At 44.6% G+C, this 115343-nt stretch carries 93 protein-coding genes, 13 tRNA genes and 1 pseudogene (2 of these 107 cut by a window edge); 69 read left to right on the forward strand and 38 right to left on the reverse strand.

All coding sequences use genetic code 11. The features are described 5' to 3' along the window. On the forward strand, window positions 1-742 hold the final stretch of the coding sequence (gene ushA, locus L5L77_RS01630) for a bifunctional UDP-sugar hydrolase/5'-nucleotidase UshA (protein ID WP_263221914.1). Its footprint begins 977 nt before the window's first position; 742 of the gene's 1719 nt are visible here — the last part of the coding sequence; the start codon falls outside the window, past its left edge; the stop codon is at window positions 740-742. A gap of 421 nt (window positions 743-1163) precedes the next feature. After that, window positions 1164-3824, forward strand: coding sequence for a TonB-dependent receptor (locus tag L5L77_RS01635; RefSeq protein ID WP_263191575.1), 2661 nt, complete (start codon window positions 1164-1166; stop codon window positions 3822-3824). Between the two features lie 89 nt (window positions 3825-3913). On the opposite strand, the gene L5L77_RS01640 is transcribed toward L5L77_RS01635, so the two are convergent. Both L5L77_RS01640 and L5L77_RS01645 read right to left on the reverse strand, forming a co-directional pair. Next, window positions 3914-4273 carry a TraR/DksA C4-type zinc finger protein gene (locus tag L5L77_RS01640; RefSeq protein WP_105252207.1) on the reverse strand — a complete coding sequence of 120 codons (360 nt, stop codon included), beginning with the start codon at window positions 4271-4273 and terminating at the stop codon, window positions 3914-3916. A 187-nt stretch (window positions 4274-4460) separates the two neighbouring features. Beyond that, window positions 4461-5411 carry a tRNA-dihydrouridine synthase gene (locus L5L77_RS01645; protein ID WP_219251650.1) on the reverse strand — a complete coding sequence of 317 codons (951 nt, stop codon included), beginning with the start codon at window positions 5409-5411 and terminating at the stop codon, window positions 4461-4463. A gap of 267 nt (window positions 5412-5678) precedes the next feature. Between L5L77_RS01645 and L5L77_RS01650 the strand changes: the two genes are divergently transcribed. The 11 genes and pseudogenes from L5L77_RS01650 to L5L77_RS01700 all read left to right on the forward strand — a co-directional run bounded on the left by L5L77_RS01650 (window position 5679) and on the right by L5L77_RS01700 (window position 15366). Then, a complete protein-coding gene (locus L5L77_RS01650) occupies window positions 5679-6044 on the forward strand; it encodes a hypothetical protein (RefSeq protein WP_263185777.1) in 366 nt (121 codons plus the stop codon). A gap of 116 nt (window positions 6045-6160) precedes the next feature. Then, window positions 6161-7030, forward strand: a complete 870-nt coding sequence (locus L5L77_RS01655) for a DUF692 domain-containing protein (protein WP_131525004.1) — start codon at window positions 6161-6163, stop codon at window positions 7028-7030. After that, window positions 7030-7776, forward strand: a complete 747-nt coding sequence (locus L5L77_RS01660; RefSeq protein ID WP_263191576.1) for a DUF2063 domain-containing protein — start codon at window positions 7030-7032, stop codon at window positions 7774-7776. The genes L5L77_RS01655 and L5L77_RS01660 overlap by 1 nt, the downstream gene beginning before the upstream one ends. 150 nt (window positions 7777-7926) lie before the next feature. After that, window positions 7927-8049 (forward strand): hypothetical protein, encoded by a 123-nt coding sequence (locus L5L77_RS01665; protein ID WP_006082086.1) that lies wholly within the window; start codon window positions 7927-7929, stop codon window positions 8047-8049. Window positions 8050-8130: 81 nt separating this feature from the next. Next, window positions 8131-8499, forward strand: coding sequence for a YbaN family protein (locus L5L77_RS01670; protein WP_131525002.1), 369 nt, complete (start codon window positions 8131-8133; stop codon window positions 8497-8499). A 268-nt stretch (window positions 8500-8767) separates the two neighbouring features. Next, complete coding sequence (gene apt / locus L5L77_RS01675; RefSeq protein ID WP_105252212.1) at window positions 8768-9319, forward strand: adenine phosphoribosyltransferase; 552 nt, start codon at window positions 8768-8770, stop codon at window positions 9317-9319. Window positions 9320-9356: 37 nt separating this feature from the next. Further along, entirely contained in the window at window positions 9357-12650 is a 3294-nt protein-coding gene (dnaX, locus tag L5L77_RS01680; RefSeq protein ID WP_219251648.1) for a DNA polymerase III subunit gamma/tau, read from the forward strand. A 223-nt stretch (window positions 12651-12873) separates the two neighbouring features. Beyond that, on the forward strand, window positions 12874-13203 hold the full coding sequence (locus tag L5L77_RS01685) for a YbaB/EbfC family nucleoid-associated protein (protein ID WP_028759630.1): 330 nt from the start codon (window positions 12874-12876) through the stop codon (window positions 13201-13203). Window positions 13204-13215: 12 nt separating this feature from the next. Further along, complete coding sequence (recR, locus tag L5L77_RS01690; protein ID WP_131525000.1) at window positions 13216-13815, forward strand: recombination mediator RecR; 600 nt, start codon at window positions 13216-13218, stop codon at window positions 13813-13815. Window positions 13816-14254: 439 nt separating this feature from the next. Further along, window positions 14255-14680, forward strand: a pseudogene (locus L5L77_RS01695) (GNAT family N-acetyltransferase); the annotation flags it as partial. Between the two features lie 272 nt (window positions 14681-14952). After that, the gene (locus L5L77_RS01700; RefSeq protein ID WP_131523277.1) at window positions 14953-15366 is read left to right on the forward strand and encodes a hypothetical protein; all 414 of its coding nucleotides are present in this window, start codon (window positions 14953-14955) and stop codon (window positions 15364-15366) included. Between the two features lie 203 nt (window positions 15367-15569). Here the strand turns inward: L5L77_RS01700 and L5L77_RS01705 are convergent. The 5 genes from L5L77_RS01705 to L5L77_RS01725 all read right to left on the reverse strand — a co-directional run bounded on the left by L5L77_RS01705 (window position 15570) and on the right by L5L77_RS01725 (window position 16430). After that, window positions 15570-15646 (reverse strand) — tRNA-Met (locus L5L77_RS01705). 145 nt (window positions 15647-15791) lie between these two features. Further along, a tRNA-Met gene (locus L5L77_RS01710) sits at window positions 15792-15868 on the reverse strand. A gap of 145 nt (window positions 15869-16013) precedes the next feature. After that, window positions 16014-16090 (reverse strand) — tRNA-Met (locus L5L77_RS01715). 145 nt (window positions 16091-16235) lie between these two features. Further along, window positions 16236-16312, reverse strand: a tRNA-Met gene (locus L5L77_RS01720). A 41-nt stretch (window positions 16313-16353) separates the two neighbouring features. Continuing rightward, window positions 16354-16430, reverse strand: a tRNA-Met gene (locus tag L5L77_RS01725). A 257-nt stretch (window positions 16431-16687) separates the two neighbouring features. Between L5L77_RS01725 and rlmKL the strand changes: the two genes are divergently transcribed. The 5 genes from rlmKL (at window position 16688) to rmf (ending at window position 23216) form a co-directional block, all read left to right on the forward strand. Next, the gene (rlmKL, locus tag L5L77_RS01730; protein WP_263185784.1) at window positions 16688-18817 is read left to right on the forward strand and encodes a bifunctional 23S rRNA (guanine(2069)-N(7))-methyltransferase RlmK/23S rRNA (guanine(2445)-N(2))-methyltransferase RlmL; all 2130 of its coding nucleotides are present in this window, start codon (window positions 16688-16690) and stop codon (window positions 18815-18817) included. After that, window positions 18810-19064 carry a glutaredoxin family protein gene (locus tag L5L77_RS01735; RefSeq protein ID WP_168827464.1) on the forward strand — a complete coding sequence of 85 codons (255 nt, stop codon included), beginning with the start codon at window positions 18810-18812 and terminating at the stop codon, window positions 19062-19064. The genes rlmKL and L5L77_RS01735 overlap by 8 nt, the downstream gene beginning before the upstream one ends. A 1-nt stretch (window position 19065) precedes the next feature. Next, a complete protein-coding gene (locus L5L77_RS01740) occupies window positions 19066-20991 on the forward strand; it encodes an ABC transporter ATP-binding protein (RefSeq protein ID WP_173497384.1) in 1926 nt (641 codons plus the stop codon). Between the two features lie 28 nt (window positions 20992-21019). Next, window positions 21020-22852, forward strand: coding sequence for a DUF3466 family protein (locus L5L77_RS01745; RefSeq protein WP_263191579.1), 1833 nt, complete (start codon window positions 21020-21022; stop codon window positions 22850-22852). 187 nt (window positions 22853-23039) lie between these two features. After that, on the forward strand, window positions 23040-23216 hold the full coding sequence (gene rmf / locus L5L77_RS01750; protein WP_006082074.1) for a ribosome modulation factor: 177 nt from the start codon (window positions 23040-23042) through the stop codon (window positions 23214-23216). Window positions 23217-23338: 122 nt separating this feature from the next. Here rmf and fabA read toward each other — a convergent pair whose 3' ends face one another. Both fabA and L5L77_RS01760 read right to left on the reverse strand, forming a co-directional pair. Beyond that, window positions 23339-23854, reverse strand: a complete 516-nt coding sequence (gene fabA / locus L5L77_RS01755; protein ID WP_028759638.1) for a bifunctional 3-hydroxydecanoyl-ACP dehydratase/trans-2-decenoyl-ACP isomerase — start codon at window positions 23852-23854, stop codon at window positions 23339-23341. A gap of 74 nt (window positions 23855-23928) precedes the next feature. Further along, window positions 23929-25662, reverse strand: a complete 1734-nt coding sequence (locus L5L77_RS01760) for an AAA family ATPase (protein ID WP_263185788.1) — start codon at window positions 25660-25662, stop codon at window positions 23929-23931. A gap of 221 nt (window positions 25663-25883) precedes the next feature. On the opposite strand from L5L77_RS01760, the gene L5L77_RS01765 reads away from it, so the two are divergent. From L5L77_RS01765 to L5L77_RS01815, 11 genes are all read left to right on the forward strand, one after another. Then, window positions 25884-25974, forward strand: a tRNA-Ser gene (locus L5L77_RS01765). A 394-nt stretch (window positions 25975-26368) separates the two neighbouring features. Then, window positions 26369-28366, forward strand: coding sequence for a methyl-accepting chemotaxis protein (locus L5L77_RS01770; RefSeq protein ID WP_263185790.1), 1998 nt, complete (start codon window positions 26369-26371; stop codon window positions 28364-28366). A gap of 178 nt (window positions 28367-28544) precedes the next feature. Further along, window positions 28545-28635, forward strand: a tRNA-Ser gene (locus tag L5L77_RS01775). A gap of 560 nt (window positions 28636-29195) precedes the next feature. Continuing rightward, window positions 29196-29286 (forward strand) — tRNA-Ser (locus L5L77_RS01780). 418 nt (window positions 29287-29704) lie between these two features. Further along, the gene (uvrY, locus tag L5L77_RS01785) at window positions 29705-30349 is read left to right on the forward strand and encodes a UvrY/SirA/GacA family response regulator transcription factor (protein ID WP_006082070.1); all 645 of its coding nucleotides are present in this window, start codon (window positions 29705-29707) and stop codon (window positions 30347-30349) included. A gap of 103 nt (window positions 30350-30452) precedes the next feature. Continuing rightward, on the forward strand, window positions 30453-32282 hold the full coding sequence (gene uvrC, locus L5L77_RS01790) for an excinuclease ABC subunit UvrC (protein WP_263181527.1): 1830 nt from the start codon (window positions 30453-30455) through the stop codon (window positions 32280-32282). Window positions 32283-32329: 47 nt separating this feature from the next. Then, window positions 32330-32878, forward strand: a complete 549-nt coding sequence (pgsA, locus tag L5L77_RS01795; RefSeq protein WP_028759642.1) for a CDP-diacylglycerol--glycerol-3-phosphate 3-phosphatidyltransferase — start codon at window positions 32330-32332, stop codon at window positions 32876-32878. A 240-nt stretch (window positions 32879-33118) separates the two neighbouring features. Beyond that, a tRNA-Gly gene (locus L5L77_RS01800) sits at window positions 33119-33194 on the forward strand. 43 nt (window positions 33195-33237) lie between these two features. After that, window positions 33238-33311: transfer RNA gene (locus L5L77_RS01805), tRNA-Cys, on the forward strand. Window positions 33312-33360: 49 nt separating this feature from the next. Then, window positions 33361-33447 (forward strand) — tRNA-Leu (locus tag L5L77_RS01810). 137 nt (window positions 33448-33584) lie between these two features. Next, window positions 33585-33671: transfer RNA gene (locus L5L77_RS01815), tRNA-Leu, on the forward strand. 465 nt (window positions 33672-34136) lie between these two features. On the opposite strand, the gene L5L77_RS01820 is transcribed toward L5L77_RS01815, so the two are convergent. Both L5L77_RS01820 and pepE read right to left on the reverse strand, forming a co-directional pair. Further along, on the reverse strand, window positions 34137-35720 hold the full coding sequence (locus tag L5L77_RS01820) for a glucan biosynthesis protein G (RefSeq protein WP_249195627.1): 1584 nt from the start codon (window positions 35718-35720) through the stop codon (window positions 34137-34139). A 452-nt stretch (window positions 35721-36172) separates the two neighbouring features. Next, window positions 36173-36886, reverse strand: a complete 714-nt coding sequence (gene pepE / locus L5L77_RS01825; protein ID WP_263221918.1) for a dipeptidase PepE — start codon at window positions 36884-36886, stop codon at window positions 36173-36175. 435 nt (window positions 36887-37321) lie between these two features. On the opposite strand from pepE, the gene htpX reads away from it, so the two are divergent. Then, complete coding sequence (gene htpX, locus L5L77_RS01830) at window positions 37322-38185, forward strand: protease HtpX (RefSeq protein ID WP_006082065.1); 864 nt, start codon at window positions 37322-37324, stop codon at window positions 38183-38185. 123 nt (window positions 38186-38308) lie between these two features. Here htpX and L5L77_RS01835 read toward each other — a convergent pair whose 3' ends face one another. After that, window positions 38309-39244, reverse strand: a complete 936-nt coding sequence (locus tag L5L77_RS01835; protein WP_263221919.1) for a LysR family transcriptional regulator ArgP — start codon at window positions 39242-39244, stop codon at window positions 38309-38311. A gap of 125 nt (window positions 39245-39369) precedes the next feature. Between L5L77_RS01835 and L5L77_RS01840 the strand changes: the two genes are divergently transcribed. Beyond that, entirely contained in the window at window positions 39370-39987 is a 618-nt protein-coding gene (locus L5L77_RS01840) for a LysE/ArgO family amino acid transporter (RefSeq protein ID WP_113940882.1), read from the forward strand. 245 nt (window positions 39988-40232) lie between these two features. Here the strand turns inward: L5L77_RS01840 and bcp are convergent, their stop codons facing one another. Together bcp and L5L77_RS01850 are read right to left on the reverse strand one after the other, a co-directional pair. Beyond that, window positions 40233-40700 (reverse strand): thioredoxin-dependent thiol peroxidase, encoded by a 468-nt coding sequence (bcp, locus tag L5L77_RS01845; protein ID WP_263221920.1) that lies wholly within the window; start codon window positions 40698-40700, stop codon window positions 40233-40235. A gap of 3 nt (window positions 40701-40703) precedes the next feature. After that, complete coding sequence (locus L5L77_RS01850) at window positions 40704-41255, reverse strand: glycine cleavage system protein R (RefSeq protein WP_028759648.1); 552 nt, start codon at window positions 41253-41255, stop codon at window positions 40704-40706. A gap of 172 nt (window positions 41256-41427) precedes the next feature. Between L5L77_RS01850 and dapA the strand changes: the two genes are divergently transcribed. From dapA to nadE, 10 genes are all read left to right on the forward strand, one after another. Next, the gene (gene dapA, locus L5L77_RS01855; protein ID WP_263221922.1) at window positions 41428-42312 is read left to right on the forward strand and encodes a 4-hydroxy-tetrahydrodipicolinate synthase; all 885 of its coding nucleotides are present in this window, start codon (window positions 41428-41430) and stop codon (window positions 42310-42312) included. 3 nt (window positions 42313-42315) lie between these two features. Next, complete coding sequence (bamC, locus tag L5L77_RS01860) at window positions 42316-43413, forward strand: outer membrane protein assembly factor BamC (protein WP_263221924.1); 1098 nt, start codon at window positions 42316-42318, stop codon at window positions 43411-43413. Between the two features lie 368 nt (window positions 43414-43781). After that, entirely contained in the window at window positions 43782-44864 is a 1083-nt protein-coding gene (locus L5L77_RS01865; RefSeq protein WP_263221927.1) for an efflux RND transporter periplasmic adaptor subunit, read from the forward strand. Further along, entirely contained in the window at window positions 44861-47956 is a 3096-nt protein-coding gene (locus tag L5L77_RS01870) for an efflux RND transporter permease subunit (protein ID WP_131523289.1), read from the forward strand. Before L5L77_RS01865 ends, L5L77_RS01870 begins: the two co-directional genes overlap by 4 nt. 181 nt (window positions 47957-48137) lie before the next feature. Further along, a complete protein-coding gene (htpG, locus tag L5L77_RS01875; protein WP_263186703.1) occupies window positions 48138-50051 on the forward strand; it encodes a molecular chaperone HtpG in 1914 nt (637 codons plus the stop codon). Window positions 50052-50235: 184 nt separating this feature from the next. Then, entirely contained in the window at window positions 50236-51099 is an 864-nt protein-coding gene (locus L5L77_RS01880) for a co-chaperone YbbN (protein WP_173244305.1), read from the forward strand. Window positions 51100-51239: 140 nt separating this feature from the next. Then, window positions 51240-51884, forward strand: a complete 645-nt coding sequence (gene adk, locus L5L77_RS01885) for an adenylate kinase (RefSeq protein ID WP_028759655.1) — start codon at window positions 51240-51242, stop codon at window positions 51882-51884. 112 nt (window positions 51885-51996) lie between these two features. Further along, window positions 51997-53001 (forward strand): ferrochelatase, encoded by a 1005-nt coding sequence (gene hemH, locus L5L77_RS01890; RefSeq protein WP_263186701.1) that lies wholly within the window; start codon window positions 51997-51999, stop codon window positions 52999-53001. A gap of 163 nt (window positions 53002-53164) precedes the next feature. Next, on the forward strand, window positions 53165-54469 hold the full coding sequence (locus L5L77_RS01895) for an inosine/guanosine kinase (protein ID WP_028759658.1): 1305 nt from the start codon (window positions 53165-53167) through the stop codon (window positions 54467-54469). 201 nt (window positions 54470-54670) lie between these two features. After that, window positions 54671-55501: an ammonia-dependent NAD(+) synthetase gene (nadE, locus tag L5L77_RS01900; protein WP_212600171.1), complete on the forward strand. Its 831-nt coding sequence runs from the start codon at window positions 54671-54673 to the stop codon at window positions 55499-55501. A gap of 117 nt (window positions 55502-55618) precedes the next feature. On the opposite strand, the gene L5L77_RS01905 is transcribed toward nadE, so the two are convergent. Further along, window positions 55619-56119, reverse strand: coding sequence for a DUF6942 family protein (locus L5L77_RS01905; RefSeq protein WP_263186700.1), 501 nt, complete (start codon window positions 56117-56119; stop codon window positions 55619-55621). Between the two features lie 260 nt (window positions 56120-56379). On the opposite strand from L5L77_RS01905, the gene L5L77_RS01910 reads away from it, so the two are divergent. Both L5L77_RS01910 and L5L77_RS01915 read left to right on the forward strand, forming a co-directional pair. Beyond that, window positions 56380-57909, forward strand: a complete 1530-nt coding sequence (locus tag L5L77_RS01910; RefSeq protein ID WP_263221930.1) for an alpha/beta hydrolase — start codon at window positions 56380-56382, stop codon at window positions 57907-57909. Window positions 57910-58220: 311 nt separating this feature from the next. Further along, window positions 58221-58297, forward strand: a tRNA-Pro gene (locus L5L77_RS01915). 350 nt (window positions 58298-58647) lie between these two features. Here the strand turns inward: L5L77_RS01915 and L5L77_RS01920 are convergent. The 3 genes from L5L77_RS01920 to L5L77_RS01930 all read right to left on the reverse strand — a co-directional run bounded on the left by L5L77_RS01920 (window position 58648) and on the right by L5L77_RS01930 (window position 61951). Next, complete coding sequence (locus tag L5L77_RS01920; protein ID WP_263221932.1) at window positions 58648-59874, reverse strand: DUF819 domain-containing protein; 1227 nt, start codon at window positions 59872-59874, stop codon at window positions 58648-58650. A gap of 43 nt (window positions 59875-59917) precedes the next feature. Then, on the reverse strand, window positions 59918-60799 hold the full coding sequence (locus L5L77_RS01925; RefSeq protein WP_263191593.1) for a LysR family transcriptional regulator: 882 nt from the start codon (window positions 60797-60799) through the stop codon (window positions 59918-59920). Between the two features lie 123 nt (window positions 60800-60922). After that, a complete protein-coding gene (locus tag L5L77_RS01930; RefSeq protein ID WP_263221933.1) occupies window positions 60923-61951 on the reverse strand; it encodes a porin in 1029 nt (342 codons plus the stop codon). A gap of 226 nt (window positions 61952-62177) precedes the next feature. On the opposite strand from L5L77_RS01930, the gene L5L77_RS01935 reads away from it, so the two are divergent. Further along, window positions 62178-63947 (forward strand): flavocytochrome c, encoded by a 1770-nt coding sequence (locus tag L5L77_RS01935; protein ID WP_263191598.1) that lies wholly within the window; start codon window positions 62178-62180, stop codon window positions 63945-63947. Between the two features lie 466 nt (window positions 63948-64413). Here L5L77_RS01935 and L5L77_RS01940 read toward each other — a convergent pair whose 3' ends face one another. Next, window positions 64414-64839, reverse strand: coding sequence for an efflux RND transporter permease subunit (locus tag L5L77_RS01940; RefSeq protein WP_411569227.1), 426 nt, complete (start codon window positions 64837-64839; stop codon window positions 64414-64416). A gap of 116 nt (window positions 64840-64955) precedes the next feature. On the opposite strand from L5L77_RS01940, the gene L5L77_RS01945 reads away from it, so the two are divergent. Both L5L77_RS01945 and trmY read left to right on the forward strand, forming a co-directional pair. Beyond that, window positions 64956-65216, forward strand: coding sequence for a sensor histidine kinase (locus L5L77_RS01945; RefSeq protein WP_263185413.1), 261 nt, complete (start codon window positions 64956-64958; stop codon window positions 65214-65216). Window positions 65217-65871: 655 nt separating this feature from the next. Further along, complete coding sequence (gene trmY / locus L5L77_RS01950) at window positions 65872-66468, forward strand: tRNA (pseudouridine(54)-N(1))-methyltransferase TrmY (RefSeq protein ID WP_028759682.1); 597 nt, start codon at window positions 65872-65874, stop codon at window positions 66466-66468. An 84-nt stretch (window positions 66469-66552) separates the two neighbouring features. Here the strand turns inward: trmY and L5L77_RS01955 are convergent, their stop codons facing one another. After that, entirely contained in the window at window positions 66553-67419 is an 867-nt protein-coding gene (locus L5L77_RS01955) for a LysR family transcriptional regulator (RefSeq protein ID WP_263185412.1), read from the reverse strand. Window positions 67420-67536: 117 nt separating this feature from the next. On the opposite strand from L5L77_RS01955, the gene L5L77_RS01960 reads away from it, so the two are divergent. Further along, the gene (locus L5L77_RS01960) at window positions 67537-68643 is read left to right on the forward strand and encodes an NADH:flavin oxidoreductase/NADH oxidase (protein ID WP_263191599.1); all 1107 of its coding nucleotides are present in this window, start codon (window positions 67537-67539) and stop codon (window positions 68641-68643) included. Window positions 68644-68898: 255 nt separating this feature from the next. On the opposite strand, the gene L5L77_RS01965 is transcribed toward L5L77_RS01960, so the two are convergent. Both L5L77_RS01965 and L5L77_RS01970 read right to left on the reverse strand, forming a co-directional pair. Further along, on the reverse strand, window positions 68899-70686 hold the full coding sequence (locus tag L5L77_RS01965) for a DUF3413 domain-containing protein (RefSeq protein ID WP_263185410.1): 1788 nt from the start codon (window positions 70684-70686) through the stop codon (window positions 68899-68901). A 66-nt stretch (window positions 70687-70752) separates the two neighbouring features. Then, window positions 70753-70971 carry a YejL family protein gene (locus L5L77_RS01970; RefSeq protein ID WP_011847036.1) on the reverse strand — a complete coding sequence of 73 codons (219 nt, stop codon included), beginning with the start codon at window positions 70969-70971 and terminating at the stop codon, window positions 70753-70755. Window positions 70972-71048: 77 nt separating this feature from the next. On the opposite strand from L5L77_RS01970, the gene yejK reads away from it, so the two are divergent. Continuing rightward, a complete protein-coding gene (yejK, locus tag L5L77_RS01975; RefSeq protein ID WP_263138485.1) occupies window positions 71049-72077 on the forward strand; it encodes a nucleoid-associated protein YejK in 1029 nt (342 codons plus the stop codon). A gap of 171 nt (window positions 72078-72248) precedes the next feature. On the opposite strand, the gene L5L77_RS01980 is transcribed toward yejK, so the two are convergent. Further along, window positions 72249-73247, reverse strand: coding sequence for a cytochrome-c peroxidase (locus L5L77_RS01980; protein WP_263221934.1), 999 nt, complete (start codon window positions 73245-73247; stop codon window positions 72249-72251). A 482-nt stretch (window positions 73248-73729) separates the two neighbouring features. On the opposite strand from L5L77_RS01980, the gene L5L77_RS01985 reads away from it, so the two are divergent. Both L5L77_RS01985 and L5L77_RS01990 read left to right on the forward strand, forming a co-directional pair. Continuing rightward, complete coding sequence (locus L5L77_RS01985; protein ID WP_028759687.1) at window positions 73730-74602, forward strand: 6-carboxytetrahydropterin synthase; 873 nt, start codon at window positions 73730-73732, stop codon at window positions 74600-74602. A 298-nt stretch (window positions 74603-74900) separates the two neighbouring features. Then, complete coding sequence (locus tag L5L77_RS01990) at window positions 74901-75839, forward strand: M23 family metallopeptidase (protein ID WP_372838946.1); 939 nt, start codon at window positions 74901-74903, stop codon at window positions 75837-75839. A 154-nt stretch (window positions 75840-75993) separates the two neighbouring features. Here L5L77_RS01990 and L5L77_RS01995 read toward each other — a convergent pair whose 3' ends face one another. The 3 genes from L5L77_RS01995 to L5L77_RS02005 form a co-directional block, all read right to left on the reverse strand. After that, window positions 75994-76254, reverse strand: coding sequence for a DUF5062 family protein (locus tag L5L77_RS01995; protein ID WP_006081993.1), 261 nt, complete (start codon window positions 76252-76254; stop codon window positions 75994-75996). A gap of 292 nt (window positions 76255-76546) precedes the next feature. Next, complete coding sequence (locus L5L77_RS02000; protein ID WP_263221936.1) at window positions 76547-77230, reverse strand: VOC family protein; 684 nt, start codon at window positions 77228-77230, stop codon at window positions 76547-76549. A 174-nt stretch (window positions 77231-77404) separates the two neighbouring features. Then, window positions 77405-77917, reverse strand: a complete 513-nt coding sequence (locus tag L5L77_RS02005; protein WP_028759690.1) for a murein L,D-transpeptidase family protein — start codon at window positions 77915-77917, stop codon at window positions 77405-77407. A gap of 172 nt (window positions 77918-78089) precedes the next feature. Between L5L77_RS02005 and L5L77_RS02010 the strand changes: the two genes are divergently transcribed. Together L5L77_RS02010 and L5L77_RS02015 are read left to right on the forward strand one after the other, a co-directional pair. Then, complete coding sequence (locus tag L5L77_RS02010; RefSeq protein ID WP_263221938.1) at window positions 78090-78947, forward strand: ion transporter; 858 nt, start codon at window positions 78090-78092, stop codon at window positions 78945-78947. Between the two features lie 45 nt (window positions 78948-78992). Next, the gene (locus L5L77_RS02015; RefSeq protein ID WP_263221939.1) at window positions 78993-80534 is read left to right on the forward strand and encodes an MATE family efflux transporter; all 1542 of its coding nucleotides are present in this window, start codon (window positions 78993-78995) and stop codon (window positions 80532-80534) included. Window positions 80535-80778: 244 nt separating this feature from the next. Here the strand turns inward: L5L77_RS02015 and L5L77_RS02020 are convergent, their stop codons facing one another. Beyond that, the gene (locus tag L5L77_RS02020; RefSeq protein WP_263221940.1) at window positions 80779-80976 is read right to left on the reverse strand and encodes a DUF2986 domain-containing protein; all 198 of its coding nucleotides are present in this window, start codon (window positions 80974-80976) and stop codon (window positions 80779-80781) included. A 338-nt stretch (window positions 80977-81314) separates the two neighbouring features. On the opposite strand from L5L77_RS02020, the gene yqfB reads away from it, so the two are divergent. After that, entirely contained in the window at window positions 81315-81632 is a 318-nt protein-coding gene (gene yqfB, locus L5L77_RS02025; RefSeq protein WP_113940516.1) for a N(4)-acetylcytidine aminohydrolase, read from the forward strand. A 124-nt stretch (window positions 81633-81756) separates the two neighbouring features. On the opposite strand, the gene L5L77_RS02030 is transcribed toward yqfB, so the two are convergent. The 4 genes from L5L77_RS02030 to L5L77_RS02045 all read right to left on the reverse strand — a co-directional run bounded on the left by L5L77_RS02030 (window position 81757) and on the right by L5L77_RS02045 (window position 90994). Next, complete coding sequence (locus tag L5L77_RS02030) at window positions 81757-84804, reverse strand: efflux RND transporter permease subunit (protein ID WP_263221942.1); 3048 nt, start codon at window positions 84802-84804, stop codon at window positions 81757-81759. Next, the gene (locus L5L77_RS02035) at window positions 84801-88052 is read right to left on the reverse strand and encodes an efflux RND transporter permease subunit (RefSeq protein WP_263221945.1); all 3252 of its coding nucleotides are present in this window, start codon (window positions 88050-88052) and stop codon (window positions 84801-84803) included. Before L5L77_RS02035 ends, L5L77_RS02030 begins: the two co-directional genes overlap by 4 nt. Window positions 88053-88064: 12 nt before the next feature. Beyond that, the gene (locus L5L77_RS02040) at window positions 88065-89129 is read right to left on the reverse strand and encodes an efflux RND transporter periplasmic adaptor subunit (RefSeq protein WP_263221948.1); all 1065 of its coding nucleotides are present in this window, start codon (window positions 89127-89129) and stop codon (window positions 88065-88067) included. Between the two features lie 578 nt (window positions 89130-89707). Beyond that, window positions 89708-90994 (reverse strand): citrate synthase, encoded by a 1287-nt coding sequence (locus tag L5L77_RS02045; RefSeq protein ID WP_028759699.1) that lies wholly within the window; start codon window positions 90992-90994, stop codon window positions 89708-89710. A 414-nt stretch (window positions 90995-91408) separates the two neighbouring features. Here L5L77_RS02045 and sdhC point away from each other — a divergent pair, with 414 nt between their 5' ends. The 10 genes from sdhC to L5L77_RS02095 all read left to right on the forward strand — a co-directional run bounded on the left by sdhC (window position 91409) and on the right by L5L77_RS02095 (window position 102444). After that, window positions 91409-91804, forward strand: a complete 396-nt coding sequence (gene sdhC / locus L5L77_RS02050) for a succinate dehydrogenase, cytochrome b556 subunit (protein ID WP_012089416.1) — start codon at window positions 91409-91411, stop codon at window positions 91802-91804. Continuing rightward, a complete protein-coding gene (sdhD, locus tag L5L77_RS02055) occupies window positions 91798-92145 on the forward strand; it encodes a succinate dehydrogenase, hydrophobic membrane anchor protein (RefSeq protein WP_028759700.1) in 348 nt (115 codons plus the stop codon). Before sdhC ends, sdhD begins: the two co-directional genes overlap by 7 nt. Further along, window positions 92146-93912, forward strand: coding sequence for a succinate dehydrogenase flavoprotein subunit (gene sdhA / locus L5L77_RS02060; RefSeq protein ID WP_006081980.1), 1767 nt, complete (start codon window positions 92146-92148; stop codon window positions 93910-93912). Between the two features lie 11 nt (window positions 93913-93923). After that, entirely contained in the window at window positions 93924-94631 is a 708-nt protein-coding gene (locus L5L77_RS02065) for a succinate dehydrogenase iron-sulfur subunit (protein ID WP_028759701.1), read from the forward strand. Window positions 94632-94845: 214 nt separating this feature from the next. Continuing rightward, window positions 94846-97677 (forward strand): 2-oxoglutarate dehydrogenase E1 component, encoded by a 2832-nt coding sequence (sucA, locus tag L5L77_RS02070; protein WP_028759702.1) that lies wholly within the window; start codon window positions 94846-94848, stop codon window positions 97675-97677. Window positions 97678-97708: 31 nt separating this feature from the next. After that, window positions 97709-98899: a 2-oxoglutarate dehydrogenase complex dihydrolipoyllysine-residue succinyltransferase gene (odhB, locus tag L5L77_RS02075; protein WP_006081977.1), complete on the forward strand. Its 1191-nt coding sequence runs from the start codon at window positions 97709-97711 to the stop codon at window positions 98897-98899. Between the two features lie 105 nt (window positions 98900-99004). After that, window positions 99005-100171 (forward strand): ADP-forming succinate--CoA ligase subunit beta, encoded by a 1167-nt coding sequence (sucC, locus tag L5L77_RS02080; protein WP_006081976.1) that lies wholly within the window; start codon window positions 99005-99007, stop codon window positions 100169-100171. Then, complete coding sequence (gene sucD, locus L5L77_RS02085) at window positions 100171-101043, forward strand: succinate--CoA ligase subunit alpha (RefSeq protein WP_028759703.1); 873 nt, start codon at window positions 100171-100173, stop codon at window positions 101041-101043. Before sucC ends, sucD begins: the two co-directional genes overlap by 1 nt. A gap of 400 nt (window positions 101044-101443) precedes the next feature. Then, window positions 101444-101851 carry a nucleoside diphosphate kinase regulator gene (gene rnk, locus L5L77_RS02090; RefSeq protein ID WP_263221951.1) on the forward strand — a complete coding sequence of 136 codons (408 nt, stop codon included), beginning with the start codon at window positions 101444-101446 and terminating at the stop codon, window positions 101849-101851. A 95-nt stretch (window positions 101852-101946) separates the two neighbouring features. After that, a complete protein-coding gene (locus tag L5L77_RS02095; RefSeq protein WP_263221952.1) occupies window positions 101947-102444 on the forward strand; it encodes a GNAT family N-acetyltransferase in 498 nt (165 codons plus the stop codon). 83 nt (window positions 102445-102527) lie between these two features. Here L5L77_RS02095 and fur read toward each other — a convergent pair whose 3' ends face one another. After that, window positions 102528-102959, reverse strand: a complete 432-nt coding sequence (fur, locus tag L5L77_RS02100; protein WP_028759706.1) for a ferric iron uptake transcriptional regulator — start codon at window positions 102957-102959, stop codon at window positions 102528-102530. A 257-nt stretch (window positions 102960-103216) separates the two neighbouring features. Between fur and cobB the strand changes: the two genes are divergently transcribed. The 4 genes from cobB to corA all read left to right on the forward strand — a co-directional run bounded on the left by cobB (window position 103217) and on the right by corA (window position 106164). Next, entirely contained in the window at window positions 103217-103948 is a 732-nt protein-coding gene (gene cobB, locus L5L77_RS02105) for a Sir2 family NAD+-dependent deacetylase (protein WP_263138521.1), read from the forward strand. Then, complete coding sequence (locus L5L77_RS02110) at window positions 103945-104394, forward strand: ATP-binding protein (RefSeq protein ID WP_263177227.1); 450 nt, start codon at window positions 103945-103947, stop codon at window positions 104392-104394. Before cobB ends, L5L77_RS02110 begins: the two co-directional genes overlap by 4 nt. Before the next feature lie 323 nt (window positions 104395-104717). Beyond that, window positions 104718-105089 carry a hypothetical protein gene (locus L5L77_RS02115; RefSeq protein ID WP_263177226.1) on the forward strand — a complete coding sequence of 124 codons (372 nt, stop codon included), beginning with the start codon at window positions 104718-104720 and terminating at the stop codon, window positions 105087-105089. Between the two features lie 127 nt (window positions 105090-105216). Then, the gene (corA, locus tag L5L77_RS02120) at window positions 105217-106164 is read left to right on the forward strand and encodes a magnesium/cobalt transporter CorA (protein WP_263185404.1); all 948 of its coding nucleotides are present in this window, start codon (window positions 105217-105219) and stop codon (window positions 106162-106164) included. A 190-nt stretch (window positions 106165-106354) separates the two neighbouring features. Here corA and L5L77_RS02125 read toward each other — a convergent pair whose 3' ends face one another. Then, window positions 106355-107617, reverse strand: coding sequence for an HD-GYP domain-containing protein (locus tag L5L77_RS02125; RefSeq protein ID WP_263185403.1), 1263 nt, complete (start codon window positions 107615-107617; stop codon window positions 106355-106357). A gap of 118 nt (window positions 107618-107735) precedes the next feature. On the opposite strand from L5L77_RS02125, the gene L5L77_RS02130 reads away from it, so the two are divergent. Further along, complete coding sequence (locus tag L5L77_RS02130) at window positions 107736-108431, forward strand: 2OG-Fe(II) oxygenase (protein ID WP_219252617.1); 696 nt, start codon at window positions 107736-107738, stop codon at window positions 108429-108431. 15 nt (window positions 108432-108446) lie between these two features. Here L5L77_RS02130 and L5L77_RS02135 read toward each other — a convergent pair whose 3' ends face one another. From L5L77_RS02135 to L5L77_RS02150, 4 genes are all read right to left on the reverse strand, one after another. Next, the gene (locus L5L77_RS02135; RefSeq protein ID WP_263185402.1) at window positions 108447-109796 is read right to left on the reverse strand and encodes a sensor histidine kinase; all 1350 of its coding nucleotides are present in this window, start codon (window positions 109794-109796) and stop codon (window positions 108447-108449) included. Further along, on the reverse strand, window positions 109787-110461 hold the full coding sequence (locus L5L77_RS02140; protein ID WP_028759714.1) for a response regulator: 675 nt from the start codon (window positions 110459-110461) through the stop codon (window positions 109787-109789). The genes L5L77_RS02135 and L5L77_RS02140 overlap by 10 nt, the downstream gene beginning before the upstream one ends. 182 nt (window positions 110462-110643) lie before the next feature. Further along, on the reverse strand, window positions 110644-111003 hold the full coding sequence (locus tag L5L77_RS02145; protein WP_028759715.1) for a hypothetical protein: 360 nt from the start codon (window positions 111001-111003) through the stop codon (window positions 110644-110646). Window positions 111004-111172: 169 nt separating this feature from the next. After that, on the reverse strand, window positions 111173-112495 hold the full coding sequence (locus tag L5L77_RS02150; protein WP_263185401.1) for a dicarboxylate/amino acid:cation symporter: 1323 nt from the start codon (window positions 112493-112495) through the stop codon (window positions 111173-111175). A 222-nt stretch (window positions 112496-112717) separates the two neighbouring features. Between L5L77_RS02150 and L5L77_RS02155 the strand changes: the two genes are divergently transcribed. Beyond that, a complete protein-coding gene (locus tag L5L77_RS02155) occupies window positions 112718-115228 on the forward strand; it encodes an Ig-like domain-containing protein (RefSeq protein ID WP_263185400.1) in 2511 nt (836 codons plus the stop codon). 80 nt (window positions 115229-115308) lie between these two features. On the opposite strand, the gene astB is transcribed toward L5L77_RS02155, so the two are convergent. Continuing rightward, on the reverse strand, window positions 115309-115343 hold the end of the coding sequence (gene astB / locus L5L77_RS02160; RefSeq protein WP_263185399.1) for an N-succinylarginine dihydrolase. 1300 nt of this gene lie beyond the right edge of the window; 35 of the gene's 1335 nt are visible here — the last part of the coding sequence; its start codon lies off the right edge, out of view — the gene reads right to left on this strand; its stop codon occupies window positions 115309-115311.

Raw genomic sequence — 115343 nt, forward strand, 5'->3', positions numbered from 1 at the left:
CTACAAGCTTGTCCCTGTGAATATGCGCAAACTGGATGATGCTGGTAAGAAAACTGCTGACTTAGCTGGCACTAAAATTGAACCGGATTCAGAGTTAAAAGAGCTGCTTTCTTACTATCAAGAGAAAGGTCAAGCTAAGTTAGACGAAGTCATTGCGACAACGGATGCCCTGTTAGATGGTGAGCGTGCAAACGTGCGTAATAAGCAAACTAACTTAGGCCGTATGTTAGCGATGGCACAAAGTGCTAAAGTGACTGCTGATTTTGGTGTAATGAACTCAGGCGGTGTACGTGCATCTATCCAACCAGGCAACATTAGTTACCGTGACGTGCTGACTGTTCAGCCATTTGGTAATATGGTTACCCTTAACGAAATGACGGGTACTGAAGTTGCGGCTTATTTAGGCGCAGTCGGCAGTCTTCAAGTTGGTTCTGGTGGTTATGCACAAATCACTGGTGTTAAAATGACCATTGACTGTGTGGCTAAAACAGCCAACATCAGCGACATCGGTGGCAAGGATTTTAGCCCAACAGCCACTTATAAGTTCACTGTACCTAGCTTTAATGCTGCGGGTGGTGACGGTTATCCTAAACTAACCAGCCCAATTCAAACGGGTTTTGTTGATGCTGATTTACTCTATTCTTTCTTGAAAGAGAAACAAGTGATTAAAGCTGCTGACTACAATCCTGTAGGCGATATTGTTTATGAGAACTCAAAAAGTGTTGAAGGTTGCCAACTTTAAGTAATCAATCATTACTCAGTGTTTCAATATTAATGCCACTCAAATGAGTGGCATTTTTTATGGTTAATTAATATTGAACTAAGTGTAAATTAATATTCAGCGTTTTATTTTAGATACACTTTGATTCATTTGTGGTGTGAGTTTCTCGGTATTCTTTTAGTTAACAATTAAGATTTATTGTATCAAATTAAATATTTAATATATTCAACAGGTCTGTATTGCTTAACCCCATGATGTATATCCGGATATCTTATATTCAAGTTGATTTATTTTGTGTCAATTTGTTTTAATTTGAGATTAATTGTTTTTAATGGTTGACTTAGATGTTGCGCATTAACATTATCCCTACAGCGAAATAGAGTTCGCATGCCAAATATAAAAATAACAAACATAGGGTTTTATTTACCTCAAGGAGAGATTAATGCGCTATTTAAGTTTAACGGCCAAAGCCGTTCGTACTAGTTTAATTACAGTGGCGACAAGCAGTGTGGTTTTTTCTGGAATAGGCTTTTCTGCGGCGGTAAATGCAGCAGAAGAAAATGCGAAAGTTGAACGCATTGAAGTGACGGGTTCTCGTATTAAACAAGTTGATATGGAAACTGTTTCACCCGTGACTGTCATTAATGCTGCGGATATTGCCATGACGGGTGAAAAAACCGTTGCTGACGTATTGAATAACTCCGCGATAAACAGCTTTGGTTCTTGGCGTGGTATTTCTGGCTATGGATCAGGAGCAAGCTCAACCAGTGATGTCAATTTACGCGGTTTAGGATCGTCTGCGACATTAGTGTTATTAGATGGACGCCGTATGCCTGGCACGAGTTCAAGCTCTGGCTCTGTGGCCGATACATCTTCTATCCCTATGGCTATCGTGGAGCGTATTGAAATCCTGCGTGATGGCGCCTCGGCAGTATATGGTTCCGATGCGGTTGCGGGTGTGATAAACATTATCACTAAGAAAGAGTTTGAAGGGTTTCAGCTTGATTACAGTACTGAGCAACCAAGCGTAGAAGGAGGCGATGCCAACCGTTTATCACTTGCAACGGGCTTTAATACTGATAAAGGCAATATCACGCTAACCTATGAATATTATGATACTAAAGCGGTAATGGATCGTGATATTTGGCGAATGGACGATTCAAGTTATAACGCATATAGTGGATATAGCTCAGTACCAAACGGTAAATATGGACCTGGCAACGGTAGCTGGTATAGTAATTCAGATATATGTGAAAAAACGGAAAATACCATAGACTCAGGTGATGGTCGTTGTTTATATAATCATGGTAATGTCACTAAGTTATTTGGCGATCAAACTCGTAATTCGCTGTTATCTAATTTCTCCTATGAGATTTCTGAGAATATAAAATTCCGAGGTCGTGCTTCTGCTTCATTAGCAGAAACTGAAACCCGTTATGCGGGTACGCCAGTATCAACGAATACCCCTGTGATGAGTGCCGATAATAAGTATAATCCAGTTGGCGAAGAATTAGTGATTTCTATGCGAGGCGCGCAACTTGGCGAGCGAGATACATTAACTGAAACCAACAACTTTGATATTCTAGGTGGCTTTGTTGGTACAATAGATTCAGGGAATGGTATCGACTGGGAATTAAATGCCCAGCACGCAACATCGACGACAAATAGTTTTAATTATAATTTACTGAACGACGATATTATTCAGCAAGAAATTGATTCAGAGCAATATGATATTTTCAATACCTCTGGCATGAGTTATGAGCAGTGGGATCAACAGATGACAGATCTGTATCGTAAAGCTGCGCATACTGGGGTTTATCAGGGCAAATTTGAAAGTACTCAATTGGATGGTCTTGCTTCGACCTTACTGCTCGATGACGGTGATCTTTCGGTCGCTATGGTCGGCGGTCTTGAATATGAAATGATCAAGTTTAAGCAAACCAGTGATCCAGAATCGGCCGCGGGTATTATCTCCGGCGGTTCGGGTGGTGATGATGTGGATGCCACGCGTGACCGTAGTGCCGCTTATTTGGAACTCCAAGTTGGCTTACCTGCCAATGTTGAGTTTTCTGCCGCAGTACGTTATGAGCGCTATGAGCAGGAAGGAACTCTCACAGGGCCTCAGGGGGAAGTTGTTAATTCATCGACCTTCGATGCCGTGGTGCCTAAGTTTGGTTTAAGCTGGCGTCCTATAGACACGTTATTACTGCGTGCTAGCTATGGTGACTCATTCCGTGCGCCGAATATGAGCGAAATGTTCTCGTCTCAATCCTTGAGTTTTGAGAAGGGTGTTGATTCTTTATGGTGTAATGAACCTGGTAACGTGGATGCCATATATTGCGCGACTAATAATCAACATAAAACCTGGTATGGAGGGAATCCTGATCTAGAGGCTGAAGAGGGTAACTCGTTAACCTTTGGCGGCGTTTGGAATGTCACTGACGCATGGAACTTGGAGTTATCTTATTACTCAATCACCTATGACAACAAAATTGAGTCAATTGATGTGGATGATATCCTGCGTGATGAAATCAAGAATGGTTCTTCTCCCTATGTGACGCGCGGTCCTGATGGCAAGATTGAATATATTGAAGCCGGAGTTCGTAACTTAGCTACAGTTGAGACCTCAGGTATCGATTTTGTTACGGCTTATAACTTAGAAACAGGCTTTGGGGATTTCAATTTCAAACTGGATTTAACTCATGTGCTTGATTTTAAAAAGCAGGATAACGCTGAAGCAGACATGATCGACTACGCAGGGTCGACTGACTCGCCCGATTGGCGCGGTAACTTTGCGACCAGTTGGAAATACGATGATTTCTCTGCCGCATGGACAGTTGTTTATATTGGTAATCAATCAGCAAGTTATTTCAACGAGTTAGAAGAAACCGACCGTTATGTTGATTACGATAATTACTTTAAACATAACATTCAGTTTGGTTATACCCATGCTTATAACGGCTCTATCACAGTAGGGGTGAATAATGTGTTTGATGCTGAAACACCAAACTATTACACCTATGCCGATTATCGCGATGTGAATGTGGGTTTATATGATGTGTTAGGTAGAACGTATTACCTGAGAATAAACCAGAAGTTTTAGGTTGTCCGCCCTCCCTGGATAACTCAAACCTCCGCTTGCGGAGGTTTTTTTGCTTATAAGGCAGTTTACTGGATGTCGAATGAGCGCTATCAATGCGTGAGGCGCAGTTCGTGGCGGTGTTCATGCTGATAATGCTCGGCGCAGGAGGTGCAGCGTTGTTCGGTGGGATCTTGGCTTAAGCGTTCGGTTTCAATTTCTGCCTCACAATCCGAGCAAAGACCGTAGAGACCTAAGTCGAGCTGGCAAAAGGCGGCATCAAGTTTATTTAATCGGCAAAATAGTGGGTGTTCAGCCAGTGGTGTCTGAGCCAATTTATCAATTAATTCTGCCAGACTCAGGCTAGCGTAATGCTCCCCTATGGCTTCGAGGAACAGAGGGAGCGCGCCTATTTCTTTCCTTAGATTAGCTTCAAGCTCTGACAATTCATGTCTGATATGGGTGGTGCTCACGTAAAATCGCCTATTTCATTTGACTCTAGGCGTCCAGTCTAATAGTTCCACTATCAACGACTATGATAAAGATCAAGTATCTGCCACATTTTCGGTTTTTTAGCCGTTAAAAATCGAAAAAGTACTTCATTCTTATCGCATTATATGTGCTACGGCAAAAGCCCTTTTATCATAAATATCGTCGCGATTATTCGTCGCATAAGTTCCGTTGCGCCGTTTCTAATACGCGGACAATTTCTTCCGTTGTTTTAAAGACTCGCAGTTCCCTAAACAAGGTATCGGCTTCGGGATATTGACGGCTGAGATAGGTGAACCACTGTTTGATCCGGGCTGGATAATAGTCACTCTTACGGCCATTGAGTTCCCTTTGGGTATAACTGAGCATGAGCCCTAAGGTTTGCGCCCAAGTATAAGGAGTAGCTCCTGTCTTGATAGTATCTGCCAAGTTCGGCAATGAAATTGCCCCGCGGCCGATCATGATACTGTCGCAGCCCGTGACCTCGATACAACGCTTAGCATCGTCACTGTTCCAAATTTCACCGTTGGCGATCACTGGGATCGGCAAACGTTTGCGCACTTCGGTGATGTATTCCCAGTAGGCTGGCGGTCTGTAACCGTCGACTTTGCTGCGCGCATGGATGGCAAGTTCAGTTGCACCGGCTTCATACACAGCAATGGCGTTTTCCATAAACAGTGACTTATCTTCATAGCCCAAACGTATTTTGGCCGTTACGGCATGCTCTTTTGGTACTGCTTGACGCATGGCTTTGACAATATCGTGCACACTCTCAGGATATTGCAATAATACGGCGCCACCTTTACTGCGGTTAACAATTTTTGCTGGACAGCCAAAGTTTGCATCAACACCGTGTGAGCCTAGCTCAATGGCACGCAGGGCATTTTCGCCCATACATTGGGGTTCTTGACCAAGCAATTGTACTCGTACTGGCGTACCTGAAGGGGTGTTGCCGTTGTTGAGCAGTTCAGGACACAGTTTGAGAAAGACCTTTTCAGGCAGCAGTTGGTCTACCACTCGCACAAATTCGGTGACGAGCAAATCGTAGGGATTGATGGTCGATAGGATGTCACGCATCAAAGCGTCTACTACACCTTCCATTGGAGCCAAAATCACACGCACTGCAGTAAACCCATATCTGTTGCAAAGGGCGAGCATTCTACCTTATCAGCCCTAAGTTACAAAGTGGCCTAGTGAAGGAGGATGAATAGGTACGCCAATAAATAAAATCCAAGCTAAACTGATTGTCCTAGCAGGATATTTTGACCATTTCTGTGACTTAGTGATATTTTTTGCAATAGAATCGAAATAAGGCAGGTCTTTTGTTATAAGCCAGCTACTTAAACTGTTGTTGGTCATTATTACTCAATAAACAAGAAGGGATTATTTATGAATTCAGTTAAAAAAACAGCAGTTGCAGTAGCGTTAGGTTCAGTTGTGATGAGTTCAGCTTTTGCTGTCAATGCACAAACTAACCCATTTGGTTTTGAAGCTATGGATGCGGGCTATCAAATTGTCGGTTCAGAAGGCAAATGTGGTGAAGCCAAATGCGGCGCAGACATGAAGAAAGCCGCCGCTGAAAAAGCCAAAGAAGGCAAGTGTGGTGAGGCTAAATGCGGTGCTGAGATGAAAAAAGCGGCTGCAGATAAAGCTCATGAGGGGAAATGTGGCGAAGCGAAATGCGGTGCTGACATGAAGAAAACCGCCGAAAAAGTGGATGCTAAAGTCGAAGCCGTTAAAAAAGAAGTGAAGTAAAGTGGGTTAGTTTTATCCCTGCAGTTATTGGGATAATTGAGCCTAAAGAGGCCAGCCAGCGCTGGTCTCTTGTGTTTTATTCTTAAGCGATTACAGGTTAGCGTTCGTGAGGTTCTATGAATGATCAAAAAAATACGGCACAGGTAGGGCTGGGATTAAGACGAGAAATGCTCAGTGAATTTTGTTTACAGGTGCCTGATGCTATTAATTTTTTTGAAGTGGCGCCTGAGAATTGGATGACCTTAGGTGGTAAATTTGGCCGCCAATTTCGTGAGTTGACTGAGCAACATACTTTCTACTGCCACGGTTTGAGTTTATCTATTGGTAGCCCTGAACCTTTAGATCTCGCGTTTGTAAAAAATATCAAAACCTTTATGGATTTACATCAAATCCAAGTCTATTCCGAACATTTAAGTTATTGCTCAGGGCAAGGTCACTTATATGATTTAATGCCTATCCCTTTTACCTACGCTGCGGTGAAGCATGTGGCGGCGCGGGTCAAGCAAGTAGAAGATATTCTAGAGCGGCCGCTTATTTTAGAAAATGTGTCTTTTTATGCCGCTCCAGGTGCGCAAATGACAGAACTTGAATTCGTTAATGCCGTGCTGCAAGAAGCCGATTGTAAACTGCTACTGGATGTGAACAACATCTATGTGAACTCGATAAACCATCAATACGATGCCGATGCCTTTTTACATGCCATGCCGACGCAGCGCATCGCTTATCTGCATATTGCTGGGCACTACAAACAAGCTGAAGATCTGCTCATTGATACCCATGGCGCAGCCATTAACGATCCCGTCTGGACATTATTGCAGCGCTGTTATGCCTTGCATGGGGTAAAGCCGACTTTGCTGGAGCGTGACTTTAATGTGCCGACAACTGCTGAATTGTTGCTCGAGCTAAATCAAATCCACGCTTATCAAGCGGCGGCGCCCAGCTCTCACATCCAAAATAGCGCTCATGCCGTAAAGAGGAGCGCCTAATGGATTTTAAGCAAGTGCAGCAATCCTTTATCGATTATATCCGCGATCCCTCTTCGCCATTGCCCGTGGATACTGATTTCCGGCGTATGCAGGTTTACCGCGAGTTATTTTTTAATAATGTGCTGGGATTTGTGTCGAACGGCTTCCCCGTGCTGAAAAGTTTGTATTCTGAGGAGGATTGGCTGACTTTGGTGCAGCGTTTTTTCAGTCAACATGATTGTCAATCGCCCATCTTTATCGATATCGCGGGTGAGTTTTTAGATTTTTTACAGCAGGAATATCAGCCCACGGCAAATGATCCTGTTTTTATGCTCGAATTAGCGCACTATGAATGGCTAGAGTTGGCCGTTGCGGTCGCACAGGCGAGTGAGGATGAATCTCAACTTAGCCCAGCGCAAATGTCGACGCAGGCTTTATGTTTGTCGCAGACGGCGAGGGTAGCGCAGTATCACTTTGAAGTGCAGCACATTCGTCAGGATTATCGTCCGCAGCAACGACTCGATACGCCAGTGTTTTTTTGTCTCTATCAAGATGCCGATTGTGAAGTGTGCTTCTTACAGTTAAATCCCTTAAGCGCACAGGTGCTGGCATTTCTTCAAGCCCAAGGCCAAGCGGGTTTTAAAGAGATAGTTGATTGGTTAACAATTACATATCCTCAAATGGCGCCAGAGATTATTGAGCAAGGTTGTATGCAGTTACTCGAGCAATTAGCGGCCAAAGGGATAGTGCGCGGACGTCAGTCTTAAGGTTGGGATTATTGCCGAAATAAATGCAATAACCCTACATTTAGAGGGTTTTTATTAATTTGACAAACCGCTACAATGTCGGCCGTTTTGTGATCTCAATCACTGTACGATTCCTGCGCACTTATACTTGCACATACTAGAGGAGCTGTAATGAGTAGTCAGCCGTTCAAAGACCCATTTAATTTTTTGTATTTTATTGGTTTTATTTTAGTTTTACTGTTGCCGACTCTGCCAGCAAGTCTGTCTTGGTTAAAGCATTTAGGTTTAATTTAAGCGAGCGTTAATCTCTAGCGCGTAGCCTATTGGCCACTCTTCGAGTGGCTTTTGTTTTTCCGATAAAGGGCATTTAAACCTATGGTATTAAAGCGCGGATTATTTTTACTGTTAGGCTTAACCGCTTTAGTCTTAGGTTTAGTCGGTATCGTGCTACCGATATTGCCGACCGTGCCTTTTATCTTGCTTGCTGCCTTCTGCTTTGCCCGCTCGAGTGAACGTTTACACCATTGGTTGATGACACATCCCTGGTTTGCCGACGCCTTAACCCAGTGGCAAGAGCAGCGAGCAATGCGTAAGGGATTGAAACGCAAAGCCATGATAGTTAGCGCACTCAGTTTTAGTGTCAGCATTATTGTGGTCCCTATCCTTTGGGTAAAAGGTCTGCTGTTTGTCATGGCGTTGGTCTTACTTGGGTATCTTAAAGGTATACCTGAAATAGAGGGATGATTGAGTGATTGAATGGGCTCAGGCGCTGTGACTGAAAGTTTAGTCGTGTTCTTGTTGAGGATATTTAACACAGTGCCGACAGGGTTTGATCTAAGGCACAAATTGATAACCTTTCCATCACTTGTGCATTGTGATTGTTGCAACTAAAACTAAAGCGGCATAAGCTTTGTCCGACTTTCGACAATGCGTCCACCCAGTGTGGACGTTTTGTTTTATACCGCCACCGCTAGGTTGGTGAATTGATTAAGTAACTTATTAAGCAAATATGATGGCTATGAATACAGAAACCTTATCCTTGATAAAGCAAAGCATTAAAACGATTCCTAATTATCCTAAGGAAGGGATTTTATTTCGAGATGTCACCAGTTTGCTTGAGAATGCAGCAGCCTATAAAGCGACCATCGACTTGTTAGTTGAACATTATCGTGGTCAAGGCTTTACCAAAATTGTGGGTACTGAAGCCCGTGGTTTCTTATTTGGTGCACCGTTGGCTTTAGAATTGGGTATCGGTTTTGTACCTGTGCGTAAACCCGGCAAATTGCCGCGTGCAACCATCAGCCAAAGCTATGAACTGGAATACGGTCACGATAGCCTAGAAATTCATACTGATGCGATTAGCGCAAATGACAAAGTGCTCGTTGTTGACGATTTACTCGCCACTGGCGGTACTATCGAAGCAACCGTTAAACTCATTCGCCAACTCGGCGGTGAAGTTAAACATGCGGCCTTTGTGATCTCATTACCTGATTTAGGCGGTGAAGCCCGTTTAACCGCATTAGGGCTTGAGTTGGTTAAACTTTGTGAGTTTGAAGGCGAATAAATCTGCAGCTAAAGGCGCCTTGGGATAGTTTGATGGCATGTCAAATCATGGCATGTTATCTTTCAAAGTTCTCGGGGCGCATGCTCCCGCTTTTGTATCACATACTCTGGGGAGTTCCATGTCATATCAGGTGTTAGCCAGAAAATGGCGCCCTGCCACATTTGATCAAATGGTTGGCCAAAGCCATGTTTTGCATGCCTTGACCAATGCGTTAAGCCAGCAGCGCTTACACCATGCTTACCTGTTTACGGGAACGCGCGGTGTCGGTAAAACCAGCTTGGCGCGACTCTTTGCCAAAGGCTTAAATTGCGAACAAGGCGTGACAGCCACTCCCTGTGGTGTTTGCGGCAGTTGTGTGGAAATCGCCCAAGGCCGTTTTGTCGATTTGATTGAAGTCGATGCCGCATCTCGCACTAAGGTCGATGATACCCGTGAGCTGTTAGACAATGTGCAGTATCGTCCAACCCGTGGCCGCTTTAAGGTTTATCTCATCGACGAAGTGCATATGCTGTCGCGCAGCAGTTTTAACGCACTGCTAAAAACCTTAGAAGAACCCCCCGAGCACGTTAAATTTCTTCTGGCGACCACCGATCCGCAGAAACTGCCAGTGACTGTGTTATCTCGTTGTTTGCAGTTCAATTTAAAAAGCCTGACCCAAGCTGAAATTGGCACTCAGCTCAATCATATCTTGACCCAAGAGCAGTTTCCCTTTGATGTAGAAGCCCTAAAATTGCTGGCTAAAGCTGCCAATGGCAGTATGCGTGATGCCTTGAGTTTGACAGATCAAGCCATCGCCTTTGGTGGCGGTAATGTGATGCTTGGCCAAGTGCAAACCATGCTTGGCAGTATTGATGAGCAGCATGTAGTTGCCTTGCTTAATGCCTTAACCGATGCCGATATTGGTGTGTTAATGCATACCTGTGCCCAAGTGCTTGCGTACGGCGCAGATGCCCAAGAAGTGCTACGCAGTTTACTTGAGTTGTTACATCAAATTACCTTGACCCAATTTGCCCCCGCGTGCGCGCAGCAATCCTTGTATAGCGCACAGATTCGCGCCTTTGCCGAACAGCTTAAGCCGGAACAGGTGCAGCTTTATTATCAGATTTTATTAACAGGCCGCAAAGACTTACCCCATGCACCGGATCCTAAATCGGGTCTTGAGATGGCGCTATTACGCGCTGTGGCGTTTGTGCCGGAAAAGCCAGTAAAGCGCTGGCAGCCTGATGCGGTCGCTGAGATCAGTTTATCCGAAGGGCAAACGCCAGTTGCGACAGCGCAAGCTCATGATGTAAAAGAACAACAGTTTGCTGAGCCACATACTGCGGAACAACTGCCTGCTGAAAAAAAAACAGCATTAATTGAGCCTGCCGATACCGCAGAGCAGGCACTTGATGCTGAGCTCCAAGCGGATGCGGCATTAATTGCCGAACAGGCGGTGATTCTAAGTCAGGCGCAGAGTCAGGGATTTAACGCTGGCAGCTTAAACGTTGAGATAGTGAATGCTGAGGTCGAGCCACAAACTCAAACAGTATCAACCGTTCAAGCGTCTCTTATACACACTTCAGAATCCGTTACTGGTATCGAGGCATCGGTTGTTAGTATTGATACTCATAATATTCAAGGAATTGAATTAGTCACAACAGCTTCCGAGCTGAGTCTAGTGAATACGGCAGAGCCTGAAACTGCTGTCAATTCAACAGCTGTTGAGTGTGGTGACAGTGTAGATAAAGCTCTTTCTGATAAAGACCCTGCTGCAGAGAACATCTTCGATAACAACACTTTTGAGCTAGGGCATGATGCCAATAGTCTTGATGGAAATGAAGCTGAGCATTCATATCCAGCGATAGGGGATTATGCCCTAGAGTCAGCTCCGCTTGATTCCTATCAAGACGTTTATGCTGATTTCTCCTCTGGCGCTTATAATGATGATAACTTTAACCATGGCTTTGATTCGCAAGAGGCTATAAATTCTGTTGATGTTCAAAGTTCTGTAGGTGTTTCAAACGCTGCAGGCATGCAAGCTTCTGCTGATCGTCAGTTAGCACCTGTGGCTCAAGTCTTCACTCAATCACAGACCTCAGTATCAGATTCAATACAAGAGCAAGCGCTACAACAAGCCGCTTCTGTATCCTTAGCCGATGATGATATTCTCTCGGCGGTGTTGGCGGCTCGGGATTCACTGCTATCGGATCTTGACGCCTTAAGTGCTAAGGACGGTGATGAAAAAAAGTCGTCATTGGACTCAAAACTTAAGACGCCAAACACTAAATCACATGGTGTAACCTTACCTAAATCGGTTACTAAAATTGAAGCGAGTCAGCCAAGTGTGGCATTTTCTGTTGATCCAGCATCTGATTTAGACCCTGATTTAGCGATAGATTTTGATGATGACTTCGACTTAGATCTTGAGCCTATCGATCTGCACCAAGCAGTATCTTCAGTCGTCATTTCAACTGGAATTGTCTCTGAGAAGCCTGTCAAACCGTCAACTGCAGATGATCGTCCGCCTTGGGAGGCAGCGCCTGAAGCTGAATCTATCGAAGTGACGCAAGTCGATAGCAATAAGACTGACAGTGTTCAGCCTGTGAGCGCGCAAGCTACTGATATAAATAATGTTCAAACCAGTCATGCTCAAGAGCTTTTAGGCGAGAGTTACACACCTAATCATGCACAAGATGACACTCTATCCCTGAGTGACGGGCAGGTCGCAGCATCAAGTTTGAAGTCGGAAATACTTCAAAATCAGGCTGTACGTCAAGAAGAAATACCCGCCTCAGAGTTTGCTTTGGCTAGCACAACAGCACTGACAAATGCGTCAAATACAGTGGAACACACGCAGGAGACACAAGTCGCGCTCAGTTCGACTCAACCTATTAGCGGTCATCCATTAGATTTACATTGGTACAAGTTGATGGCGAGCTTAGAGATCGGCGGGCGAGTGCGGCAACTGGCGGTTAATTCTGTCTGCCAAACCTTGAGCGATCCTTTGCCGTTGCTGCTTAAACCAAACCAGAAGCATTTAGCGGCCGATGTTGCCATAGTGCAGCTTGAGCAAGCCTTAACTACCGCGCTCGGGAACCCAAGACGGGTACAAGTGGTCATAGGAATCGATGAACAGCGGGAAACGCCCTTAGAGTTACGTAAGCGTTTCCACCAAGAGTTGCTGCAACAAGCGCATCAATCATTGATTCATGATGACAATGTGCAATGGTTGATCCAACGTATGGGCGCCGAACTCGATGCCGATAGTCTAGTATATCCGCCAGAGTTGTTGAATTTACGCAGTCAGCAAATACAAGCGTTACCTGAGTTAACTGAGGCTGCGAGTTAGCCATTATTGGCGAGTCTTTGGGTAAAATTTTCATCGTTAATTTGTAACGCTGTGGTTTAAATTTAGGCTTCGAGTGCATATCTATAGTGATGCTGCTGAGAAACTCTGCATCGAGATCATAAGTTTATTAACAAGATAACGGCATTGATTGCCAATCCCATTTATTTAAGTAAGATTAGCCGCGTTAATGCTTGCGACTAACCCTAATAGAAGAGAAATGACTATGTTTGGAAAAGGCGGTATGGGCAATTTGATGAAACAGGCCCAGATGATGCAAGAAAAAATGGCCAAAATGCAGGAAGAAATCGCCCGTATGGAAATGGTGGGGGAATCTGGTGCAGGTTTGGTGAAAGTCACCATGACTGGCGCGCACACAGTGCGTAAAGTCGAAATCGACCCAAGCCTGATGGAAGACGACAAAGAAATGCTGGAAGATTTGATTGCTGCGGCTTGTAATGACGCAGCCCGTCGAATCGAAGAAAACCAAAAAACTAAAATGGCTGAAGTTACTGGTGGCATGCAATTACCACCAGGCATGAAAATGCCATTTTAATTGAGATAGCCGATGAAATTTAGTCCATTGTTAGATGAGTTAATTCAGTCCCTGCGTTGTTTACCTGGGGTTGGGCCTAAATCGGCGCAACGTATGGCGTTTCAGTTACTTGAACGCGACCGAAAAGCAGGGCTTAAGTTAGCCAGTGCGCTGTCCAGTGCGATGAGTGACGTCGGTCATTGTCAGTCTTGCCGAACCTACACTGAAGAAACCCTCTGTCCGATCTGTGCTAGCCATAAACGCGGAACCTCCTCCACCATTTGTGTGGTGGAAACGCCGGCTGATGTGTTAGCCATTGAAGCGGGTGGACATTTCACTGGCCGTTACTTTGTACTTTTAGGCCATTTATCGCCCCTCGATGGTGTGGGGCCAGAAGAGTTAGGCTTAGCGTTACTCGAGCGCCATTTGGCATCGGGTGATGTCAACGAACTGATTTTAGCGACAAATCCAACAGTAGAAGGTGAGGCTACAGCACATTTTATTGCCGATATGGCCAGACGTCACAAAGTGATGATAAGTCGCATTGCCCATGGCGTACCCGTAGGTGGCGAGTTGGAATACGTGGATAGCACTACGTTAGCGCTGTCCTTTAATGGTCGTTTACCACTTTAATTAAACAGTTTCTATTGGTCCATGCTATTGATTGTATTGGATTAATTTAAGATTGAAGTATTCAACTCAATTATCACTTTAGTGCCTGAATCTTATAAACCCGCCAAGATCCTATCTTGAGCGGGTTTTTATTTACCCAGAGTTTCAACCTAGGTGTTGAGGCTGGGTTATGGAGACAGGGCGGTGGTTGATTCAATTCCTATATTGATTGATATCTATCTATATAAAATCCATGTTTATCAATAGTTTTTTAAATTTCATACTTGTCTTATGCGAGCTTCATCCGTAAAGTAGGTTTGATAATAATCGGGTTGAGTTGCTTAATCACAGTGATCCACAGTATGTCTAGTCAATTCGTTGGGCTTAGATCTGTGTGCTTAGTTCTGTGTACGTTGAATTGGCCACGTCTTTTTTATTTGAAAACTAGGGAGGGGACTCATTGGGAAATATTACGATTAGGCATGCAGAGAAGTGTGACGCTGCAGCCATTCAAGCAGTATATGCCTGCCCAAATGCCTATGCCGGTACCTTGCAATTACCTTTGCCATCGACCGATAAATGGGAGGCGCGTCTTGCTGCAACATCGAATCATGTTCATCGTTATGTTGCAGAGATTGAAGGTGAAATTGTCGGTGAGTTGGGTTTTGAAGTGTATGAGCAACCTCGCCGTAGGCATGTTGCCTCCTTTGGTATGGGTGTAAAAGACAGTTGGCAAGGCCGCGGTATAGGCTGTGCCTTGATTAACGCGATGCTTGAGCTTACCGATAAATGGATGAATATAAAACGAATTGAATTAACGGTTTATACCGATAATTATGCCGCCATTGGTCTATATAAAAAGTTTGGCTTTGTAATGGAAGGTGAGTAGAAGGATTTTGCTTTTAGAAATGGTGAGTTTGTTAGTGTGTATCATATGGCGCGGTTAAATTAATGTGCTGATATCTATGCTATTTTAGCTGTTACTTAAGGCTCTCACTCTAAGCACTAACTTTAAGAATTTGCTCTAAGCGCTCAATTTAAGAACTTACATCAAGAGGTCACTTTACGAACCGAGGTATTGGAATAGCATTAAGCGCTCATTTTCAGAGCTCGCTTTAGGTGCTAAGTGTATGTCTATCCTAACTTTTAAGGATAAAAATGGGACTCATTTTATTGCCGCTGCTGATACTTTGGTTGGGTGTTGGTATTTATGCCATACGTATCGGCTATCAAGTATTGGCTGGGGCTTCTCAATTAAGCTATGCACTCAATGTTTGCACTCTCGCCTTAGTGGCATTACTGCTTTATCTCTATTTCGGTTTCGCTCAATTTAAGGAAAATAAAGAGTTGTGGGCATTCGAAATATCGATGTTTTTTGCTGCGAATAAGTTTGCTTTTGGCATCATGATGCTTGGTCTAATACTGCACTGGTTCGGTCAAGGTGTTCTCATTTCTGCTTATTTGAAACCTCTACCTTTCATAATGATTTTCACCGTTTCCTTTGGTGCTATGGCAGGAGTCATATTGTCCGACACTTTTATGGCGAAATTTGACATCCAAAAAATGCATTGATGTCAGCTGATCAGTTTAAATCTTATTTTGGACGCTGTTGTTGAAGATGATTTGAATTGATGGCTTTCATCGGTTGTTTATAGGTCGTTGAATCCGATGAGCTACCATGGTGATCTGGTTAGGATTTTACAGAGAGTTATTACGAATTTTAGATACAAAAAACCAGCTTGTGCTGGTTGTTTTTCTCTTTTATTAAAGAGAATTGGTTGCGGGAGCCGGATTTGAACCGACGACCTTCGGGTTATGAGCCCGACGAGCTACCATGCTGCTCCATCCCGCGTCCGATTGTTGCTGTTAATAACTGTTTTAATTCTGTCATCTAAGAATTGGTTGCGTGAGCCGGATTTGAACTGACTACCTTCGCCTGTTGTTTATAAGGAGTTGAGCCCGATAAGCTGTTTCTCATTATAAACACATATAGAAATTGGTTGCGGGAGCCGGATTTGAACCGACGACCTTCGGGTTATGAGCCCGACGAGCTACCATGCTGCTCCATCCCGCGTCCGATTATTGCTGTTAATAACTGTTTTAATTCTGTCATCTAAGAATTGGTTGCAGTAGCCTGATTTGAACTGGCTACCTTCGCCTGTTGTTTATAAGGAGTTGAGCCCGATAAGCTGTTTCTCGTTATAAGCACATATATAAAGTGGTTGCGGGAGCCGGATTTGAACCGACGACCTTCGGGTTATGAGCCCGACGAGCTACCATGCTGCTCCATCCCGCGTCCGATTGTTGCTGTTAATAACTATTTTAATTCTGTCATCTAAGAATTGGTTGCTGGAGTCGTATTTTAACTGACTACCTTCGCCTGTTGTTTATAAGGAGTTGAGCCCGATAAGCTGTTTCTCGTTATAAACACATATAGAAAGTGGTTGCGGGAGCCGGATTTGAACCGACGACCTTCGGGTTATGAGCCCGACGAGCTACCATGCTGCTCCATCCCGCGTCCGATATCTATCTGTATTACTTTACTATTTTGCTTTTAAATGGTTGCGGGAGCAGGATTTGAACCTACGACCTTCGGGTTATGAGCCCGACGAGCTACCATGCTGCTCCATCCCGCGTCCGTCTTCAAAGCGGGGCAGACTATAACGGCAGCGCCTTGGCATTGCAAGGACGAAGATCGAAAAAGGTGGTGAACGCTTAAATATAAAGCGGAGTGGGGGGCTTTCATACAATTTAAACATAAGTTAGGGATTTTTCGTTGATTATCTTAGGTCGAGGATGAGACTAAATGAGGTTTCGGCTAATAACTGTTTATCTTTTATGTATTCGAGCAGGTATAATGTCGCTTTGATTTTGACTGCGTACTGATTATCCCATGCTTAATTTTTTTGCCGCCGCCCCTAAGGGCTTTGAATATAGCTTAGCCCAAGAGCTGACAGAATTTGGTGCGACTGAAGTAAAAGAGAGTGTTGCTGGTGTGTATTTCACTGCCCCCTTAGCTTTAGCGTATCGGATTACTTTATGGACACGTTTAGCCAGCCGTATCGTGTTGGTTATCTATAAAGGCAGCTGCGAGTCGGCAGAGCAACTTTATAATGCCGCCTATTGCGTCGATTGGCCGGCGCATTTTTCCAATAAAAGCACTTTTAGTATCGATTTTCATGGTACGGGTGGTTTTATTAATAACACACAGTTCGGCGCACTCAAGATTAAAGACGCGGTTGTGGATAGATTTCGGGACGATGACGTTGAGCGCCCAAATGTGTCACGCGTCGATGCTGACTTTAAAGTTGATGCCCATTTTCGTAATGGCGTAATCACGATTGCGATGAACTTCTCTGGTCCATCATTGCATCAACGTGGCTATCGTTCTACTACTGGTGAAGCGCCTCTGAAGGAAAACTTAGCCGCCAACATGTTAGTACGCAGTGGCTGGCAAGCAGCGCCTTCGACCTTGCTCGATCCTTTCTGTGGTAGTGGAACTGTGCTGATTGAAGCGGCTTTAATGGCGGCCGATATTGCACCAGGCTTACAGCGTAGCCGTTTTGGGTTTGAACATTGGCGTCGTCATGATAAAGCTGTGTGGCAAGAAATTGTTGAAGAAGCAAAAGCGCGTGCCTCACTAGGCGTGAAACGTTGTGAGATTAAATTTTACGGCTCAGATATCGATTCGCGCTTAGTCGCGTTAGCCAAACGTAACGCCGAAAATGCCGGTGTACTCGAGTTAATCGAGTTTCAAGTTGCAGATGCGTTGACGATAACGCCGCCTGCAGAAAGTGGATATTTGATCACTAACCCACCTTATGGTGAACGTTTAGGCAATGTGTCTGAGTTATTGCAGCTTTACTATCAGCTAGGTGACAAGTTTAAGAAAGAGTTTGGCGGCTGGAAAGTGGCCATGCTGTGTAGTGATATCGAGCTTGTATCATCACTTAAGCTTAAAGCCGACAAACAGATGAAGATGTTCAACGGTGCCCTAGAATGTGCCTTTAACATTTATACCTTGCATGCGACCAGTACGCGTCGTGATACACCAGTGCTGCCAGACGGCGTCGACATTGCCGATATCGCCCCTGCATTTGCTAACCGCATTAAGAAAAATGCCAAGTTATTAGAGAAATGGGCGAAGAAAGAAGGCATCGACAGCTATCGTATTTATGATGCCGACATTCCTGAATATAACGTCGCAGTAGATAAATACTTAGATTACGTGATTATTCAAGAATATATGGCGCCAGCAACTATACCTGAAGCCGTAACCAAGCGTCGTTTAAGCGATGTTTTGTTAGCACTGCCGTCGGCCATTGGTATCAATCCGAACAAGATGATCATGAAGACCCGTGAGCGTCAAAAGGGCACGAGTCAGTATCAAAAGCTGGATGAGCGTAAGTTAGAGCTTATCACTACCGAATATGGCGCTAAGTTCAAACTGAACTTAACCGGTTATTTGGATACAGGTTTATTCCTCGATCACAGATTGACACGCCGTTTAGTCGGTCAAAAATCTAAGGGACGCCGTGTACTTAACCTGTTCTCTTACACAGGTTCTGCTTCTGTGCATGCGGCGCTCGGTGGGGCTAAATCGGTGATAACGGTGGATATGTCCAATACCTATATTGCTTGGGCGAAGGACAACTTTGCACTCAATGGACTGCAAGGTAAGCAGTATGAGTTTGTTCAATCTGACTGCATGCAGTGGATCCGTGATTGCCGTGAACAGTACGATCTGATTTTTATCGATCCGCCGACCTTCTCAAATTCTAAGCGGATGGAAGATTCATTCGATGTGCAGAGAGACCATGTGAACTTACTGGCATCCTTAGTGAAACTGCTAAGCCCAACGGGCGAGCTAGTGTTCTCTAACAATAAACGTAAGTTTAAGATGGACATAGAGGCGCTGACAAAGATGAACATTAATGTGAAGAACATTGATGACGTGACTTTGCCTATGGACTACAAACGTAATCCACATATTCATAATACTTGGCTTATCACCCATGCCTGAGTTGACTCAAGCAGAATTAGATAACAGGCATTATCTGCTATATCACACAGAGGGATGTCATCTGTGTGAACTGGCCGCGGCCTTACTGGACGCGGCTGACATTGGCTATCGGGCCATAGATATTTGTGACGATGAATACCTCGCGCAGCGTTATGGCGTATCGATCCCTGTGCTTAAAGCTTGGGATGGTAGAGAATTACATTGGCCATTTAACGCAACGCAATTACAAGAGTTTACAGGAGCTTAGTTTGAGTCTGGTTCGTATCAATAGTGGCTCTTTAGCCTATGGTTACACTCCGTTGTTACAAAAAGCGGATTTTACTATTCAACGCGGCGAGCGCGTGTGTATTGTTGGCCGTAATGGTGCTGGCAAGTCGAGTTTATTAAAAGTGTTATCTGGTGATGTACTGCTGGATGAAGGCGAATTCAACATCGCTGGTAATGTGACCGTTAGCCGTCTACAACAAGATCCGCCAAAGGCTGAGCAAGGCACGGTATACGCTTATATTGCTGCGGGATTAAAGGAAGTGGGCGAGGCGCTTGAGCGTTATCATCAATTGTCCCACGATGTGGCCCATGCCGATCCCGAGCAAATGGATCGTATGCTGAATGAAATGCAAGGTCTGCAAGAAACCTTAGACCACTATAATGGATGGCAGCTAGATTCTCGTATCCAACAAAACTGCGAATTATTAGGACTCGATCCTGACAAATCCTTGAGCGAGTTATCGGGTGGTTGGCAGCGTAAAGTGGCGTTAGCCAGAGCACTGGTGAGCGAGCCAGATCTGTTGTTACTTGATGAACCGACCAACCACTTAGACATAGACACTATCGAGTGGCTTGAAAAGTTTTTACTCGATTATCAAGGCGCTATCGTCTTTATCAGCCACGATAGGGGCTTTATTGCCCGTATGGCGACGCGGATTGTCGATTTAGACCGTGGTGTGGTGACCTCATGGCCGGGCAACTATCAAATGTATCTTGATGGTAAGCAAGAATGGCTGCGCGTCGAAGCCGAGAAAAATGCCTTGTTTGACAAGCGTCTCGCCGATGAAGAAGTGTGGATCCGTCAAGGCGTGAAAGCCAGACGTACCCGTAACGAAGGTCGAGTTCGCGCACTTAAGGCGTTACGTGAAGAGCGAAGTGAACGTCTGAATCGTCAAGGCAATGCTAAAATGGCAGTATCGGATACTGAACGTTCTGGTAAGTTAGTCTTTGATGTGACCGATCTTAACTTCAATCTGCCCGATAAAAATCTGGTTAAAAACTTTAATACGACGGTTATCCGCGGTGACCGTATTGCGCTGATTGGGCCAAACGGTTGTGGTAAATCAACCTTGATCAAGCTGTTAATCGAGAAGCTGCAACCGCAATCGGGCGAAATTAAAGTCGGTACTAAGTTAGAAATCGCTTATTTCGACCAATATCGTGAAGCGTTAGATCCTGAGCAAACCGTTGAAGATAACGTTGGTGAAGGTAAAAAGACCATCACGATCAATGGTCAAGACCGCCACATTTTAAGTTATTTGCAGGACTTCTTGTTCTCGCCTATGCGTGCCAGAACGCCAGTGAAAGCGCTGTCGGGTGGTGAGAAGAACCGTTTGTTATTGGCTAAGTTATTAATTCGCCCTGCAAACTTAATCATTCTCGATGAGCCAACTAACGATCTTGATATTGAGACCTTAGAATTGCTAGAGTCGTTGCTCACTGAATACCAAGGTACGTTGTTGCTAGTGAGCCATGATAGGGCATTTATCGACAATACTGTGACCAGTAGCTGGTGGTATGCGGGTAATGGCCATTGGAGCGAGTATGTAGGTGGTTATCAAGATGCCGTGAACCAAGGGGCAAAGTTTTATTCTGAGGAACCTAGTTCACAAAAGGCGGTCGAAGCTCCTGCGGTTGAAACTAAACCCGTTGAAGTTAAAACTGCAGAACCTGTGAAAGCGGTAAAAAAACTGTCGTATAAGCTACAGCGTGAGTTAGAGTCGCTACCTAATGTGATGGAGCAATTGGAGGCAGAAATTCTCGCATTGCAGACCACTATTGGACATTCAGACTTTTATAGTCAGGCGCAGGATAAAGTCAATCAGGTATTGAGTCAGTTGGCTGATAAAGAAAAGCAATTGGAAGTTTGCTTCGAGCGTTGGGAAGAGCTTGAGTCACTGAAGTAAACCAATAATAAAAATGGGAATAGAATTAATGAAGTCAAAGTTGGATAAAGCCCTTTCCTTGGTTGCCTTAGGTGTCCTTGGTGTATTAAACAGTGCCCATGCTGCACCTGTCTATGAAATCGTTAATATCGATAATTATGACCTGCAGGGCACGCTTGAAGGCACTCGTAACGGTTATGCTTTAGGTGTAAATGCTAGTGGTGAATTAGTCGGTATTTCAAAGGGTAAGAAAAAACTCAGCAGTTCAGATGTCGAAGGCGGTGTGATTGATGTTGCCGACGGTATCGCACCAGAAGAAACCATTACTTATTCTATTACCGCTGCTATTGTTGCAAATAACTTTGCTTTTATTGCTGCAGAAAATGGTGCAGCTGGGGCTTGGTTACCGACATTCGACAGCATTAATGGTACTACACCGCCAAATGATACTGCTGTGATTAACTCTGTTGATACCTTTTATTACGGTATTAATGATGCCGGTATTAAAGTGGGCAGCATGACTGCGCCTGAAAAGAAAACACAGAACACTGCCACTACTGATGTTACCGATGATTATTGGTATTACCGCGACTATGAGTTCCGCGGTGTTGTAAAAGTGGGTAGCACTGAAATTCCATTAGTTCCTCCTTACACGCAATTTGTTAATGCTGATAAGACTAAAACCGCAGAGTTAGGTGGATGGTCTGCTGCTACAGCTATTAATAATAATAACTTAGTGGCTGGTTATGCCAGTACTGCTATCAGTAAATATGGTAGTGATCGTGTTAATTATTGTTTAGGCTCGGATAATACTTTGCCGTTGGATATTTGTGTACAACGTGAGCAATATCCGAATACAACGGGTACGCGTAACATTCAGTACCAGACCCGTGCCTATGTATGGCAAATCGACAATAATATCGCTACGGGAATTGAGTTGCCTTTAGGGTTAACGCCTAAAGCTGATAACACTTTAACCTTTACTGCTCAGGCGCTCGGCGTGAATGATAACGGCGTGGTTGTTGGTCGTTCGCACGTTTATCGTAATAACAATACAGATAAGTTGCACCAAGATGCGGCTTATTGGGCTAAGGATGCCGAAGGTAATTATAAATACCACTGGATCCCAATGGGCGAATCGATTTCAAGTTCCATTGCCTATGACATCAATGATAGTGGTATTCTTGTTGGTAGTTATCGTAGCTATATTCAAGGTTATTTGCGCGACAAGTTTTTCTATTTTGATACTAATACACCCGATGTTGGCTATGTAACCCCTAATGATTTTGCCTCAACGGCAACGGATCTTTCGAGTAAACCCAAGGATATTAATAATAAAGGTCAAGTAGTTGGTTACGTTGAAACGACTTACGATAAAGAGAAGCCACGCCCCAAAGCGGGTTTCCTGTATGAGAAGTCGACGGGTGAGTTTAGCAATATCAATAAATTGCTGACCTGCGAGTCTAAGGGTTATGAAAAATCAAACGACGGTAGCTGGGCACGTCATCAGGTCGAAGTTCAAGATGGCTCGGGTAAAATTCTTCAATATAACGCTGATATTTTAGTGGTTGAAGGTACGAGTATCAACGAAGATGGCACTATCGTAGGTACGGCTTTTATTCGTAAACCTTCTTATCAATTTGATAAAGATGGCAACATAGTTATTGGTGAAAATGGCTTACCGCTATTTGAGCTGAGTGGTAGTGGCGAGCCTGTAACGGCTTATGTTCCACGTATGGTTGTACTTAAACCGGCTACCAGTGGTGAAGCTTGTACTGTTGAAGATAGCACCGATACCGGTAATTTTGAGCGTTCTGGTGCGGCAACGTTAGCTTGGTTATTTGCCTTGCCATTGGTGTGGTTCCGTCGTCGAATTCGTTAAGTTTTAAGCTTCAATTCAGACTAGAAAAATTGAGGCGAAATGCCTCGATTTTTTTTAGCTAAGATCTCAATAGTTTAATAAATAGTCAGTATAATAGCCGATTTTTTGATTGATCTTGGCGTCAAAAAGCACTATTTCTATGGGTGAAGCTTTTGCTTCTATTTTATGTAGAACAGAGGACGCTTGCATGAAAAGACAAAAACGAGATCGTTTAGACAGAGCTTTTTCAAAAGGATTCCAAGCTGGGGTTGGTGGACGCTCTAAGGAGCTCTGTCCATATGCAAATCTTGATTCGCGATCGCAGTGGTTAGGCGGTTGGCGTGAAGGTGTGGATGGCCGAGTTAATGGGTTATTTAATAAATAATTGAGTTTTACTCATTAATTAAATAGCCCAGAACAAGCAAAGTAATGCAGCATATTGCCCTCAGATGAGGGCATTTTTATATCTGCAGTACTGATATCTTCAGTGTATTGGAGTAAGACTGATCAGAATGTAGACGTATCGCTAAAGACACCGACTTTAAGATCGGTTGCACTGTAGATTTGACGGCCATCAACTTCAAGGATTGCATCGGCAATACCCATCACCAGTTTACGGTGAATAGTACGCTTGATATTGAGTTTATAAGTGACTTTCTTAGCGCCTGGTAATACTTGACCAGTAAACTTTACTTCACCTACACCCAGAGCACGTCCTTTGCCTTCTGCGCCTTCCCAGCCTAAATAGAAGCCAACGAGTTGCCACATGGCATCAAGCCCTAAACAGCCAGGCATTACCGGGTCGGTAATAAAGTGGCAGTCAAAAAACCATAAGTCTGGATTAATATCGAGTTCAGCGACAATTTCACCTTTGCCAAACTCACCGCCATTATCATTGATAGTAACGATTCTATCTATCATCAGCATGTTATCGACAGGCAGACGAGGTGAGTTTGGACCAAATAATTTCCCATGGCCACAGGCGATGAGTTCTTCTTTATTGAAACTGTTTGCTTTGTTCATTGTTTTACTACTCCAGCAATAAGAGTCGCCAAGATTAGCGAACACGTGTAAGCTAAACAACTCCGATCAGCTAATTAGCGGCGAAAAAATCCCAATTTTGCGAGTAATCTCGTGATTATGCCGATTTCCTCCTCGCCATTTCCTGCGAGCTTGTCTAATCGTTCCTGCACAAGGCCGTATAATGAATCATGTGGAAAATCATTATCTTCATCGGCTACACCCGCAGGCATTTGCATTAATAGCTCAACAGCTTGGTCCATATGCTCGATTGCATAGAGGTGAAATAAGCCTTTGCCTACAGCTGTAATCACTTTGGGATTGAGGTTAAGCTGTAACACGTTCGATTTGGGCATGATGACGCCTTGTTCTCCCGTGAGACCACGACGTTCACACAGATTAAAAAAGCCTTCAATTTTCTCGTTGATGCCACCAATCGCTTGCACATTACCAAATTGATCCAATGCACCAGTTATTGCCAGTGACTGAATAATGGGTTGTTCGGCAATCGCTGACATCAAACAGCAGTATTCGGCGAGTGATGCGCTATCACCATCAATTTCTTGATAGGATTGCTCGAAAACGATATTGGCATTTAGGTGTAATGGTGCATCTCGCCCAAAGATACGGTACAAGCAGGCAGAAAGGATCATCATTCCTTTGGCATGTATATTGCCACCAAGTTCAGATTTTCTTTCGATATCGGCGACTTCACCATCACCATAGTGAACAGATGCCGTGATCCGCGCAGGCTCACCATAACTGTAATCGATGGCATCAATGACAGTTAAGCCATTGATCTGACCTACCATAGCACCCGAAGTTGGCAGATTTATGAAGTTGTCATCGAAGCTTTGACCTGAATACTCTTCCGAGCTGTTATGACGATAGTTGGCTTGGGCTAACGCGAGCTCAATACTGCTCGCATTGATACTCGGTTTACCACAATAGGCTTTAGCTTGTACCATCAGTTGGGCAAACTCGAGCATAGACAAACTGAGGCGGCGCTGATGTTCGGTTAACCGTGCACTATAACGAAAAAGTGGCGCTAGGCTTGATTGTTCTAGAGTGACCTCGACACTTTGTGCAACCGCTTGCAACCATGCGACGTATTGTGACTCTGTATAGCGGACCAAGTCGATTTCGCTAGCGAGTTCTGCTAGTAGGGTAAAGTGACGTTGAAATTGCCAATCCTCAGTTCTGACTTGGCTATAAATCATTCCTGCACCGATAAGGACAATTTTACAATTGAGCGGGATAGGACTTAAGTTATTGCTAATCTGATACGCTTTATGGGTTAGGATTTGCATCACTAATTCCCATAAACCTTCACGTTTCCAAAGTGACTCGGCGCAAATAAATACATAATGACATTCGGCCAGAGCACCAGCTTGATACTGGCTTGTTGTTCCTGTTTGTGCCATACGGCCAATGAGGTCTACACGGCGAATATTACCACTGAGGTAGCGATAGCGAGTCGTTTTTTCGGCAATACTGACCTGATTTTCTAGTGGTTTCTCTGATTGCCACTGAAATGTTACCGCTTTATCAGTCGGGCGTGTTGCCACTAAATAAGCTGGAGATAACGGCGCTAGGCTATCAATACAGGCTTGGATCATTAATTGGCGGTCAATGCTCGGGAAATCAGCTAGATACAAGTGCTGATCGACAATAGCTTGGTGGAGTTTAAACGCATCCACAGCACGCTCTTGTCCTAAGAGTAATGCGCTTAGATTGTCAGCCGTTTCGGGAAGGGTTGGCAGGCTAAATTCAGGTGCGAGTGAAGACGTGGGTATCAAGAGTGAATTCATATAAGCATTTACCGTGAAAAGTTGCAGTGATTTTACCATACCAAGACGACAAGTCTCTCACTGTATAGGTGTTTTTACGTCTGTTTACTCGATTATTCGTTGAAACTGGTCATGTATTTGTTGTAAAAAACATCGGGGTGAACATAAGTTGAGCATTTGACTCGATATTTAAAAATTGAGGTTTACAAGTTAGCGGTATACTTATACTATTTTCGGCGTTCGGAGGGGTGGCAGAGTGGTTTAATGCACCGGTCTTGAAAACCGGCGTGGGTTTATAGCCCACCCAGGGTTCAAATCCCTGCTCCTCCGCCATATTTAGTCAAAAAGCCGCTAAGCAATTAGCGGCTTTTTGCATTTATACAGTTTGAACCCTTGGGTTCCTGATTTGAAGTGCAGCTCCTGCGCCATATTCACTAGAAAGGCCATCAGTAATGATGGCCTTTTTGTTTGTGCAATTTGAACCCTTGGGTTCCTGATTTGAAGCGGAGCTCCTCCGCCATATTCACGAGAAAGGCCATCAGTAATGATGGGCTTTTTTATCCGCGCTTCTCATTTATGGTCTACACTAAGTTTGTGGCCAAGTTAATGGTTTTTATGGCCTTTAAAATTTGCACTAGGATGGTGCGACGTATGATTCTCGACAGTCTTGGATCATACGGCCGAGCAATTCTCCCATCTGGGTGACTTATTTTAAGTAGAGAAAGCTATGTTGTTACCTACACGTATTTCGCAGCGGCTCACAATGGGCAGTGTAGTGCTGCTTCTACTGACCGGGCTCGCGGTTTTTGGTGTTATGTCACTTCGAGGGCAGCCTCGAGTGGTGGCGGCGAGTCAAGAGTTAATTGAGCAAACGGGTAGCAGTATCGTAAGGCAACTCGCCCTTAAGTTGGCAAGCATTGAGGGGATTACTTTAAGCCTTGCACACCTCGCCGAAGTGTTGCCCCACGAGCAAGCTCTTTATCTTAATTCTTTACCTAATCTAATTGATAACAATGGCGATCTCACTATTGCTGGGGGTGGGATCTGGCCTGAGCCAGATAAATTCGTCGCTGGGAGTGTCCGCCACAGTTTTTTCTGGGCCCGTGGTAGCGATAATCTACTGGCTTATTCGGATGACTATAATGCGCCATCTGGCCCTGGGTATCATAATGATCCTTGGTATACGGGCGCGCGGACTAGCTCAGTATCTCAATGTTTATGGTCAGAGGCTTATCAAGATCCGGTTACAAAGGTGGCTATGGTGACATGCAGTGTGCCATATCGTCTCACGGGGACATTTGCTGGGGTCGCAACGATAGATTTAAAACTTGATGATTTAGCCAAATTTTTAACAGAACATGGCAATGTAACTGACGGTTATGCTTTCGCTTTAGACCAAGCGGGTAATATCTTACATTTTCCTGAAACGAATAAGTCCGACACTATGTTACGTTTTACGGATATCGTCGCGCAGTTACCTTGGCTTGCCCCCGTTGAAACTGCACTTAAGCAAACCTCAATCAACAAAGTGGTGTCTGTAAGCTTAAATAAGGATGGAAGACTTAATCAGGCGAGTGAAGTGAGCCTTTTTGTGATGCCTGATACCGGATGGGTGATTGGCCTTGTGACGCCTAAAACGCGAGTTACAGGGCTTGCCCGTGAGCTAACCTTTGATATTTTATTGTTTTTATTACCATTGCTCACCATTTTACTTTCTCTGGCTTGGTTATCGGGTAAAAAACTGTTGGCGCAACTTGAGGAAACCACAGATCAAATTGCTTCCCTTGGGAGCGGTAGTTTGGGGGCGAATGTTGAGCTGCAAATTCAGCGGGATGATGAGATTGGCGCTTTGCGCCGAGCCGTAAACACCTATGCAGGGACGTTAAGGGCAATGTTAGATCTGATCACTCAAGAAGCGAAGAAAATTCAATTTGAGGCAACGCAATTAAGCGGACTTAGCCGTAAGTTAGCTCAGCGCGCAGAGCAACAGCGGCTGGAGAGTGCACAATTAGCCGCTGCGATAACGCAAATGTCTTCAAGCGCCATGGAAGTCGCGAATAATACCAATGATTGTGCTGCAACTGCGCAATCGTCTTTGATTGTAGTGCGAGAAGGGCAAACCCGTGTTGCAGCCAGCAATACTTCTATTGAGGCATTATCAGGAGAAATTGCCAACGCAACTAAGGTTATATCCCAATTGGCCCAAGACAGTCAAAAGGTGGGTGCTGTATTAGATGTGATTAAGGCGATTTCTGAGCAGACTAATTTGCTCGCTCTCAATGCGGCAATTGAGGCAGCTAGAGCGGGCGATCAGGGTCGTGGTTTTGCAGTCGTTGCTGATGAAGTTCGAACCCTTGCGGGGCGAACTCAAGATTCCGCCAATGAAATTAGTACCATGATTAACGCTTTGCAATCGGCTTCGCGCCTCGCTGTGCAAGCAATGCAAGCTGGGGAGTCCCGCACTGTCCATGCGGTTGCGGAGGCCGAGGGCGCTGCCAATTCTCTATCGAGTACCGTACAAAGTTTCGATGATATTTCACAGCGTGCCCAACAAATCGCGTTAGCTGCTCAGCAGCAAAGCCAAGTCACTCAAGAGATTAATGAGTTGGCAGTGCGAATAAATAGCATTAGTGAAGATAACTCCCTCGATGCAACGGCGCTTGATGTGTTAAGCCTTGAGATGCAGAAACTATCTGACCGTTTAATCAATATCAATCGAGCTTAGTCTTAATATAGTGTGAAGTGTGCCACCTTAAAATGGCGCTTCAACTGATAAGGGATTCAAAGATAAGTTGAATAACGCGATATTTTTAAGCGGATTGGATGTAGATTGACCATGTAGATTGTTTCTTTAAATTAAGGGTTTACAGCAGAGTAGTAGATAGCTATTATCTCGCTCGTTCGGAGGGGTGGCAGAGTGGTTTAATGCACCGGTCTTGAAAACCGGCGTGGGTTTATAGCCCACCCAGGGTTCAAATCCCTGCTCCTCCGCCATATTTACGAGAAAGGCCATCAGTAATGATGGCCTTTTTTGTTTGTGCAATTTGAACCAAGGTTCCTCATTCTAAGTTCAGCTCCTGCGGCATATTTAGTCAAAATGTTGCTAAGCAATTAGCGGCATTTTGCATTCATACCGTTTGAACCCTTGGGTTCTTGATTTGAAGCGCAGCTCCTCCGCTATATTCACGGGAAAGGTCATCAGTAATGATGGCCTTTTTTGTTTGTTTAATTTGAACTAAGGTTCCTCATTCTAAGTTCAGCTCCTGCGACATATTTAGTCAAAATGCCGCTAAGCAATTAGCGGCATTTTGACTAAATATGTTTGAACTCTTGGGTTCTTGATTTGAAGCGCAGCTCCTCCGCCATATTCACGGGAAAGGTCATCAGTAATGATGGCCTTTTTTGTTCGTGCAATTTGAACCAAGGTTCCTCATCCTAAGCCCTTTGTTGTTCACGGCTTTCGATTTAAGTGAATATGAAATAGTCAATCAACACTATTAACCATAAATTTAAGTTTACAGTGGCGACAGAGATAGCTATTATCTCGCTCGTTCGGAGGGGTGGCAGAGTGGTTTAATGCACCGGTCTTGAAAACCGGCGTGGGTTTATAGCCCACCCAGGGTTCAAATCCCTGCTCCTCCGCCATATTTTTACAAAAAAGGCCATGTTTATTCATGGCCTTTTTTGTATGTGAAATTTGAACTAGGGTTCTCCATTCTAAGCGTATCTCTTCTGCTATTTTCACGTGAAAGGCTATCAGTAATGATGGCCTTTTGTTTTTCTTGAACTGAAAAATTGTCTATATTTGCTGGATATTTTGATATCGATTTAACAGGGATTTTAGGCTGGTCATTCTGGGGTTATTGCTTCGTTTTTAAACGCTTTTTATTGGTATGCTATTCTGGAATCCTTCCTTTAAATATCATCTAGTTAACAATGTTGAATTTATGCTTTGCGAAATGGGGTTGTTGGGCTAAATTAGCCCTATGAACTCGTTATCCGTTTGCCATGTTGCTTTTTCTAACACACGGATCGAGCTGTAAATTGTAAAAGGTGGGTTAAGTTGATTTCGATATATTTGGTTGACGATCATGAGCTTGTGAGAACTGGGATCCGCCGCATCTTGGAAGATGAACGTGGGATCAAAGTCGTGGGCGAAGCCCCTGATGGTGAGACTGCTGTGCAGTGGGCTCGCCAAAATGAAGCGGATGTGATCTTAATGGATATGAATATGCCTGGGATGGGCGGATTGGAAGCCACTCGAAAAATTTTACGATATCAACCCCATGCAAAAATTATTGTATTAACTGTACACACGGAAGATCCGTTCCCAAGTAAGGTGATGCAGGCTGGTGCTTCGGGCTATTTAACAAAAGGAGCGACGCCGCCGGAAGTATTGCAAGCGATACGTCAGGTCTCTCGCGGACAACGTTATTTGTCCCCAGAAATTGCCCAACAGATGGCGCTGAGTCAGTTTAATCCTGCCGATGAAAACCCGTTTAAGTCTTTGTCCGAGCGCGAGTTACAGATCATGTTGATGATCACCAATGGCGAGAAGGTTAACGATATTTCTGAGCAACTGAACTTAAGTCCTAAAACCGTTAACAGTTACCGTTATCGTTTATTTGCTAAGCTGGGGATCAGTGGTGATGTCGAACTAACGCGGTTAGCTATTCGCTATAAGATGTTGGATGCTGGCCATTTTTAATGGGAAGTGGATTGCGTTGGTCGATGACTTTAATCTAGCGAGTTCTTGGGTTATATGTTCCTATGTTGTTTGTGTTAAGTCTCCAAAACTGTGGGTGTGAATGATGTCTAATGAATTTAACGCCCAAAGTTTCTTACGTACTGTTTCATCCTCCGCTGGGGTTTATCGCATGTATGACGTCAAAAATGACGTCATTTATGTGGGTAAAGCCAAAGATCTTAAAAAACGGCTCACCTCGTATTTTCGTAAAAACCTCGGTAATGTTAAGACCCAAGCCTTAGTTTCACATATTCACCATATTGATGTGACGCTGACCCACAGTGAAACAGATGCTCTGTTGCTTGAGAATGATTACATCAAGCAATACATGCCAAAATACAATGTGTTGTTGCGTGATGACAAATCTTACCCTTACATCTTATTAAGCCAGCATGAGCACCCAAGGCTTGCCTATCATCGTGGTCCGCAGCGGGAAAAAGGCCACTATTTTGGTCCTTATCCCAATGGCGGTGCTGTGCGTGAAAGCCTACATTTGATGCAGAAGCTGTTTCCTATTCGTCAATGTGACGATCTTTACTACAAATCGCGCTCACGCCCTTGTTTGCAATATCAACTGTCTCGCTGTAGCGCGCCCTGCGTGGGCAAAGTAAGTAACGCTGATTATGATGAGCAAGTGAAATTAGCCAGCCTGTTTTTAAAGGGGAAAGATCAGCAAGTGATCAGCGCCTTGGTTGATAAAATGGAACTTGCGGCCGAGCAGCAGGCCTATGAACAGGCTGCACGATTTCGCGATCAGATCATGGCGCTGCGTAAAGTTGCCGAGCAACAGGAAGTCTCTAATAATAAAGGCGATATGGATGTTATTGGGGTGCATTATGCGTCAGGCATCGCCTGTTTCCACCTGCTATTTATCCGCGAAGGTAAAATTTTTGGCAGTCGTAGTTATTATCCTTCAGTGCCAGCCCAAACTGATATGGATGAGGTGCTACGCTCCTTTATCCTACAGTTTTATTTAAATGCAGATATTCAACGCACTATTCCAAAAGAAGTGGTGATTAGCCATAATTTTGAAGAATTACATGAACTTGAAGCGGCGATTTCAGAGGCGCTAGATAAAAAGTTTTCGATTAAGACCAATGTTCGCGCCGACAGGGCGAGCTTCTTACGTTTAGCCGTGACCAATGCGACGAATGCAGTGGTTACGCGCCTGTCCCATAAGAACACCGTCGAACAGCGTTTTGTGTTACTCGAAGAAATCTTAGAGTTGAGTGGGCCTATCCAGCGGATGGAATGTTTCGATATCAGTCATACCATGGGGGAGAGCACCGTTGCCTCCTGTGTGGTGTTTAATCGAGAAGGGCCGCATAAAGGCGAGTATCGTCGTTATAATATTGACGGTATTACGCCGGGTGATGATTATGCGGCGATGAAGCAAGCGGTGAGCCGACGTTTCGATAAAATTGAAGCGGGCGGCAAAATCCCTGACATTCTGTTTATTGATGGTGGACTAGGGCAGTTGCGTATTGCCCAAAAGATAGTGGATGAAAAGTTTGTTCATTTGGATAAAGCGCCGCAGCTTATTGGGGTGGCGAAAGGTGAGGGCCGTAAACCTGGGCTTGAAACCTTGATCTTAGGGGATACCGAAACTAGCTTTTCCCTCGAAGGGGATTCGCCAGCACTGCACCTTATCCAACATATTCGTGATGAATCCCATCGATTTGCAATCACTGGCCACCGTAACCGTCGCCAGAAAACCCGTAATACTTCAACACTGGAATCTATCCCTGGTATTGGTCCTAAACGTCGTAAAGCTTTGTTACAGCATTTAGGAGGCTTACAGGAAGTGAAAGGGGCAAGTGTGGCGGAATTAGTCAAAGTACCAGGGATCAGCATAGAAATGGCACAAACCATTCATGATGCATTGCGAGGGTGATAAAATTAAGGCAAGATTGGCGCTGCTTTTGACTAACTGGTTTGATCATGCCGTTTAACTTACCTATAGCATTAACTCTTTTCAGGCTTTTTTTACTGCCCATTTTTGTGGTGCTGTTTTATTTACCCTATGACTGGACCCCTTTTGTTGCCGCATTTACCTTTTGGCTTGCGGCGTTAACGGATGCATTAGATGGTTATGCTGCCCGTAAATTGAAACAATTAACTCGTTTTGGCGCTTTTCTTGACCCAGTCGCTGATAAGTTGATGGTGATTACAGCTTTAGTTTTGTTGGTCGATCAATACGCGAATATCTGGCTGACGTTGCCCGCCCTGTTTATGATAGGTCGCGAGATTGTCATTTCAGCGTTGAGGGAATGGATGGCTGAAATTGGTAAACGTGGTACTGTCGCCGTGTCTTGGATTGGTAAATATAAGACGGCTGCGCAAATGGTGGCAATTATTGGGCTGATTTGGCAATACAATCCTTTAATGACTAATGCCGCATTTGTACTGTTATATATCGCCGCTGTATTAACGTTTTGGTCAATGATGAGTTACATTTTAGCCGCTTGGAAAGATCTTACCGCTGAATAGTGCAATAAAAAATCAAAGAGATTATTTAGTGTGCAAGCAGTAAGTTATCGATAAAACAGCGGTTGACACTGGGTGGTAAATCGGTAGAATGCCACCCCGTAGACAAGAGGCAATGTGCAAACAAAGTCTGCAAACAAAGTCTGCAAACAAAGTCTTAACGATACCCAATATTGATGTTTGATATTAGCTAGGTAATAAAGTGAAATGCTTTGTTTATCTGAGTGAATAGTAAAACAAGATGCGACATTAGCTCAGTTGGTAGAGCGATACCTTGCCAAGGTATAGGTCATCGGTTCGAACCCGATATGTCGCTCCAATATTTTTAAAGCCTAATTCTATCAACATGAGTTAGCAACTATGGCGCGATGGCAGAATGGCTATGCTGCGGATTGCAAATCCGTCGATCTCGGTTCGACTCCGGGTCGCGCCTCCATAGATTAAAGTATTAATGACACGATTCCCGTCGTTAATATCAAGAGTTTGCCCGAGTGGTGGAATCGGTAGACACAAGGGATTTAAAATCCCTCGCTGGTAACAGCGTGCCAGTTCAAGTCTGGCCTCGGGTACCATTATTTTGATAGTGATGGTAAAAATAAAGTCCGAATCGTCAATAGGCTTTATTAAATAGATTTATTAGTGTAAAGCGTTAATTATTTAGAGTTAATAATATTTTTGACATGATTCCCGTCATTAATATTCAGCGTTTGCCCGAGTGGTGGAATCGGTAGACACAAGGGATTTAAAATCCCTCGCTGGTAACAGCGTGCCAGTTCAAGTCTGGCCTCGGGTACCAAAAAAGAAAAAGCCTCGATATTTATATCGAGGCTTTTTTGCATTTAGATTTCTACTTTTAGTCGGCATTCTTCGTGAGGGGGTTAAGGTCAAACTTGACTGACACACTTAACGTACTGCTTACTTTAGTTAGTAGAGGTCCTTGCGGCGACGCACATCAGGAGAGGCTAATAACCCTAAAATCACACAATAGTGCTATGTTTTAAGTGATAGTGTCATTTTGAAGTAAGCCTGTAGTTATGCTGGCAGAGAAGTCGAGCGATAAGGTATGGGATTATGTTTGCTGAAAAGCAGGTCGTGAGTTTTTTGCCTTGGCTTGTTCTATTTATGCTAGAGATAAAACCTATAAATAGTAAGCCTATAAATAAAACCCTAGGTATAAAAAAGCGCCAGTAAAAACTGGCGCTTTTATTCATTTACTCAGTCAGTTTATGTTTGTTAGACAATGATACTAGTGAATATCAGCTTATTGCCAATCATCGCTATTCCAGCGGTACAGCCAAGTCGCTGCAAGTGGTTTATCGTCTTTCTTAAGCTGTATTCTCAGTTCGGCTACATTGGTACTTTCTGGTTCGAAGCTGATAAATACTCGAGCGCCATTGATGTCCGGGTGGGCGACAATCCGAGACGACAGGATTTTACCTTTGCTGATGCTGGCATCGATGATAATTTTATCAATATCTTGCGGTTTGATGTTACTGAAATCGATAAGTAATTCTTTGCCTTTTGCTAACACTTGCCCCTTAGTACTGCGGACAACACGTGCTTTTGACGCCGTAGAAGGGCTGTCGTTTGAGGCTGTTATGCGATAGGAGTATTTATAGGGCTGATCCTTTTTCAGTCCGCCTTGCGGCTCCCAATAGGCAACTATGTTGTCGTTGGTTTCAGCATTAGAGGGAATTTCAAGCAACACCAGTTGGCCTTTGCCCCAATCATTGAGAGGTTCAATCCATGCTGAAGGTCGAAGTTGATAGTTTGCACTCAGATCTTGATAGTCTTCAAATTTACGATGGCGTTGTATAAGACCAAATCCCTTTATATCTTCATCGCCAAAAGCACTGATCTGCAGTTTGTTAGGATTATTTAATGGGCGCCATAGGCGTTCGCCATTACCGCGATCGATTTGTAGGCCGTCGGAGTTATGTACTTGTGGGCGGTAATCGGGTTTATCTGAGTTATCGAGTCCGCCAAAGAGGAACATAGAGGTCAGCGGTGCAAGACCCACATGCTGGATATCTTTGCGTGGGAATAAGGTTACATCCACTTCGACACGTGATGGTGCGCCGGGATAAATACCAAAACGATAGGCGCCAGTGACACTTTGGCTATCTAGCAGAGCATGAACCACAATTGCCGTCTGATATTTAGATGGGCGCTCGACCCAGAAACGCTTAAACAGGGGATATTCTTCACCTTTTGGCTGGGCGACATCAATCGCTAAACCACGATTAGACAAGCCATAGGTTTGCCCTTTAGAGAGCACGCGAAAATAGCTCGCACCTTGAAACATGATGAATTCATCTTTTATTTCATCATCATTGATAGGGTAATGTAAACGCACACCCGCGTATTGGCCCACCTGAGTGATGAGTTTTTCAATGGTGTCGTTAGGGACATCGAACGAAGCTTCTGTTAGCTCAATTGGAATAGCTTTGCTGTTTTCGACCACGTCGATATCGACAAGGTTTTTATAGAGAAAGCCTGGAGCAAAAAGTTGTACCGAAAATTTGGTCGGCGTTCCGCCCCAAATCGCGGCATTTTCTTGGTAATTGATTTTGCCATAGGTCGCGAAATCGAGATCAACCAGTTCTTTAGGTGCTTTTTTCGCTTCTTTAAATGGCTTTTGCGACAGTTGTTGAGCGAGTTCAATAACTGTGTCTTGGGAGAATTTTTTGGATTTCTTCTCTGGTGCTGGCGTTGGTGTTGTCTCTGCCGCTGCGGCATTGACGTTGTTTATGCCGACGACATAGACGATGGCGGTCAAGATGACAAAAGGTAGTTTTTTGAGTAATGCCGGATAACCGGTAGGGTAATTCATCATAAGATTCATTCGCAAAATGGAAACTCCTTACTAAAATGACGCTGATTCATAGGCACAATGTATGCTTCAGTCTATCTAATCCCTAAATATTAATAACTTGTCTGCTATAAAATCCTCAGTCGTGGGATTCGAGTAGCTGAGGTGAGGGATAATTTTACCTGCGTAGCTAGATATTTGTAACATAAATTATGCTTGGCGCTATTTTAGGTGCCGTTCTCAATACTTTGCGGTGTGATTTTACGATAAGTAATAGCAATTGGTACTGCAGTAAAAACTGTCTTGGCTGAGCTAACACTGTTCTCATTGAATTTAGTGGCGTTTTTACACAAAATTGGCGCAGTTGAATCGAGAGTGTTAATTAAAAACTTACAATATCAAATGGTTAATCTTAATTGTTGCTAATGAGTGATTCAGGCTCACGGTGTTAACTGTGAGCCCATTTAGATATGCTAACGTGGATATTAGGACTTGAGTAAGTGCGATAGGTCACTGCCCACAGGAATTAGGATCTCTTGCTGCTCACCACAGAATAAATACGCAGGTTTGTCACCTAAGAGTGATAGTGTGTCTCCTTGTCGCCACAAAGCTGAGCCTTCAACTATGCCGATCACTGGGGTTAATGGGTCGACTTTAGTGAATTCTAATAATCGCTGGGCACGGGTTTCACCATTGTGGCCCGGTGCTTGGTAATTGGAATAGTGTGGATTGAGCTGGAACGGCACTAAGTTTAATGCGTTGAACGAAGGCGGTTCGATGATCGGCATATCATTAGTGGTGCGAATACTCAGTCCCGATACGTTTGAACCCGCGCTCCAGCCGATATAAGGTTTACCAAGGGCGACTTGCTCACGAATAAGCGCGACCAGATCATAATGATATAGTTGGTGTAACAGGTGAAAGGTGTTACCCCCACCGATTAAAATTCCATCGGCATCTTTTATTGCTTGTTTAGGGTCTGGATGCTGATGAATACCACTAATATCGAGTTCAAGCTCAGCTAACCCAGTCACGACAGACGCTAAATAAGTGTCATAACTCATGCTAACCCCTGCATAGGGGATAAAAATCCATTTTTGTGCGTTGGCGGTGAGCGGTTTAATAAAAGAGATCGCGTGGGCAAGATAAGGCGTATCACCGACACGAGAGCTGCTCAGTAGTAGGGCGTTAATTGTCATTTTGTATCCTGAAATCTCGGAGTGTATTGGTATGTTAACAAAGATTAATTCCGATAAACATAGAGAGTTAAAGCAGAATTGCGCTCTAGCACGGCTAGCGGCGGTGTTTTTCAAGATAGTTATCCCCACCAAGATAGAGCGTTCGGGGCATTCTACTTCTGTATTGCATCAATGCAAAAGTCAGTGATTGATGCGCCTTGAATTAAAGCTCTCAGAACGCGATGAAACTCGTATCTTGAGGTTGCTTGGGCATAAGTTTAAGTTTCGATTAATATACTGTCCCTAGACTCTCGGCCATGAAAGGCAGTGTCTATATACGAGAAAGATAACCTATTTTAAAAACTCTTTTCTTTTACCACTTGAATTTCGATGATTTGGACATATTATGTCTTTGAACAAAGTTAAATGGCCTATTCTTGCCCTAAAGGAGCTGAAATGAAGCGTATATTTCTATTGATTGCGACTAACCTAGCTGTGTTGCTAGTAGCCTCAATTGTGATGTCTATTCTAGGCGTGAACACGTCTACTATGGGTGGACTGCTGGTGTTCGCTGCCATTTTTGGATTCGGTGGGGCCTTTATCAGCTTAGCCATTTCAAAATGGATGGCGAAAAAGACCATGGGTTGTGAAGTCATCACCACCCCACGTGACAGTACCGAACGTTGGTTAGTGGAGACGGTTGCCCGTCAAGCTAAGCAAGCGGGGATTAAAATGCCAGAAGTGGCGATTTATCAATCGCCTGACATGAATGCGTTTGCTACTGGTCCAAGTAAAGACAATTCATTAGTGGCTGTCAGCACGGGTCTGTTATATGGCATGAGCCAAGATGAAATTGAAGGCGTATTAGCCCACGAAGTGAGCCACGTTGCTAACGGTGACATGGTGACCTTGACACTGATCCAAGGTGTGGTGAACACGTTCGTGATCTTCGCGGCCCGTGTGGTTGCTGGTATTATCAACAACTTCGTGTCGAGTAATGATGAAGAAGGCGAAGGTTTAGGTATGTTCGCTTACATGGCCGTTGTTTTCGTACTGGATATGCTATTCGGTATCTTGGCTTCAATCATCGTCGCTTACTTCTCACGTATTCGTGAGTACAAAGCCGATGAAGGTGCGGCACGTTTAGCGGGTAAAGGCAAGATGATTGCTGCGCTTGAGCGTTTACGCCAAGGCCCTGAAAGTACGGCAATGCCTGCACAAATGTCAGCCTTCGGTATTAACGGCAAACGCTCAATGGCGGAAATGATGATGAGTCATCCTCCATTAGAGAAACGTATTGCTGCGTTAAGAGCGAGCTAATAAAGAGTGAGTTAACTCTTAACTCTTAACTCTTAAATGTCAAATCTGAGTGCTTAAGACTCACTTGATATTAGATTTAAGACTTTTAACATCGGGCTCAAACTTTGGTTTGAGCCCGATTTTTTATGCCTGCAGCAAATTATGCTGCGCGGTTGCCGCAAGGGCACGGTAAACCAGTGTCGTTTGTTTTGCTTTGATATTCCAATGCTGCCAAAACAGCGGCACCCGCATGCGCCGTTCAGGGGTGATCTCAATCAGTATCCCTTTATCGATTAATGGTTTAGCTTGTAAGTGCCCAACAAGTCCATAACCTAAACTCAAGTTAATCGCTTCTAAAAAGCTTTCTGAGGAGGGGATTGTATGTTGCCACCATTGCCCTGGGGTCATATTGAAATACTGGGCGAGAAACTTCTCGTGCAGCTTATCTTTGGTGGAGAACACCACTGCTGGCGCCTTTGCTAACTGAGCTTGGTTGATGGCGTTGAATGACGAGGTGTCACTAAATGATGGAGTATCGCTCAGATCGCTAAAATAGCGCGCGGCAAATTCGGGCGTAGCCACACATAGGTATTCCATGGTGCCTAAAAACTCACTGCTGCAACCCGCCATCGGCACTTCGGTTGTGGTGACACATCCGACCGCTTCACCATTTTTCAATAGATGATGGGTGTAAGACTCATCATCGACAATTAATTCCAATAACCAAGCGTGGCGACTGAACATGCCTGCTAGCGCAGGTAAAAACCACGTGGCCAAACTGTCGGCATTCACAGCGATGCGCACTGTGGTTGGATGGTTGGGATCGTCGGCGTCCATCTCGGCTCTTAATTCACTCTCGAGTAATTGTACCTGTGAATAGTGGCGCAACAGGCGCTTACCTGTGGGCGTTGCGACCACAGGATTGGAGCGAATAAGCAGTGACTGACCGACTTTTTCTTCAAGTTGTCGAATGCGCTGTGATACAGCTGACTGAGTAATGTGCAGCACTTTAGCGGCGCGATCGAAACCGCCTTCCGAGACCACAACGGCGAGCGCTTTGAGATTGGCGTATTCCAGCATAGTCATCCTCAAATGAGTGTGTTTGGACCGTTATTAATTTTACTTATGATACATAAAAAACATTAGTTATATTAATTTTGTTGTTTTGACTATGCTAGCGCCTTCTTCGAACATGAGAGGTGGTTATGCAAGCGGCATTTATACAGGGTATGGGAATTGGTGGCAGTTTGATTATTGCTGTGGGCGCGCAAAATGCCTTTGTGCTCAAGCAAGGCATTAAGCGCTCGTACACATTACCGATTGCCTTGCTCTGCTCTATCATTGATGCGCTGATGATCACTGCGGGTGTCGCGGGGCTAGGACATATTATTGAGTCGTTTCCCACTATTAAGCATGTGGCGAGTTTCGGTGGCGCCGCGTTTCTACTTTGGTATGGTGCGAATGCGCTAAAGGCGTCGTTTGTGGCTAAGGGCATTGAGATGGATCAGGCCGATAATGCGGACACATTTAAGAAAGCCGTACTGACGACGCTTGGGATCAGTTTACTTAATCCGCATTTGTATCTTGATACTGTGGTGTTGCTCGGCAGCATTAGCACTCAATTTGATGATTTCGATCGGCCTTGGTTTGGCGCGGGTGCCGTACTGGCATCATTTATTTGGTTTTTTGGCTTAAGTTTTGGTGCGCGTTTGTTAGCGCCCATTTTTACTCGCCCAGCGGCATGGCGTTACCTTGACCGTTTTATTTGGTTAACCATGTGGAGCATTGCCGCTGCGATTATTTGGCCCTATGTGGCAGGATAAACCGACCTTGTGATGCCATAGAATACGGGCATAGCTGAATGCTTTTGCGGTTTTTTTGCTCGGTTAGACCGTGTCTTGTGATATGAAAGTGAAAATTTTTCATGAAAAAGGTCCTGATTTCAGGACCTTTTCGTTATCGATTGCCGATTATTTATTCAGGCTACCAAGATCAACTGACAACGTTTACACTTTTTTGCCGATTAAAGCAGCAGCTTGAAGCCTTGTATTCGTCGTCATATTAGTCATTAACCCGCGATTTGCGCGAGTACGACTTCATGGTGATCTTTGGTTTTAAACTTATCGAATACGTGGGCGATGGTGCCGTCGGTATTGATAAGGAAGCTTAATCTGTGGATGCCATCATAGGTTTTTCCCATGAATTTCTTTTCACCCCAGACCCCAAAAGCGTCGGCGACACTGTGGTCTTCATCGCTCAGCAAAGTGAAGTTGAGTGCTTGTTTTTCAGCAAATTTGGCCAGCTTAGCCACAGGATCTGGGCTAATGCCAAATACAGTGACATTATGACTATCGAGCTCGGCTTTACTGTCACGTAGACCGCAGGCTTGCACTGTGCAACCCGGGGTTGCTGCTTTAGGGTAAAAGTACACTAAAACAGGACCTTGCTTAAGGCTGTCTGCCAGCGATACTGAGTTACCATGTTGATCTTGCAGTGTAAAGTGAGGCGCTTTTGCCCCAGCCGTTAAGGTATTCATCTATTATCCTCTGTCCTCTAAGATGGCAGTGCCTTCCATACGACGAATAGTACAATCTAAGGTCATATCTTGGGCGAGCTGATAGATACTCTGTTCGAGCTTTTCTAGTTCAACTTTTTCAGGAATATTAATAGTTAGCGACACATTTTGCGTTTGTTCACCACCGGGGAGTTCCTCAGAAAATGAACGTACTGCGGCAAGATCTAATGACCTGTCAGCAAGGAACTGGGTAATACGTTTAATGGTGCCGCGTTGGTCTTTACCCGTGAAGCGTACTTCGAGGCGAGAAAGGTAGTTTTGTGGTGTGTGTTTAGAGGTGCGTTTCATCACCGTCAGCAGTTCTAACTCAACGCTGAGACTGGGGAACATACTTTCAATTTTCGTTATTGATGCCCACGAGCCAGACAACATCATGATCAGGGTAAATTCGTTACCAAATAATGCCATACGGCTGTCGACGATATCGCAGTCACAGTCACTGGCAAGTCGAGCTAGTTTACTTACAAGTCCAGGACGGTCGAGACCCATCGCTGTTACGACCAGGAAATTGGTCATGAATTTTCCTCACTTTTTCGATATCATAGAGCGAAAACTCAGGGTTAAAGCTGAGTTTTTGTGCGGGATGTAATGCTACCATAACTAATTCAATTTGAGAGCCCCGTTAATGCTTGTCATTAGTGGTTGGCATCAGTACCATAGCGAATCCTGAAATCTTGGGGAAAGTCAGATGATAAACGGAAGCATCGTAGCCTTAATCACGCCAATGAACAGTGATGGCTCAGTAGATTTTGCAAGTCTTGAAAGGTTAGTCGAATTCCATATTGACCAAGGCACAGATGCCATTGTGGCCGTTGGTACTACTGGCGAGTCAGCGACTCTGCCTATGCCTGAGCATGTAGCGGTCGTTTCACAAACCGTTAAATTTGCTGCGGGACGTGTTCCTGTCATTGGTGGCAATGGCGCCAATGCCACATCTGAAGCCGTTGAGCTCACCAAGTCCTTATCTAAGGTGGGTGTTGCCGCTATGCTTGGTGTAACGCCATATTATAATAAGCCAACGCCTAAGGGATTGATTGCGCATTATAAAGCCGTGGCCGCTAGCACAGATATTCCACAAATTCTTTATAATGTTCCAGGCCGTACTGCCGTTGATATGCTGCCAGAAACTGTTGCCGAGCTTGTTAGCGTGAGCAACATTATTGGTGTAAAAGAGGCGACCGGTGACTTATCCCGTGTAAAACGTCTGCGCGAACTGTGCGGCGACGATTTCCTCTTGTATAGCGGTGATGATGCCACTGCCAGAGAGTTTTTACTCTTAGGTGGAAATGGCGTAATTTCTGTGGCTAACAACATAGTACCAAAGGCTTTTAAAGCTATGTGTGATGCGGCGCTCGCGGGCCATGCCGAGCTGGCTCAGAGCATAGATACCCCGCTGCGCGGTTTGTATAGCACACTGTTTTGTGAAGCCAACCCTATCCCAGTAAAATGGGCTGCCCATCGTATGGGTTTGATTAAATGTGGCCATATTCGTTTACCTTTGACTGAACTTTCTGAGCAATGTCATGGTCTGTTGATAGAAGCAATGACTCGTGCCCAGATAGAGGTTAAATAATTAATGTTAAAGAAAGTCACTCCACTGATCTTAGTTGCTGCAGTTGCAGCCTGTAGTTCGCCACTTGATCGCCGACAAGCGAACGGTAACGACGACTATGTTCAGGCCGAGCAAGCGCCTTTGCTTAAGATCCCCGCGGGATTAAAAACGCCACCCTACAATAAAGAATTCGATGTACCAGCACTGGGTTCTAAAGTGAATGCTTCGCTGTATGGCAAAAACTTAGATATCCGTCCGCCACTGCAAGTACTGCCAATGGCGGAAGGTACTCATGTGGAAGAGGGCAGTGACAACATTAAAATCGTGGTTGAATCCATAGACAATGCTGTGGATTTGAAGCAAGAAATCTTCACAAACTTAGATGGTTTCTTTGCCCAAAAAGGCATTGCTGTTCGTAGCCGTGATTTTGACAAAGGCAACGTAGAAACCGATTGGATTGAAAGCCGTGAAGTGATTGAATCGAGCATGTGGGGTGCGGATAAAGTTTATCTGTTGCGCCAACGCTATCGTTTTGATGTGGAAACACGTCCACATGGTCGCACTGCCAATATCGTTATTCACTTAGTTGAACACGAAGAGTTTTACGACGATAAAGCGCAACAAGTTTTATTAAGCGGTGAAGATAAGCAAAGATACACTATTGATATGCTGAACAGCGCCATTGCGTATATCAGCGTTAAGCGCGACCAAGCGATCCAATCGAATCGTTTGAAGCAAACCTTAGGTATTAATGTTGATCTCGTGACGCCTGAAGAAGGTAAAGCTTACTGGTCTGCTAAAGCCTCTTACAAGCAAGTGTGGGATCGTCTACGCATAGTGCTACCAGAAATGGGCTTTGAAATTGCCGATATGGATAGTGCTAAAGGATTGTACTTTATCAAGTTTGACGATAACTCTGGTTTCTGGAGTTCATTGTGGGGCGAAGATAAGTTAGCACTGAAAGAAGGTAGCTACCGTTTACTGCTTGAAGATGGTGATACTCCAGAAGAAACGAAAATCTTCCTTCGCGATAACGAAGATCAGCCATTAAGCGATGAAGTAGTTAGCAATGTGTACCAGTCACTGTCAAACCTGATGAAAGAAGAACGTAAAATACGTTAATTTCAGCAGTTGACTAGAAAAGGGCGAATTATCGCCCTTTTTTATTGGCTGCAATTTGAGTTTTAGGCAGGGGATTGTCGATTATCTAGGCGATCTGTGTTGCAGAATTAAATTATCTATATACCAATCTTTTTCAAATAGTTTTAGTGATAAATGTTGATTTAGTGGCAATAAGTAAAATTAATCACTTAACAACCTTGTTATCGTACTGCATTCTGGCAACTCTGCCATTGATATCGCCAAGGACACTTAATCATACATATTTTGCGCTATCAGCGTAATTTGTAAGAAAAAGTAAAACGTATTGATGCGATGATGTGAGTGAGTAAACTAGCCGTCATTAATGCGAGTCATTCCTTGGAAGCCCGATGAAAAAAATTATTCTAATAATCGCCATATTGGCCGCGGCATGGTTTGGATACCAAGCCATGCAACCGCAAGAGATTACTGCAGCCCAGATTAAACTCATACCTAATGTAGTGATTGCCACTGCCGCTATGGCGCCCATTCGCGATGAAGTTGAAGCTATTGGTAGCAATAAAGCCGCAGAATCTGTAACGATAACGCCTAAAGTCACCGACATGGTGATAGCGCTTAAATTTGATGACGGCGACATTGTTAAAAAGGGCGAGTTATTAGTCCAACTGCAAAATGCTGAGCAGATCGCTAAGGTTAAAGCCGCGCAAGTCAAAGTCAGTGATAATCAACGTGAATTAGCTCGGATCAGTTCGTTGGTGACTAGCCGCACTGTGGCCGAGTTAGAACGCGACAGATTACAAACCCTTATTGATACCACCCGTGCCGAGCTCGAACAGGCGCAATCATCACTCAATGATCGCAGTATTCTGGCGCCTTTTAATGGCCGTTTAGGCTTACGTCAAATCAGTGTGGGCAGCTTAGTGTCGCCCGGCACTGTGATTACGACATTGGATGATATTTCTACCATTAAGCTCGATTTTTCAGTGCCAGAGCGCTTTATTCAAGATTTAGAACCAGGTAAAAAGGTTGAAGCCAAAGCGGTCGCGTTCCCTGATGTGACTTTCAAAGGTGTGGTGACATCGATTGATAGCCGCGTGAATCCAACCACGCGCACAGTGATCGTTCGCGCCGAAATCCCCAATCCTGAGCTGCGTTTATTACCGGGCATGTTGATGAAGGTCAAACTCATCAAGCGTAGCCGCGAGGCCTTGATGTTGCCTGAATCTGCCATTATCCCGATCCAAAACAGCCATTATGTTTATAGCGTCAATGCTGACAAGGTGATTGAACGTAAACAAGTCACTATTGGTATTCGCACTCGTGGCTGGGTGGAGATCTTAGACGGTTTAGCCTTGGGCGAAAACGTGGTGATCCGCGGCTTACTGAAAGTTCATCCTGGGGATAAAGTGCAAACTGAGTTCGCGGAAAAGTTTAGTTATCTTGCCGATACGAACGCGGAGCCAAGTGTATGATCCTTACTGATCTCTCGGTCAAACGTCCCGTATTTGCCTCAGTGATCAGCTTGCTGCTGGTCGCTTTCGGGCTTGTCTCCTTTGATAAATTGCCCCTGCGCGAATACCCAAACATAGATCCGCCAGTGGTATCTATCGACACGAATTACCGCGGTGCCAGTGCTGCCGTGGTGGAAAGCCGCATTACCCAATTGATTGAAGACAGGATCAGTGGCGTCGAAGGCATTCGTCACGTGAGTTCATCGAGCAGTGATGGCCGCTCATCGGTTACCTTAGAGTTTGATATTAGTCGTAATATTGAAGATGCAGCTAACGATGTGCGCGACAGGATCTCAGGTTTACTCGACAATTTACCCGATGAAGCTGATCCCCCAGAAGTACAAAAGGCCAATGGCAGTGATGAAGTGATCATGTGGCTCAATCTCGTGTCAGATCAAATGACGACCCTAGAATTGACCGATTACACCAACCGTTATTTGTCGGACCGCTTTTCGGTGGTCGATGGTGTGGCGCGGATGCGTATTGGTGGTGGTAAGGTTTACGCCATGCGCGTTTGGCTTGACAGACAAGCCTTGGCCTCTCGCAGTTTAACGGTTGCCGATGTTGAGGCCGCGCTCAGAGCTGAGAACGTCGAGTTACCTGCTGGTTCGATAGAGTCGAAGGAGCGGCACTTTACAGTGCGACTGGAGCGGGGTTATCGCACTGCCGAAGATTTCGCAAACTTAGTGATCACCCAAGGGGAAGACGGTTATTTAGTCAAACTGAGCGATGTCGCACGGGTGGAAATTGGCTCTGATGAAGAGCGGATTATGTTCCGTGGCAACAAAGAGGCAATGATAGGTTTAGGCGTGTCTAAACAGTCAACCGCCAATACGTTAGAAGTGGCGCGCGCAGTGAACGCGCTGGTTGACAAAATCAACCCGACCTTGCCAGCGGGGATGTCGATTAAACGCAGCTACGATAGCTCAGTGTTTATCGAAGCCTCGATTAAAGAAGTGTATCAAACCCTGTTCACTGCGATGATTTTAGTGATTATCGTGATTTATCTGTTCCTTGGCAGTGTGCGCGCTATGTTGATCCCTGCGATCACTGTGCCTGTGTCTCTGCTCGGCACCTTTATTGTGCTGTATGCGCTAGGTTATACCATTAACCTCTTGACCTTATTGGCAATGATCCTCGCCATTGGTATGGTGGTGGATGATGCGATTGTGATGCTGGAAAACATCCATAGACGTATCGAGGAAGGAGATTCACCACTCAAAGCTGCTTTTCTCGGTGCGCGTGAAGTGGCTTTTGCTGTTATCGCGACTACACTCGTGTTGGTCGCGGTCTTTATGCCAATCACTTTCCTTGAAGGTGACTTAGGTAAACTCTTTAAAGAGTTTGCCGTGACCATGAGTGCGGCCGTGCTGTTCTCTAGCCTAGTGGCGCTCACACTCACGCCCATGATGTGCTCTAAGTTGCTTAAGCCGAGCTCGCAGGATTCTTGGTTGGTACGTAAGGTCGACGGCATAATGACAAAAGTGTCAAACCGGTATCAATTGTCCTTAAAATCCGCCATGGCTCACCCGATATTAGTGTCGATTCTGGTGTTAGTCGCATTAGGTTCTAGTGTCTATTTAGTCCAAAAAGTACCGCAAGAATTTGCGCCACAGGAAGACCGTGGTTCGTTATTCTTGATGGTCAATGGGCCACAGGGCGCGAGTTACGAATACATAGAATCCTATATGAATGAAGTGGAAAACCGCTTGATGCCATTGGTCGAAACGGGTGATATCAAACGTCTGCTCATTCGTGCCCCCCGTGGCTTTGGCCGCGCGGCGGATTTCTCTAACGGTATGGCAATCATAGTACTGGAAGACTGGGGCAAACGTCGTCCAGTAAAGGAAGTTATCGTCGACATTAATAAGCGTCTTGCCAATCTCGCCGGAGTGCAAGCGTTCCCTGTAATGCGCCAAGCCTTTGGTCGCGGCGTAGGTAAACCTGTGCAATTTGTGATTGGCGGACCTAGCTACGAAGAGCTTGCCCGCTGGCGCGATATCATGATGCAAAAGGCGGCACAGAATCCCAAATTATTAGGATTAGATCACGATTATAAAGAGACTAAGCCTCAACTTCGAGTCGTCATCGACAGAGACAGAGCCGCGAGTCTTGGAGTGTCGATTTCAAACATTGGCCGTACGTTGGAATCCATGCTGGGCTCACGCTTAGTGACGACGTTTATGCGTGACGGTGAAGAATACGATGTGATCGTTGAAGGCGAGCGCGATAATCAAAATACGGCGGCGGATCTGCAAAATATCTATGTTCGTTCCGAGCGCAGTCAGGAGCTTATTCCGCTGTCTAACTTAGTGACTGTGGAGGAGTTTGCCGACGCCAGTTCGCTTAATCGCTATAATCGCATGCGCGCGATCACCATAGAAGCCAGTTTGGAAGATGGTTATAGCTTAGGTGAAGCCCTTGATTATATGAATCAATTGGCGCGTACCTATTTGCCAGCGGAAGCGGTGATTAGCTACAAGGGCCAATCCCTCGATTATCAAGAGTCGGGTAGCTCTATGTACTTCGTATTCATCCTCGCACTGGGGATTGTATTCCTCGTGCTCGCGGCGCAGTTTGAGAGTTATATCCACCCTGTGGTGATCATGCTTACTGTGCCGTTGGCTACCGTCGGCGCTTTAATTGGTTTGTGGCTCACGGGGCAGAGTCTCAATATTTACAGTCAGATAGGCATTATTATGCTGGTCGGGTTAGCCGCGAAAAATGGCATCTTGATTGTCGAGTTTGCTAACCAATTGCGGGATAAAGGCGTTGATTTTGATAAGGCCATTATCCAAGCGTCAGCGCAGCGGTTACGACCTATCTTAATGACAGGGATCACCACTGCTGCTGGCGCTGTGCCATTGGTATTGGCTGTAGGCGCGGGTGCTGAAACTCGTTTTGTGATTGGTGTGGTTGTGCTATCGGGGATTTTACTGGCAACCCTATTCACTATCTTCGTGATCCCAGCCGCTTATGGACTCTTTGCCCGCAACAGCGGATCGCCCGAAGCTATCGCCCAACAGTTAGAAAAAGAATTAGCCCAAGACTAACGCCTCGTGCAGGTTGATGTTGGAAGCATACATATAGGCGCTTGGTATTCATCAAGCGCCTTATTTTTCGCCATTCGAACCTCGTTTTAGCCCTTGCCCTTGAAAAGCAAATTTGGAGCCCCATTTAGTAAACACTAAGCGTTACTTTTACCAAATTGCGTAACAAATAAAGGAAAATTTCATGTCACAACAAGAAACTCATGGTTTTCAAACAGAAGTCAAACAGCTGTTGCATTTGATGATCCATTCTTTGTATTCCAACAAAGAAATTTTCTTGCGTGAACTGGTCTCCAACGCTGCGGATGCGGCGGACAAGCTGCGTTATCTGGCGTTGACCAATGACGCACTCTATGAAGGCGACGGTGAACTGCGAGTCCGTATCAGTGCCGATAAAGAAAAAGGCACTGTGACCATCGAAGATAACGGCGTGGGTATGACCCGCGACGGCGTGATTGAGCATTTAGGCACAATCGCAAAATCAGGCACCGCTGATTTCTTTAAGAATCTATCGGGCGAATCCTCAAAGGATTCCCAGCTAATCGGTCAGTTTGGTGTTGGTTTCTATTCGGCTTTTATCGTGGCGAAAAAAGTCACTGTTCGCACTCGCGCTGCCGGTCATAAGGCCGATGAAGCCGTATTGTGGGAATCAGAAGGCGAGGGTAACTTCACCGTTGATACCATCACTAAGGCGAGCCGTGGTACTGAAATTACGCTGCACCTGCGTGACGAAGAAAAAGAATTTGCCGATGATTGGCGCCTGCGTTCGATCATCACTAAATACTCAGATCATATCTCTGTGCCAGTCGAAATGTGGCAAGAGGGTACGCCAGAGCGTGATGGTCCTGATGGCGAAAAAATTCCTGCGACCGAAGGTCAATGGAAAGTCATGAACAAAGCCACGGCTTTGTGGATGCGCAATAAAGCTGACATCAGTGATGAAGAGTATCAAGAGTTTTACAAACACATTTCCCACGATTACACCGACGCACTACTGTGGAGTCATAATCGGGTAGAAGGTAAGCAAGAATACACTAACCTATTGTATATTCCTGCAAAAGCGCCTTGGGATATGTGGAATCGCGACCGTAAACACGGCTTAAAACTGTTTGTGCAACGTGTGTTCATCATGGATGACGCCGAGCAATTTATGCCATCTTATCTGCGCTTCGTGCAGGGCTTAATTGACTCAAACGATCTGCCGCTGAACGTATCCCGCGAAATTCTGCAGGATAACCACGTGACTAAAGCGATGCGTACTGGTATCACCAAACGTGTGCTTGGCATGCTGGAAAAACTGGCGAAAGACGATGCGGAAAAATACCAACAGTTCTGGGCTGAATTTGGGCAAGTGCTGAAAGAAGGGCCTGCGGAAGATTTCGCCAACCGTGAGCGTATTGCTGGCTTATTGCGTTTTGCCTCGACCCACACGGGCAGTGCTGCGCCGACTGTGTCACTTGATGACTACATCAGCCGCATGAAAGAAGGTCAAACTAAGATTTACTACATTGTTGCCGACAGCCATGAAGCCGCAGCTAACAGCCCACATTTAGAGTTGTTACGTAAGAAAGGCATTGAAGTCTTACTGATGTCAGAGCGTATCGACGAGTGGCTAATCAACCACTTAACTGAGTACAAAGAGAAACAACTGCACTCAGTGACCCGTGGTGATTTAGAACTTGGCGAGCTGGAAGATGCATCTGAAAAAGAAGCGCAAGAAAAGCTTGAGCAAGAATCGGTAGCTTTAGTTGAACGCATTAAAGCGGCATTAGGCTCAACCGTTGCTGATGTGAAAGTCACGTCACGCTTAACCGACACTCCAGCCTGTGTGGTGGCGGGTGAAGGCGAAATGTCGACTCAGATGATTAAGCTGATGCAAGCTGCGGGTCAACCTGTGCCAGAAGTGAAGCCGACATTTGAGATCAACCCAGCGCACCCATTAGTATCGCGCTTAAATGATCTTCAAGATGAAGCCGCCTTCGCGGATTGGTCAAATCTGCTGCTGCAACAGGCGCAATTATCTGAAAAAGGTAGCCTTGCGGACCCATCGGCCTTTATCAAGCTGATGAACCAAATGTTACTGGCTAACATGAAGTAAATGACTATCGGGGCCCTTCTTTGAACGGCCCCGATATTGTTTCTAGTGCAGGAAGAGTGGTTTGCGCCTAGCCTGTCACTCAATTCGTTAGCGGTAAGACTCGATTTTAAGACTTGGTTCTAACGCTTAGTTTTAAAAGAATAAGGCCTCCCATGATTGAGGCCTTAAACGTTAAGGGAATACTATGGATAATATCCTCAGTCTGACTAAAGACAACATTCAGCAAGTGGTTGACGCCTCGATGCAACAGATCGTGGTGTTAGCATTTTGGGCACAGCCACAGGAACAAAGTGTGGCTATGCTGCGCACCTTAGAGCAAATTGCCGCGCAAAATGCGGGTCGTTTCGTGCTCGCTAAAGTCGACTGTGAAGCCGAATTAGAAATCGCCAATTACTTTCGCATTCAAAGTCTACCGACCACGTTAGTATTGGATAAAGGTCAGCCTGTCGATGGTTTTGCTGGCCTGCAAGATGCGGCGCAAGTCACAGCCATGCTGGATAAACATTTGCCGCTTATGTGGCAGTTACAGTTAGCACAGGCCAAAGCATTGCTCGCCTTGAGTCAAGTAAGTGCAGAAGATCTTGCTACTGCGGCTGTGTTGCTTAAAGAAGCACATACAGGGTCAAATCAAGCGGGTGAGGTGAGTCTAGTGCTTGCCGATGTGTATCTGATGCAGGGCGAATTAGTGCTAGCACAAGCCATGCTTGAGAAAGTAGGGCTTGCCGACCAAGATGGTTATTACCAGAGTTTAAAAGCTAAGCTCGCACTGGCCTTAGATGCGGCGGATACCCCTGAAATTCGCGATTTGCAGCAAAAGTTTGAGCAAAATCCAACAGATTTAGTGTTATTACTCGAGCTGAGTAAGGCATTGCATGCTGCTCACCGCGATGATGAAGCATTAGAACTGTTATTCGGTGTGCTCAGTAAAGATTTAGGTGCTGAAAATGGCACAGTAAAACAAGTATTTATGGAAGTATTAACGGCACTTGGCCAAGGTAATCCCATAGCCAATCAATACCGCCGTAAGCTCTATACTTTGCTCTATTAATGAAAAAAATCGCTTAGTAACCGTAGTTTATTTGCGGTTTCTGAGGCTAAAGTCGAAGCTAAAACCCTTCTCAATGGCGGCCAGATGTGCGAAGATCGCCGCCCTAAGAAGAATATCAATGCGAAAAGAGGACTCTTGAGATGCGCATTATCCTATTGGGCGCCCCAGGTGCCGGTAAAGGTACCCAGGCCCAGTTCATTATGGAACAGTATGGTATCCCACAAATTTCCACTGGTGATATGTTACGTGCCGCGGTAAAAGCGGGTACTCCACTGGGTTTGGAAGCGAAAAAAGTGATGGATGCTGGTCAACTGGTTTCTGATGATCTGATCATCGGTCTGGTTAAAGAGCGTATCGCACAGGAAGACTGTGTTAAAGGTTTCTTGTTAGACGGTTTCCCACGTACCATCCCACAGGCGGATGCGATGGCGGCAAACGGTATTAGCATTGATCACGTGATTGAAATCGACGTGCCAGACGAAGAAATCGTTAAGCGCATGAGCGGTCGCCGTGTTCACCCAGGTTCTGGCCGTGTTTACCATGTGGTTTTCAATCCACCTAAAGTGGAAGGTAAAGACGACGTGACGGGCGAAGATTTAGCTATTCGTCCAGATGACGAAGAAAGCACAGTGCGTAAACGCCTCGCGATTTATCACGAGCAAACTAAGCCGCTCGTTGAATACTACGGTAAAGTGGCTGCCGCTGGCCAAACTCAATACAACAAGTTTGACGGTACTCAATCGGTTGCGGCCGTGAGTGAGCAGTTAGCTAGGGTGTTGAAATAACCGAATAAAGGTTAATTTACGAGAACAAGTTCTCATATTAAGAAAAAGCCTGCCGATGCAGGCTTTTTTTATGGGTATCGCAATGTTAGCCTCCAAGTGAACTTCATTAACCATGAGCCTAACGTTGAATCCTTCCCCTGCTTTTGGTGTGTTATTGGTTAACCTCGGCACGCCTGATCAACCTAGTCCTAAGGCCGTTAAACGCTTTTTAAGGCAGTTTTTAAGTGATCCGCGTGTCGTCGATTTATCGCCGTGGATTTGGCAACCGCTGCTAAACGGCATTATCCTCAACACCCGTCCGACGAAAGTCGCCAAACTCTATCAAAGCGTGTGGACGCAGGAAGGCTCGCCCTTGATGGTGATAAGTGAGCGCCAAACACAAAAACTGGCGGTAGACTTAAGCGCTACGTTTAACCAGACCATTCCGGTTGAACTGGGCATGAGTTACGGTAATCCCTCCATCGATGCGGGATTTGAACGCCTGAAAGATCAAGGAGCAGAGCGTATTATTGTGCTGCCTTTGTATCCCCAATATTCCTGCTCGACGGTGGCAAGTGTGTTCGATGCCGTTGCCCGTTATCTTAAAACCGTGCGTGACATACCGCAGGTTCGCTTTAATAAAGACTATTTTGACCATAGCGCTTATATTGCTGCGCTGGCACACAGTGTGACGCGCCACTGGAAAACCCATGGGCAGGCCGACAAGTTGCTCTTGTCATTTCATGGTATTCCACTGCGTTACGTGAAAGAGGGCGATCCATACCGCGAGCAGTGTTTTGTCACGGCTAAATTGTTGGCACAAAAACTTGAGCTGAGCGAGTCGCAATGGCAAGTGTGCTTCCAATCGCGCTTTGGTCGCGAAGAATGGTTAACGCCCTACGCCGATAAATTACTGTCCGAGTTACCTGCGCAAGGGATCAAAAGTGTCGATGTGATTTGCCCTGCGTTTGCGACCGATTGCCTCGAAACCTTAGAAGAAATCTCCATTGGCGCTAAGGAAACCTTTTTACATGCGGGTGGCAGCGACTATCGGTTTATCCCTTGTTTGAACGACGATGAGTTACACATTGAATTATTACGGCAATTAATCCAAGAACAAGCGGTATCTTGGGTATAGGAGCACTGGCTTCGAACTGATTTTGTGATAGAATCTGCGCCCTTCCGGCTAAGGGGTGGTTTTTTTGTCTCGCTAGCCTAGACTCAATATTTTTAGGATGCTGCTTGGCTTGACCGCCTCGGCAGACGCCAATTAGCATGGATGCCAGGAAAAGAGAGCCACTATGAAGTTTCCCGGTCAGCGTAAATCTAAACATTATTTTCCGGTTAAAACCCGAGATCCGCTGCTTGAACAGCTGACTCAACAGCCTCAGCCGTTTGCGACTTATATCAGCGGTATTGATCAAACCTTAGTGGATATCGAAGCGAAAGTGGAAGACGAATTGCTGAGCCGTTATGGCTTGCCCAAAGGCAATTCTACCTTGATCAATGATGAACAGGCCCACAGACTCTACACTGAGTTAAAAATTCATGGTTTGATTAGCGATGAATTTGCTGGTGGCACTATTGGTAACACAGTGCACAACTATTCTATTCTGGCCGATGACCGTTCAGTGCTGTTTGGGGTAATGAGTCAGAATATCGAAGTGGGCAGTTACGCCTACCGCTATTTATGTAATACCTCTTCTAAAGTCGACCTTAACTTTCTACAACCTGTAGATGGTCCTATCGGTCGCTGTTTTACCCTGATTTCTGAGTGCGGCGAGCGAACATTTGCGATCAGCAAAGGCGCTATGGATAAACTCACACCTGAATTTATCGATAAAGACGTGGTGCAGGGCAGTTCAGCCTTAGTGTTGACCGCGTATTTGATGCGCGCCAGTGATGGCGACCGTATTACCGATGCGGCCATGTGCGCTATCGAATATGCAAAAGCCGCCGAAGTTCCCGTGGTATTAACCTTAGGCACGCGTTTCTTGATTGAAGAAGATCCACAATGGTGGCAAAACTTTATCAAAGAACATGTCACCATTTTGGCGATGAATGAAGACGAAGGTGAAGCTTTAACGGGTTCACGGGATCCTCTGCTTGCCAGTGAAAAAGCCTTGGAATGGTGCGACATGGTATTAACCACAGCGGGTCCAATCGGGCTTTATACTGCGGGTTATACCGAGGACTCAGAAAAACGCGAAACGACTCACACGCTGTTGCCGGGCGCTATCCCTGAATTTAATCGTTATGAATTTTCCCGTCCAAAGCTTAAAAGTGACTGTGAAACACCAATCAAAGTCTTTGCCCACATTTCACCTTACATGGGCGGCCCTGAAAAAATCGGTAACACTAATGGCGCTGGCGATGGCGCATTATCGGCGTTATTGCACGATCTGGCGGCCAATACTTTCCACAAGACTAACGTGCCAGGCTCAAGTAAACATAAGCGTGATGGCCTATGTTATTCCTCGTTTTCTCAAGTGTGTAAGTACGCTAACCGTGTCGCCTACGAAGTCTTAGCTCAGCATAGCCCGCGTTTATCCCGCGGTTTACCTGAGCGCGAAGACAGCTTAGAAGAATCCTACTGGGAAAGATAAGTCGGTAGCTGTATTGGTATTAAGCTAACTGATTTACGCTAGGGCAATAACGGCAAACCGTTGTTGCCCTTATTTTTATGACGTTTATCAGCAATCAATCAGCCAAGCGCTAATTTTAACTACAGGCAGTTGCGAATAAATGTTAACGTTAGTCGGGTTCAGGTAGTCCAAATACAGCGATAATTTAAGGTGGAATTTTCGGTGAAAGCGCAAATCTTAAGAGAAATGAAGGTACTCACGGCCATAGAGCCTGAGTTCGAAGTGCAACGTCGTGTCGCGTTTATTAAAACCAAACTAAAAGAAGCGCGTAGCAAGGCATTGGTATTAGGGATCAGCGGTGGGGTGGATTCTTCTACTGCTGGGCGTTTGTGTCAGTTAGCGGTGGACAGTTTAAACCAAGAAAATAGCCAAGGCGGTTACCAGTTTATCGCTGTGCGATTACCCTATCAGATCCAAAAAGATGAGCATGAGGCGCAATTAGCCTGTCAGTTTATTCAGCCCTCTAAGTTGGTCACTGTGAATGTGCATCAAGGCGTTGATGGTGTGCATAGCGCTGCTGTTGCCGCGTTAGTCGAAGCTGGATTGCCTTTGCCCGATGTGGCGAAGGTTGATTTTGTGAAGGGTAACGTCAAAGCCCGTATGCGGATGATAGCTCAATACGAACTCGCTGGGCTCGTAGGTGGGTTAGTGGTGGGGACAGATCACAGCGCCGAAAATATCACAGGTTTTTACACTAAATGGGGCGATGGTGCCTGCGATTTAGCGCCATTATTTGGTCTTAACAAGCGCCAAGTTCGTCAACTTGCCGCTTATCTTGGTGCGCCAGAATCGTTAGTCTATAAAGCGCCGACCGCGGATTTAGAAGACAATAAACCCCTACTCGAAGATGAAGTCGCGCTTGGCTTAACCTATGCGCAAATCGATGATTTCCTTGAGGGTAAAGACGTCGGCAAGGCGGTTGAGGACAAGTTAATTGGTATTTATAAGGCGACGCAGCATAAACGTCAGCCTATCCCAACCATCTACGACTAACGCTGAATCGTCCTCGAATATGCACTCGTTTGAACTCAGTTCACGAGTGCTTTTTTATGCCTTTGTTATTTGGTGACTAATGCTGTGGTGACAGCCGTTACCACAATCATAATGGAATTATTCACTGTGTTGGGGCTCTGGCGTTGCTAAGTGTTGGCGTGTCAGGGCGATCAGTTGGTTTGGGTATTGGCGATAATCCAAATAGGGCGTGAGTAAACAATGCTGTCCTGGCGAAGATGGCAGCTTAAGTGCGGTTATGGATTTATTTTGGGCAGTTAAATGCTGCGCACCGGAATCGTTTACGGACATGGTGAGCTCTAAAGCATTTGCAGCTACTTGCCCCGCAATGAGATGAATCTTAGTGTTTGCCATCAGATCTATAGCGCCGATGCAGATCATTTCATTTTGCTTGAGTAACACTTGGTCACGATAGCTGCGCCAATCATCTCCAACCGTACTTATTTTGGCCATAATAGTGAAGATCTTACGCCAATGATTGCCATTGAGAGCGATGAGAGCCCCGACAGCATCTGGCTGAGTGTAATGCCAGCCGTCAGGTATCAGCGGCGCGGTAGGAAGATAGTAGGCGAACCTAGCGTGTGGATTACCGATTATCATCGAGAGCGTATAAGTTTCGTTGGAATAAGACTATTTTCGATCCTAACCCGATTAAGGCCTATGCGGCTAATAAAATTGCGAGATGAGTAAATTGGTTGACTAAATAGGAGTGATTAAAATAGGAGTGATTAAATTTTACTGCTTACACTAGTAGATTTTATCGGGGTAAAACGTTTGAAGGATGTTTTTATCTACCCGTATAATGTTTTTATCTACCCGTATAATCTAGTTGCACATTTTATCTTCATGTAGGAACAGCGATGAAGGCCATCATCATAGGTTCGACAAAACACCTATTTTTAGCTGTAGTGTATGCGAGTACTGGCATAGTGGTGGCGTTACTCGCGACAGGGATCTATTTTCTTAATGCGCGCCCTGAGCTGTCACTTTGGCATACGGTTGAGCTAAAAAATGAGTTCCATTATAATACTAAACTCGCTAATTTTAATGAGTACTTAGCGCTAGAAGAGCGCCTATTCGCCGAAGTTGAGCGCAAAGTTGTACAGAAGATTCCTGCCTCTGAACGATCTCCCGTGAATCGCTATGTCAAAAATAGCTTATCTGATCCTGCCCATTGGCCACAAAATTGGAATCGCAGTTATGAATGGCCTGTGGCTAATGCCGAATTTGGAGTATTACTGCTCCACGGTATGTCGGATTCGCCCTATGCTCTATCCAATGTGGCGGCGCACTTTAAAGGTAAAGCCCATGTACTCGGTTTAAGATTGCCAGAGCATGGCACGATTCCAAGTGGATTGACTGAGCTTTATTGGCAAGATCTGGCCGCAGCGGTTAATTTAGCCACAGCGCATATGCGGCAAACTCTGAAAGATAAACCATTATTTGTGGTGGCTTTTTCGACGGGTGCCGCCGTCGCGCTGAACCATGAGTTAGAACGTATAAGCCATGATAAAGCCCCTGATTATGATGGAATGATTTTTATCTCTCCTGCGATAGGGCTAGCGCCATCTGCGGCGGCTGCACGCTGGCAGAGTTGGATAGGACGATTGTTGGAGCTGGATAAACTGCAATGGAACAGTATTCAAGTAGAGTACGATCCCTTTAAATATACCTCTTTTGCGGTTAATGCGGGCGATGTAGTTTATCAATTAGCCCTGCGTAACCAAGGTTTATTGGCAGGATTAACGCCGAAGCAACGGGCGCAAGTTCCGTCGATACTCACCTTTCAGTCGGTAGTGGATGCAACCGTTTCAACCTCGGCAGTGGTGAATCATCTTTATCAGACATTGCCAGAAAATGGCCACGAACTCGTGCTGTTCGACATGAACCGACTCGATGTGAATGCCAAAATGGTGTCCAATGATCCGCTTGCGGGCTTATTGGCGAACATTAATAACCCTGAGTTACATTATCGCGGCACTGTGGTGGAAAATATCAGTAATGAAACCACGCAGGTTCAGGCGCGATACTTTGATTTAGATGAACTGGGTTTAGATGAACAAAATTTAGATACACAGGATATAGACGCACAGGGTAAAGTGCTCACTCAGGTCAGTGAAAACGTGCGGATATTAGATTTATATTGGCCTGCAGGCGTGTATTCCTTATCCCATGTTGCGCTACCTTTTGGCATAGATGATGGGCTTTATGGCGCCGTGATCCAGCCTGATTTACATAGGATCCAAATCGGAGCCTCAGCTTCGCGGGGAGAGCGCGGCTTGTATAGCGTGTCAGCGTCTGAAATGTTACGACAGAAATGGAATCCATTTTTCCCGTATTTACTCGAGCGCATGGATGAGTATCGACTCGCCCATATGCACTCGCATTGAATGATGATTTAGTAAACGGGTGTCATTATGTCTGTTCTGCAGCTAAATCCTGTTTGAGTATGGACGTAATCAGTATCGAGCAATCATTATCGACGAAAATTGTGTCATTCAGAACATAAACTAAGCAGTTGATCAAAGAGATGTAATGAAGCCCTTGCGCAGTTGCGAGGCAATTGCTACAGTTCTGGCTCGCTTAAGATAAACCCCATAAACAGTATCTTAGGTGATAAGTAATTGAGCAAAAACCGTAAAGATTATCGCTAAACAATATTTAGCTAAGTCAGCACAGGTATGCAATATACTTAAAAATTCGGTATGTAGCGCAGCCCGGTAGCGCACTGTCATGGGGTGTCAGGGGTCGGAGGTTCGAATCCTCTCATACCGACCAAATTCCTCTTTTTATAAGAGTTAAAAAGCCTGCAAACTTAATCGTTTACAGGCTTTTTTATTTTTATGCGATTTTTAAGTTCTTTTTAAGCATACCAAAAGACTTAGGTATATGTATGGTAAAGTGTCTCCAGTTTGAATCATGAAAAACATAACAAATATGGGCAGGCTGCGCGTAGCTGCGACTTTATCCCAGTGTTGAATCACACCGAGGTTTGATTGATAGGGGGTAATGGATAGGTTGTATAGTTAAATAGAAATTTGCTGAAAGCTTTGGGTAGTGCTTTGAAGATTCAGGAGTGGCATTTATTGGGAGCAAAAAATTAGTTGGACACACTTTTTGTTCCCATCTTATGGTTGAATAAACTGCATTAAAAAACCCAAATACCACGCCAACAAAGACGCCCAAGTATAACCCCAAACTGCCATCAATAAAGCAGCGGAAGCCAGCCTTGGGTGAAAAGCGCTGGCGATAACTGGTGCAGAAGCCGCACCACCAATATTACACTGACTCGCGATCGCGAAGTACATGATAGGTAATCGAAAAAATACAGTAAAAATAAATAAGATAATAATGTGTATAGAGAACCAAATAAGAGCGATACAAACGTAATAGGGCGCGGCGCTCAATGCGCTAATATCAAAGTTCAACCCCATCAACATTATCATGATATAGATTAAAAAAAGAGCTATTTGCTGAGTTTCCTTGACTAACACATGTCTTGCATTTGTTAAAGAAAATAATAATCCTAAAAAAGTTGCAATTAATACTGACCAAAAAAATTCAGAAGTAAGATTGTATTTAAATAAGTGTGGGAAACTATTAGCGATTCTTGTTGCAAGGAAGGATGATAATTTTTCACTAAAGAGAATTACAATGAAAAAAGTCAAGCTCAATATCAGAATCCAATAATAGCTTGTTTGTTTTACTATCACTTTACGTTTGATGTCAGTGCAAAATATCGGTCTATAGCTTTTATCAGCTTTCAGGAAATCATCGATTTTATCTTGGCGTTCTGCAATGAAAAGTAATATAACCATCCATATACCGGAAAAAAGAATATTAATAGCCATCATTACCGCAAATACGGCATCACCGACACTGTGGATTTCTTTTACAGCCAATTGATTGGCGGTTCCGCCAATCCAGTTTGCCATCAGTGTTGACATGCCTTTCCAAGCAGCATTATCTCCCTGCCAGACGAGTTCGTTCGGAAAAAATATAGAGCCCAACCATAGGCTTAATGGACCGCCAATACAGATGCTCACAGCACCTAGTACGTACATACCGAGAAGTTTTTTTCCCACTAAACTGAGAGCAAAGAAATCGGTACTTAAAATCAACAAAAATAAACAACCGGGCATTAAGTGTGTTTTTGCCATTTCGCTAAGTTGACTATGACTTGCATCAATAATATTTAGCGAGCTAAAGATGGCAGGTAAGGCGTAGCACATTAGCATCAGTGGAAAAATACGATAAATTTGCTTAAAAAGTGTAATAGAGGATGTGTGTGTATAAAATAAACTACATAGTAAAAAGACTAAAAAAAATCCTATTCCAAGATCTGATGATATCAATTTAATTCACCTAGTAAGAATAGCTGGTATACATTATTATATTTTACAGTAGCTTAATAAAGGCTAGGAAACTCATGCTTAATGCAGATAATTCTTCTCCTTCACGCTGAATTGACCAATAAGTTCGTTTATAATCCCATCCATCCATAGGTAATAAAATAAGGTCTTTTCTTGCTAATTCAGCGTCAATCGCTAATAGGGGTAATACACTCAAACCTATACCTGTTCCAATTGCCCTTTTAATAGAGCCAATGGTTGACATGCAGATTTCATCACGAACGTGGATATTTAAGCTTTTTAATAACTGAATTGCACGAATTCGAGAGAACGATGATTCATGGTCGAATATCCACAATTGTTCACTAAGCCAAGATTTTGTATTTAAACCATTCGCAGCAGGATGAGTTACGCCACACACAATGCAAAGATTATCTTGTAACCAATGCTCACAAATGAGATTTTTACTCGCGGGTTTAGCATCAATAAAGCCTAAGTCTAGTTCTTTTTCTGAAACCATTTTTTCAATAACTAAACTATTGTCAATGACTAGTTTTATTTTTACATCGGGATATTGGTTCTTAAATAATGGAATTTTTTTAGATAATACATAGTTACCAGTAGTCTTACTGCTCCCAATGGTTAACGTCCCCTTAATGCCATGTTCAGGGAATGAAAATATATTTTCTAACTCTTTTCCCTTGGATAGCATTTCATTAGCATAAGGTAATATTATTTCTCCATGCGCATTTACAACCAAACCTCCCGCCACTCGCTCAAATAATCTGCAGCCTAAAGAGCTTTCTAATTCTTTAAGTGCCATACTCACAGCAGGCGTTGACATATGAAGCACTTTTGCCGCTTTTGAGATCTGCCTCTCAGAATGTATGGCTTTAAAGATCATCAATTGTCTTAATGTTATCCGCATCTTGTGCTCCGCGAGGGAAAAATCAGTTATACTAGCAGTATAATAGTTTAAAATGATAAATAATTAACATGATAAATATCTGATTTTTATAAAGCGGCTATTTAGCCGCTTTATCTATAGAGGTTAAAATAGATATCTTGTAGATACAAAAATGAGAGTATCATCAAACTCAGTATGTCCTTTGGCGTCAGTATAATCACCATCAAAATAGGAAATACCTACCCCAAAAGTCAAATCCTTTTGAGCCTTAAAATCAACGCCTACAGAATATTGACTTGCATCACTCTCTTTTAGTGTTTTTAGATCTGCTCCGGCATTTTTTGTCACTTTACCCAGCCCAGCATCATCTTTTAAATATTGAAATTTTATATCATATTTATTAATAGGAACAATCATACTTAACAGATAGGAGTTACCTTTAATATCATCATAAATACTTGACTCAGAGTGCTGGTACATAGCCCCCAATTTTACGGATGAAATAGTAACACCACCCACCAGTCTTGTTGCCTCTAACTGGTTCAATCCATCAGCATAGGCTATTGAAATATAGTGACTATTCTTTTTAAGTGCTGCATCGCCTAGGGACAAGCTAATTGCATAATTGTTTTGTTTATCAGAAAGTTCTGGATTTTTTTGATTAAAATCCTTATCAAAAACATAACTGATACCCATAGTAACACCTGCGACCTTAGCGCTATTTAATGTTACCGAATCGCCTAATCTATCGTTACCTGCAATGATCATATTCATATCGCTTGAGGTAATATTAAATAAATCTACTTTACCTTCAGCACTTTTAAAAACGGTATCATTTCTTCCGAAAACAGCCGAACCATAGTTAGTTTTAAAACCTAAGTAAGAGTTCCTCGGTTTGAAAATATTAGAGTCATCGTTATCAAAGCTTTCTATCCCAGCTTCAAATTTATATAACAAGCTAAAATTATCATATACACTATACTCACCTTTAACGCCTAAATATGATGCATAATTTTCAAGGGAAAATCCATCAACTTTCTCGTTACCAGAAAGACCATTACTTGAGTTGGCCACACCAAGCCACAGTCTTCCATAAAAATCTAGTGGCTCAGATAAAGCTGGAGTTGAACAAATTAAAATAAAACTAAAACCAATATATTTAGTGTTTTTCATCGACATCACCTTTTTAGAATGTAAAAGCAATGCCATATTAGAGATTTAAGCAAACACATCTCCGCTTTAGATCACATCTAATCAACAAAAATATCGAGTTAAGCATAACTTAAAGTGTGTTAAGTTATATTTAACAATTTCAATTTATTGCTCAATGTCACTATTTAAAAAAATTAAGAAACTATCATCACGCCAAATCTTACCAAAATAAAAACTGGAGAATTGCATGAAGATAAAATACTTGAGTATTATTGTCTGTTCGATTTTAACGGCGTCATCATGGGCTGCTGATAATAAAAATGATTTAGCATCATTCCATAAAGATGTTAATGGTTGTAAAACCTGCCATACAGCACCCAATAAAGTGAGCGATAGTGAGACATTTGAAAATAAACAATGTAAATCCTGCCATGGTGATTATGGAAAACTAGCTAATCCTAAACTAGAAATTGACCCACATTCTTCACACTTAGGTGATATTAATTGTACGTCTTGTCATAAAGGACATGAACAACCAAAATTATATTGTAATGAATGTCATTCATTTAAAGGGCTCGACATGCCTTTTAATAAAGCCAAATCTAAAGAACCGTGGGACAAAGGTTGGGATAATGAAGCAATAAATAAAGCGATAGCTGCAGGTCCTAAAGAAACAACGGATGTGATTGTTGTTGGAGCCGGTAGTGCTGGGTTTAATGCTGCGATTGCAGCTAAAAAGGCGGGGGCTAACGTTATATTGCTTGATAAAGCACCATTTAGTGGTGGTAACTCTATGCTCGCCGCAGGCGGGTATAATGCTGTGGGTACAGTGCAGCAAAAAGATCATAAAGTCGATGATAAAATCGAATGGTATGTCGAAGATACAATGAAAGGCGGTCGATATGCTAACGACTCTAAATTGGTACAAATATTAGCGGAGCAATCGGCTGATGGCATTAAATGGTTAGAATCTTTGGGCGCCAATATGGATGATTTAAAACGCTCTGGCGGCGCTAGAGTCGATAGAACACATCGCCCATCTGGTGGTTTAAGTGTTGGTCCACATATTATTGATGTACTAAGAAAAGCATCGGATAAAGAAGGGGTTGATACAAGACTCAACTCCAAAGTTGTTAAACTGGTTGTTGATGATGAACAAAAAATTGTGGGTGTTGTCATCCACGGTAAGCACTCTGGTCACTATATGGTTGCAGCTAAGTCGGTTGTTTTAGCCACCGGTGGTTATGGGTTTAACAAAGAAATGATTGCTTTTTATCGCCCTACATTTAAAGGCATGACAAGTTCAAATAATATCACTTCAACTGGGGATGGTATTGAACTTGCTAAAGCAGTCGGTGCAAGTATGACTGATATTGATTGGATCCAGACACATCCAACAGTAGGAAAAGATAGCCGTATATTAATTTCAGAAACGGTTCGAGGTGTCGGGGCCATAATGGTTAATAAAGAAGGCAATCGCTTTATCAATGAATTAACGACTCGAGATAAAGCCTCCGATGCCATTCTAAAACAACCTGAACAATATGCTTGGCTAGTATTTGATAATGAATTATATAAAAAAGCTAAAATGGTTCAGGGGTATGATCATTTAGAAATGCTTGAAAAGGCCAATACTGTTGCAGAGCTTGCAAAAATAACAGGAATGACCCCAAGTGTTTTAGACAAAACTATCACAAACTACAACCATTATTTCAAACAGGGTAAAGATGAGGCATTTAACCGTGAGCAGATGCCGCTATCAATAGAAAAATCTCCTTATTATGCCGTAAAAGTTGCTCCTGGCATCCATCATACTATGGGGGGAGTTGCCATTGACACTAAAGCTGAAGTACTCGATATACAAAGCCAACCGCTCAAAGGTTTATTTGCGGCGGGAGAGGTGACTGGTGGTGTTCATGGGTATAATCGACTGGGTGGTAACGCTGTCGCTGATACTGTGATTTTCGGTAAAATCGCAGGGACAAATGCTGCCAAACATGCTCTAAATACAAAGTAATGCTAAATCAGTGAGAGACTCGTTATTGTCTCTCACAACATCTCAAGTTTTATTCATCGTAAAAATTAGCAATAAAATTATTGCTTGAGTTAAAGTACTCCCCTGCTATTTTTTTGAGAGGCTAATGTAGCCTCTCTTTTTTATTTGTCGGCAGCATTAGATATCAGGATTTTGCTCACTTTTCGATGGCTTCATCTTTTTAGATAGCGCGGGAATATTGGCGAATTGTACTTACTCTGTCGATAAATCGAATAATACACTGTCGGCGAGTCCAGCATCGCACGGCTTCTTAGAGAACCGATTACAGATTTGAGCGTCGGAACCATAAGCCGGATACGCAGTAACGATTACTATCACTGAACCTATATTTCCAGTGTTTAAAATTATTACACATATATTGACCAGCTTTAATGCTCAATAGGATGGTGTTGTTAGACTTTCCTACAGAGCATCAAAGCGGGTGAGGCTATTTGGCTGTATTATGCCGCGCAAGCCAGGCACTCAAGCGCTCTTGTGTGCCGATGACAAAGACAAAAAACGCCGGTACGAAGAATATTGCCAGCAAGGTACCACTGAGCATGCCACCGAATACGCCAGTACCGATAGTATGTTGAGTTTCGGCGCTGGCACCGCTCGCCAGCATTAAGGGTACTACTCCGAGAGTAAATGCCAATGACGTCATCAGAATGGGACGTAGACGCAAGCGTGCAGCAGTCACTGCAGCGTCTATCAGCGTATGGCCCTCGGCGTGCAATTGGCGGGCGAACTCGACGATGAGGATAGCATTTTTTGCCGATAGGCCGAGGTGGTGGCTAGGGTGCAGGCGGTACTGCGACGCGCCCGCACAGACACGCCCATAAATACCCAAATGTTGCGCGTCGGCCCGTTCCAAATCGACTTAGACAGTCACGAGGCTAGCGTAATCTGTAACGGTCAGTAGCAGGCACTGGATCTGACTTTGACCGAGTTCAAAATGCGTGCCAGCATGCTGATCCTGGCACTTTGACAGTGCGACTCTACCGCTTGGGGGCAAGCTGTTATCTCAGCGTGGAAGATGAAGGCCCTGGTATCCCTGATGAAGCTGCAAGCTACATATTCGAGGCATTTCGCCGAGTTGATCCGTCTCGCTCTCGAAAAAGTGGTGGCAGTGGGCTCGGCCTCGCAGTGGTTAAAACAATTGCTGAAGCTCACGGCGGCCACGTGGTTTGCCAGCCATCGGGCCATGGAGGAACAATATTCGTTCTTTCTTGGCCTGTTAAGGCAAGTTAAGGCTCCCCTTAACTATGTCCTGATACTGGAATTATCTATATGAACGGTGACGTGCTTAGTGATTCCTGCACGTATGGCCACCGCGTCAAGCACATTGCTGAATCGGGAAAATGCAGGGATTGTAGGTCTTCCCTAGATCCCATTGGTTGTTATCCGATATTGACTACAACTAATGGGATGTTATTTTGTTTGAATACGCTCAATTTGTTGTACTTGTAGCCTTGATATCGCATTTGCGTGTAAGTGTACATAAATTGTTGAGGTAATTAAAATGTGAAAAATCATATAATTTGTGTTTAAATTTAGCAGGTTATGATTAAACGGTTCACTGTTGTAGAGTGTCAGGCGGCGGAGGTTTGAATCCTCTCAGACCGATCAAATTAGATGCTTTTTGTTAGTTTGTTTTAATCATTAAAATAACCAGCAGTTAAGTAAAACAAAAACCCGTGTTAGCATTGCTATACGGGTTTTGTTTTTTATACCTTTTCGCTGCCCATATGATTAACGCTGCTTGCGACTAAGGTTCAAGTTCGAGTGATTAGGCTGGCTTTGGCACAGCAAAAGGCAAAAATTTTCAAGGTGAAATCGTCAATTTCACAAATTATATGCATCCGCCATTTAGCATTTAAGACATTATTGAGTAGGACATTTACCTATGCGCGCGTTTGTTTTACGAGCAAGATCAGCACCTACTGACAGTCAGTTGTTTTTGGCTTCTGTCGGCCAAGAGGCACATACCGAGATTTTAGCTCATACCCTGATGAACACTATCTTTGTGGCTCAGTCCCATCGAAACGATGTTGTCGTTTATTTGGTGCTAGAAAGTACCCATGATTTTTCCCGCACTATCTGCTTCGATACTCGAAATATTTGCCATATTGGTGGTTTTCACGAGCAAGCTTTGCTCACTAAAATTGCCAAAGCCTTAGATATTTCTCGGGGCATGACGAAGGAGCAAACCCGTGTTGTTGACGAGGGCATCAGTGTTAGCACTATCAGTTTTGAAAAGCTGGTACAGGACCTCGCGGTGGATTATCAATTGTTTATGATGGATAAGAAGGGTACATCAATCCGTGAGCAAGAATTTGTGGGTAATCCGTGCTTTTTACTGACCGATCATATTCCTATGCCGAAGAAAAGTTTTAATACCTTGAAACGACTCGGTGCGCAAAAGATCAGCTTAGGGCCAAAGATGCTGTTTGCTTCTCAGTGCGTGGTATTGATCCATAATGAATTGGATATCAATCAATAGCCTCTGAGTCTTATGTATCCGTTGCTAACGCTGACTATTCCTGTGCGGCAACTTGTGTGCGGAACCCCATTTTTAAATGGGGTTTTATATTTTCCCCTTTAAAAATGTGATCGCTTTTTGGGCTCTGCGCGATAAGGGCCATTCCGCGCGGTGGATAAGCCAAATAGTGTCTACAACTTGGCTGCCACATTCCACAACATAGATATCTTCTTGTCGTTCAAAGGCTTTGCGGGCGTATTGGGGGATAACCGTAAATCCTAGCCCTTTTGCGACAGGTTCGAGAATGAGGCTGATTTGGTTGGTAAATCCCTTGCAGGGGATCTCTTGAATGCCGGGGTGAGTTGGATATTTACGACTAAGCAGCCGAGTCGCCATGGCCTCACCATCGGGATGGGAGATAAACCCTAGTCGTTGTAAATCAGCCCATTCATTTTGTTTATGGCTCGCAGGTACCACAAGTTCAAGCGGCTCTTCGGTAAAATGTGTGCTGTGAATACGAGGATCGGAAGGTTTTAAGGTTACCATGCCGATTTCATGTTCATTGGCCAACACTGAGGCCACTATCTCACTATCAGGTGCAAAACGGTGGCGAATGCTTAACGCCGGAAAGGCTTGTTGTAATTCGATTAATAATGGAAAAAGCGTTAAACCAATGCTACCTGGAGTGATAAGGCTAATATCACCGATCTCAGCGTCATCATGGATAAGTTTCTGTTGTAGGCGTTTTTGCGCACATTCAACTTCTTTGACGTAGGTCAGCAGGTTTTCCCCAATGGGAGTGATTTCAAGCTGGCGGGTGCGGCGTAAAAACAGTGTGCCGTAGGTTTCTTCTAAGCGACTGATATGCTGACTCACGGCCGCTTGGGTGATACCTATAGCTTCGGCGGTGCGGGTGAAATTGCCTTTCTCGACTAGCACGCTAAAGGTGTGTAACCACTGTGGATTTATCATAAGTAAAATTTATCAAATCTATAATCTGTATGTGCTTTTAATTATGGCACGATAAGACTAGTCTGTCGTCATTCAGTATTCAAATACCTTTTGATCTTAATAGACACAGGAAACACCATGGCCGATCTATTTTCATCCTTCAAACTTAAAGACATCACACTCAAAAACCGTATTGCCGTTGCACCCATGTGCCAATACCAAGCCACTGATGGACTCATCAACGACTGGCATCAGGTGCATTACACTGGCCTTGCCCGTGGCGGAGCGGGTCTTGTTGTGGTTGAAGCCACTGCGGTTTCTCCTGAAGGCCGTATCACCCCCAAATGTCTTGGGTTATGGAATGACGAACAAGCACAAGGCCTAGCTAAGGTCGCCAGCGCGATTAAAAATGCGGGTGCTGTTGCAGGCATTCAGATTGGTCATGCAGGCCGTAAAGCGAGTGCCAATATCCCGTGGGAAGGGGATGACCATATTGCCGATGATGACGCGCGAGGTTGGCAACCGATTGCACCATCAGCTGTCGCATTTGGCGCAAATTTACCTAAAGTGCCTACCGCTATGACGATTGAGGACATTGAGCGGGTTAAAGCCGACTTTGTGGCGGCAGCAAAGCGTGCTTTAGCGGCAGGATTTGAATGGTTAGAACTGCATTTCGCCCACGGTTATTTAGCCCAAAGTTTCTTTTCAACCTATGCCAATCAACGCACCGACCAATACGGTGGTAGTGCCGAAGGGCGGGGGCGCTTTTTGTTAGAAACCATTGCCGCGGTAAGAGACATTTGGCCATCGCATTTACCCTTAACGGCGCGATTTGGCGTGATTGAATTCGACCATAAAGATGAAGAAACACTGACGGAATCGATAACCTTGGTGAAGCAATTTAAGCAAGCGGGGCTCGATATGTTAAACGTCAGCATTTGCTTCTCGACCCCAACGGCAAATATTCCATGGAGTCCTGCATTTTTGGCGCCTATTGCAGCGCGGGTTCGTCAAGAAGTGGGGTTCCCCGTTGCGACTTCTTGGGGTATGGATGATCCACATCAAGCCAATGCGGCCATTGAAGATGAACAAATGGATTTAGTGATGATAGGTAAAGCGTTTTTAGCGAATCCACATTGGCCATATCAAGCGGCGCAAACCTTGAAAATTGCGCGCCCATCTTGGGTATTACCCGCTTCCTACGCCCATTGGTTAGCACGCTACTCTACGGTTAAAGCCGATTGATTGTAGAGTGACTTGAGTTGATTCAAGCCTAAGCCTTAAAAAGCCGTTATCTAAAGATAGCGGCTTTTGGCTTTAGTGGCAGGTAAGGTCCATCATAAGAGACTAGCTACAAGAGACTAGCTTCAAGATAATGGCCACGCAGCCCCCACGCAGTTAAATCCAAGCTTCGTGCATTTCGTATTCACCCAGTCGCCAGAGAATAAAAAAAGCCCCAATCCTGCGGGAATGGGGCTTTTTTAACTAAGATGATGAAGCTCAGTGGTTATAGAAACGTCGACCTTCACGCATCACTTCAATCAATTCAGGCGCGCTCATTTTCTTATTGAGCCTATGTTCATAGTTTTCATCGTAAATACGATATTTCCCGTGGCGGTCAATCACTGTCACTTCTGCTTCTTGATAGATAGCAAAAATACGGCTATCACCTATATAGATCCACGTTTCTTTGTCAGGTTGTAATAGGCTGCGACCAGCGCTGTAATCTGTCGTGTTATTGGTGCAACCTAGCACGTGGGTCATTAAAGTCGGCGCAATGCCGTAATGGCTGGTGCGGTATTTGACCTTAGAAGCACCCGTATTCGGCCAGTGGATCACTAATGGCACTTTGACACTCTGTGGTGACAGGTTGCGATTAGCTTCATCACTATTGCTGGTGAACATTTTGCCATTGACCCCAGTAATAATCACTAAGGTGTCATTGGACACATTGGCCAGCATTGCCTTGAGTTGTTGATCGACAAAATACAGAGATTGGCGATATTGATTAAACAGTACTTTTTGCGCTGGCATAAGGTCGGTATTGGCTTTCACTGTTTCGATACCCAGAAAACCCACGGGAGTATCAAAATTTTCTGGCGCTTTTAAGTTAACGAGCGCAAACCAAGGTTTATTTTGGATGCTGTGCCACTCGTTAAAACTGGCCACTGTGTGCAAATCGGCATCGGCGCTGCCATTGGTTTCTTTGGCTATGACAGGATTAAAGTCATTAAACATCGCCTGTGATGAACGCAAATTGAGATTGGTTTCAGGGAGGAAAAGCCCCAATTCATAGCCTGCTTGTTGAAAACTTCTGGTCAGTAAAGGACTGGTGCTATTAAAAATTCGCGCATCGCCATAACTGCCTTGCAGGCCATAGAGTAGCGAAAACATGCCTGTTCTAAATTGGTTGCCGCCGCTGAAATGCTGGGTAAAAGATTGATTATTTTCAGTGTATTGGTGTAGGAATGGCATGCTTTTGCCATCGACCATATCCGCCCGCAAACTGTCGATGGTAATCATTAACACGTTGATTTTCTTGTCGGCCTGGCAGGTGAGTGGCTGCTCTGGATAACTGAGTACACTGGTGTTGTGATTGACGTCATCGCCTTGGTATGAACCATCGATACCGTGACTTTCCATAAAGGAGCGAGCAGTCGCGGGATAAGATAAAGGATAAGTATCGTCGAAACGGGTAATTTCGGTGATATCGGCAGCATCGGCCCAAATGTGGATCAAGTGGCTGCTGATAAAACATACACACACTAAGGTGATAACTTTATTGCCTAAATTGAGTTTTTGGATTTTCTCTATGCGTTTCCACAAAAAATTGGCCATGGTCAGTTCAATGGCGATGATGGCCAACGGGGTGACGATATAAGAAGTACCACGGAGCAGGGCATTGAGATCCGCCCAAGCTAGATCGAAGGCGAAGGGGCTCAAGTGCATGCCGTAATCGGCGTAAACAATGGTATCGTACAATAAGATACAAAGACTTAGGGTCGCGATCACCGCCGCGACACCTCTTAATATCTTTGAATAGGGCAATATCAAGGTTAGTGGAAATAGGCAGATCAAATAGGCGATAAAGGCGAGGAAGCTAAACTGACCAATAGTGCTGACGCTCAGATAAAACCAGCCATACCAAGTTTCTGGATAACCCACGCTGCCAAGGTATCGGCTTCCGACTATCATGGCTAATAAGCCATTGAAGAAGGCGAACCAATGCCCCCAGTTGATGAGCCGGGAAACCCGATCGCGGCTCATTTGCTTTTTTCGCTCGACCATAGTGATCCGCTTATTCCTAAAAGGCCTTGTATCTTATATTCTTTTGATGATTATTACCCAGTTAACTTACTGGGATTTAACCGATTGTGCGAGTGCTTTTGCAAATTGTTCGGCCACGGCTTGGCGCGATTCGCTGGGCACTTTACGTTCTAGCAGGTTAGTCACGCAGTTACCCAATGCCATCAGGCTCAGGTCAGTCGGTGCTTTATGCTTTTCTAACACAGCCAATATTTCGGCGATTAATGATTCAACTTGGGTGTTTGAGTATTTCGATTGGATTGCCATAATCAAAAAATGTTTCACTTTGGAATGGATTAGCGGCATATAATAGCGGATTTATCCCAGTATCACTATCAGGGCTTATGAGTATTAACATCGAACACGCAATTATTCACGAGATTTCTCAGGACAGTCAGGGGCAATTACGCTGCCGTTTGCGTCCTCAACCTCTGCTGAACGGTCAGGCGGTCGAGGTGATGCTCGACGAGTTGCATCAGACATATACGGGAAAGGCCGGTAAAGGTTTTGGCTATTTTGGTATCCATGGTGACGACGGTGAGGCGAATCCCGCCTTTGCCAATGCGCTAACTCAATACCGTGGCGGCGAGCTAGGGTTTGTGGAATTTTCCGGTCAAGCCAGTAAATTACTGCAAGAAGAATTGTCGAAATACGACTTCAGTCAAGGCGGTTTCCTGTTGATGTCTTGCTATACCAGCATCACCAGCGATTATTTGTTTGTGGCTTTATTAAGTGCTAAGTCGTCAATGACAGTATTAGATGATATGGAACTGTCGCAAAATAACCATTTGGATTTAAATAACATCCAACTCGCGGCGCGTATTGATTTAACTGAGTGGCAAGCCGATAAGGATTCTCGCAAGTACATCTCCTTTATCCGTGGCCGTGCGGGACGTAAAGTCGCTGACTTTTTCCTCGACTTTATGGGCTGCGTAGAAGGCGTCAACACTAAGGCGCAAAACAAAACCTTAATGAATGCGGTTGAAGATTTTGTTGCCAGCAGTGAGTTGACGAAAGACGAGCGTCAGCAGTGCCGCAATAAAGTGTTTGAATACTGTAGTGAGCGTTTCGATGAAGGCGCTGACATTGAGATCAAAGACTTGGCCGATGAGTTAGCCGATCAAGGCATGGACTCCTTCTATGATTTTGCCCGTGGCGGCAGTTATGATCTCGATGAAGAGTTTCCGGCCGATAAATCGACCCTGCGCCAATTGAAGAAGTTTTCTGGTACAGGTGGCGGCGTAACGTTAAGTTTTGATGGCGGCCACTTAGGTCAACGGGTGATTTACGATCCCATCTCGGACACGATTTTAATCAAAGGTGTGCCAGCAAACTTAAAAGATCAGCTTGATCGTCGTCTTAAAGGCGAATAGTACTTAATTAATCCATCGTTTTTTAAGCGAACGAATAACCAAAGGCCGAGAGTTTTACTCTCGGCCTTTTTGCTGTGCTAAGTCGCGCTGACTTAGTGTCTATGCTAAGTGAGTACAGCTAAGTGAGTACAGCTAAGTGAGTACTTCTTAGTCAGTGACTCGTTGCCTATGTTAGTTATTGGAGCTAAATGGCACAGGACGTGGCGTATCTTTATTCGATGGTGGCAAAATAGGTAGCGTGATTTGCGGCTGATCGCCCGTTAAGGACTCAAGGAAGGCGACCATTTCTTTCACTTCTTGGTCAGAGAGTTTTTGCCCTAATTGAATGTCTGCCATGGTATTCACCGCTTCTTCCAGGGTCCAGACGCTGCCATCATGGAAGTAGGGATAGGTGAGTTCAATATTGCGTAGTGTAGGCACTTTAAACACATATTTATCAGCTTCTTTACCAGTGACGCCCTTACGACCTTCTGCTGGGTTATTGGTGTGGAACGGTTTGATGAGTCCCATTTTCATATACATGGTGCCACCGACAGCGGGGCCGTTATGGCAACTCACGCAACCTTTATCCTTGAAGAGTTGGTAACCCGCTTTGGCATTCGCGCTGATGGCCTCTTGCTTGCCCAGAAGATATTGATCGAAGGGGCTATTAGGGGTGACTAAGGTTTTTTCAAAGGTGGCAATCGCATCGGTTAAACGGTCAATTGTGACTTTTTCATCGCCATAGACCTTGGCGAAGTGCGCTCGGTAGGTGGGCATAGAGGCGATAGTTTCAGTTGCGAGTTCATGGGTAAAGCCCATCTCTTTCGGGTTGGCGATAGGGCCCGCGGCTTGTTCTTTCAAATCACTGGCGCGACCATCCCAAAATTGAGCCAGCATAAAGTCGGCATTAAGCACTGTGGGCGAGTTAATTGGGCCTTCCTGCCAATGGTGACCAATAGACGTTGGCAGTGCATCGACACCACCAGTGGATAAATTATGGCAAGAGTTACAAGAGATAAAGCCAGATTTAGACAGTCTGGGTTCGAAGAATAACATTTTACCTAATTCAACTTTTTCAGGTTCGGTGATCTTGGCTGCTGTAATGACTTCGATGGGTTCTGCACTGATAGCATGGGTACTGGCTAACATACCTGCGATGAAAATGGCGATAGATGTAAGTTTGGTCATCTTATTTCTCCCTGTATAACCTTGGTTTTTGTATGGTTTAACAGGGATGCTAGCGGTTAATGATGCTGAGTGATAATGCTTTGTTTCGATTGGGTCTATCGCTGTTGCGGATTAAGCTTTTGCGATCTAATTCGCTGTTTTTACGTTGTTATTTTGCTAGGTTGAGTGATGTTTCTGTTAAGGCTTTATCTGTTAATCGACAAGGTCGATGCATTGTTGCTTTCTGCCTATCGGTACCTGATGGTTGCAATGAGTTGCATTGCTGGATTTTCGAAAACCTGATACACACATCTGATACAAACATCTGATACAAAATATTGGGCCGAGTGGATTCATTTGTCGCGACAACAGACGGAATTGATTAGAATCTCCATTCATGTTGAGTTAACTCGTGTTGAGTGCCTCAAGTTAGCATGCTCGGCCATCGCCAAGCGGTGCTATAAAATTACATAGGCGGACTGTTTTTCTGCCGAGGAGCGTTAATGCAATTGTTTGTCAAAGATTTAACTGTGATCGATTTTTCCTATTTGTGCCCAAAGCGCGGCATGGTGGGGGAGAGTTGGATTGTTGATGTTCTGCTAGAGGGCGGATTAGACGAGCAAAACATGGTACTCGATTTTGCTAAAGTCAAACGCACGATCAAGCAAACCATAGATGCGGTGGCCGATCATCGTTTATTAGTGCCTACGGCCTGCAGCAGTGTGCGATGGCAACAGCAGGGCGATAGAGTATGGATGGATTTTGATAGTCAGTTAGGTGAAATTCATTTGGCCTGTCCTTCCCAAGCCTTTGCCTTAGTGCCGACCGAAGAGATTGATATTCCCAGCGTGAATGCCTTTTTACAGAAAGCGTTGCGCGAAGCTTTACCTAAAAATGTCGAAGGGATCACACTCACCTTGAGACACGAAATCCTCGATACGCCTTATTACCATTACAGCCATGGTTTACGTAAACATGATGGTAATTGTCAGCGTATCGCCCATGGGCATCGTAGTCCTATTCACGTTTATGAAAATGGCAGTCCAGCACCTAAGTGGGATGAGTATTGGGCCAAACGTTGGCACGATATTTATTTAGGCAGTGAAGAGGACTTGGTTTCAGTTAAGACCCTTAATCTTTCGCCGCAAACGCGGATAACCGATGACAGCCACTATGGTTTTCACTATCAAGCGCCCCAAGGGGATTTCCAATTGGCAATGCCAAAGGAATGCTGTGATTTAATTCCCCACGACACGACGGTTGAGTTGTTAGCCGATTATATTGCCACGACATTAGTCGCTAAAGTGCCAGGAAGTCAGTTTAAAGTGGTGGCGTTTGAAGGTGTTGGCAAGGGCGCGATCGTCGTTAAGGGATAGGCACTACGAGCTGATATAAGTGAATGGACTTAAACTATTCACCTTTTAATCACGGATTTAATAGGCCTCGGTAGATTATCGGGGCTTTTTTGTGGGTTTTTAGCATAGGCTGAACTGAAATTACGACAGGGATGTGGGTTTGCAGAATCGATTTTTATGGTGCGTTAGGTTAACGTGGCATTGATTGAATTCGGCTGCGTTTTGTGTCGCGATGAATGTATTGAGTGGGTCTTGATCCCTATTGCCCATCGATAAGGATTTTTTGAAGATGTTGGAAACTAGGATATTGGAAACTAAGATGCTGGAAAATAATAAGATGTTGAGAAATAAAGTATCGCAATTTTTATCTCACGGTGGAGTCCCCCTAAGTTCAAATCCAATACGCTGCTTATCGGCATTATTCACTTTGGGCCTAGTGCTCATTGCGCCTCAGGTACAAGCTGAGGTGAGTTTACAGGGTAAGTTAGAGCAAGGCGCATTAATGCGGGGTCAAGCGCCAGCGGGCACTCAGATTAGCTTAAATGGTGAAGCCATCAAGATCACGCCTGATGGTCATTTTGCCTTTGGTTTTGATCGCGACGGTGAACTGAGCCAGCAGCTAACCTTGGTTTATCCCGATGGTTTGACTGAGGTTAAGCCTTTAACCTTAACCAAGCGAGAGTACGATATTCAAAGTGTAAAGGGCATTAGCTCGAAGATTATGAAGCCCGATCCTGTCGCGCAGGAAAGAGCGGCGAAAGACACGGCGCAGGTGAAAGCGGCGCGGGCAACATTTAGTGAGCAAACTGCATTTTTACAGACGTTTATTTGGCCTTTGACGGGGCGTATTTCTGGTGTTTACGGTAGCCAGCGTATTTATAACGATGTACCCGGTAATCCACACTTTGGGGTGGATGTGGCGGCGAAAACCGGCACTGTAGTGGTCGCCCCCGCCGATGGTGTTATTAGTCTTTCTGTGCCTGACATGTTTTATTCGGGCGGGACTATGGTGATCGACCATGGTTATGGGGTGAGTTCGAGTTTTTTGCACTTGAGTAAATTGTACGTCAACGCGGGTGAAGTGGTTAAGCAAGGCCAAGCTGTTGCAGAGGTGGGCGCAACAGGCCGTGCAAATGGCCCACACTTAGATTGGCGAGTGAACTGGTATCAAATGCGCCTCGACCCTACAACCATAGTGCCGCCAATGGCAACAGTGCTGGCGAATGAGAAAGCTAACAAAGCGGCCAAAAAGGGCTAGGTTCGATATCCAGTTCTGGCTCACTTAAATGGCGCAATGATGCGCCATTTAATGGTGATCCTTATCGTGAACACTTAGTGAGTTGGTTTCTTTCTAGGCTAACTTCAAATGTCCGCTTGCCAATAATCATTTTTAACCGAGTCGTCTAAAAAGATTACTTCAACAGTGGATGATCAGCAGGCAGTTGGCGGGTGATCCATAAAATCAGTTTGTGTTTCATGTTTGGCCCATCTTCTTTATCTTTGGCCAGTGGCTGAATCAAGTTGTCGGTGACCAATAAACGGTAAATACATTCCACTTTGTCTTTGGGTGAGATGCCTTTGTCGAAGTCTGCATAGCCGCGTTTTTTGGCATAGCCCACGCCGATTTCCATGGCGAACTTCAATATTTGTGCTTCGTTCTTGTGTGGCTTCATTGGCGATCCTCTGTTTGCACATAGCATCCATCTACTGGACACGATAATTTGTGCCTGATGGCATCTGCGAGTTATATGTCCTAAGTTACGCTAAATATGCTGTTTTTTAGATTTAATTTTGGCGATTTTTGACAAAACTACCAAAAAACTGACCTAAAAATAACGAGAATATTGAATCTGATTAAATTGTCATCAACTCAGATGTTAACTCAGTTACTGTCGTAGGTTTTAGCTAAGGCAAGTGCCAATGAAAATCTAAGCTCAGTTTTATCTGCCTGAGTTTAAGTCTGACTTAACATTCAGATACTTGTTCGCTCGCGATGACCGCTTTTATGCCATGGGGATGCACTTTAATGCACACATTTCCGCGTTTAAAGGCGATAGTTGGATTGGCTAAACGTTCTTTATCGCCTTTGGGCGAGCTCATTTTGACTTTAATCTCAGCAAGGGATGGCAAGTCTGGTAATCTTGACTGCTCTGATTCAGCTGTCTGCTCAGATTGCGGCAATGGACTCAGTCCTAGGTTGAGTAAAGGGCGGAGTGTTGGACATAAGAGCAGTAAATCTTGGCTCAAGGTATCGCAATCTTTAGCTTTAGAATCAATAACTAATTCTATGTGCTCCCAGCCTTCCTGCGGATAAACTTTATCACTAGGATAGGGAAGCTCGACGCAGGCAATGCTAAATTGACCGAGTGTGAGTGGCGTGTCTAGCTCGATGATCAGAATCGTACGGCCATTGATGATGTTGTCTGAAATGATTTTTCCTATGCGGCTAAAGGCGTCGCGCAGGGCATCGGCACTGGCGATGGAATTGACGCGCAGCGCGACATGGTCGCAAACCAGTGCTTTATCTGCTAAGTCTAAGGTTTCAAGCAAGGCTAAAATTTGTGCTTCGAAGGCTGGCCAGCCTTGGATTAATTGCTCATAGCTGAGGTTTGCACTGTGCGGCGCAACAGGCTCGTTGAATTTAGGCATAAATACTCCAAGGCATTTCTATTGGCGTTAGTTTTATCCCTTAAGTAAATGACTGAGACTATTACAACTAACATAATGCTTTTAATGGTTAAATAAAAACGCCCATTAAGCTGGGCGTGTTTGATATCGTTCAATTATCTATTTGGCATTTTGCCATCTGGATATTGGCTAAGGTTACGGCCAAATCTCAATTGGTGTTCCTTCATCGACCACTTTCCACACTTCATCCATTTCGGCGTTGGTAATCGCGATACAGCCGTCAGTCCAGTTGTATTGCTGGGCTTGTTCTGGCGGCAGTGACGACTTAGGGTTTTGGCCGTGGATCATGATCATGCCTCCGGGTCTAATGCCTAAGGCTTTGGCTCTGAGTTTATCCTCTTCATTAGGATAGGAAATATGGATCGATTTATAATAAGCACTATCAGGCTTTTTATAATCTAGGGTATAACGCCCCTGTGGTGTGCGTTGATCGCCTTCCTTTAATTTGTGTCCAGCGGGTAGGTCACCCATGGCGATGCGATATTGTTTGAGCACTTTGCCATCGCGTAATAAAGCCATACTGGATTCGGATTTAGTGATCACCACCAGATCCACTTTACCCATGCCAGAGGCATGTAATTCGGGTGAAACGAGAGCCGCGATAGTCACAGTGAGAGATGTCAATGTGGAAAGTAGGGTGGCGCGCATGAAGTCCTCGAAAATAAACACAGGTTGTTGGCTTTTTTCGGCATCATACCGCAATTTTATCCTACTGTGAGTAGATAATTTTGAGCTAGGTGCAATTGCATGGCAGACTCGTGGCATATTTATACTGTAATCCCTGTGTTAGTCAGTTTGTTGCAAGGAAGTAAAAGCTTTTATGTCTGAGAATATCGAATCCGAAAGTCCGTTAAAACGTCAATTACGTACCATTATTTTTGGCACTGATACTCCCGCTGGCCGCTATTTTGATATCGCCCTCATGGTGTGTATTGTGTTGAGTGTCGGCTTAGTGTTCCTCGACACCGTAGAGATATTCCATCGCGAATACGGCCAGCTTATTTCTGTGTTGGAATGGGTATTTACCATTATTTTTACGATTGAATATGGCCTACGTTTGTACTGCGCGACTCATCCTGTGTTATATGCTCGCAGCTTTTATGGTTTAGTGGATTTGTTATCGGTATTGCCAAGTTATCTGGCGTTGCTGATCCCTGGCGCTAACTTTACCTTAGTCATCCGGATACTTAGGCTGTTTAGGATTTTCCGCGTACTCAAATTACTGCGTTATTTGAGTGAAGGAAATGTTCTACTTAGGGCGATGATGCAGTCGAGTCGTAAGGTTTTTTTGTTTTTCTTCTCGGTCAGTTTGATCGTTATGGTACTGAGTTCAGTAATGTATGTGGTTGAAGGGCCTGATAATGGTTTCAGTTCAATCCCTAAATCTGTGTACTGGACAATTGTGACTATTACTACAGTCGGTTACGGCGACATTACCCCGAAAACCGGATTAGGTCAGGCGATTGCGGCTTTTACTATGCTGATTGGTTACTCGATTATCGCAATCCCAACGGGGATTTTAACCGCCGAGATATCCCAAGAAGTAGGGCGCCATCGAGATTTACGCTCGTGCAATCAATGCCATAAGACAGGTCATGATATTGATGCCATGTATTGTAGTCGTTGTGGATGTGAGTTAGATAGCCTAGATGTGCCCGTCGATAAAGACGTTTCCTGATGACTTCGGCGAACACTTTTTATTTTTTGTAGGTAAAAGACACGTATGACGCAAGCCAAGTTTGTTGAAGGCCCCATATTACGCCATATCTTAGTGATGAGTTCGACCGCCGCGGTAGGGATTTCTGCCTTATTTGTCGTGGATTTACTGGATATCTTTTTCCTGAGCCTATTGGGAGAGCATGAACTCGCGGCGGCTGTGGGCTATGCGGGGAGTATTTCGTTTTTTACCACATCGATTGGAATTGGTTTATCGATTGCATTAGGGGCTTTAGTGTCTCGCTCGATTGGCGCAAAAGAGGTGGTGTTGGCAAAGCGCTTATTACTCAATAGCGCGGTTGTGACGACACTGATCAGTGTGCTGGTGGCAGCTGTGGTCACCACCTTTATTCCTGAGCTAGTTGCCTTAGTAGGCGCGAGTGGTCATACCGCAGAGCTTGCTGCGAGCTATTTGTATATTCTCGTGCCTTCCTTGCCTTTTATCTGTCTTGCGATGGCACTCGGCGGGGCTTTGCGCGCCGTGGGTGATGCAAAGTTATCTATGATGTCGACCTTAGCGGGGGGCGGGGTTAATGCTGTACTCGATCCGATTTTTATCTTCATGTTCGCCATGGGGATCGAAGGCGCTGCATTGGCATCCGTTTTAGCGCGGGTGGCGGTATTTGTGATTGCCGCTCGCGGTGTGGTGGTTAAGCATAAGTTGTTAGGCCATTTTGATAAGGCACATTTTGTCGCCGATCTTAAGCCCATCTTTGCCATTGCAGGCCCTGCGATGTTAACCAATGTGGCAACTCCCATTGGAAATGCCTTTGTGACCCGAGCGATCGCCGATTTCGGTGACGCTTATGTGGCAGGTTGGGCAGTATTAGGACGTTTGATCCCTGTGGCCTTTGGGATGATCTTTGCACTGTCCGGCGCGATTGGACCTATTGTTGGGCAAAACTTTGGCGCAGGTCAGTTTGACCGAGTACGTGAGAGTTTAACGCGGGCGATTCAGTTTTGTACTGTGTATGTGCTGGTAATGTCTTTGCTGTTGTTTATGCTTAAGTCACATTTGGTCAGTGTGTTTGATATGAAGGGCGATAGCGCTGATCTTATTCACTTTTTCTGCAGTTATATTGCGGTATTCTTTATCTTTTCGGGGATTTTATTCGTGGCGAATGCGTCCTTTAATAATCTTGGCAAGGCCAAATATTCCACGCTATTTAACGTAGGTAAAGCCACTTTAGGCACTGTGCCTTTTGTGTATTTTGGTGCACTTTGGGGCGGTGTTTACGGTGTATTGATTGGGCAAATTTTAGGGTCTATTTTGTTTGGTACATTAGGTGTGTGGGTTGCCTATCGTTTAGTGGATAAAGTGGCGGCGCAGGCACAGTTTTCAGCCGCGCCTAATCTTGATGCTGCGAATGCTATCCCCTGCAATGTCGTACTGAGTGAGGAAGAGGAAATCGCTAATTGTGTTGCACAGAACTTACCGAGTGCGACCAATCCGCTTTCATCCTCGTGCGTGCAGATGGCGCAATTAACGGAGGAGCAAGAAAATGAGCCCGTATTGCCCTATTTAGACGAGGGTAAAAAGCCTAATTGACGTTATGTGGCTTAGCTGCGCCGTGTAGAAGCTGTGGGCAAGAACGCAGATAAAAAATGAGCTCTTAATAATGAGGAGCAGTCAGAAAGCTGCTAATGATGGGAATGCTGAAAAACAAAATGCCACAAGATTGCTTGTGGCATTTTGTTTGAAACGGCGTTTGCACTTCATTTAGTTAAGCTAACAATGCCAAAATACGCCGCTAAAAGACTATTCTGCTGAGCTTCTTATTCTTCGGTACTGCTTATTCTTCAATACTTAGCGTGTCTTGTTGGCCTTCGACTTGTTCAGTCGCGGCTTCTGATGCTGCCATTTTTGCACGATCAGCCTTAGAGATGTAACCTGATTTTGCAGGTGAGCCGATAGTCACTGGGTCGACTTTATTCAGTCTGGCCTTAGCGCGTTTAGCTATTTTCTTGATGATCTTTTGTTTCTTGTTCATGACGTCTCTAATTTCGTTTCGCACCCGCTACGCGCAGGAATATGAGGCCAAGGGCTCAATTGAGGCGGGATTCTAACTCAATCTGAGCGAACTGACCATGTTTTGCTGAATTTTGTCGAAAACAACGGCTACTCTTTGGGAACTAGTTTTGCTAAATGGCGTTAGCATAACAATTTGACTTAAACGGCGCTGTTAGTATTTCACACGACAAATGCTGCAAATTCTGCGGTATAGGCTGTCAGTGTGGATCAAAAGCCATTATATTGCCTAGCATTATGAGTTTGAAAAATTGACTCTACTGTTTTTTTATTGCTCATATCCTGAGCCGAGGAAGATGTGTGTTATTAACTAAAATCACTTTTTTTGAGCGCTTTGAGCACGATATATTAAGTGGCACTAAAACCATTACATTGCGTGATGAAACGGAATCCCATGTGATTGCAGGTCAAACGCTTCCCGTTTCAACCTTCGAAACCGACCGCTGGTTTTGTGATATCCATATTATTGATGTCGTGCCAGTGACCTTAACTGAGCTCTCAGATATTCATGCTAAGCAAGAAAATATGACGTTGCCGCAGTTACGTGATGTGATTGCAGAAATTTATCCCGGTCTTGAGCAATTGTTTATGATCCAGTTTAGGGTTTTACCGCAGTAAAAGTATAGAGCGTAATTCGTAAAATAAAAAAGGCCGCACAGCAGCCTTTTTATTACAAATTCAATGGCATATTAAGTTGTCGAAGATTGCTGAACTGTTCAAGAACATCAGCTATCCAAGACAACTAAACCGTCCAAGGTAACAGTTTTTTGGCAAAGTGATCGGCTTGGCCTAAGCGAATCGCTGCGCGGTGACGCATCCGATAAAATGCTTGATAGCACAGGGGGACTAAGTACAAGCTAGTCACTGTCGAGAACGATAAGCCACCGATAATGGCGATTGCCATGGGGTAATATGGCGGGCCGCCGCCACCGATTTGGGTATCACCCATTGCCAGTGGGACTAATCCCAGTACTGTTGTACCTACTGTCATTAACACTGGCCGCAAACGGGTGATACACACCTCCCGAATGGTGTCAGACAATTTGTCGAGTTCCGGTGTCATCTGATTGATTTGATCCACCAGAACGATACCGTTGTTCACCACTATCCCCATTAAAATCAAGATACCTATCATTGCCATCACAGAAATAGGGGTGCCTGTGATAAACAGCGCCCAGAATACACCTGTGATGGAAAATAGGATCGAGGTAATAATCGCCGTTGGTAATAGTAGAGATTCAAACAACGCCGCCATAACAATATAAATCATCGCGACAGCCAAGAGCATATTAGTCACCATCACGTTCTGATCTTCATCTTGGCGCTCGAAGCCACCACGGAGTGAATAGTCGTAACCCTCTGGGAAACGGATATTTTCCATCACTTGCTTGATCTTAGTTTGCGCCTCTTCTGTGGTGAGGTTTTCTAAGTTAGCTCCAATAGACAGCGAGGTTTGGCGATTGAAGTGTTTGATAGTATCGAAGCGGGGTTGGATCTCAATCTTCGCCAGATTATCTAAGGTGTACACTCTTTGGTCGAGGCGTACTATGGGTAACTGTTTGAGTTTCTCAAGTGACTTTTGCCATTCTTTCTCGTAGGCCATTTCGATGCGCAGCTCGCCATTAGGATCGTGGCGGAAGGATCGCAGCGGTGAACCGCGCAGTGCCATGGAGATACTTGAGGCAATTTCATTGAGTTTTAAATCTAACCGCGCCGCCATTTGTCTATCAATGCGGATAATCACTTCTTGCTGAGCGCCGTTAAGCTCGGAGCGAACATCTTGTAATCCTTTGATATTTTGCAACAAAGGAATAACTTGCTCGCTTAAGTTAATCAGCTCAGAGGTTGAACGTCCTGTCAGTGTGACTCGCACGCCAGAGTTGTCATTGCCCCAGCCAAATTGTGGTTTGGCGATGGAATACTTAGGAAAGCCGCTACGGATTTTCTTTTTTAACTCATCCACTGATATAGGCAAATCTTTCTTTAGGAGGATCACCGATGAGCCATCATCAGAGGCATAATAGCTGTAGACAGAATCAATATGGAATTCCTCTTTATTGTTATAAAGATACTCTTCCATTTGGTTGACCATCGCCTCAGTGACATTGAGATTATGTCGACCTTCTACTTGGTAGTTAATGTAGATTCGTTCATTGCTCTCGCTGTCTTCTTGGTCCTGTTTAACCATAGATAGCGGCAGGGCGGTGGATGCGAGGATCGCTACAGCAATCACGCCTGAACGCCAAGGTCTGAGCAATACCCAATCTAGGGTATTATTGTAAAAACGTTGTAATTTACCCGCATCCTTTTCGGGGGCGATGTCGAAGTGGAACTTAGTCAACATCAAAGGGATTAAGGTTTTTGCGACCAATAGCGACGCTGCGAGTGAGATACAAATCGCAATAGCAACATGCTCTAGAAAAATGGTGATCTCGACTTTTACGCCAAAAATATTAGGTAAAAATACAATGGCGGTTGTCATTGTGCCTGCCAATACCGCCAGAGACACTTTATCGACCCCCGTCATGACTGACTCTTCATTGTCTTTAGGGTGTTTACCTTGTTTTTCCTGCAGTACGCTCTCAGTGACGACCACTGCGTTATCAATCAACATACCGACGGCGAGCAGGAGTCCCATCATAGACAGAATATTCAAGCTGTAACCGAGTAGATACATAGCGGCGAGCGTCATACCGATTGAAATAGGCACGGATGACACAACCACTAAAGTCATTTTCAAATTACGCAGGAATAAGTACAGCACGACAAAGGACAGCAGTGCACCGATTAACCCTGAAAGCAGCAAATCCATTAGTGAAGATTTTACTCCAGAGGCTTGATCCTCCATGATAAATAGGCGAATACCTTGGAACTGTTGGTCCTGCTTCGCAAGCTCAATCACCTTCATGACACGGTCTGACACTTCGACTAAGTTAGCGCCAGATTCCTTAAAAACATCCAAACCCACGGCATAGTGCTTATCTAAATGTCGACCTTCGATACGTTCAGGTAGGGCAAATTGCACATCGGCGATATCGCCTAAGGTCAATCCGGGGATCAGTACTAGTGCTTTGATATCTTCAAGGTTTCTAAACTCACCCTTAGGTGAAACTTGATAAACGATATTACTGGCCCTGAGTGTACCTGCGCTCAGCACAAAGTTCTCTCTGCCGAGACGTTGTTGCAAATCTGTGGCTGAAAATCCACTGGCGGCAAGGCGGTCGGCATTGATGCGTACCTCAATTTGCTTTTGCTCAACGCCGTACAGGCTGACCTTAGAGACACCTTCAACACGTTCAAGCGGACGCTTGAGCTGTTTATCGAGTAGATCGAATGCACCTGAAAGCTCACGATCACTTGAGATACGTATGGTGAGCACAGGCATGTCGGCGGTGGAGAATTGGCGGATAAAGACCCGCTCCACATCCTTGGGCAGTAAATGCCGCACTGCATCGATTTTTTCCCGCGCTTCTAAGCTCTTAGTGGCAACGTTTTCCCCCCACTTCATGTTGATTTCGATTTCGGCGCCTTCTTGGGAGGATTCTGATTCAAGCTCATCAATCCCCCCCATAGTCGCGAGGGATTCCTCCAGCACTTTGGTAATATCGCGCTCCACTTCAGCAGGGGTCGAGCCTTTGTAAGGCACTTCCACCACTATCTGTGGGATATCAATACCGGGGAACATTTCCAGCGGTAATAGGCGACTCGAGGCGAGACCAAACAGCAAGATAGCAAAGAAAAACATGCTGGTGGTTACGGGGCGCTTAATGGCTAAACGGGTGAGGTTCATGGGCGAGCCTCCTCTACGTTTACATGTGAGCCTGTTGCTGCGTATTCTTTTCGATCAAACAGGGCATAGAGCACTGGGAGCACAATTAAGGTCAGTAGTGTTGATAAACTCAGACCAAAGATCACCGTAATCGCCATCGGTGCGCGCACCTCTGAGCCATCACCTAGACCTAGCGCCATCGGCAATAAGCCTAAGGTCGTGGTGAGGGTTGTCATCATAATCGGGCGTAGGCGCGATTTAGCTGCATCGCGAATGGCATCAAGTTTTTGAGCACCTTCGCTACGCAGTTGATTGATCCGATCCACAAGCACAATCGCGTTGTTCACGACGATCCCCGCCAACATGATAAGGCCAATAAATACCACCACACTCAAGTGAGTCTGGGTGATATAAAGCCCAAGTACACTGCCACCTAATGCCATAGGTACGGCAAAGAGGATAAGCAAGGGGTGCAGTAGTGACTCAAACTGACTCGCCATGACTAAATACACTAAGAAAATCGCTAAGATAAGGGCAATTTTGAGTGATTGGAACGAGTGCTCCATTTCCTCATTTTGACCACCAAAACGGGCCTGGACCGATGCGGGTAACACTTGTTGCGATAGTATCTGCTGCGCCTGTGCAACCGCATCGCTTAAATCACCATAGGCGAGGTTAGCTGATACGAGAGCCACACGTTGTTGGCTGATGCGGTTAATCGCAGATGGGCCTAATTGCAATGAAACTTCTGCAACTGCGCTTAATGCAATAGGCTGACTGCTATTCGGGTTGATAATTAAGGCATCGATATCGCTGATTTGATCCCGCTCTGCGAGTTCACTGCGCACCAGAATATCAATCTTACGGTCACGCACTGTGTATTGACTGGCAACAGTACCACCAACACGTTGGGCAATACGGTTCGCAACCGTTGGCGCATCCATTCCTAGAGCCGCTAACCTTGCATGATCGAAACGGATACTTAGCTCAGGTTGACCATCACGTAGACTGGTGTTCACGTCTGCAAAACGCTCCGATGCGGATAATGCTTTGACGAGACTATCTGCGCTGCGTTTGAGCAAGTTTAAATCGTAACCTGTGAGCTCAATTTCCAGTGGCGTTTTAAAGCTGAATAACTCAGGTTGCTCAATTTTCGCTTCAAGTTCAGGAATACGGCGCGCAGTATCACGTAATACTTGAGTGACTGCGTTATAGGCACTGTGGTCGTTAAGCACCACTTGCAAGCGGCCCCAGTTTTCACCCCCGCGGGCAGTATCCGAAGTCATCAAACCGCCGCTACCTGCTTGGCTATAAGCATGTTTAACTTCAGCTCTGTCTTTAATGGACAGTGCAAGTTGCTGTAATATCTTGTCGGTTTCGCTCACTGCCGTACCCGGCGGCAGTAAGATCTCCACGTAAAACTCACCCTGATTCATTGGCGGAATAAGCTCCATACCAAGTCGTGGTAACAAGCTAATACAAGCGCCTGTTATTGCAATCGTGAGTAACAGCGTTGCTTTTTGTTGGCGCAGCGCCGAGGCCAGAAGCTTGTAATAAACCTTCTCAATACTGTGGTAGACAAAGTTAAATACTGAGCTTAACGGGCGCATCACTAGACCAATAAGCCATGAGAAGAAGCGGCCTAAAATCAACACTAAGGTCAGTAGTGCACTAGGTAAGTAACTAACAATTAATAGAATAGGAAAGGAAAACACAGTCGCGCTATAGTGTTTAAGCTTACCCATTTTAGTGGTGGGTTTATCCTTAGGTGTCGTTTTTATCAGAGCGGGTAAGGTTTTAAAGCCTTCACGTGATGCCAGCATTGGAATGGATGTTAACGCGACTAATAGCGATGCTAACAGCGCAAAAGTGACTGTTAGCGCTTGATCTGAGAAGAGGGCGCCGGCAATCCCATCCACGAATACTAGCGGCACAAACACCGCAAGAGTGGTGAGTGTTGAGGCAAAAATTGCGCCTGCCACTTCTTTAGTTCCCGTCACTGCAGCTTCTAATTTACTCATGCCTTCGCTACGGCAGCGGTCTATGTTCTCTAATACCACAATAGCGTTATCGACCAAGAGACCGATGGCAAGGGCAATACCACCTAATGACATGATGTTTAAGCTGATATCGGCAAAATACATCATGTTAAAGGTGGCGATGACTGAGAAGGGAATCGAGATAGAAATAATCAGTGTCGGGATGATATTACGCAAGAACAGGTAAATCACTAGCATAGATAACAAGCTGCCCATCAGCGCAGAAGAGGTGACTTCGCTGACCGCACTTTCGATAAACTCAGACTGATCGTAAATCACTTCGAGCTTATTTTGCTTAGGGTCTTGATTGATTTTGACGAGTTCATCGCGCAGTTTTTTGGCGACAGCGACAGTATTTGCATCACCTTCTTTATAAATGGCCAGTTCAATCGATTCTTGACTGCCAATGCGGGTGATATCACTACGCTCCTTGTAGGCATCTGTGATGGTAGCAACTTCGAATAAACGGACTAAAGCTTGCTCGTCGCGATAGACGATCACTTGGCCGAGTTCATATAATGAGTTGAATTGGTTTAGCGTTCGTACTAAGTATTCGCGATCACCTTGGATCACTTTACCCGCAGAGAGGTTGATGTTTTCCTCATTAATACGACGTTTAATATCATCGGCATTGAGATTGAGCTGCGACAGTTTTTCTTGATTGAGCTGAATATGCACTTCTTGCTCTAGGCCGCCAGATAAACGCACGGCGGCGACCCCAGATAGCGCCTCTAAACGACGCTTAAGCTCTTCCTCTGCATAGGTGCGCATTTGTTTGAGATCGGCTTCAGATGCATTGGGCACCGACAGCGCGAGACGCATAATGGGGTCGAGATTGGGGTTAAAACGAAGTAATAAGGGCTTTTTTACATCGAGCGGCAGAGCGATAGTGTCGAGTTTTTCACGTACATCTAAACTCGCCATATCCATTGTTGTGCCCCATTCAAACTCGAGCACCACATCTGACATGCCTGAGCGCGAAATAGAACTGATTTTACGTAAGCCTTTGACCACGCCAACGGCTTCTTCAATCGGTTTAGAGACGAGCTGTTCAACTTCTACTGGCGCCGCGCCGTCATACATAGTGCGAATGGTTAATGTGGGATAGCTTAAGTCTGGCAGTAACTTCACCGCTAGGCGGGAAAATCCCACCATACCGAATAAAATCACTGCCAGCATGAACATCCATACTGTGACTGGCCGTTTAACCGAAGTGCTGATAATTGACATGAAAGGCTCCTATCAGTTCTTAGCGGAAGCAAGATCGAGTGGGGTGATCACTTCGACTAAGGATTGGTCTTTCAAGTTTTGCTGGCCACGTGTAACGACTTGTTCACCGGGATTAATACCTGTAATCACTTCTACCGAATCACCTTCACGGTAGCCAATTTCGACTTCACGACGGTTCGCATTGGTACCATCAATAACATAAAGCGCTTGCTTGTTGTCTTGGTTAATCAAGGCGCTGTAGGGAACGGTAATCACGTTCTCGTGGGTGTCGTATTTGAGCTCAACTCGGGTAAACATGCCAGCTTTAAGGCGTGCCTCTTGATTCGGCACTGCAAGTGTCACCTTAAAGGTGCCACTTTGTGGGTCCACAATCGGGCTTATGCGCAACACTTTGGCATGGATAGCATTCTTGCTATGTTGATTACTAAACACTTGTGCTTCTTGGTCGAGTTTTAAGCTCGCAAGCTGTTGCTCTGGCAAATGAACTATACCGTGAAGTTCATCTTGGTTGACTATATAAAACAAGTCGCCAAATTCCTTCGCCATATTGCCAGCTTTCACATAACGTTTAGCTACGACGCCGCTAATAGGGGACAGTACGCGGCTTTCTTTTACTTGCAGTTCGGCGAGATCTTTTTTAGCGATAGCGGCTTGCAAGTTATATTCAAGTTTGGCCATTGAATCTGCGCTGATAAATTCTCTGTTGCTCATTTTCTTCAGACGATTTAATTCTTGCTCGATGATTTTGACTTCGGCTTCTGAGCGGTCTAAATCGTATTGCTGTCTTTTGGCATCAATAACAGCGAGCACTTGGCCCTTTTGAACGCGGTCACCTTCTTCAACAGCGAGAGATTCAATGAGCCCTGATATACGACTCACTACATTGGCTTCCTGTGGCGCTTCTAAGGTGGCAGTTGTACTGTAAAAAGAAGAAACGTTTCCTTGCATCACTGTAGTGGTTTCGACGGGAATGGCATATTTTTCTTCTTTTTTGACCACTTCTTCCTCACCACAGGCTGCTAGCATCGAAATCATTAGCAGTGGCAGGGTGAATTGAGCAATTTTTGACTTTTCCATAAGAATGTTACCTGTTGTCTTTATTGTGATGTCAGTTGTTAGCAGAAACCATGCCAATATTTAAAGTTGTTTAATTTCAGATTGTTAGCTGTATTTTTGGCTAAGTGTGATTTGTGATTCTTACTAAATGTAGCTAAAAGGTTTAAAAAGTGATGAGAATAACTAAACGCGGTTAATTAAGATTACACAAGTGCGCAATTGCAACAATGTATTTTGTCAGGAGAAGTAATACCAATCGTATTAAATATCTGTTCATTCAGCGGGAGTTCAACGCGCTTTAGACAAGGCGAAGGCTTGAAGGCATAGTGGTGCTCTGTTGAAAGCCTTGAACGCAGTATAAAGCGCTTTGCCATGTAGTGAACATCAGCCGCCCTTCGGGAGCCTCACAGACATCCCACTCCGGTGTTGCATTGACTTAAAAGGGAATAACCATTTCTGCGTCAATGCGCCTTGGATTGAAATGCCTGTGAGGCTCTGAACTGATTAGATATTTAATGTGATTGGTATAAGTTTAAAAGAGGATTATTTGAAATGAAAAAAGCGCCCTTAGGCGCTTTTTAATGCGTAAGTCGTGGGACTTAGCGTTTGTCTTGTGCGACGAAATCACGCGCAGTTTCACCAGTATATAACTGACGTGGACGGCTGATTTTGTGGCCTGGTTGATCTAACATTTCTTTCCAGTGCGCAATCCAGCCTACAGTACGTGCCAGTGCGAACAGCACAGTGAACATACTGGTTGGAATACCAATGGCTTTCATAATGATGCCAGAGTAGAAGTCGACGTTTGGATACAGCTTTTTAGAAATGAAGTATTCGTCTTCAAGTGCAATGCGCTCAAGCTCCATTGCCACATCCAAGAGTGGATCTTGTACTTTCAGTTCTTTCAGCACTTCATGACAGGTTTCACGCATCACTTTGGCTCTTGGGTCAAAGTTTTTGTAAACACGGTGTCCAAAGCCCATCAGACGGAAAGGATCATTCTTATCTTTAGCGCGTTCAATGAATTCAGGAATACGGTCTACTGAACCGATTTCTTCTAACATTTGCAAACAGGCTTCGTTAGCGCCGCCGTGTGCAGGGCCCCAAAGAGATGCGATACCCGCTGCGATACACGCAAATGGGTTTGCACCTGAAGAACCGGCTAAACGTACTGTTGAAGTCGATGCATTTTGTTCATGATCTGCATGTAAAATGAAGATCCTGTCCATTGCACGTTCAACAATAGGGTTAACTATGTATTCTTCGCACGGTACAGCAAACATCATGCTTAAGAAGTTGCCCGCATAGCTTAAGTCATTACGTGGGTACACGAATGGCTGGCCTGAAGAATACTTGTAGCACATGGCTGCTATCGTAGGCATTTTTGAGACTAAGCGATAAGCTGCGATTTCGCGGTGACGTGGATCGTTAACATCCAGAGAGTCTTGGTAAAATGCAGATAATGCACCCGTCACACCACATAACATGGCCATAGGATGAGCATCACGACGGAAACCTCTAAAGAAGAAGGCTAGCTGCTCGTGAACCATAGTGTGGGTTTTAACTGTATGTACAAACTCAGTATATTGCGCTTTGGTCGGCAGTTCACCGTAAAGCAGCAAATAACACAGGTCTAGGTAATCGGAGTCAACGGCAAGTTGATCGATTGGATAGCCACGGTGTAACAATATACCTAGATCACCATCAATATAGGTAATTGCAGATTCACAGGAGGCAGTCGCAAGAAAACCTGGATCAAAAGTAAAGTAACCTTTGCTGCCAAGTTTACTGATATCGATTACGTCAAAACCAGCGGTTCCCTGCTTTACTGGCAATTCTATCGAGTCGTTCCCTGGTAATTCTAATTTGGCTTTTAAATCAGCCATACCCCGTTCTCCTTACTTAGTTCTTATCTGTGAGTGCGGCATGTCAAACCGCCATTACTTTACAGCCATTCTAGATCACATTTCAATTTAAATAAGCGTTTAAATTAGTTAGACCATGGTATAAAAGCCTTTACTTTTCTATTTGTAACTGGCACTTACAGTAAAAAATAGTCAAAAAAACATAATTTGCATTCTGTGATGTTTGTATTTGACATTTGCCGCGAGTATACTTGCCTCGCCCAATAAGGGCCGCAAACAACGATTATAAAGCACCCTTTGTTTACATGTTAAATGAGTGCGTGCTCAGATAGTTAACTGTTTGTTTAAACTTTGCTTTTGTGTTTACTTTTGCAGTGATCAACCTCCTGTTTAAAGTTTGTACAAAAGCGGTTCACATAACAAAAAAAATGCTCAATGGAGCTGAGTGAGCAGAACGTGAAAAAGCAAAGACCTGTCCATTTAGATCTGCAGACCATTCGCTTTCCTGCAACAGCGATTGTGTCAATTCTTCACCGTGTTTCCGGTGTCATCATGCTGTTCGCAGTTGGCATTCTCATTTGGTTGCTAAATTCATCTTTAGCATCAGCTGAAAGTTTCGCTGGCGTACAGTCTCTATTCGATAACTTCGTGATGAAGTTTATCCTGTGGGGCATTATGACTGCACTGGCGTATCACTTGTTTGGTGGCCTGCGCCACTTAGTAATGGATACCGGTCGTTGGGAAGAATTGTCATCGGGTGCCGCATCAGCGAAAGCTGTATTTGCCTTAACGGTAGCCTTTTCAATCATAGCGGGGATCTGGGTATGGTAACCAATGCAGCAAGTTTTGGACGCAGTGGTGTTCATGACTATATTCTACTACGCGCTAGTGCAGTGATCCTCGCCTGTTACACCATTTTCTTGGTTGGCTTTATTGCATGTAGTTCCCCTCTCACCTACGACGTCTGGCATGGCCTATTTAGTGCTCTGCCAATGAAAGTGTTTACACTTCTGACGCTGGTAGCCTTATTAGTACATGCTTGGATTGGTGTATGGCAAGTGCTGACAGATTACGTTAAGTGCACGTCGTTACGTGGTGTTTTACAGTTCACCTTTGTCGTTACCGTATTTTGTTATTTAGCGGCCGGCATTGTTATTGTGTGGGGTGTCTAAGTGAGTATTCCAGTACGCGAATTTGATGCTGTAGTGATCGGTGCCGGTGGCGCTGGTATGCGTGCAGCGCTGCAGATTTCCAAAGAAGGTAAAAGCTGTGCGCTTTTATCAAAAGTATTCCCAACTCGTTCTCATACCGTATCTGCGCAGGGTGGTATCACTGTTGCGTTAGGTAACGCCCATGAAGATCATTGGGAACAGCATATGTACGATACCGTGAAAGGTTCCGATTTTATCGGTGACCAAGAAGCGATTGAGTTCATGTGTAAAACCGGTCCTGAAGCCGTTATTGAACTTGAGCAAATGGGTTTGCCTTTCTCTCGTTTCGAAAATGGCACGATTTACCAACGTCCGTTTGGTGGTCAATCTAAGAACTTTGGTGGCGAGCAGGCTGCACGTACTGCGGCAGCTGCCGACCGTACTGGTCATGCTTTGCTGCACTGTTTATACCAACAAAACGTTAAGCATAAGACGCAAGTCTTCTCAGAATGGTATGCATTAGATCTCGTTAAAAACGATGATGGCGCCGTTGTGGGTTGTACTGCGATTGAAATTGAAACAGGCGATATCGTTTATTTCAAAGCCAAGGCAACGATTCTAGCGACAGGTGGAGCAGGGCGTATTTACGCTTCGACCACTAACGCGCATATCAACACCGGTGACGGCGTCGGTATGGCAATGCGTGCTGGCGTGCAAATGCAAGACATGGAAATGTGGCAATTCCACCCAACTGGCATCGCCGGCGCGGGTGTACTTGTGACTGAAGGTTGTCGTGGTGAAGGCGGTTATCTGCTGAACAAAGACGGCGAGCGTTTCATGGAGCGTTATGCCCCTAACGCGAAAGATTTGGCATCACGTGACGTGGTAGCACGTTCAATGATGACTGAAATCCGCGAAGGTCGTGGTTTAGACGGTCCATTAGGTCCACACTGTTTACTCAAGCTTGATCACTTAGGTAAAGAAACATTAGAAGCACGTTTACCAGGCGTGTGTGAATTGTCTCGTACCTTTGCCCATATCGATCCGGCCGATGGTCCAATCCCAGTATTACCAACTTGTCACTATATGATGGGCGGTCTGCCAACTAAGGTCAGTGGTCAAGTTATTCGTAAGAATGAAGACGGCACTGAACATGATGTTATCGGTCTGTTCGCTGTGGGTGAGATTGCCTGTGTATCTGTTCACGGTGCAAACCGCTTAGGTGGTAACTCATTGCTCGACTTAGTGGTCTTTGGCCGCGCGGCGGGTCAGCATTTAGGTAAAGCTTTGGATGAGACTGACGATCCAAAAGACGCAAGCGATGCGGATATTCAAGCATCTCTGGCCCGTCTGAATCGTTGGGAAAGCAACAAAGATGGCGAAGATCCAGCGCAAATACGTAAGGATCTGCAACTGTGTATGCAATTAAACTTCTCTGTATTCCGTCGTGGCGATGCTATGGCTGAAGGTTTAGAGCAGTTGAAAGTGATCCGCGAACGTCTTGCAAATGCTAAATTGTCTGATAACTCTCGTGAATTCAACACTCAACGTATTGAATGCTTAGAGTTAGATAACTTAATGGCAACGGCGATTGCAACGGCTTATGCGGCTAACTTCCGTACTGAAAGTCGCGGTGCTCACTCACGTGAAGATTATTTAGAGCGTGATGATGAGAACTGGTTATGCCACAGCTTATTTGACCCAATCACTGAAACGATGGATCGTCGTGCAGTGAACATGGCACCTAAGTTACGTGAAGCATTCCCGCCGAAGAAACGTACCTACTAGGAGTTGCAAAGATGAAATTGACATTTGCAGTTTATCGCTACAATCCTGACGTAGATACTAAACCGTATATGCAGGATTACAGCTTAGAAGTGGCTGAAGGCTCTGACATGATGGTGCTCGATGCACTGATCAAGTTGAAAGAGCAAGATCCGACTTTGTCATTCCGTCGCTCATGCCGTGAAGGCGTGTGTGGTTCAGACGGCGTGAACATGAATGGTAAGAATGGTCTGGCGTGTATTACCCCAATTTCAACCTTTAAAGGCAAGAAATTAGAAATACGTCCATTACCAGGTATGCCAGTTGTTCGTGACTTAGTTGTTGATTTAACTCAGTTCTATAAGCAGTATGAGAAGATCAAGCCTTACCTCATCAATGATGAGAAACAACCTGCTCGTGAACACTTACAATCCCCTGAAGAGCGTGCTCATTTAGATGGTTTGTACGAATGTATCATGTGTGCTTGTTGTTCTACGGCTTGTCCATCATTCTGGTGGAATCCTGATAAGTTTATCGGTCCAAGCGGTCTGCTTCATGCATATCGTTTCTTGATCGACAGTCGCGATACAGCTACAGAAGAACGTTTATCTGAGCTGGACGACGCCTATAGCGTGTTCCGTTGCCATGGCATCATGAACTGCGTTGACGTTTGTCCAAAAGGTCTTAATCCGACTAAAGCAATTGGTCATATTAAGTCCATGCTGTTGAAGCGAGCAGTGTAATGCGAGAACCCGAGCTGAAACCAATAATAATATAGCTCTTGAAGAGTCACTTTCTGGTAGCAGAAGGTGACTCTTTTGCGTATGTAATGGAAGACAACGCGCCGTATATCTGGACATCTAGGGGCGGCAGAAATTATGCGTCGAAGGTAATCTCTACAGACTGCATATTTAATACTATGGCTAAGCACGTGTATAAAGTTTGAAAGGAATAGAAATGCACCAAGGCATCATGAAAGCCTGGCTCGAATCATCTCACTTAAGTGGTGCAAATTCGACCTACGTAGAAGAGATGTATGAAGCCTATCAAGAAGACCCACAGTCAGTCGCTGATGATTGGCGTGCGGTATTTGATAATCTCCCTCCTGTGAACGGTGCCTCTGTTGATGCGCCTGAAGCTGCTCACTCAAAAGTACGTGATTATTTTCGCAGTTTAGCGTTAGAAGGTCGCCATAAGAGCTCAGCTCGTGTGACGGATCCTGAAATGGATGCTAAACAAGTTAAAGTCCTGCAATTAATTAACGCCCATCGTTTCCGTGGTCACCAAGGTGCTAATCTTGATCCCCTCGAACTGTGGAAACGTGAACCAGTAGCTGATTTAGATCCTGCTTTCCACGGCTTGACTAAAGAAGACATGGAACGTGAGTTTAATACAGGTTCTTTTGCTCATGGTGGCGAAACCATGAAGCTCGCGGATTTGGTAAAAGCGCTGAAAGCCACCTACTGTGGTTCTATCGGTGCTGAATATATGCACATTACCGATACCGATGAGAAACGCTGGATCCAACAACGTCTCGAACCTTCCTTAGGTAAAGCTAACTACGATAAAAGTGTTAAGACACGCATTCTTGAAGGCCTTAACGCCGCAGAAGGTATTGAAAAATACTTAGGTGCTAAATTCCCTGGTGCGAAACGTTTCTCGTTAGAAGGCGGTGATGCGTTAGTGCCTATGATGCGCGAAATTATTTATCGTGCAGGTGAAGCCGGTACTAAAGAAATCGTCGTCGGTATGGCTCACCGTGGTCGTCTGAACGTATTAGTGAACGTATTAGGTAAGCGTCCAGCTGAACTGTTTGACGAGTTCGCGGGTAAGCATGCTGATACCCACGGTTCTGGTGACGTTAAGTACCACCAAGGTTTCTCCTCTGATTTTGAAACGCCGGGCGGCAATGTGCATTTAGCACTGGCCTTTAACCCATCGCACCTTGAAATCGTTAACCCTGTGGTGATTGGCTCTGTACGTGCCCGTCAAGACCGTCGCGGTTGTAAGGATGGCTTACAAGTCATGCCTATTACTATTCACGGTGACTCTGCAATTGCAGGTCAAGGGATAGTACAAGAGACATTCAACATGTCTCAAACCCGTGGCTTTAAAGTCGGCGGCAGTATTCGCATCGTAGTGAACAACCAAGTGGGTTTCACGACGTCTAACCATGCGGACACTCGTTCGACTGAATACTGTACTGACATCGCTAAGATGGTTCAGGCTCCGATTTTCCACGTTAACTCTGATGATCCCGAAGCCGTTGCTTTTGTGTCGCAGTTAGCCGTTGATTATCGTAACGAGTTCAAACGTGATGTGGTGGTTGAATTAGTGTGTTATCGCCGTCATGGCCATAACGAAGCCGATGAGCCAAGTGCAACTCAGCCGCTGATGTATGCCAAGATCAAGAAACACCCAACGCCACGTAAGATTTATGCAGACAAGCTAATCGCTGAAAACGTGATGGCTGCTGATGATGTGACTGGTCTTATCAATAATTACCGTGATGCATTAGATCAAGGTGATTGTGTGGTTAAAGAATGGCGCCCAATGACGCTGCATTCTGTTGACTGGACTCCGTATATCGGTCGTGAGTGGGACGAAGCGTATCAAGCCTCTATGTCGGCTGAGCGTTTACAAAGTCTGGCTGACAAACTGAGCTATGTACCTGAAAGTCATCCATTGCAATCACGGGTGGCTAAGATTTATAGCGACCGTTTAGCGATGGCAAAAGGCGAGAAACCACTCGATTGGGGTTTTGCAGAAACGCTGGCTTATGCCTCGATTCTGGAAGACAACAAGCGTGTACGTATTACAGGTCAGGATTCTGGCCGCGGTACTTTCTTCCATCGTCATGCTGTATTGCACAATCAAAACGATGGCACGACTTACATGCCACTGCGCAATATTGCTGATGAACAAGGCCCAATTGATATTACTGACTCAGTATTATCTGAAGCCTCAGTACTGGCGTTTGAGTATGGTTATGCCACAGCAGAACCCGGCGGATTGACTATTTGGGAAGCGCAGTTTGGTGACTTTGCTAACTGTGCCCAAGTGGTAATCGATCAGTTCTTGTCATCGGGTGAGCAGAAGTGGGGCCGTTTATGTGGTCTGACTATGTTGTTACCCCATGGCTATGAAGGTCAAGGCCCTGAGCATTCAAGCGCCCGTTTAGAGCGTTTCTTGCAGATGTGTGCTAACCACAATATGCAAGTGTGTGTGCCTTCAACACCTGCACAGGTCTACCATATGTTGCGCCGCCAAGTGGTGCGTCCTATGCGTCGTCCACTTATTGTTATGTCGCCTAAGTCATTACTACGTCATCCATTAGCGGTTTCAAGCTTGGAAGAATTAGCCAATGGCAGTTTCCAAAATGTGATCGGTGAAATCGATACGTTGGAAGCAAGCAAGGTTGACCGAGTTGTCTTCTGCAGTGGTAAGGTTTACTTCGAGCTGCTGGAAAAACGTCGTAAAGAAAATATCACTAACGTAGCGTTAATCCGTGTCGAACAGTTATATCCGTTCCCACATGATGAAATGATCGTTGCTTTGGCTGATTACCAACATGTGAAAGATTTTGTTTGGTGTCAGGAAGAGCCACAGAACCAAGGTGCTTGGTACTCTAGTCAACACCATTTCTGGGCCGCGGTTCCTGCAGGTGCACAGTTAACTTATGCTGGTCGTGAAGCGTCAGCTGCACCAGCGTGTGGTTACCCTGAGTTGCACACACATCAGCAAGAATCTTTAGTGAACAGTGCCCTGAAACTTACAATCACACTGTAGTAATAGACATTTTATAAAAGGATAGTTTTTCATGAGTATCGAAATCAAGGTACCCGTACTACCAGAATCTGTTGCCGATGCCACGATTGCCACTTGGCATGTGAAAGTGGGCGAGCAAGTTTCTCGTGATCAAAACCTGGTTGATATTGAAACCGATAAAGTGGTTCTTGAAGTGGTTGCGCCAGAAGATGGCCACATTGGCGAGTTCTTATTTGAAGAAGGCGCCACTGTTCTGGGTGAACAAGTGATCGCTAAATTTATCGCCGGTGCTGTATCGGGTAAAGAAGTCACTAAAGCACAAGCTGAAGCGGCAACGCCTGCAGCTGAAACCAGCGATGAAAGCAGTGATGCGTTAAGCCCATCTGTTCGCCGTTTACTGGCAGAGCACAATGTTGATGCCAGCAAAGTAAAAGGCACTGGTGTGGGTGGTCGTATTACGAAAGAAGACGTAGAAGCCTTCGTTAAGTCTGCCCCTAAAGCTGCGGCGCCAGCAGCACCTGCTGTAGCTCCGTTAGCGGCTGGCCGTAGCGAGAAGCGCGTGCCAATGACACGTCTGCGTAAGACAATCGCAAACCGCTTGTTAGAAGCGAAAAACTCTACCGCTATGCTCACGACGTTTAACGAAGTGAACATGAAGCCAATCATGGATATCCGTAAGCAATACCAAGATATCTTTGAAAAGCGCCACGGTATCCGTTTAGGCTTTATGTCTTTCTACATCAAAGCCGTGACTGAAGCGCTGAAACGTTTCCCAGAAGTCAACGCGTCTATTGATGGCGATGATATCGTCTATCACAACTACTTCGACATCAGCATCGCAGTATCAACACCACGTGGTCTGGTAACACCAGTGTTACGTGACACAGATACCATGAACTTAGCTGAAATCGAAAAAGCAGTTCGTGACTTAGCCCTTAAAGGCCGTGACGGTAAGCTGACTGTGGCTGACATGACTGGCGGTAACTTCACTGTGACTAACGGTGGTGTTTTCGGTTCACTGATGTCTACACCGATCCTTAACCTGCCACAAAGTGCGATTTTAGGCATGCATGCCATTAAAGATCGCCCAATGGCAGTCAATGGTCAGGTTGAAATCCTGCCCATGATGTACCTAGCACTCTCATATGACCATCGTATTGTTGATGGCCGTGAGTCTGTTGGTTTCTTGGTTGCGATTAAAGACTTCCTAGAAGACCCAACTCGTCTGCTGCTTGATCTGTAACACAACTCGATAAGAGATTGCGCTTAAAGAAATAGCCAGACATACCCTCGTGACTGGCCCAAACGGGCCAGTTGGATTTGATTAGAAGTATACGGATAGATCATCATGAATTTGCATGAGTATCAGGCAAAATCCTTATTTGCCGAATATGGTTTACCAGTGTCAGAAGGTTTTGCATGTGATACAGCCCAAGAAGCTGTAGAAGCGGCAGGCCATATTGGCGGAAATTTATGGGTTGTTAAGTGTCAAGTACACGCAGGCGGCCGCGGTAAAGCAGGTGGCGTTAAAGTCACTGGCGATAAAGAAGAAATCAGAGCCTTTGCCGAACACTGGTTAGGCAAAAATCTGGTGACTTATCAAACTGATGAGAAAGGCCAGCCAGTTGCTAAAATTTTAGTAGAAAGCTGCACCGACATCGCTAACGAACTGTACTTAGGTGCCGTTGTTGACCGCGCGACTCGTCGTGTTGTGTTCATGGCGTCGACTGAAGGTGGTGTTGAAATTGAGAAAGTGGCAGAAGAAACGCCAGAACTCATCCACACTGCAATCATAGATCCTTTGACTGGCCCACAAGGTTATCAAGCACGTGATCTTGGCTTCAAGTTAGGTTTAAACCCAACTCAAATGAAGCAGTTCACTAAGATTTTCATGGGTCTGGCGACTATGTTCGTTGATCATGATTTCGCATTGCTTGAAATCAACCCACTGGTTATTACCACTGAAGGCAACCTACACTGTCTAGACGGTAAAATCGGTATCGACGGTAACGCACTTTACCGTCAACCAAAAATCAAAGGCATGCACGATCCATCACAGGATGATGCCCGCGAAGCTCACGCTGCTAAGTTCGAGCTGAACTACGTTGCATTAGACGGTAACGTTGGCTGTATGGTGAACGGTGCTGGTCTTGCTATGGGTACTATGGATATCGTTAACTTGCACGGTGGCAAGCCCGCGAACTTCTTAGACGTAGGCGGCGGCGCGACGAAAGAACGTGTAGCTGAAGCATTCAAAATCATTCTGTCTGACAGCAATGTGAAAGCGGTTCTGGTTAACATTTTCGGCGGTATCGTACGTTGTGACATGATCGCAGAAGGTATTATCGGCGCTGTTAAAGAAGTGGGCGTTAAAGTACCTGTTGTGGTTCGTTTAGAAGGTACTAACGCTGAACTTGGCCGTGAAGTATTAGCTAAATCAGGTCTAGATATCATTGCAGCTACCAGTCTAACTGACGCGGCTGAGCAAGTAGTTAAAGCTGCGGAGGGCAAATAATGTCTGTCTTAATCAATAAAGATACCAAGGTAATTTGCCAAGGTTTCACTGGCGGTCAAGGTACATTCCACTCACAACAAGCTATCGATTACGGTACGCAAATGGTGGGCGGTGTGTCTCCTGGTAAAGGTGGTCAAACTCACTTAGGTCTGCCAGTGTTCAACACTGTGAAAGACGCTGTGGCTGCGACTGGTGCGACTGCTTCTGTGATCTATGTACCGGCTCCTTTCTGTAAAGATGCCATTCTTGAAGCTATCGACGGTGGCATCGAGCTTATCGTTTGTATCACTGAAGGCATTCCTACACTGGACATGCTGCAAGTTAAAGTGAAGCTTGAAGAAACTGGCGTTCGCATGATCGGCCCTAACTGCCCAGGTGTTATCACCCCAGGTGAATGTAAGATCGGCATTATGCCAGGTCACATCCACTTAAAAGGCAAAGTGGGCATCGTTTCTCGTTCAGGTACTCTGACTTATGAAGCGGTTAAGCAAACAACGGATGAAGGTTTCGGCCAATCTACTTGCGTAGGTATTGGTGGTGACCCAATTCCAGGTACTAGCTTCATTGATGTACTGGAAATGTTCCAAAACGATCCACAGACTGAAGCGATCGTTATGATCGGTGAAATCGGTGGTAACGCTGAGGAAGATGCGGCGGCTTTCATTAAAGCACACGTGACTAAGCCTGTTGTGTCTTATATTGCGGGTGTCACTGCACCTGCTGGTAAGCGTATGGGCCATGCTGGCGCGATTATCGCTGGCGGTAAAGGTACTGCAGAAGACAAATTTGCTGCATTAGAAGCAGCGGGCGTGACAACTGTCCGCTCGCTTGCTGATATCGGCAAAGCGCTGCGTATTCGTACAGGTTGGTAAGCTAACCTTTCGAATATAAAAGGCGCCTAAGGCGCCTTTTTTATTGGCTGTAATTTCGGCAGCGAATCGCAGTAAATGACAGGAATGGGATTGAGCTAACACCATGAAGACTAGATATTTTTTCTTCTACGGGTTAGATTGATGCTTCTCTACTACGCGCTCGTCTGTGTCATTGTCGAGGATAATGTGAGTAGAGCCATTAACCATGAGCTAAGTGCTTATGGCTTCAGTGCTGTTCTGCAAAAAATCTTGAACTCAAATTTATTTAACACGGTTGCAGTCTATCGTTGCGAGCGTATTTGTTTTATGGGGCTTATCGCATTGGGGGAGGGTAAGCAACAGAGTCGATGTTAGCCACAGTAACGGCTTAAACATCACATTTTTTTACGAGGGAAAAACTGTGAAAACACCTAAAATCATTATTTCGGAAATTGACTTAGAAAGACTAGAGCGATTATTGGAGTCACTGCCGGCAAATGCGTTTCCGGGCAAAGCGGCATTGGAGGCTGAATTAGACAGAGCCGATATTGTGTCTGCATCACAGGTGCCTGCGAATGTGGTGACCATGAATTCAGAAGTGAAGTTTAGCGTTTCATCCAGTAATGAGACTTTCTGTTTACGTTTAGTGTATCCAAAAGACGTGAACGGCGCGGGCACGATTTCTATTTTGGCGCCAGTGGGCAGCGCATTATTAGGGCTCTCTCAAGGTGATGAAATTGAATGGCCAGGTCCGGGTGGTTCTATGGTAAAAGTGCGTATTGAAGAAATCCTGTATCAGCCTGAGCGCAGTGGTGATTTCCACCGTTAAGCTTGAGGTATTGGCGTAGTGTCGTTGACGTTACGCCAGTGCACTTTAAGCGAACCATTGGTTGATTTTTAAGTGCCATTTTTGAAGGAGCAAAGATGATAACCCAAACTGAACGGTTAATTATTCGACCATTTACTGAGCAAGATTGTGAAGCGCTTTATTTGATGAACAGTAATCCCGAGATGCTAAAGTACATTCCCACCGCGGCATTTACAGCTCGCGAGCAGGCGGTTGAGTTGTTTCACAAGGTGATCCAAGTCGATTATCAGCAACATGGTTTTGGTCGTTGGGCGGTAGAGCATAAAGCTGATAAGCGGGTGATTGGTTTTTGTGGTCCGAAATTTATTCCAGAATTCAGCGAAGTCGAACTGGGTTATCGTTATTTCCCTGAGTATTGGGGAACTGGAATTGGTACTGAGGCCGCATTTGCTGCATTAGCCGAATTTAAACGTTTTGGCATTGACCAGACGATTGCACTTATCTTAGCAGGGAATCTCGGTTCTGAAGGTGTGGCTAAGCGTGTGGGCATGCATTGGCGTGAGCAAAATGAGTTTATGGGCCATCAAGTGAATATCTATGCCAAGGTGTTATAGCGGTTTACCCGTAAACATCATCCAATAAAAAACCAGCCTTAGGCTGGTTTTTTGCTTAATGCTATATAAACACAATGGCCGACTTAGGCGTCGTTATGCTCACAGGTATCGTTGGTGCAAGTGCCGTACAAATATAAGCTGTGATTAGTCAGCTTAATGTTGTGTTTCATGGCAATTTCATCTTGACGACGTTCGATGACTTCATCTGAAAACTCAATCACTTTGCCACACGATAGGCAAACTAAGTGATCATGATGATGCTGAGTCGATAGTTCGAAAACGGCTTTACCGCTCTCAAAATGATGGCGACTGACAATACCTGCATCATCAAATTGGTTTAACACACGGTAGACGGTGGCTAGACCAATTTCTTCACCGATATCGAGCAGCTTCTTGTACAAATCTTCTGCACTGATATGTTGGTTTTCAGGTCCTTGCATCAGTTCTAGGATCTTGACTCGTGGCAGGGTAATTTTCAAACCCGCTTTTTTTAGCGCTTGATTTCCATCTGTCATTGCTAATCTCTTGATTGCAGAACCAATAGGTTCATCCGTGGATAGTGTTTGCCATTATAGGTGCTCAGGTTGAAAACTTAAACCTTTGTTCTGGCTTTCTAGGGCGATATGCAGATAAATTGTGTCAATAGGCGTTAAATCACAATATTTTGCGGCAATTCAAGCATAGTTTTTGTATGGTTATACCAAGGAATAATATTCACGGCTGCCAAAGTCAGTGAGAATAATTCAAATAAATAAAATAATAAGGAATCAGCATGTACCAGCAAATTGTGGTGTTAACCGGCGCAGGGATCTCTGCTGAGTCGGGTTTACGCACCTTTCGCGATCAAGATGGTCTGTGGGAAGAGCATCATATTGAAGACGTTGCTACACCAGAAGGTTATGAGCGTGATGCTGAATTGGTAGAGCGATTTTACAATAGTCGTTGGTTGCAACTGCATAGTGGCACGGTTGAACCCAATGCAGCGCATGTGGCCTTAGCAAAGTTGGAAGCGGACTTTAAAGGTCAATTACTTATCATCACACAAAATATTGATGATCTGCATGAGCGTGCGGGCTCGCGTCGTCTATTGCATATGCACGGTGAATTATCCAAAGGCCGTTGTCCGCGCTCACGTCAGACCTTTATTTTACGTGAGCCCTTTGGTGCCGATAATTGCTGTACTTGTTGTATTCCGGCCCAGCGATTACGCCCCCATGTGGTGTGGTTTGGTGAAATGCCCTTAGGGATGGATCGAATTCACGATGCGCTCGATAACTGTGACTTGTTTATTGCCATTGGCACCTCTGGCACTGTGTATCCTGCCGCGGGCTTTGTGGATACTGCTAACCATCATGGGGCTCAAACAGTCGAAGTGAATATGATGGCACCCGATAGACACAGTCAGTTTCAATATCACCTCACAGGAAAAGCGGGGGAGTTAGTGCCTCAGTTGGTTGATACCATTTTAGCGGGTCGAGTGATTGGCAGTGAGTCGAACGCATGAGCGAAAAAGTTGCGATTATAATGCGTGGCTTACCGGGCAGTGGTAAATCACATTGGGTTGAAACTTACATTCTTTCCCTTCCTTTAGAAAAAGCCATTGGCGTGCGGCAACGTGGCGTATTTTCGACCGATAGTTTTTTCTACCATGAAGATGAATACCGTTTCGATGCCAAGAAATTACCTGAGTTTCATCAATGTAATTTGACGGGGTTTATTCAGGCACTTTCTTCAAGCGAGCCTGTGGTGATTTGTGATAATACCAATCTGTGCCACTGGGAATACATGGCCTATGAAGCGGCGGCAAAAGCCTTAGGTTATCAAGTTAGAATTGTGCTTGTGGGTGAACCAAACAGTCTGGCTCATCAGCAGGAATGCGCCAAACGTAATCGCCACGGCGTTCCTTTGGCACAAATTCAGCGGATGGCGAAGGGATTTGAAGATTTTTAATGTCAGGTACTTACTTATGTTGAGTATTGTGATCTGTAGCTATCAATTTTAGGCATGGGTCCCGCAGTGTTTTCGCCCTGTCATAAGTCTGTTGTACTCTGTTTAACGTTTTGCTTTGTCTATGTCTATGTGCATGTGTGTGGCTCTTACATTCGCCTTATCTATTTGACTGTGCACTTTAAGCTTGATCCCAAAGACAGTTTATCCACATAAGTCTGCGTATAATGCGCTAACTTGTGTGGCATTGAAGGGCTAATGCAAGATTGCTGCTGACTTGATCGAGACCATTGAGCACAAGCGGACGTTTATCAGAGGAAAGAGCCATGCTCATTAAAATTTTACTAACAGTCTTAGTTATTGCTGGCGCTTGGTTTTTGCTGGTGAAACGCAAGCGTCAGATTGAACCTCAGGTTGTTAATCTCAGTTCAAAGCGTTTTAGTGAACCGCTGTGGCGTCGATACCTGTTGACGGGTGTGTTTGTAGTGATTGGATTTAGCCTGCTGAGTTACAGTGTTTGGTATTGGCGCGATCAGCATAGAATTGTCACTGTGAGAATTGTGTCACCGAATGCCGACAATAACGGCGAGTATCGTGTGCGAAAAGGGGATATCTCAGACTCGAAAATGGTCACTATCGATGGCATCCATATTCGCTTTTCGACCCAAGAACGGTTGGCAATTATCGAAACCGACTAAGGCATATTTATTTTACTAAATTACCTTGCACGCCTTTTCATTGCCAACTTATGCGGTAAACTAGCGACAATTTTTTAGCCTGCACTTAAGTGGAATCGTTAACTTAAGTTTTTTTTCAGGAGGACAAATGATTACTGCTTATGTCTATGATAATCGTCACCTTACTGTGACAGAGCTCGGCATACTGGACAGTATTCCCGCGTCGACCATTTGGTTAGATCTGTATAAACCCGATGATGAGGAGCGAGAGTGGTTAAGTCATTTTTCCGTTGAAGAAGTGCCTGACGAAGAAGATATCAATGAAATTGAGGCCTCAGCACGTTTTTATCAAAACAGTGACGGCTTGCATATTAATTCGTTATTCCCACAGCGTGTCGGCCAAGATGTGCGCGGCGTTAACGTTTCCTTTAACCTTCGTAGCAATTTTTTACTGACAATTCGTGAAGAAGACGTAGGTCTTATCCGTTTACTGCGTAACTACTTGCGTTTAGGGCGGTTAGAAGTATCGACACCGCAGGAATTGTTTCTCGAATTATTTAATCTGAAAGTGGATTATTTATCTGACTTAATTGAAGACGTTTACACTGTACTTGAAAATGTCGGTGAGCAAGTATTTGATAACGATGAACTTGACAATGTATTTAAGCTCATCACTCTGCAAGAAGACTCTAATGGTAAAATCCGATTAAGTTTGCTCGATACACAGCGTTCACTGCGTTATATGCAGCGTTATTATCGTGGCCAGTTATCCGATGAACATTTAAAGGACTTGCGGGAAATGTTGTCGGATATCGAGTCGCTGATGCCCCACAGTCAGTTTATCTTCGATAAGTTAAACTTCTTGCTCGATGCGGCCATGGGTTTCAGTGGTCTGCAGCAGAACAAAATCATCAAAATCTTCTCGGTTGCCGCTGTGGTATTTCTACCACCGACCTTGATTGCCAGTAGTTATGGGATGAACTTTGCCAGCATGCCTGAGCTTGAGTGGCAATACGGTTACCCTATGGCGATTGTGATGATGTTAGCCAGTGCCGCAGGTACTTACTTCTTCTTTAAACGTAAGCATTGGTTATAAGTCAGCCGCTAGCTGTGTTGGTTTTCTCGAATTAAAAATAAGGGGCGAATGTAATATTCGACCCTTATTTTTATCACTGCCATTTAACTACGTTCATTCAATGACTTTTATTCAATGAGTGAGACTCGATGACTTTGCGTAAATGAGTGAAGCTCGTTAGACATAATCGTTAAGCCAGTTTCTTAATCAACTACTTACGACTATCGCCGCCAAAGTAGTAACTCACTCGCTCGCGCGGATTCAAATACTCGTGGACTTTTTCAGGAAGCGCCGCAGGTGGTAAGCAGCGCACTATGCTGATCCCTTCAATTTCCAGATCAACGATAGGCGCCTGATCTTTGGGCACTAAGGCATCGTAAACCAATATTTTTGGACATAGTAGTTTAGTTAAGTTAACCGACATCACCATGGCATATTGACCGCTGGATAATTCCACCACACTGCCGGGGGGGTAAATGCCCAGCATCTTGATCATCTTGCCAATATACTCTTGATTTAGCTTAGTTTTATATTGCTTATACAAATGCCCTAGTGCGGCGTAGGGCATTCTGGCTTTGCCCTGTTGGCTTGGGTAACACAAGGAGTCATATTCGTTCACTACCGCAATCAGTTGCGATACCTTATCGAGAGCCTCTTCCTTTAGGCCTTTGGGATAACCACTGCCATCGAGAAACTCGTGGTGATTGGTGATTGCAGGTAAGGCTGCTTGGGGAAAATTATCGGCTAATTTGAGCAGTTCAATCCCAAGTAATGGATGCTGCTTGATAAAATTAAGCTCTGGTGCTGACCAAGGTGTCGATTTTTTTAGAATTTGTGGTGGGATTTTTAATTTACCCACGTCGTGGAACAGGGCACTGAGACCGACCGTTTCGATTTCACTTCTATCCCATTCCATTTCTTTGGCGATCAGCATAGAGAGGATCGCAACATTCAAGGAGTGGTAGTAAATGCTTTCATCCTGCTTAGCATCACTCATCAAATGCAGCACTAAGTTATCTGAGTTGAGCAGCTGTTCGACTATGGTGTGCACCAAATCTTTGGCGTCATCGACCGCATTTAAGGGGCGATTACGTAGCTTAGAGATGAGGCTGCGCATCATGGCTACTGAGCGGGTAAAATTTTGCTCAGTTTTATTAATGTCACGGCGTAATTTTTTTTGTACTTCGATTTGCTCAGCCTTGTATTGATCCATGTCGTTTTTAAGCACATTGATTTCAGCACTTGGCGGCAATTTGATAGGGTTGACCGCATCAGCATGTATCGGGGCGACGTCGCTGCGTTCTAAATCGACGATGACATGTTCGATGCCCAGATTTTTAATCAACTCGATTTGCGCAGTTTGTTTAATATGAAAGCTACTGAATAAAAAGGGATGATCTTTCCAAGCCACGGGCAAACGCACAAAGTTGCCGACTTGAAGTTGATGGACTGAGACTTTACAGCTTTTTTTCATATTCTTGTTATCGTGAAGCCTAATGTGGGTTATTTTATCTCAATGATGCTGCTTTACAATTACTTAACTAACATGTCAGCATAGTAAGCCTAGAAAGTAGCCACTCCATTGAGGAAGTATGGACTTTATTGAAGTATACCCTAATGCGTTGCCGAATGACTTGTGTGACCGTCTCATTCTGGCATTTGAGCAACATGCTGGCGTTGTTGATGGACAAACGGGCAATGGCGTCGATCTGGAGAAGAAGATCAGCCGCGATTTGACCTTAGATAGTTTCATCGACCTGCAGCCCATCAGAAACGAACTCTTAGGTTATACCTTAAAGGGCGCGATAGATTATTTCACAAAGTATTCAATGGCACTAATGGGTGCGGTTGCTGTGTCAGTGAGTGATGAACAGGGCCAACCTGTAACGCTAACTCCGACTAATTTTGCGACGCTGGGTGCGCCTAGGGCCGATGGCTTAGTGAAGTATTTGTATCGCAGTGGCAGTATTAATATTCAAAAGTATCAGCAAAATAAAGGCGGTTATCCCCATTGGCATTCGGAGCAATTCCCGCAGAATGGCCACAATGAAGCTCTGCATCGCGTCGTGCTCTATATGTTTTATCTAAATGATGTGGAAGAGGGCGGCGAAACCGAATTCTATTATCAACAGCGTAAAATCTCCCCTAAAAAAGGCACTATGGTGATAGCGCCTGCGGGATTTACTCATTCACATCGGGGAAATAAACCTGTGAGTGGTGACAAATATATTGCCACTTCTTGGATCATGTTTAATCGAGCCGAACAGCTATATGCGGTGATTGCATGATAGTATCCCAGTTTCTTACACTGGGATACTGATCCTAAAGAGCGCCCCTTCTAAGCGACTTTCTTCAATTTTTAAGCTGCCACCGTAGCTGTGAACGATTTCATCACAGACAGCTAATCCTATCCCTTGCCCTGGGGACTGGGTATCGGCACGCACGCCACGTTGGATAATCTTCTGTCTTAAGCTTTCTTCAACACCCGGGCCATCATCCTCAACGATAAGTTCAAATTCGCCATGCGAATTAATTTGAGCAGAGACATGCACTTGACTGATACACAAGCGGAAAGCGTTTTCCATTAGGTTGCCACACAGTTCCATCAAGTCGCCCTTGTTGCCAGGGAACATTAAGGCGGGAGGAATGTTTGCTGAGAACTGCACTTGCTTGTCGCGATAAATTTTAAACAACATTTGCGCTAATTGGTCGACTAAGGGCGCAATAACAGTTTGTTCTTGCTTCAGGCCTTGGCGGCCTAACATGGCCCGTTTTAATTGGTATTTGACCAGCTGATCCATCTGGCTGACTTGTTCCATGATCTTTTCGCTCGCAGATTGTTTACTCAAACTGGCGTCATCTGTAATGGCATGCACGGCGGCTAAGCGGGTTTTAAGACTGTGTGCCAAGTCATTCATAGCATTTTGATAGCGCTGTTGTTGGGCACTCGATTGTTGCAACATCTGGTTGAGTGCTTGCGTTACGCCTTCAAGTTCAACAGGATAGCCCTCAGAAAGTGATTTACTCTTACCTTGGTTAATTGATTGCAGTTCGTTTTGCATCCGTACCAAGGGACGCATGCCCCAATAGGCGGCGCTGACCAATAGAATTAAGGCTAAGGCCAACACCATGGCTAAACGAATATAAGTACGTTTACTGAACTTACTGTATTCTTGCTCCAGTTTGGCGGCATCTTTCATGACAAGGAGGTTGTAATGCACACTGGCAATTTCTACCGCGAGCAAATAGACGAAATAACCTCTGTCGTCAGCCATGGTGAGGTAGTAGGGCGGGGAGTCGTTACGGATTTCGTTAAAACGCTCACAGGTATCAAATAATCCACGATCTACTGCGAGGGATGAGGTCCAAACCTGCTTAAATTTGCCATCGCAACTCGCTATTACATAGCGCTCTTGTTTATTATTTTCTTCTAACCAAGCACTGGTATCGGGGATAAGATCGTGCTCCCGTAATTCGGCGGCGACTTGGGGAATTTCGGCAATGAGTTGGGCCGTTTCTTCGTTATAACTATTTTGCGCATGCAGAATATTAACCATCCATGCGAGACCAAAACCCACTAAGGTAATAATTGATAGTGAGGTGAGAAACATCCGTGTCAGCAGACGTTTCTTGAATTTTAATCTTAATTGCATGGTAGGTTAAATTTATATCCTTGGCCGCGGATGGTCACTATGGGGTTATCGATACCATCTCGGGTCAGTTTTTTACGCAGGCGGCTGACCATGACTTCAATCGTATTGGGATCGCCTTCCTTATCACCATAAATCACATCGAGTAAACGTTGCTTGGCGACAACCTCATGACAATGGCGCATCAAATATTCGAGGATTAAATATTCAAAGGCAGTGACCTCCATGACTTCGTCACCCAGAGTGACTTGTTTGGCGGCGAGATCGAGTTTCAATTCTCCACTGCAAATCACGGGTTTAACAAAACCTGCGCTACGGCGCACTAAGGCATCAAGCCTTGCGACAAGCTCTTCTTTTTGAAAGGGTTTCACTAAATAGTCATCGGCTCCGGCGTTTAGGCCTTCAACTTTATCCTGCCAATTAACTCGTGCCGTGAGAATTAATATTGGTGCTTTAAGACCCGCTTCACGGAGTTGTTGAATTAAGCTAATACCATCTTGATCGGGTAGCCCTAAATCGACAATGGCGACATCGATGGGATAATTAGTGGCTTGATAAAAACCTTCTTTGGCAGTAAGTGCCACTTGAACTTGATTGCCGAGATCGCTTAATTGCACTTTTAAGTGGTGGGATAAAATAGGATCGTCTTCAACAACCAAAATTCTCATAATATAATGCCTTAAAGTGTATGAGCTAAGCTTTAGCAAACTAGTCTACGTAAAATCACACTGATAACCAAATAGAGGATCAGCATATCTTAGTTGAACTTAACCTTTGCTGACCGAGTTGAACTTGTGGTCAAAATAAGTACTAATTGATTGTTGAATAAGAAGGTTTTACCGTTAAAGTGTTAGCGTATCGGGGAATTTCCCCAAGGCGATTTTTGTTTTCTGATCCGCAAAATGCCGTTGCCACACATAATCGCGCCTAAGGTAAATAACATCACCGCCATCATGATAAAAGACAATCTCAACCAAGGCATTTCTTGCGCTAATCGCAGATGTACCGCTTCAATGGTTGTGACGCCCCATACGGCAAAGACACTTATAAATAATAAAATTTGTAATAAACGAAGTAAGTAAACTGAGTTAAAAAATAAGACCAAAGGCGCAAGTGCAAAAGGAATAGCAAAGTTAATTTGTTCGTAACGTACGAAGTGGGCACTCAATAACCAGCATGCAATCAGGATCCAAAGACTTCTCCACCACATTTATACCCCTCCCATTAAACGTATTAAAATAGTAAACATAATGTATCTAAAAACAAACTTCCGTACTATTGGCGCGTTCACATTTTGCTAACAATAGAAATGTTAACTGTATTGCGTTCAAACAAAAACGCCCAACTGAAGCTGGGCGTCATTTTGGTCTTTGTGAGGTTTAGTTCGATTTATCTAAATGATGAACTTGCTCATCAAAACTTCTAGCAACTTTACCCGCTTGAGTGTTGTTAAACACTTGCTCGTTAAATTCGCCCTCTGATTTAGCAATAATTACAGTTGCTACGCAATCACCTGTGACGTTTACAGCAGTACGTACCATGTCGAGTAAGCGATCGACACCGATAATCAGGGCAATCCCTTCCACTGGTAAGCCAACTTGATTTAACACCATGGCCAGCATGATAAGTCCGACACCTGGAACACCCGCTGTACCAATTGATGCTAACGTGGCAGTCACAACGACAACGGCATAATCGGTTAGTGAGAGCTCAATGCCAAAAACCTGCGCAATAAACACAGTGGCAACGCCTTGCATGATTGCTGTGCCATCCATGTTAATCGTAGCGCCTAACGGTAGCGTAAAAGCGGCGATTTTATTATCGACACCTAATCTATGTTCAGACGCTTCTATGGTAATGGGTAAAGTGGCATTTGAACTGGCGGTTGAAAAAGCAAACAACTGCACATCGCGCATTTTACGAATGAATATTAAGGGGTTGAGGCCTGAGAAAAGTTTTAAAAGGATTGGATAAACGATAAACGCATGGACTAGTAATACACCTAAGACCACGAAGAAATATTGAACCACACTACCAAAGGTCTCTAAACCGAGTGTTAATGCAAGTTTTGCCATCAGCGCAAATACACCATAGGGCGCGAGTTGCATTATCAGTGTCACGACACGCATGATGACTTCATTTAAATCTTCAAACAACGCCGCAATACGTTTGCCGCGCTCACCAATATGGGCAATAGCAAAGCCAAAAATGACCGCAAAAATAATAATTTGCAGCATATTACCTTCGCTCAATGCCTGCATCGGATTGGTAGGCACTATGTTTATCAGCACATCAGCAAGACTTGGGGCTTCTTTTGCGACGTACTCCATTTTTTCTGACGCCAGTGAGGCGTTTCCAGGATGTATTAGGGCTGCGCTGACAATCGCAATCACTAAAGCAATGGCGGTCGTGAATAAATAGAAGGCGAGGGTTTTCCCCCCTAAGCGGCCTAATTTTGAAGGTTCACTCAGTGAGCAAGTTCCGCAAACTAATGAAATAAAGACTAAAGGAACGACTAACATTTTTAAGCTGGAGATGAAGATAGTACCGATAACATGCAAGAAACCTTCAGTAATATAATCTTTTACTATATCGCTTTCTGGAAAGGCATTGCGGAGAATGAGGCCTAAAGCAATACCTGTTCCCATACCGATCAGAATTTTACTTGTAAGGCCGAGTTTATTTTTTATAGAAATTGCCATAGAGAGTCCTGTGTGTTTTTTATACATTCTATTTTTTGGCGCTCACAAGACTAGCAAGAAAATCGTGAAGATGAAATGACAATTAATGTTAAAGTATTTATCAAATTTGCGAAATAAAATAAGATAGTTATGGGAAAGTTGCGTGAAAATTGTGTAATGTTAGCCTATAAGTAATAAGCGTCTCGCTTAGATATTATCATCAGAGTAACAGGGAGCCTGACAATGAAGTCAGCGTATAAGGTTTTTCTCGCAGGATTGTGTTCGCTTTTATTATTAGCATGTGGTGGTGGAGGCAGTATCTCTGATGATGGTTCCGGTACTCCGCCGACGCCAAGTGTCGTCACTGTCACCATGGGAATTTCAAATATTGATATTTCGGCTATAGCCCCTGCGGAGGTCACTGCTAAAGTTGTAGATTCTAAACTTGGGCCTCTTGCTGGTATCTTAGTTACTTTTTCACTCAGTGATAGCAATATTGGATCTTTCAATCCCTCTATCGGAACAGCCTTAACTGACGTTAATGGTGTAGCGAGTATTACATTAGTGACTGCGACGATTGCTGGAGCTGGTACAGTAAGCGCAAAAATTGACAGTGGTGAGTCCGGTAAGATTGGATTTAATATGAAGGGTGATGGTGGTGTAGCTGGTGGCGGTGCTCAAGTTTCATTAGTTTTAACTGATGCAAATGGTTCTCCAATACAGTCAATTAGTACTCTTTCACCTGGGAAATTAGTTGCAACAGTGACAGGTATTAAGAAGCCAGCGATTGTGACCTTTTCCAGTCCAATAGGTGATTTACCAATTAAAACAGCTGTAACGAACGCTCAAGGTAAGGCCACTGTTGATATTTATGCAGGAAGTGCTTTAGGTGCAGGAGAAGTTATGGCTTCACTAGTTACTGGTGAAGTAGGTAATACTATTGTTGTTGTTGGTGCAACTAATGTTGTTATGGGAAGCGGCAATCCATTTGTTAAGGGCAAGGCAGCAGTTAGCAGTACTACAGTTTCTGCTGGTGGTACTGCAACAATTTCTGTTTTAATTCAAGATGATCTAGGTAATGCATTTACTCAGCCTGTGGACGTTAACTTTTCTTCAACGTGTGCAACTAAAATTCCTGCCCAAGCACAAATAAGTTCGCCTGTATCATCTAGTAATGGCGTTGCGACTTCTACCTACTTAGCACAAGGGTGCGTAGGTGAAGATCAAATAAATGTTACTGCGAATGCTGGTGGAATTAGCTTGTCAGCCACAGGAACTATTAATGTTTTAAGATCTGATATAGGTAGTATTGTATTTGTATCGGCGGTTCCTGAAAATATTAGCATTCTTGGCACTGGTGGTACTGAATCGTCAGTGGTTAAGTTTAGAGTTCTAGATAAAAATGGTAACTTTGTTAGTAATCAGAATGTGAAGTTTAATTTGAATACTGGCGTTGGAGGCGTAAAGCTTGCACCTCTTGAGGCAACAACTAATAATGAGGGGCTTGTACAAACGGTTGTGACAACTGGTACCGTTGCCACATCATTAAGAGTAACTGCAACAGTCGATGATAATTCTATTCCTGCAATATCAAGTCAGTCGAGTCAATTGATTATTTCAACGGGTATTCCTGACCAAGATAGTTTTTCACTTTCTGCACAAAGTTTAAATGCAGAAGGCTGGAACCGAGATGGCTCAGAAGTATTAGTCACTGCGCGTTTAGCTGATGCGTTTAATAACCCTGTGCCTGATGGAACGACAGTTTCATTTACTACAGAGGGGGGGTCTATTGAGGATGCCTGTCAAACGATAAAAGGGGCTTGTACTGTGAAATGGACAAGTCAGTTACCTCGCCCATTAGGTGAAGTTCTAATTGATGGTGCTGGTATTCAAATTCGTAATCCTGAAGCTGGTATGATTCTAGATCCTGCTTTAGGTGTTTATGGTAATTTTTATGGCCAGAAATATGGCGGGCGTGCAACTATTACTGCTACTGCAATTGGTGAAGAGTCATTCCCAGATCTGAATGGTAATGGTCGTTTTGATGCTAGCGAAATGACAACATTTCTTACTGGTAAGGATGTTACGGGCCAATCATTTGATTTAAATGATGCATTTAACGATTATAATGAGGATGGTATTTTTAACCCGCAGCAGGCCAGTGGGCAATTAGGTGGTGAGCTAGAAGAATTAATTGATTTTAACTCGAATGGGGTATTCGATGTTAAAGACAATAAATATAATGGAGTTTTATGTTCCGATCCTGTGCATGTAGGTTGTGCCGATGGTGTGAGTAATGATAAGTCGCTTTATGTACGCCGAAGTCTTGTTATGGTTATGTCAGGCAGTGCTGCTTATGCAACGAATGACAAAGATATAAAAATCATTGATCAAGAACTAGTTGATGGTGTCGATGAAGATGGTAAGCCTATAACAGTGCTTGTTGCTAGAGAGCATTTTGGTGGTTCAATTCAGATCTATGGAAAGGGAACTGCTTCTGCTTCATTTACTCTTTCTGATTTGCATAATCAGCAATTGCCAGCAGGCTCAGTCGTTACTTTTGTAGTTAGTGCAGGTTCTGTTACTAGTGCAAACCAATATATTTGGCCGAGTTCAAATCATAACGGTGGTCGTGAGTTTACCGTATCATTAAAAGGTGAAGATAAGCCTAACTCAGGCACATTACTTGTAACTGTGACTACACCTAATAATGTTGTAACAGAGGTGCTTTCAATAGCAGTAAATATTTTATAAATACGTTTTTTATTATATAAATAAAAGCGCACTTAATTGTGCGCTTTTTAGTGTCTAGTCTTTGGAATTATATTTATTCATTAACGCTGGAACTGATACACGCTACCTAGTTTCA

The sequence above is a fragment of the Shewanella sp. SM29 genome (assembly GCF_025654245.1).
GTDB classification, from domain to species: Bacteria; Pseudomonadota; Gammaproteobacteria; order Enterobacterales; family Shewanellaceae; genus Shewanella; species Shewanella oncorhynchi.

Excerpts from the sequence above, each read along its gene's own strand:
- pgsA (WP_028759642.1), top strand. The coding sequence starts at position 32,330 with ATGCCGTTTAACTTACCTATAGCATTAACTCTTTTCAGGCTTTTTTTA.
- L5L77_RS01685 (WP_028759630.1), top strand. The coding sequence starts at position 12,874 with ATGTTTGGAAAAGGCGGTATGGGCAATTTGATGAAACAGGCCCAGATG.
- sucD (WP_028759703.1), top strand. The coding sequence starts at position 100,171 with ATGTCTGTCTTAATCAATAAAGATACCAAGGTAATTTGCCAAGGTTTC.
- L5L77_RS02125 (WP_263185403.1), bottom strand. The coding sequence starts at position 107,617 with ATGAAAAAAAGCTGTAAAGTCTCAGTCCATCAACTTCAAGTCGGCAAC.
- L5L77_RS01965 (WP_263185410.1), bottom strand. The coding sequence starts at position 70,686 with ATGGTCGAGCGAAAAAAGCAAATGAGCCGCGATCGGGTTTCCCGGCTC.
- L5L77_RS02020 (WP_263221940.1), bottom strand. The coding sequence starts at position 80,976 with ATGAACAAGAAACAAAAGATCATCAAGAAAATAGCTAAACGCGCTAAG.
- L5L77_RS01865 (WP_263221927.1), top strand. The coding sequence starts at position 43,782 with ATGAAAAAAATTATTCTAATAATCGCCATATTGGCCGCGGCATGGTTT.
- L5L77_RS02155 (WP_263185400.1), top strand. The coding sequence starts at position 112,718 with ATGAAGTCAGCGTATAAGGTTTTTCTCGCAGGATTGTGTTCGCTTTTA.
- sdhD (WP_028759700.1), top strand. The coding sequence starts at position 91,798 with ATGGTAACCAATGCAGCAAGTTTTGGACGCAGTGGTGTTCATGACTAT.
- L5L77_RS02040 (WP_263221948.1), bottom strand. The coding sequence starts at position 89,129 with ATGGAAAAGTCAAAAATTGCTCAATTCACCCTGCCACTGCTAATGATT.
- L5L77_RS01770 (WP_263185790.1), top strand. The coding sequence starts at position 26,369 with ATGTTGTTACCTACACGTATTTCGCAGCGGCTCACAATGGGCAGTGTA.
- L5L77_RS02005 (WP_028759690.1), bottom strand. The coding sequence starts at position 77,917 with ATGCGCGCCACCCTACTTTCCACATTGACATCTCTCACTGTGACTATC.
- L5L77_RS02150 (WP_263185401.1), bottom strand. The coding sequence starts at position 112,495 with ATGGCAATTTCTATAAAAAATAAACTCGGCCTTACAAGTAAAATTCTG.
- yejK (WP_263138485.1), top strand. The coding sequence starts at position 71,049 with ATGAGTATTAACATCGAACACGCAATTATTCACGAGATTTCTCAGGAC.
- hemH (WP_263186701.1), top strand. The coding sequence starts at position 51,997 with ATGAGCCTAACGTTGAATCCTTCCCCTGCTTTTGGTGTGTTATTGGTT.
- L5L77_RS01910 (WP_263221930.1), top strand. The coding sequence starts at position 56,380 with ATGAAGGCCATCATCATAGGTTCGACAAAACACCTATTTTTAGCTGTA.
- L5L77_RS02035 (WP_263221945.1), bottom strand. The coding sequence starts at position 88,052 with ATGTCAATTATCAGCACTTCGGTTAAACGGCCAGTCACAGTATGGATG.
- L5L77_RS01745 (WP_263191579.1), top strand. The coding sequence starts at position 21,020 with ATGAAGTCAAAGTTGGATAAAGCCCTTTCCTTGGTTGCCTTAGGTGTC.
- L5L77_RS01850 (WP_028759648.1), bottom strand. The coding sequence starts at position 41,255 with ATGACCAATTTCCTGGTCGTAACAGCGATGGGTCTCGACCGTCCTGGA.
- L5L77_RS01655 (WP_131525004.1), top strand. The coding sequence starts at position 6,161 with ATGAATGATCAAAAAAATACGGCACAGGTAGGGCTGGGATTAAGACGA.
- L5L77_RS01990 (WP_372838946.1), top strand. The coding sequence starts at position 74,901 with ATGCTGGAAAATAATAAGATGTTGAGAAATAAAGTATCGCAATTTTTA.
- L5L77_RS01895 (WP_028759658.1), top strand. The coding sequence starts at position 53,165 with ATGAAGTTTCCCGGTCAGCGTAAATCTAAACATTATTTTCCGGTTAAA.
- L5L77_RS02095 (WP_263221952.1), top strand. The coding sequence starts at position 101,947 with ATGATAACCCAAACTGAACGGTTAATTATTCGACCATTTACTGAGCAA.
- L5L77_RS01760 (WP_263185788.1), bottom strand. The coding sequence starts at position 25,662 with ATGAATTCACTCTTGATACCCACGTCTTCACTCGCACCTGAATTTAGC.
- L5L77_RS01840 (WP_113940882.1), top strand. The coding sequence starts at position 39,370 with ATGCAAGCGGCATTTATACAGGGTATGGGAATTGGTGGCAGTTTGATT.
- L5L77_RS01995 (WP_006081993.1), bottom strand. The coding sequence starts at position 76,254 with ATGAAGCCACACAAGAACGAAGCACAAATATTGAAGTTCGCCATGGAA.
- L5L77_RS01960 (WP_263191599.1), top strand. The coding sequence starts at position 67,537 with ATGGCCGATCTATTTTCATCCTTCAAACTTAAAGACATCACACTCAAA.
- L5L77_RS01700 (WP_131523277.1), top strand. The coding sequence starts at position 14,953 with ATGGGACTCATTTTATTGCCGCTGCTGATACTTTGGTTGGGTGTTGGT.
- L5L77_RS02110 (WP_263177227.1), top strand. The coding sequence starts at position 103,945 with ATGAGCGAAAAAGTTGCGATTATAATGCGTGGCTTACCGGGCAGTGGT.
- apt (WP_105252212.1), top strand. The coding sequence starts at position 8,768 with ATGGCTATGAATACAGAAACCTTATCCTTGATAAAGCAAAGCATTAAA.
- L5L77_RS01970 (WP_011847036.1), bottom strand. The coding sequence starts at position 70,971 with ATGGCAATCCAATCGAAATACTCAAACACCCAAGTTGAATCATTAATC.
- bamC (WP_263221924.1), top strand. The coding sequence starts at position 42,316 with ATGTTAAAGAAAGTCACTCCACTGATCTTAGTTGCTGCAGTTGCAGCC.
- L5L77_RS02030 (WP_263221942.1), bottom strand. The coding sequence starts at position 84,804 with ATGAACCTCACCCGTTTAGCCATTAAGCGCCCCGTAACCACCAGCATG.
- L5L77_RS02135 (WP_263185402.1), bottom strand. The coding sequence starts at position 109,796 with ATGCAATTAAGATTAAAATTCAAGAAACGTCTGCTGACACGGATGTTT.
- L5L77_RS02115 (WP_263177226.1), top strand. The coding sequence starts at position 104,718 with ATGCTCATTAAAATTTTACTAACAGTCTTAGTTATTGCTGGCGCTTGG.
- odhB (WP_006081977.1), top strand. The coding sequence starts at position 97,709 with ATGAGTATCGAAATCAAGGTACCCGTACTACCAGAATCTGTTGCCGAT.
- rmf (WP_006082074.1), top strand. The coding sequence starts at position 23,040 with ATGAAAAGACAAAAACGAGATCGTTTAGACAGAGCTTTTTCAAAAGGA.
- L5L77_RS01635 (WP_263191575.1), top strand. The coding sequence starts at position 1,164 with ATGCGCTATTTAAGTTTAACGGCCAAAGCCGTTCGTACTAGTTTAATT.
- uvrC (WP_263181527.1), top strand. The coding sequence starts at position 30,453 with ATGTCTAATGAATTTAACGCCCAAAGTTTCTTACGTACTGTTTCATCC.
- L5L77_RS02000 (WP_263221936.1), bottom strand. The coding sequence starts at position 77,230 with ATGCCTAAATTCAACGAGCCTGTTGCGCCGCACAGTGCAAACCTCAGC.
- htpG (WP_263186703.1), top strand. The coding sequence starts at position 48,138 with ATGTCACAACAAGAAACTCATGGTTTTCAAACAGAAGTCAAACAGCTG.
- L5L77_RS01935 (WP_263191598.1), top strand. The coding sequence starts at position 62,178 with ATGAAGATAAAATACTTGAGTATTATTGTCTGTTCGATTTTAACGGCG.
- L5L77_RS02065 (WP_028759701.1), top strand. The coding sequence starts at position 93,924 with ATGAAATTGACATTTGCAGTTTATCGCTACAATCCTGACGTAGATACT.
- L5L77_RS02045 (WP_028759699.1), bottom strand. The coding sequence starts at position 90,994 with ATGGCTGATTTAAAAGCCAAATTAGAATTACCAGGGAACGACTCGATA.
- L5L77_RS01660 (WP_263191576.1), top strand. The coding sequence starts at position 7,030 with ATGGATTTTAAGCAAGTGCAGCAATCCTTTATCGATTATATCCGCGAT.
- rlmKL (WP_263185784.1), top strand. The coding sequence starts at position 16,688 with ATGCTTAATTTTTTTGCCGCCGCCCCTAAGGGCTTTGAATATAGCTTA.
- dnaX (WP_219251648.1), top strand. The coding sequence starts at position 9,357 with ATGTCAAATCATGGCATGTTATCTTTCAAAGTTCTCGGGGCGCATGCT.
- L5L77_RS01905 (WP_263186700.1), bottom strand. The coding sequence starts at position 56,119 with ATGATAATCGGTAATCCACACGCTAGGTTCGCCTACTATCTTCCTACC.
- adk (WP_028759655.1), top strand. The coding sequence starts at position 51,240 with ATGCGCATTATCCTATTGGGCGCCCCAGGTGCCGGTAAAGGTACCCAG.
- cobB (WP_263138521.1), top strand. The coding sequence starts at position 103,217 with ATGTACCAGCAAATTGTGGTGTTAACCGGCGCAGGGATCTCTGCTGAG.
- fur (WP_028759706.1), bottom strand. The coding sequence starts at position 102,959 with ATGACAGATGGAAATCAAGCGCTAAAAAAAGCGGGTTTGAAAATTACC.
- L5L77_RS01880 (WP_173244305.1), top strand. The coding sequence starts at position 50,236 with ATGGATAATATCCTCAGTCTGACTAAAGACAACATTCAGCAAGTGGTT.
- trmY (WP_028759682.1), top strand. The coding sequence starts at position 65,872 with ATGCGCGCGTTTGTTTTACGAGCAAGATCAGCACCTACTGACAGTCAG.
- L5L77_RS01650 (WP_263185777.1), top strand. The coding sequence starts at position 5,679 with ATGAATTCAGTTAAAAAAACAGCAGTTGCAGTAGCGTTAGGTTCAGTT.
- sucA (WP_028759702.1), top strand. The coding sequence starts at position 94,846 with ATGCACCAAGGCATCATGAAAGCCTGGCTCGAATCATCTCACTTAAGT.
- corA (WP_263185404.1), top strand. The coding sequence starts at position 105,217 with ATGATTACTGCTTATGTCTATGATAATCGTCACCTTACTGTGACAGAG.
- dapA (WP_263221922.1), top strand. The coding sequence starts at position 41,428 with ATGATAAACGGAAGCATCGTAGCCTTAATCACGCCAATGAACAGTGAT.
- sucC (WP_006081976.1), top strand. The coding sequence starts at position 99,005 with ATGAATTTGCATGAGTATCAGGCAAAATCCTTATTTGCCGAATATGGT.
- L5L77_RS02145 (WP_028759715.1), bottom strand. The coding sequence starts at position 111,003 with ATGTGGTGGAGAAGTCTTTGGATCCTGATTGCATGCTGGTTATTGAGT.
- L5L77_RS02140 (WP_028759714.1), bottom strand. The coding sequence starts at position 110,461 with ATGAGAATTTTGGTTGTTGAAGACGATCCTATTTTATCCCACCACTTA.
- L5L77_RS01985 (WP_028759687.1), top strand. The coding sequence starts at position 73,730 with ATGCAATTGTTTGTCAAAGATTTAACTGTGATCGATTTTTCCTATTTG.
- L5L77_RS01980 (WP_263221934.1), bottom strand. The coding sequence starts at position 73,247 with ATGACCAAACTTACATCTATCGCCATTTTCATCGCAGGTATGTTAGCC.
- L5L77_RS01665 (WP_006082086.1), top strand. The coding sequence starts at position 7,927 with ATGAGTAGTCAGCCGTTCAAAGACCCATTTAATTTTTTGTATTTTATT.
- L5L77_RS02130 (WP_219252617.1), top strand. The coding sequence starts at position 107,736 with ATGGACTTTATTGAAGTATACCCTAATGCGTTGCCGAATGACTTGTGT.
- L5L77_RS01930 (WP_263221933.1), bottom strand. The coding sequence starts at position 61,951 with ATGAAAAACACTAAATATATTGGTTTTAGTTTTATTTTAATTTGTTCA.
- L5L77_RS02015 (WP_263221939.1), top strand. The coding sequence starts at position 78,993 with ATGACGCAAGCCAAGTTTGTTGAAGGCCCCATATTACGCCATATCTTA.
- L5L77_RS01870 (WP_131523289.1), top strand. The coding sequence starts at position 44,861 with ATGATCCTTACTGATCTCTCGGTCAAACGTCCCGTATTTGCCTCAGTG.
- L5L77_RS02010 (WP_263221938.1), top strand. The coding sequence starts at position 78,090 with ATGTCTGAGAATATCGAATCCGAAAGTCCGTTAAAACGTCAATTACGT.
- L5L77_RS01820 (WP_249195627.1), bottom strand. The coding sequence starts at position 35,720 with ATGAATCTTATGATGAATTACCCTACCGGTTATCCGGCATTACTCAAA.
- recR (WP_131525000.1), top strand. The coding sequence starts at position 13,216 with ATGAAATTTAGTCCATTGTTAGATGAGTTAATTCAGTCCCTGCGTTGT.
- bcp (WP_263221920.1), bottom strand. The coding sequence starts at position 40,700 with ATGAATACCTTAACGGCTGGGGCAAAAGCGCCTCACTTTACACTGCAA.
- sdhC (WP_012089416.1), top strand. The coding sequence starts at position 91,409 with ATGGAGCTGAGTGAGCAGAACGTGAAAAAGCAAAGACCTGTCCATTTA.
- htpX (WP_006082065.1), top strand. The coding sequence starts at position 37,322 with ATGAAGCGTATATTTCTATTGATTGCGACTAACCTAGCTGTGTTGCTA.
- pepE (WP_263221918.1), bottom strand. The coding sequence starts at position 36,886 with ATGACAATTAACGCCCTACTACTGAGCAGCTCTCGTGTCGGTGATACG.
- fabA (WP_028759638.1), bottom strand. The coding sequence starts at position 23,854 with ATGAACAAAGCAAACAGTTTCAATAAAGAAGAACTCATCGCCTGTGGC.
- L5L77_RS01925 (WP_263191593.1), bottom strand. The coding sequence starts at position 60,799 with ATGCGGATAACATTAAGACAATTGATGATCTTTAAAGCCATACATTCT.
- L5L77_RS01955 (WP_263185412.1), bottom strand. The coding sequence starts at position 67,419 with ATGATAAATCCACAGTGGTTACACACCTTTAGCGTGCTAGTCGAGAAA.
- L5L77_RS01835 (WP_263221919.1), bottom strand. The coding sequence starts at position 39,244 with ATGCTGGAATACGCCAATCTCAAAGCGCTCGCCGTTGTGGTCTCGGAA.
- L5L77_RS01735 (WP_168827464.1), top strand. The coding sequence starts at position 18,810 with ATGCCTGAGTTGACTCAAGCAGAATTAGATAACAGGCATTATCTGCTA.
- L5L77_RS01670 (WP_131525002.1), top strand. The coding sequence starts at position 8,131 with ATGGTATTAAAGCGCGGATTATTTTTACTGTTAGGCTTAACCGCTTTA.